We start from the raw sequence: 115,343 nt of genomic DNA on the forward strand, positions 1-115,343 counted from the left end.
TGGATCTGGGGCAGACCAGCACCGCCAACTCGGCAACGGCGGCGCCAATATGTGTACACCCTTTGAGGAATCCAGCATTAGGGCTGTCCCGCAACTCATACGGGCGCTCGAGAGCGTCGCCGGTCACCCTGATCTCATACAGTCTCACTCACGATCGAGAGTCGGGACGGATGCGGACAAGTCCCTCTAACGAGGTCGCCCTGTTGGTCGGCTCCAGGACTTGCAGGAGAGCTCATTGAGAGCGACCAGCATGAACCCGCGCAGAACGTCGGTCGTACGCGCCGATGGCGCAGTCAGCCGACTGGTTGATCGGCCCCCGCCGCCACGATCAGTCGGGCGGCGTTGGTGACTGAGGAGTCCACGAAGAACTCGGCAATCGGGACTTGCACCGTGAACACACTCTTGAGGCGGGAAACGAGCCGCAGCGCGGCCAGAGAGTGGAAACCCAGCGCGAAGATGTCCGTCCGCGGGTCGATCGTCGGTACTTTGAGTACCTCACAGTAGACCTCCGCGACCTTGACTTCGAGCTCGCTGCCCTGCGCTTCCTCGGGGACGACACGCTCGCGGCTCTGCAGCGCGAGCAAGGCTGCTTGGTCAACCTTGCCATGCGAGGTGAGCGGGAACCGTTCAACTACTGAGATGTGAGCCGGAACCAGGTGTGGGGGAAGCTGGGTACGCATGTACGCCGCGACTGTTGCCTCGTCGGCGTCCGCACCGATCAGGAACGCGATCAGCTCAAGCTCGGCCGCTGGATCAGCCTCGGTGCGCCGAGGCACGACCAGGCTGCGCGTCACGTCCGGATGGCCGTCGAGTACCGATTCGATCTCGGCGAGCTCGACCCGATGGCCGCGCAGTTTGAGCTGACGGTCCACGCGGCCGAGAAATTCGAGGTCACCTTCGGTAGTCCATCGGCCTTGGTCGCCGGTGCGATACATACGTGCGCCCGGCTCGGCCGCGAAGGGGTCCGCCAAGAAGCGCTCGGCGGTCTGCTCGGGCCGGTTGAGAAAGCCGTCACAGACGCCGGGGCCGGCCAGGTAGATCTCCCCTGGCACGCCGCGTCCAACCGGTGCGAGCAAGGCGTCGAGCACGTAGAGGGCGGCGTGCGGCATCGGGCGTCCGATCGGCAGCGCCTCGCGGTCGAAGTCAGCACCAGGCTGGTAGGTCGCGCTGCTCACCGCCGTTTCGGTGAGCCCATAGACATTGGTGAGCGGAATCCCGAAGTCCAACCAGCGCTGGCAGACCTCGATCGGCGCGCGTTCGCCGCCGACCAGCAGTCGCCGCATGGTTTGCGGAACGGGGACAACAGCCGGGTCGATCAGGCGCACTACTTCGATCCAGTAGGCGGTGGGGAGCTCACATATGGTGATCTCGCGCTCTCCGAGGAGGTGCAGCAGTTCCTCCGGGCTGGTCCGTCCGAGCACGCCATCGAAAAAGACGACGCAGCCACCGGCCAGCCAGGTCGGGAAGAACTCCTCGACATGTACGTCGAAGGTCATCGCGGCGACCTGCAGCATCCTGTCTGCCGGGCCCAGATCGAACGTGTCCACCGCGGCACGGGTGAACGCAGTCAGGTTGACATGGGTGACGAGGGTGCCCTTGGGCACTCCCGTCGAGCCGGAGGTGAACGGGACGTACGCGACCTGACGGCCTGGCACAGCGATGTCCTCGAGATCTTCACCGGTCTGGGCCTCGATCGAGGAAGCAACCGCCGGATCGTCGAGGGCGAGCACATGGTGGGCCCCGGCGAAGTCCTCGGCGAGGTCCACGACCGTGAGCACCAAGTGGGGCGCGGTCTCGGCGAGGACGTGGGCCTTGCGGCTGCCCGGCGCGTCCGGAGCCACCGGGACGTAGGCCCCGCCCGCCTTCAGCACGGCGAGCACGGCGGACGGCCAGGAGGAGCCATGGGGCAAGGCGAGCGCCACCCGCTCGCCCGTGCGAAGACCCAGCTGACGCAGATGCCGCGCGAGCCGGTTGGCCTGGCTGTTGAGCTGTGCGTAACTGACCTGAGTACCGTCTTCACGCTCGATCGCCGGCGCATCCGGGCTCTGTCGGACCCGTCGCTCGAACAGTGCGTGCAGGGTGGCCAGCTCGTCCCCCGGCACGGGTCGGCCGGTGAGCTCCCGATCGGGCTCGGCGTCGGTCGACGTGCGCAGCGCTCCCAGCGGGAACTCGGGATGGGACGCGGCCTCGCCGAGCAGCGCCAGGTAGCTCTCGGCCATGGCCTCGATGGTGCCCGGGTCGAACAGCTCCCTGTCGTACTCGAACTGAAGGCTCAGCTCCCCCAGCGCGTCCACAGCGCCGAGACCGAGACGGTGCCGGGCCCCGCCATTGGACAACTCGTACAGCTCCGTCACCGCGCAGCCCGGCAGCGTGGCCTCGAACTCCGTGGACTGCTCGAAGGAGTACGCCGTCTGGAAGAGCGGGGTCTCATGCGAGGCGCGTTGGGAGTCGACCCGTTTGACAAGCTCGGTGAAAGGCGCGTCTTGTGAGGAGAGCGCGTCGAAAGTACTCAGCTGGAGTTCGCGGACCAGAGAGGCGAAGGACACGTCCGCGTCCAGCCGCAGTCGCAACGGCATGGTGTTGGCGAACAGCCCGATGAGCGACTGGTACTCGGGCCGGGTCCGGCCGGCCAGAGGCGTTCCCATCAGCAGGTCGTCCTGACGGGTGTAGCGGGCCAGCAGCACGCCCCAGACACTGCCGAGCATCGCGAACGGCGTGACCCCGAGCCGCTTGGCGCAGGCGTAGGCATCGGCCCGAAGCTGCTCCGGCACCACTGTCGTGAACTGATCCCCCCGGTAGTCCCGGGACGCTCCTGAACTGTGGTCGACCGGCAGTGCAAGGGTCGTCGCCGCACCGGCCAGTTCCCGAGCCCACGCATCGAGCGCGTCGCCGTACCCGCCGTCCTCGGTGATGCGCCGCTGTTCGGCCGCGAAGTCGCGGTACTGCAGGGTGAGGTCAGGCAGATCGGGCTCATCGCCCGCGTGCCATGCGGTGTAGAGGGCGGCGAACTCGGTCCAGAACAGACGCAGCGACCAACCGTCCGCAACGATGTGGTGCATGTTGAGGAAGAACGCGTAGGCGTCATCCTCAAGACGTAGTGCAGCAGCCCGCAGCAGCGGGCCGTGCACAAGGTCGAAGGGCTCGCGAGCGGCTGTCTCGACGAACACACGCCACTCGTCGGGTCGGGAGCGAAAGTCGAACACAGGCAGCGCGAAGGGCTGCGGCGGATCTGTGATCAGGTACAGCTCACCGTTTTCCTCGCCCACCCGGGAGCGCAGCACCTCATGCCGGCGCACGATCTCGGTCACGCAGCGCGCGGCGAGTTCCGTGTCCAACGCGCCACTCAGACGGATCACCATGGGTATTCCGTAAACGCTGCGGCCCGGGGCGAGTTGTTCGGCAATCCAGATCTGCTCCTGCAGGAGGGAGATCCTCTCGGTCTGTCGGTTGCCCATGGGTGCTCCGGTCGGGTGCGTGGCCTTCGGAGTAGTGGTTGACTCGGTCATCATGAACCCGCTCTTCCTGACAGTCGGCTAGTAACCCAGTTCCCGGTCGACCAGGCCGATCGGCTCGAGGCCGTTCGCCAGTCGACGAATGTTGCGCCGAACCAGGTCGACGAAGGGTCCGAGTGCGTGATCCAGATCGCCCGCGCAGTGCGCGGTGATCACACAAGTGGGAAGGGACCACAGCGGGTGCTCCGGAGGAAGCGGCTCGGGGTCGGTGACGTCCAGGCCGGCGCCGGCGATCCACCCGGAGGTCAGCGCACGAACGAGGTCATCTGTGACGACAAGCCCGCCGCGCGCCACGTTCACCAGGCACGCGTCCCGACGCATGGACCTGATTCTGACTGCGTCGATCAGCCCGGCCGTGTCCGCGGTCAGCGGCGCCGCGAGGAAGACCACACGGGCCTCGGGCAGCCATTCGTCGAGGCGATCGGGCGTGCCGACCTCGGCGCCCGCCATCGGGGCGCCGCTGCGGCACACCACCTTGGGGCGGACCCTGAACGGGCGCAGCAGTGCGAGCAGTGCCCGGGCAACCCCGCCGCCGCCCACCACAAGGACTTCGGCGTTCGTCAGCCCGATGGCGGGGCGCGGCAGCCACGCGCCGGCCCTCACGGAGGCAGTGCCCTGACGCAACACGGTCAGCGCGAGCATGAGGGCGTGTTCAGCTACCAGCTCGGACTGGACGCCCACGGCCCGACTCCAGCGGATCCGCTGATCCATGAGCGGCAGGTAGCTTTCGACGCCGGTGGTCGCCAGTTGAACCCAGCGCACCGACGGCGCGCGCTCCAGTGCGGCTGCCAGCACCGAGGCCCGTTCGCCGGTCCAGATCAAGCCCTGCGCCCGGCCCAGCGGAGCCAGTCGAACGCCTGAAGCATGCAGCGCTGTCATGAGATCGGCGGGCGCCGGTTCCGGAAGCACTGCCACTGGTAGGTCGGGAAGCATGGTCACCAGCCACTGCCCGGCTTGCCCACCGCCGTGACATCCGCCTTCGCGTCGGCCAGCGCTGCCACTCCGCGTACCGAATACGCGTCGAAGACCTCGCGGAAACCGAGGCTGATGCCCAAGTGTTTGTGGATCCAGCTGATCAGCCGCAACATGAACAGCGAATCCCCACCCAGGTCAAGCAGGTTGTCGAGCACACCGATCTCGTCGAGTCCCAGTAGCTCCGCCGCGGCGGCGCCGATGCGCCGCTCGATCTCACCTGTCGGCGGCACGAACTCGGTGGGCAAGTCGGGCCGACGCTTCGGCGGCTGCGGAAGCATCGCGTGGTCGATCTTCCGATGCGTCGTCAGCGGAAACTCGTCCAGCCGGATCAGCGCTGAGGGGATCAGATGGGTCGGCAGTTCGTCGGCGAGGAAGGAACGCAGCTCACCGACGCTCACCGTGTCCCGGTCAGCAGTCACGTAGCCGATCAGACGCTGCTCACCCGACGCGTCCCGACCAGTCGTGACCAGGGCTTGACGCACCGCCGGGTGCCGGTCGAGCGCAGCCTCGATCTCGCCCGGTTCGACGCGATAACCACGCACCTTGACTTGCTGGTCGCTGCGTCCGAGGAATTGCAGCCGACCGTCGGGAAGACGGCGTACCCGATCGCCGGTGCGGTACAACCTGGCCCCCGGAATCCCCGAGTAGCGGTCGGCGACGAACTTCTCCGCGGTGACGTCGGGTCTGCCCAGGTAACCGCGTGCCAGCGAGTCACCACCGATGAGCAGCTCGCCCTCGGTACCCGCGGGAACGAGTTCGAGCCGCTCGTCGACGACGAACATGCGGGTTCCGGCGATGGCATCGCCTATGGACAACACCCCGTCCTTGGGTGGCTGTCCGGGCGGCACGCTCCAGTACGCCGCGGTCGCGGTGGTCTCGGTCGGCCCGTAGACGTGCACCAGCGGAAGGCGGAAGCGGTTCCACTGCTGGACGGCTTCGGGCATGGCACGGTCTCCGCCCATGACGACCGTGCGCAGTGACGGGGGCAGTGCCCCGCCGGTGTCCACGAGGTGGTAAACCAGCAAGTGCCAGTGCGCGGTCTGCATCTCCAGCAGCGTGACGTCGTGCGCGGTGAGGAAGTCGAGCAGGGCCTCCACAGGGGAGAGCGCAACCCGGTCGGCCGGGAACACGCTTGTCCCGCCCTGCACGAGTGGGGGGAACAGCTCCTCGAGTGAGGCGGAGAACGCGGCGGCGGCCAGCATCAGGTAGCGATCACGCGGCCCCATGCCGAACTCGGCACTCGCGGCGGCTGCGAGATTCGCCAGGCCTAGATGGGTGATCATGACGCCTTTGGGCGCTCCGGTGGAACCCGAGGTGTAGATCACGCAGGCCAGATCGTCCGGAGCTGCCGCGGGGGCGCCCGGACGGGGAGCCAAGCGCCCTCGGTCCGGCGCAAGCGTCGTGACGGGCAAGCTGGTCGGCCCCTCATCCGCTCCGTCCACGATGAGAATCTTGATACCGGAGTCCGCCGCGAGGAAACTCTTGCGCTGGTCGGGGTAGTCCGGGTCGATGGGCACGTAGGCCGCTCCCGCACGCAGCACGCCGAGAATCGCGACAAGCAGGTGGACGGAGTGACGCATCATGACGCCGACGCGATCGCCGGGAAGCACTCCCGCCTCCGCCAGGCGCGCCGCCATGTGCTCGGCTTCGGCGGCGAGTTCGGCGTAGGTCAGCGCCCGCTGTGCATCCTCGGTGGCGGGGGCGTGCGGCGTCACCCTCGAGTGCTGCTCGAGCAGGCTCGGGATGAGCTTCGGCGCGTCGTTGCGCACTGATCGAACGTCGGCGTTCACGCAGCAGACTCCTCAGGGTTGGACGACATCGACGTCAAGGGGCCTGCGGCGGCGTCAGCCTGCTCTGCCATCAGCTTCACAACGGGTGTGACGCCACTGCCCGGCAGCACCGGGGCGCCGAGGGCTGCGAACCCGGTCTCGAGTGCGGCCAGCGCGGTGACCAGGTCGAGCGGGTCGACGTGACCGCAGTGACCGATCCGCACGACTTGGTCGGCCAGTTCTCCGTTGCCGGTGGTCAGCTGGACGCCTGTGTGCTCGACCACCGCATCGACGAGAGATTGCGCGCCCACTCCGGGTGGTGTGAACGCGGCCGTCACGATGCCGTTGCGCGCCACTTCTGGGGTCAGCAGCCGGAGTCCGAGGCCGCGCAAGCCCGCTCTGGCCATCCTGCCGAGCTCCGCATGCCGCCGGTGGCGCCGCTCCATGCCTTCAGCGAGTACCTGTTCGAGCGCCGCGGACAACTGGAACAGCACGCCGACCGCCGGCGTCCAGGGGGTACGCGGGATGGAGTGGTTCAGGCTGTCACGCGTGATCGTCCAGTCGAAGTAGTACCGCATATGCCTGGCCTCGGCGTGCCGGCGCCAGGCGCGCTCACTGACCGAGACGAAAGAGACCCCTGGCGGCGCCATTAGCGCCTTCTGAGTCCCGCTGACCACGACGTCCAACCCCCACGCGTCGGCCTGCATTTCGCAGCCGCCGACCCCGGAGGCCGAGTCCACTATCGTCAGCACGTTGCGAGTCGCTCGCCCGAAGGCCTCAAGGTCGGTGACGACGCCTGTGGAGGTCTCGCAGTGCACGACGATCGCCGCGACGATCTGCGAGTCGGCCTCCAGACAGGCTTCGACAGCGGCAGGGTCCGGCTCGCAACCCGGCGCGACGTCGAGCACGACGGTCTCGAGGCCGTAAGCGCGGCACAGCTCCACCCAGCGTCTTCCAAAGGCACCGTTGTCCACCACGAGTACCTTTTCCCCTGGACTGAAGAGGTTTTGCACCGCGCTCTCGAACGCACCGGTGGTGCTTGACGTGAAGACCAGCACGTCCCCCGCGGTACCGAGCACATGCCTGAGCCCGTCGATGATGCGTGTGAATATGCGTGCGAAGTCCACGGTGCGCTCGTCGACCATGGGACGCGTCGCCGCCGCGATGACCGCGGGCGGCAGCGGGGTCGGACCGGGTATGGCCAATCTGTCCTTGTAGATCATCTTCCTGATTCCTTCGTGCCTCGGTGGTCCGGCTTCGTCAAAGGCTCGTCCGCAGTCGAGTACCGCTCAGCTGACCGTCGCCTCACTGCCGCTGTCCGGCAAGCGCGGTTCGTTCTGCACCTGTAGCTCTGGTTGCTCAACCTTGGTCAGGGCAAGGGCGAACAGTGCCGTGCCCACCACCGCGACCACAGCACAGCCCACCAGCACCGGGCGCAGGCCGAACAGGATGCCCAGTGGGCCGGCTACGGCGAAGCCGACCGGCTGGGCGATCTCCGAGGCCATCAGATCGAAGGCGGCCACCCGTCCGAGTACCTTGCTCGGTATGGCTCGCTGCATGAGGGTCTGGAAGAACACTCCTTGCAGGCCGACCGCGCAGCCGGAGAGCACTGCGGCACCCGCCACCACCACCGTCGGCACGCCAGAGCCGAGGGCCAACGCCTCGAAGACGATCAGCGGTGGCAGCCACGCTATGAAGACCACCGGTCGCTTCGGCTTGATCCGCCCGGAGGTGAACTCCGCGCAGAGCACGCCGATGGTCATGCAGGTGCCGATGGCACCCCAAGCTGCGGGACCGCCCAGATGGGTGTCGGCCACCAACGGGCCGAGGACCGCGAGGGGAGCCAGCAGGACCAGCGAGAACAACGTCCACTGCAAGGTGAGCAGCCATAGCCAGGGGCGCATGCGAAACTCCCGCCAGCCTTGCTTCAGCTGCGTGAGCGTCCCGCCTTCGTGATCCGGTTCGACGTCGCCCCGGGCGGGGATCTTGGCGAATATGAGACAGAGGGTGATGAAAGCCATCAGCACGCTCTCCACCAGGAAAGCGGCTCCCGAACCGTACGCCGCCACGACCAATCCTGCCGCCGCAGGGGCCACCGTCCAAGCCAGCGAGGAAAAGGCGCCGACCATCGCATTGGCCTCGTCCAGGTCTTCTCTCGCGACGATGTCCGGCATGATCGCCATGCTGGCCGGACCGAACAGCGCGTCAGCGCCGCCGTACACGACTGCCAGAGCGAAGAACCAGGCGAGGGTCGCAGTATCCGTGAGGAGTCCTATCGCCAAGGTCGCCGCCGCGGTCAGGCGTACGATCGACGAAACGACGAGCAACGGGGCACGCGGAAAGCGGTCCGCCGCGACGCCGGCAAACAGCGACAAGGCGAGCGAAACCGCCGCCTGAACTCCGAGGACAAGGCCGAGGTCACTCGCAGAACCAGTGGTGTGGAGGATACCGAAGCTCTCCGCGACCGGCAGGAAGCCGTTGGCCATGCTGGAGCCCAGTCGGGCGGCCAATAGGCAGGTGAAGTTTCGGTTAGTCAGCAGCCTTCTGCGTTTGCTTCGGCGTTCTTTTTTGCCGGAGACCTCTACATCGCTCATTGCGTCTCTTTCCGCGCGTGCTGGTTTCAGGTCCCGACGCGAGGGATAGGTGATGGTTTCTTCGGGTCCGGTCGGGCGGCGGTGCCACACCGAGGGGCCCTCAAGAGGTTGTCGCCTCGACCAGGGACTTGGGCCGCATGTCCGTCCAGTTCCGTTTCACGTATTCCAGGCAGTCCTCTCGCCCGGCTTCGCCGTGCACTACGGTCCAGCCCTTGGGCACGGTGATGACGGCGGGCCACAACGAGTGCTGTCCCTCAGCATTGACCAGCACCAGGTACACGCCGTCTTGGTCCTCGAAAGGATTCGCCATTGCTTTCACTCCCCTAGGTAAGTTGTCATCATCCGTCAGCGGCCGCGCAATTCGATATGCGTGCCGAATTCATGGGTAATAGGGAACTTATGCAACCCGCAGCACGTCGACTGTGCTGATCGGCGCATCCGGGTCCGCGGCAAGAGCGGCCAGCATCTGCCGGTAACCGTCGGCCACGTGCTGTGCGGTCTCCGGTTCGAACATGTCGAGCTGGTACTCCAGGAGCGCATCCATCCCAGCTGGCTCCTTGTCCGGGCCGAAGTTTTCCCGCAGGCTCAACGCCAAGTCGAACATGGAGCTGCCGGCGTCGATGTCCAAGGGCACGTCGGTCAATCCGTCGAACTTGAGCCCGGCGTCGGTGTTGTCCTCCAGGGTCAACATGACCTGGAAAAGCGGGTGACGGGTCCGCGAGCGGGCAGGATTGAGTGCCGTGACCAGGCGATCGAAGGGGATGTCCTGGTTGTCGTAGGCATCAAGGGCGACGGCCTGGACCTGCTTTACCAGGTCTCGCAGACTCGGGTCGCCGGAGACGTCGACGCGGAATACCAGCATATTGACGAAGTACCCGACGAGATCGGTCAGCGCGTCATCCATGCGACCGGCCACGGGTGAGCCGATCGGAATGTCGGTGCCCGCACCGAGCTTGCTCAGCAGCGCCGCAAACCCGGCCTGCAACATCATGAACATGGTCGCATTTTCGGTGCGGGCGACCTCGGTCAGTGCCGTATGCGGATCGGCGTCGAGGGTGAACTCGACCGTGCCCCCGGCGAAGTCGGACATCGGTTGGCGCGGGTGATCCACCGGCAACCGCAGTTCCTGGGGCATGCCGTCGAGCACCGAACGCCAGTGCGCGAGCTGTCTCGACATCAGGCTGTCCGGGTCCTCCTCGCGGCCCAGCAACCGCCTCTGCCAGAGTGCGTAGTCGGCGTACTGGACAGGCAGCGGCGGCATGTCCGGCTCGGCACCACGGCGCCGCGCCGCGTAGGCCCGGGCGAGGTCTCGGGTGAGCGGCCCGAGCGACCAGCCATCGCTGACGATGTGGTGCATCGATATGAGCAGCACGTACTCCTGCGGCCCCAGTGCGAACAGCCATGCCCGAAGAGGCAGGTCGTGCACAAGGCCGAACGGGTGCTCCGAGGCCTCGTGCATCGCCTCGTACACCTCTTCCTCGGCAAGCTCCTCGTACTCCAGTCTCACCGCGTATTCCGAGATGTCCAGGACAACCTGGTGCGGCCCGCCCTCACCGTCCCGGATCACCGTGCGAAGCGATTCATGTCGCTGCACGACGTCCCGCAATGCCTCCTCCAGGGCTGTGCGGTCCAGCTGCCCCGTCAGCCGCGAAGCGAGCTGCATGGTGTACATCGAGTTGCCCGGATTCATCTGATGGATGAACCACAGTCCGAGCTGACCAAACGACAGAGGGATCATGACTGGTCCCACATAATGTTGGCGGTACGGGAGGATCGGAGCGCGCGATGCCGCCCGACAAAAAGCTGCTCACCTCGGTCCGATCGGTCAGGCAAACGGCTAGACACAATCATTGAGATCCCTACTCCTCTGTGCCGTGAGTCAGCGGGCCATCGGGAGGAGTGCCGGCCGGGTGATGTCTGCGATCTGGCCAGAGTCGATCTGTGCCGCGAGCAACGCCGCGGTAGGCGCCCGGAACAGGGTCTTGATACCGATCTCCACACCCATGACACTGCGGATCCGGCTCAGCAGACGCACCGCGTGCAGAGACTGGCCGCCGAGTTCAAAGAAGCTCTCGTCCACGCCGACCGCAGTGAGGTCGAGCACCTCGCCGATCAGCTTGCACAGTTGCTGCTCGCGCGCGGTGCCCGGGCTGCGATCGGTGACAGCTGTACGAGCATCCGGAGCAGGCAGGTTGCGCCGGTCCACCTTGCCGTTCGTGGTCAACGGCAGGTTCTGCAAGCGCACCATGGCGGACGGGAGCATGTAACCGGGCAACTGCGACGCGGCGTGGGTGAGGATCTCCTCGTTGGGCGCCTGGGCCACTACGTAGGCGACGACTTGCCGCAGCCCCGGCCTGTCTTCGCGCACCACGACGGCGGTCTGTTCCACATCCGGGTGCGCTGCGATCACGTTCTCGATCTCGCCCAGCTCGATCCGGAAGCCGTTCATCTTGACCTGGTCGTCCCGGCGCCCGACGAACTCGAGATTCCCGTCGTCACGCCAGCGGGCCCAGTCTCCGGTGCGATACATCCGGCCCCCGGCCGGACCGAAGGGACGGGCGACGAAGCCGGCCGCAGTGAGGTCGGGTCGGCCGAGATATCCGCGGGCCAGCCCAGCGCCGCCAAGGTACAGCTCGCCCGCCACGCCCACCGGCAGCGGCCGCAGGCCCTCGTCCAGGACGAAGATCTGGGTGCCGGCGATCGGCCGGCCGATGGGTGGCGGTCCGTTCCCTGTCAGCGGGCCGATCAGCGTTGCACACACCGTGGCCTCGGTAGGCCCGTAAGCGTTGAACACACTGCAACGCCCGGACCAGCGTGCGGCGAGGTCGGCGGTCAGGCTTTCCCCGGCAACCACGATGGTCAGGTCCGCGGGTAGATCCTCGTCGGGGGAAAGCGAGGCGAGTACCGAGGGCGGCAGGGTTACGTGCGTCACAGCCTCTCGGACGAGCACTGCTTCGAACGAGCCCCCGACGAATTCGTGGAGACCCGGGACAAACACCGCCGTAGCGCCGCTGAGCAGGGCCATACAGAGCTCCGAGACGGAGGCGTCGAAACTTGGACTGGCGAATTGCAGGACCCTGCTGTCGGACCGTACGCCGAATGCCTCGATCTGCGCGCCTGAGAGCCCGGCGAGGCCCTCGTGCGTGACCGTCACGCCCTTCGGTGTCCCGGTCGAACCGGAGGTGTAAATGACGTATGACGGGTGCGCGAGGGTGAGTGGGTGCGACCGCTGTGCGTCGGAGAGGTTCGATGCGTCCGCGTCTGCGTCACGCCCGGTCTGCGCTTCGTCGAGGACCAGGATCGGCGCCGTCCAGCGCTGGGCCGTGGCGCCGGCGGCATCGGTCAGCAGCAGGGCGGGACGCGCGTCGCCGACGATGTACTCGATTCGCTTGGTCGGATAGGCCGGGTCGAGCGGTAGGAACGCGGCACCCGCCTTGCTGATCGCGAGGATGGCCAGGACCAGCAGCGGGCCGCTGGGCACCGCAACCCCCACCAGCTCCTCGGGCCCCAGTCCGCGGGCAATCAGAGCTCTGGCAAGCCGGTTGGCCCGCTCGTTGAGTTGTCGGTAGCTCCACCGCAATGCGCCGCAGGAGACCGCGCATGCGTCGGGGCGCCTCGCGACTTGGGCCTCGAAGAGCGAGGGGAGGGGGACGGAATCGTATGGTGCGCCGTCTCCGCTCTGCTGCGTCACCAGCAGAGCGTGCTCCTCCTCCGAGGCCAGTGGAATTTCGCACAGGGGTCGGTCCGGCGAGCGGACCGCGTTTTCGAGGAAGGTGGTGTAGTGCGATGCGATGCGGCGAATCGTCTCCGGCGCGAACAGGTCGGTCGCGTACTCGATTTCCGCGTCGAGTCGGCCGTGCTGCTCAACGACCTCGATACTGAGGTCAAGTTTGGCGGCGGTGCGCGGCGGCGGTGCGGCGCCCTCGATCGTCAGTCCCGCGGCATGTAGGGATTCCTCAAGCGCCTCGTCGTAGACGAACGCCGTCTGGAACAGCGGATTGCGGCTCGGGTCGCGTGGCGGACGAAGTCGCTCGATGACCTTCTCGATCGGCGCTTCCTGATAGGCGAGACCCTCGATGGAAGCCCGCCGTGTCTGGTTGACCAGGCCGTGGAAGGTCTGATCTCGCTCTGGGCGTACCCGGAGGGCCAGGGTGTTGACGAACATGCCGATCATGTCCTCGGTGCCCAGCTCGGTCCGACCGGCCATGGGAGTGCCCACCAGCAGGTCCTCCTGGCCTGCGTAGCGGCCGAGAACGGCAGCCCAGCCGGCGAGCATGACCACGTAGGGGGTGACGCTCCAGCGGCGGGCCGCCGCCACGAGTTCGACGCGCAGCGAAGCCGGCAAGGTGAAGAAGTGGCTGGCGCCATGGAAGCTCATGCGTGAGGGACGCTGGTGATCGGTGGGCAGTTCAAGTACGAAGGACGCGTCCTTGAGCTGGGTGCACCAGTGCTCGACCTGACTGTCCAACAGACCCTCGTCGAGCGAGCGACGTTGCGCGACGGCGTACTGCCCGTAGGCGAAAGGCAGCACGGGAAGATCAGGTGTGCGGCCCTCGGCCCCCGCGGCAAGAAGTTCGGCAAGCTCCTGGACCAGCACGCCGGCCGAGACTCCGTCGAAGATCAGGTGATGTATGTCCACCAGCAGGCGGTGATCCGCGGGTCCAAGGCGGTACAGGCCGAACCGCACGAGCGGCCCGTGCAAGAGGTCGAACGGAGCCGCCGTCGCGGCGCTCACCCGCTCAGCCATCTCCTGCTCCGAGGCCACATCCTGTGGATCGAGTCGTATGGGGTGTGCGGGGACGGCGACGAACCGGGGCGAGCCAGATGCGTTGGACACCACGGAGTGCAGCACCTCATGGCGTTCGACGATCTGGGCCAGAGCCCCCTCGATCAGCCCGAGGTCCAGCTCGCCGCGCAGGGCGAACACAACCGGGGTCCCGTAGTCCGAGCCCGCATCGGCGAGCTGCTCGGAGACCCAGATCCGCTCCTGTGCCAGGGAAAGGGGGAAACCCCTCTCAACGTGGCGGTCCTGGCTGTCTTGCGGTTGCATCGCAGAGTCTTGGGTGGTCGACACTGACGTCTCTCAGTCCTTTCCGGGTAAGGTCCGTCCGGCCGCGAGGGCCGAGGGGCTGTAGGCCGTCAATAGATCACTCGCGCGTCGTGGCTGATTCTGCGATCGCGCGACTTCCGCAGGTCGCGCACCATGTTCAGCCTCTTGAGCCAGCGGTCCGTGCCGTCGAAGCGGGCAGTGAACGGCACCCTGCCGTGCACGATCTTGTAGTTGTCCAGGAAGAGCAGATCACCCGGTTCGAGCACGTAATCTCGTATGTTGCGATCGACCTCCGCCTCGATAGCCTTCATTGCGCGGGCGCTGTCCGGGACGTCGTATGCGTCCTCCATGAAGAATGGATCGATGCGTAGATAGGGTGCTTCGCGGTCGCCGGAGAGGATGGCGACTCGGTCGGGCTCGCTGTCCTTCGCCATGATCCACTCATAGCTGCGCGAGAGCAGCTCGCGTTCGCGCGCCGACATCTCCCGGCTGTCTTCGTCGCCGTTCGGCAGATGCGAGCGATCGGGCTTGATCGGATACCGCTCCTGACAGAGCAGTTCCTTGATCTCATCGGTGAGTTCGAGGTCGTCGACCGAGGCGAAGGTCGTTGCCACCCGATCGTGGTTGCGTAGACAGGCCAGGCCGAGGTAATCGGCCCGCAGCGGGTGGAAGGCCTCCTCAGTGTGCCAGGTCAGCAGTTCTTCGCTGCCCGTGCCGATCTGCTCATTCTCGTGACCCTTGATCGGAAAGATGTCGTGCATGATCCGGGCGTCCTGCTGCGTCGCCCAGCCGATGGGGTCGCCCAGCAGAGATGCGCAGAGCATGAAGTACATCTCCGCGGGGAGCGTGGACGCCCGGCCGACGTGGGTACGCCAGTGCTCGGGGGTGGGCCCGATACCGACGTCGTCGATCCGGAAGCCGCGGATGCACAGTGCGCCGCCGGAAGCCTCCAGGCGAAACGCGTTCAACTCGGCACGCAGCCGCTGCGGCAGCTCGTGTGCGTACACCGCGCACTGCCGGACGAACTCCGGGTCACTGATCGAGTGGAACTTCGCCGTGAGCGAAGCGAGTACTTCGTTGACTGTCTTCAGCTCAATGTCCGAGAGTTCAATGCTCTGCATGTTCGTCAGGGTTCCTTTCCGCCTCACAGTTGGCGACTCGCGGCCAACTCGGCGCCCAAAATGTCCAGTCCTTTGCTTAGTTGGCTGCGATCGCCGCCGAAACCGAGCCGGACGCGGCACGGGTGGTCGAATGCCCGGCCGGGGACGAGCAGTATGTTGCTGGTCTCTCCCAGCCGACGGCAAAGCTCGGTCGTGTCCCGCCACGGGCGCAGTTGCGGGAACGATGTCACTCCGCCGAGGGGCAGCGGGAGGTCGACACGATCCTCGTGCCGCGCGGCCCAGTCGGCCAACAGGCGTCGGTTGGCCTTGGCGTTCTTCAGCCTGGGAGCGATGAAGACGTCTGCACGCTGTACGACGCGCAGCGCTATGTACTCGAGAAGCGGAGAGAGGCTGAGGGTGATGCGGTCGCGCAGGTTGGTCATCGCCCGCAGAAGCTCCGGGTCGGCCATGCACCATCCGATACGCATGCCGGGTAGACCAAAAGCTTTTGAAAAGGTTCCGATCGACACAGTGCGCGGATAGGTCAGTCCGGGGTCAGGCAGCGGTGCGTCATCGTAGACCAGGTCCGTAAAAGCGCCGTCCCACAGGAGATAGGCGCCGACATTGTCAGCAATCTCAAGCAGGCGACGGAAACCAGCAAGGTCGAGTGTCGCGCCGGTCGGGTTGTGCGGAAAGTTGACCACAATAACCTTTGTGCGCGCAGTGACGAGCCTCGCAAGTTCCTCCACGTCAGGCCGGAATTTGTCCTCCTCGCGCAGCCGCCAACGCAGAACTTCGCACCCCATGGACTCTGCGACGGATACGTGCGAGTGGTAAGCCGGGTGCAGGGCGACGACTTGGTCACCTGGCTCAAGGAGGGTCTGGAGCGCGACGTAGATAGCCTCGCTGCCGCCGTGCGTAAGCATCACCCTGCGCGCGTCACCGTCCCCCCAGCGCGAGGCGATGGCCTCGCGCAGGTCGTCCCGACCCAGGCACGGACTGTCCCGGAAAACGATCTCGTCCAAATCACCAGGCTCGATGCCGGCGAGTTTTCGCACCTGTCCGAGCGAGTAGTCAAGAACCCCACTCGACCCGATGTCTATCGCAGCGTCATGATAGTGGTCGCGCATCCAGTCTTCGAGCAATGCCCCATCAAAGTTCATCTTTCTCCAGAACCTTATCCTCGCGACCCGAGAACCGCGGTCCCTTACAGAGATCGCAAGAGGTAAGTAGATTCAGTTCGGCAGAGATGCTGATCTCTCGTTTCTGGTCCAATGACTGTGATTCCTCAAACTCCCAGATCGAGGGTGTGAGGTCTTCTGTGGAGCAATGTATGTCCTCTCCGATATGGGCAGTTGACAGATATTGCCCGCTACGGGATCTGCATTGCTGCCTATGCGTCGATGAGTCGGGTGCTCCATCCCTGCGGGACGTCGTGCGCCGGCACGAGTCGCTGCGCACGGTGTTCCGGGACGGTGCGGACGAGCCGCATCAGGTCGTTCTGGACCTGCCGGAACGCGCGATGGTGCTGCAGTACCGGGAGCCGGCCGGAACAGAGCTGCGGAAGGCGATGTACGAGGCGTCCGCGCGCCCGTTCGCCCTATCCGGCGAACTGCCCTTCCGGGCCTGGCTGTTCGCGCTCGGGCCACGGGACCACGTACTCCTCCTCTCGGTGCACCACATGGTCAGCGACGGCTGGTCGCGCCAGCTGCTCGCCCGCGACCTCTCCCGCGCCTACGCGGCGCGACGGCGTGGCGTCACACCGGATACGCCGAGGCTTCCCGTGACGGCATGCCCGAGGAGCTGCGACTGCCGGTGGACCGGCCGCGTCGGCCGGTGTCCGACGGGGTCTGCGGCACGATCACGTTCAGCGTGGACGAAGGGGTTGCACACGGCGCTGACCGAGGTGGCCCGGGCCGAGGGCACGGCGCTGTTCAAGGTCCACAGCCTTCTTCCGGCCCCCACCAGGACGACGCACCCACCCCAACAGAGCCTGACCAGTATCCAGTTCAGCCGCTCCGCGCGAGGCCAGGACGGCCTCGATCCCCTCCGGTCTCCCCAAACCAGAACAACGAGTCCCACAGCTGGAAGCCACGACTTGTCTCCCGGCAAGCCCTTAACGACCAAACCCCACCGAAGAGTCGAGGCTAAATTCGAAGACCCAGAATAGGCTGTTGTCGATCGTTGCTCGATATTCGATCAATATTGCTGCGTCATCTGCCGTCGTCTATTCCGCTGTTAAGATTACGGAGCGCGATGGCGAGCAAACTCCGTGACAGCGAAGGTGATTTCCTTGGTGGACAGGCGAGCAGGGTTCGACTATGACAGCCATGACCCGGCGATAGCGGTGGATCCGTTTCCGACCTATGCGAAACTCCGCGAATCCTGTCCGGTGCAGTGGAGCCGCGCCTGGGACGGCTATTGGGTCGCGACCGGCCACCGTGAGGTCACCTCGGCGGCCCGCGATGCCCGGACCTTCCAAACCGCGCAGGATAGGGCGGACGGTACGGTGCAGGGTGTCACCATTCCCTCACTCGGGCAGAGCAACCGGATGATACCGCTGGAACTCGACTCGCCGGAGTGCCTGAAGTACCGCAAGCTGATCTCCGTTTTCTATTCCCCGAAGCGGGTCGCTGCGCGCGCCGGCGAGGTCCGGAAGTTGGCGGCGGCTTGTATCGACGAAGTGATCGAGCACGGCGAGTGTGACATCGTTCTGGCGATGACCGAGAAGCTGCCCAGCATTCTGACCATGCGGGACATCGGGCTGCCGGAGGAGCGATGGTTCGACATCGACTCCCTGCTCTACCGGGCGCTTTTCGCCGCTCCGCACGATCCGTCGACAGCCCGCGAATGCGCGCAACTGATCTGCCTGGAGCTGGTGGAAGCACTCGACGCGCAACGGGACGGCGACAAGCGGGGGCTGCTCGGGCACCTGGCGACCTGTGAGGTGGACGGAGCACCGGTACCGGACGATGACATCGTCTCGATGATGTATTTGCTGCTGCTCGGCATCTATCCGACGTCAAGCCTGACCGCGATCGCGCTCCGTACCCTCGCCCAGCAACCCGAGCTGCGGTCCCGGCTGATGTCCGACCGCTCGATGATCCGCACCGCCGTGGACGAGTTCCTGCGGTGGGTGTCGCCCGTTCAAAGCACGGGCCGGATTGCCGCCGAGAACGTCGAACTCGGCGGGCAGCGCATCACCCGGGGCCAGCAGGTGCTGCTCGGGTGGGCCGCGGCGAACCGCGACGACTCCGTCTTCCCGCACTCGGACCGGATCGACCTGAACCGCGACGCCGGCCGCCACCTCGCTTTCGGTGCCGGCCAGCACTATTGCGTGGGCGCGGCCATGGTGCGAGAGATGTTCACGGCGATGCTGGAGGAGGTGTTCGACCGGATACCGGACTACACCGTCGCCGATGACGCGGCGATCGAATGGTTTCCGGATCTGACCCCCGTATACGGGATCAAGGCTCTGCCGATACGGTTCACGCCCGGCCGATAAGCCGGGCGTCGTTCATGCCCGAGGAGTCGGCCAGGAAGTCCTCCGGTGTGCTCACCCTGACGGCACTGGGTGACAGGGTGTCCGACAGCTACAAGGCGACCTTGGCAGTGGAGGTCAGCTCCGACTGAGCGTTCAGGGCACCCATTCGAGCAGGCGTTTCGCGTGGTACGGGGAGGTGTCCAGCTTGGCGAGGACGCCCATGGTGGCGACGTTCGGCAGGATCAACTGGTAGAGCCGCGCCATCTCCTCGGACAGGCCCGGGCTCTCCGGCCGCGCCTCGGTCACCAGTTGCACTCCGGTCCAGGCACCCACGATCAGCCGTGCGATCTCCGCGTGGACCGCGTGCGGCAGCAGCTCGCCGCGCTCCTCGGCCTCCACGAGCAGGTCCTCGAACAGGCTGATCCAGTCCGGCCAGCGCGTGCCGCGCATGCTGCGTGCCTTGGGGTAGACGGACAGCTGGACAGCCGCACGTAGCATCGGTTCCTGGGGCATCCGGCGTGCGAGCGGGAGCCCGAGGTCGACCCATTCCTGGAGCTTGTGCGTCTGCGGAACAAGCCCCTCGGCCCGGTCCGTTCGACGAGTGCGGCGATGGTGGCGGCTTCGTACCCGACCTCGATGAACAGGCGCGCCACGGCTTCCAGGATGGCCTCACGCGTACGGATCGCACGCTCCTGACGCGCCGCTCGGCCGCCCGCAGTCTCTCTCGCCCTGCCTGAACATCGAACCGTCGACCATGGGCACACCGAAGGTTCGGTATGGCACCAAGCCCTTCCGGCCGTCCCGGGGGCTGTACTGCGGGACGCGGAGCCGGGGACGGGGGATGACCCCGGCCCCGCGTCCCGGGCGGCACGTCAGTGGTTGACGTGGCCGCCGTCCATGGGGCGCCCCGCTGTCATCAGGTACTTCAGGTCCCGGGCGTACTTGGCGACGAGGTCGCGCGTGACGCTCGGGATGTCCCCGTGCCCTGCGATGGCGCCGGCCCGGACGGCGGCGCGGAACCGGTCGGAGGGGATGACGGATCCGGGTACCGGGTCCTCGGGCTCCTTGAAGGCGTGCCGGATGGGCAGCGCCGCGTAATGCCGCTGTGCCTGGGGCAGGGCGCGCATCGCCGCCTCGAACCGCAGGTACCACTCGGCGTAGTCGTCCACCCGCTCGATGGCGTGGCCGTCCTGGGCGAGCCAGTCGACGATGGCGTCGAGGGAGACGCCGTCGTCGTTGGGGTTCACGAGGCTGAACGTCCGGTACTCGGACGGGGCTTCAGAGGTGCCGCGGCCCCCCAGCGCCACCACGGCGGCGGCGGTGAAGTCGACCGGCAGGCCGTCGTAGTGGGCGCGTTCGCCGTCCGCACGGTAGAAGCTGCGCGGCGCGACGCCGGTGGCGAGCACGCTGAACAGGAGGCGGCTGAACACGTCGGTGACGTTGAGCTGTCCGCCGTACCGGCTGTGCGCGAGGATCATGCTGGACCGAACGGTCGTGACCGGCAGTCCGCACAGGTCGTGCGCCTCCCGCAGCAGCACTTCACCGGCCCATTTGCTGGTCGCGTACCCGTTGGCGTAGCCACCGTCAACGTTCAGGGCCGGTATGGCGACGCGGACGTCGGTGTCCTCGTCGAGGGCCGGTCGGCAGGAGTCGGCGACCCCGACGCTGGAGATGTAGGTGATCGGCTTCGTCCGGCGGGTGAGGGCCAGCCGGACGAGTTCAGCGGTGCCGACGACGTTGGCCTCGAAGAGGTGCGGGTACGGCAGGAGGTGGTTCACCAGCGCACCGGCGTGGACGATCAGGTCGACCTCGTCGGCCAGCCTGTCCCAGACCGCCTCATCCAGGCCGAGCCGCGGTTCCGCCATGTCACCCGCCACGACCTCGAGATGGACCGCGGCCAGTTCCTCGTACGTCCGCACCAGCTCCGGGTCGCCGCTGTCGAAGGCCGCGTCCAGCCGCTGCCGGGCCGCGGCGGCGTCCTTGCCGCGCACCAAGGCGATCAGCCGTCCGCCGGCCGGCACCAGGGTGCGCAGCCATTCCAGGGCGAGGAAGCGGCCGAGGTAGCCGTTCGCGCCGGTCAGCAGCACGGTGCGCGGCGCCTGCTCGGCGCGGGGCAGCGCGGGGGCGTCGGCGAGGAGGTGTGTATCGAGGAACTTGTCAAGGGTGAGGTCCTTCGCGTGGACCTCGGTCACGCCCTCGCCGTGCACCGAGGCGAAGGTGGGCCGCCGCACGGCCGCAACTCGGCGAGCAGGGCGCCCGGCGCCCTCGCCGCCTTCCTTGATCTCCAGGATGCGGATCGTCATCTCCTTTAGCGTGACCGGTTCCAGGAACAGCTCGATCGGTACGTCGATGCCCAGCTCGTCGCGGAGCCGTCCGGCCAGATGCACGGACGTCAGCGAGTCGCCGCCCGCCTCGAGGTACGTCTTCTCCAGACCGGCGGGCCCGTCGAGATCCAGCACCTCGATCACCAACTCGACGACCCCGGGCTCCAGTTCGCCCCCCGGCGCGGGCGCCCCACTCACGGCCGGCGCCGGAGCGGCCGGGCCGCGCAGCGTCAGGGCGCCGTAGCTCTCGCCCGCGAACGGGTACGACGGGAGCCGTACCCGGCGCACCTCGCCGTCGAGCGCCGGCCAGGCCACCTCCTCGCCGCGCAGCCACACCTCCCCCGACGGGTCCCGCACCGGATCCGGGTGGCCCTCGGCCAGTGCCATGAGCTTGTCCGACGCATCCTGCAGGCCGGCGGCGACCACGTAGGCACGCACGGGCATCCCGACCCGGCCGGTGCGCAGGGTGTGCGCGACATCGGCGAGGGCGGGGGCGTCGGCCTCGCGCAGACGTGCCGCCAACCGTGATGCCACGACAGCGAGTTGATGCTCGGTGCGGGACGACAGCGGCAGGACCGTCGGGCGGGCGTCGGCCTTCGCGCGCGGCTCGCGTGCCGGTGCCTCCTGCACCACCACGTGCACGTTCGTGCCGCCCATGCCGACCGACGTCACGCCGGCCAACCGGGGCAGGTCCGGCCTGCGCGGCCAGTGACGGGTCTCGGTCACCAACCGCAGCGGCGAGTCCCGCAGGGCGGCCATCGGGCTCGTGACGTTCACCGTCGGAGCCAGGGTGGCGTACTCCAGCATCAGGACCGTCTTGATCAGCGCCGCCACACCGGCCGCCGCGTCGGCGTGCCCGATGTTCGACTTCACCGAACCGAGCGCGATGCCGACGCCACCGTCGAGGCCGGCTCGGGCGGTGAACGCCGCGCTCGCCGCCGCCAGTTCGATCCGGTCGCCCAGCTCGGTCCCGGTCCCGTGCGCCTCTACGTACTGCGCCGCTGACGGCTCCAGCCCCGCCGCAGCCCACGCCTCGGTGATCGCGGCCGTCTGCTGGTCCACGCCCGGAGCGGTGAAGCCGACCTTGCCGGCCCCGTCGTTGGTGACTGCCGTGCCCCGGATCACCGCGCGCACCGGGTCGCCGTCGGCGAGCGCGTCCTCCAGCCGCCGCAGCACCAGCACGCCCACCCCGCTGCCCGCCACCGTGCCGGCCGCCTTCTCGTCGAAGGGGCGGCAGCGGCCGTCGGCGGAGGAGGTCCCGCCCTGGTAGTAGACGTAGCCCTCCTTGCGTGGGGCGCCGATGGCGACGCCGCCCGCGAGCGCGGTGTCGCACTCGCCGAGCAGCAGGGCCTGGACGGCAACATGGACCGCCGTCAGCGAGGACGAGCAGGCCGTCTGCACCATCATGCTCGGCCCGTCCAGGCCCAGCCGGTAGGAGATCCAGGGCGCCAGGAACTCGCGGTCGGTGAGGAGACGCACCTGGATCGCGCCGATCGACGCGGCGAGCGCCGGGTCCGTCTCGGCGGCCAGCGCGTGCTCCGTCGAGCTGCCGCCCATGTAGACGCCGGTGCGGGACGGTGCGTTCAGCGGGGCGTACCCGGCATCCTCCAGCGCCGACCAGGCGGTCTCCAGGAGCACCCGGTGCTGCGGGTCCAGGGCCGCCGCCTCGGTGCGGTTGAAGCCGAAGAGCTCGGCCTCGAAGCGGTCCGCGTCAGCTAGATGCCCCTGCACCGGGACGAATGCGGGATTGCGCAGCTCGGCCGGGTCCGCCCCGTCGGCGAGCAGTTCCTTCTCGGTGAACTCGGACAGCGAGCAGACGCCGTCGCGCAGGTTGGCCCAGTAGGCGTCGAGGTCGGGGGCGCCGGGGAAGCGTCCGCTCATCCCCACGACAGCCACCGTTTGCTCAAGGTCGTGCTGTGCGGCTTCCTCGGTCGTCATCGCGTCGTGCCCTTCCTGGAACGGAGCTTGTGCAGGGCGGCCCGGCGGTCGCTGCCGCGCCGGCCGCCTCCTGCTCGGCCGTCTGGTCGAGATGCGCAGCCACGGCGGCCACCGTCGGGTGCCGGAACAGGGCCACGCGCCGCTCGGCTGCGCTGTCCGGGGCGGTGTACGACCGGCTCAACTCGGGCCGCGAGGAGGGGGGATCGGGCAGCGCAATATCCCATGTCAGGGTTACATCCCTATTGGCCTGCATGAGACGAGTCCTTCCGGCTGGTTATCTTGACGTTGCCGAGTGAAAGTCGGGTCGGCGGCCGACTCCGGGTCTGCGCCTCCCAACCCGACCAGGGTGTCCATGAACAATCTTCGGCGTCGTTCTCGGCTTCGGCGGGCGGTGGGTAGTTGCCTGCTTGCGGGTTCCCGAAGCGCATGATGCAGATCGGTTGGTGAGGGCTCATCGATCCGTTCAGCGCGTCCCGGATTGCGTACGGCCTGGACTTCAATCCTGGGAAGATTGCTCCCCCACTCCTTGAACACGGAGGCCGATCCGCCTGCATGTGGGAGGCAGACCAGCCGATGGACGGCACCGCCAGGCACGAGGTCGCGCCGGAACCAGGTCAACTCCACCGTCACCGCCGTTCCCCTTCCTCTAAACGCCGGCGCCGTGCTCGCAGCGCGCGAGCGCGCCTGGCCGATGCCGCTCGCCCGACCACAGCCGAACCATCGTCCGAGGACACGCCGTCACGGATCAGCGTTGCCTGCGCCGCCACCGTGGTACGCGAGAACAGAGCAACAACCGAGAGCCGAACTCCCGTATGCCGCTCAAGGGCGTTCTGCAGCTCAAAGAGCTTGACCGAGTGGCCGCCCAGATCGAAGAAATTCACCTCGATCGGAACGTCTTTCCGCTTCAGTACCTCGGCCCACGCGGCGGACACCCGTCCAGTCGTGTCGTCCGTGGGGGCGGCGGCTACATCCTCTGTCTGGGAGTCCGGATAGGTTTCTGCCAGAGCACTAAGGCGTTTTCGGTCGATTTTGCCGTTGCCAGTCACAGGAAACCGATCGAGCACGTGAATCCAGTTCGGAACCATGGCTTGCGGCAGCTTGCGGGCCACATGCTCGCGGATTGGTTCAGGAGAAATGTCAGGAGGCGACAGGACGAACCCGACAAGCTGGGTCCGCTCCGCGTTCGTCACCACGACGGCGTCGCTGACCCCTGGTGCAGTACGCAGATGAGCCTCGACTGCGCCGAGCTCGATCCGATGGCCACGGATCTTAACTTGTTGATCGCGGCGGCCGAGGAATTCCAACTCGCCATCGTCGTTCCACAGGGCGAGGTCCCCCGTGCGGTACATCTTGGCGCCCTCGACGTCGGTGAAAGGGTCGCCGATGAAAGCCTGGGCAGTCGCTTCAGGGCGGCCGAAGTATCCTCGAGCTACCCCTGTGCCGCCGATGAACAGCTCGCCGCTTACACCGCGTGGGACCGGCTCCAGCTCCTCATTCAGCAGGTATAGGCGGACACCAGGCACCGGCCCGCCGATGGATACCGGTCCAGGGGCCTCATAACGGCGGAAGCTGGCCCATACAGTGGCCTCGGTCGGGCCGTACTCATTGACCAGGGCGACTGTGCGGCCGAGCAAGGCGAAATGGCGTTCCACCAATGCCTCAGCTAGCGACTCGCCGGCCACGATCACCGTATCCAGCGCATCCAGCCGCGTGCCCTGCCGTGCCGCCGCGTCTAGCAGTGCGCCGTAGAGGAGCGGTACACAGAGCAGCCGGGTCACCTGCCAGCGTGCCACCAGGCGGGCCAGCTGCTCAGGATCGCGGATTTCATCAGACGCAGCTACGACTAAGCATCCCCCCGCGGTCAAGGTCCCCCACACCCCGGCAACCGAGGAATCGAAGGCCAAGGGGGACACAAGCAAAAAGAGTGGAGCGCCGGGATACACCGCGCGGCGTGCCCAAGTGGAAGCGGACAGCTGACTGTGCTCGACCAGGACGCCTTTGGGCTCGCCAGTGCTGCCCGAGGTGTAGATGATGTAAGCGGCGTCATTGGGTGTCACCGCGACTGCCGCCGCCGTGGTCTCTTCTCCTTCTCGGGCGTCCTCCGCTCGAATGACCGGGCATGTGAGCGTGGGCAGTCGGCAGGACGTGCCGTCTGCGACGATCACGGCAGACACGCCCGCGTCAGCGAACACATCAGCGATCCGCTGATCAGGGTGGGCCGGGTCTGCCGGGACGTACGCGGCACCGGCGTACAGGATTCCGAGCACGGCGGCAATCATCGCGTTCGAAGGTTCAACGAGCACACCGATTCGCTCGCCTCTGCCCGCACCTGCCGCACGGACAGACGCTGCGATGCGCCTGGCCCAAGCGTCGAGCTCGCCGTAGCTCAGCTCGGCGCCCCTGCTCCGAACGGCGACCCTCAGTGGATCACTGCTGGCTATCCGGGCCACGACTGCATGGACTGGGCTGAGCTCCTCGTGTGGAGCGTTCGACACAAGGTTCTGTTCTGGCAAGGTCATCAAAATTCCCACACTAATTCTCGGCTCATGCTGCTCGGTTCATGGCGTTCCAACAGGCCAAGGGCGACCTCGGCTTGCCGCCCCAGCGCGCGAGCGGCCAACATCGCCCCGGGCGGGGACCTGAACGCCGAGACGCTGGTCGAGCTGGCGGGTAAGGAATGTGGTCAGCAGTGGATCCCCCCCCAACTCGAAGAAGTCGGAGTCGTCACGGAGATCGGTGTGTCCAAGCAGTTCAGTCCACAACCCGACTAGCGTTGCCAACGGATCAGGTACTACCGGTATCAACTCCCGAAAACAGACTGCATTCCTACGGACAGGAGTGGCGGGCGAACATGAGCAGTACACGCTCATCGAACCCCAGCGTCAATGCCGCAAGAAAGGCCGGCGAGGCGGCGCGCAATATGTGTCCAGAGGAGCGCAATAACTGTCAACCGTCCTTTGCTGGCGACACTTGACGCCAGCTCGCGGACATGGCTAGCCTGTCTCGATATTCCAATACCGGCGCAGTGCTTAACCCTCATGTACTATTCATGATCTGGCGGGCCATAAAGGGACCCGATCCCCACTCAGAACTCGCATCCCTGGCCCCCCGGCTTTGTTCAGATACGGTGCGAAGCAACGATCATGCTGCCTCTGTCTTCCGGGCGGGCCAGGCTATGACGGGTGGTCGGCCCCATCAGAACCCCCCTCCCGCTAGAAGCCTCGGGTTTCGACTCCTTCGATGCGGTGGACTGGAGGATCTTCCATGCGCACTCCCCATATGACGAATCTTTCTCACCTGCTCGATCCCGAACATGCGGCGGAGCCATACTCATTCTATGCCGAGTTACGTACAAAATCACCGGTGCAGTGGGATGAATGGATGCAGACCTGGGCAGTGTTCGGCCATCCGGAAATCGTCGATCTCTCGAAGGACAGACGTCTTTCTGTAGCCAGAATTTCGGATTTCTACGAGAGCTTCCCCGAACAGGCCCGTGGCGATGTTGCACTGCTGGCTCGCACACTGTCGGACATGATGCTGTTCAATGATCCGCCGCATCACACCCGGCTACGCCGACTGATCAGGCCGAGCCTTTCTCCCCGCCTCGCCCGGGAACTACGCTTTCATGTCCAGGAGTTGGCCGACGAACTGCTCGACAAGGTCCTGCCGAGCGGGCGCATGGACATCATTCACGACTTCTCGGAACCGCTCAGCCGTGGCGTCATCGCGAAACTGGCAGGCGTATCCGACGACGCCACCCACCTTCTGGAGAGCTGGCAGGGGCTGTTGCATGAGTTCTTTACCCAGTCCGACTCCCAGAACGCGCGGATACAGGCACTGAGGGAGTCCTTCGACCGCACTACCACCGCTCGTCGAAACAGCACGGCCGACGACTTCTTTAGCCGGATGATCAGTCCCCAAATCCGGGCAGCCGACTACACCGAGGACGAAGTCTTCGCCAACCTCCTGCTGCTCATCGACGCGGGGCAGGCGACTACCACGCATCTGATCGGTAACGCGGCCCTCGCCCTGTTGAACAACGACGAGCAAACTCAGCGGCTTCGCAGAGATCCTGAGCTGATTACACCCGCCACGCACGAACTGATGAGATACGACAGTTCGGTCCAGTTCACCACTCGGAAGGCGCTCGCCGACATCGACATCGGTGAGCACCTGATCCGAGCTGGCCAGTCGGTGACCCTGGTTCTTGGTTCAGGGAATCGTGACCCCCGCCGCTACACCGACCCTGACGTATTGGATGTCTCCCGACCGGCCGCTGATCACCTGTCGTTCGGGCACGGCATCCACTACTGCCTGGGCGCCTCACTAGCTCTCACCGAGATCGACGTCGCACTGCGGGCGCTGTTGCGTCGGACCACCAACTGGAAGTGCGAGGTGGCGCAGCCCGAGTGGCTCGAAAGCATCAACTTCCGCTTCCTTGCATCCCTTCCGATCACTTTTGAGGCAATCACCTGAATGTGGCATTCGCCTCGGCCGAAGGAGAGTTCCTTGGGACATGATGTCGGCGCATTACCGCTGACGGAGCAGCAGCCCGCGTTGGTGCGGAGTTGTGAGCTGGGCGGCAGCGGGCAGACCCGTAACGCCGTCGGACGGTTGACCTGCGGGCTGCCCGTTCGGCCTCGGCCGGACACCGTTGCTGTGCACAGCGGCTTTCCAACTGGACGACGACTGCTTCGAGATGGTGGTGGCGAGCCACCCTGCTCTCCTCGACTGCCGTGGCCAGCGCACGCTTTTCGCCGAAATCGTCCGTGAAATACGCCGCCCCCTCCAGCGGCGGAGCAGGGCCACGACGCTGCTCGCTCTGCTCGCGGGCCTCGTCCAGCACGTGTCTGCCACCTTCTCCACCACCGTGTTCGCTGGGGCCATGGTCCGTCGTCACGTGTCGGCGTTCAAGGAGAGGGCGGACACTGCCCCCGCTGCCGGTACTCCGAGGGCGAGCAGCCCATGTGCTTCCTGAACACCCGCGCGAAGTTCTCCGGATTCGGGAAACCACAGAGCCTGCCGACCTGGGATATGGGGTCGCTGCCCGCTGTGAGCAGATGGCGGGCAGCGTCGATGCGTAACCCTGTCAAGTACCGCATGGGCGTCTTTCCCGTGGTGACAGAGAATTGGCGCAGGAAGTGGTACCGGCTGAGACGTGCTTCTCTGGCTAACTGGTCGAGTGTGATGTTCTCGGACAGGTGCATCTCCATGTAGGCCCGCAGTGTGAGCAGTTGTTCCGGGCCGAGGCCTCCCGTGCCCGGTGATGCGGAACGGAATGGATGGAGCAAGTATTCGGCCAGGTAGTGGGCTGCACTCAGGGCATAGCGCTCTCCTGCACCTGTCTTTCGGGCGTGAAGTAGAGCTTGCGCCATGGATGCGGCATGTGGATCGAAGGCGCGCAGTGTTTGTAATTCCGAAACATCACGGACAGGGGCGGTGGTGTGTGTGTCCAGCGCTCGCTGAAGAAATTCTACGGAAAGCTGGATATAAACGACTTCGAATGGGAGACGTCTGGGCGATGTGCTGCTGAGCCGGATCAGGTTGTTGGGTGCGACCCGGCAGACCTCTCCAGGCGTGAGCGTGGTACGTCGCCAACCGTGATTGTCTCGACGTTCAATCTGACACGCACCTCGTATTGGCGTGACGATGCCGAACCACTGATCCGACAATTGGTATGTCCAGGTTCCACTGTCGTGTCCAGCGACTTGCTCTTCCACAACGAGTTTCTGACAGGATTGGTCTCGCCACGTAATGGTCACGTAGTTTTTCCTTGCGCGGGTCGGGGAAACGAGAAGTGACAGGCGCCAGGTTCGTCATAGTTTGAACCGGCGCTGGAAAAAATGACCCTCTGTGTCACGCAATGGTCAGCGACACGTTATTGGAGCTACTGCCCACTCTGGATGGCACTCGCAGATGGACGGCATGCAGAGGGAGGGGCGTCACGGCAGGGCGATCCGCCGTGCGCTTACTGGGACGGCGGTGTTTGCCGACGTCAGTTGAATTCGTCCAACCACTTGTTCACGTCGCTCCTTCACGATCTATTTCGGCGTTCACCGCCGCCTCGCACGGGAGGCTCTCTCGTCGCCAGTTCTCACCTCGCGCCGCCAGCCGGCGCGGACGTTCCTCACCCGCCATCACCTCCGCCGACGACATCAAAGCCGAGCCATGATCGCCCTCCGTCCTAAGACGGCAAGGGCGGGCCGAAGGGCTCCGACGAGGACCGGGAGTGGTGTGCGCGTGAGGTGAAGGGAAGCCGGTGTACGGCTGACGCATCGAGCGGTACGCGTACGTACGCCGACTCCCGACAGACCGCCGGTCAGGGCCCGTGGGGACGGGAGCCCGCACCGGCTTCGCTGTGCGCAGGCGCCCCCCGGGCGGAGGTCGACCGGAGAGGCGGGTCAGCTGGTGAAGAAGGTCAGCTGGTACAGCTAGTAGCCGGAGAAGTGCGTCAGCTGGAGAAGGGGACGGCGTCGGTGGGGTCGGCGTGCCAGTTGGTGGCGATGGGCTGGTCGACCAGGACGGTGTTGGGGAGGTCGAGGGTGATGGAGTTGACTTCGTCGCCGGCGACGGAGAGGTGGAGCTGGTCGGATTCCCGGCCGAGGTCGTCGTTGGTGATCTTGGGGTTGATGCCGGCGTGGGCGGTGGTGGAGCCTTCGAGGGTGATGCTCTCGCTGACAGCGTGCTCGGCGGGCGACACGGCAGTGTCGGGGGAGGAGCCGAAGGACGCGGAGGGGAAGACGCCCTCCAGGGTGCGGGAGATACCGGGCTTGGCCTTGGCGGTGAGGAAGAGGTAGCCGCCCGCCTGCGTCTCCTCGGTGACCGTGAAGGTCAGGTCGTCGGTTACGCAGGCCGGTGCTGCGGCTGTCGGCCGTGGCGGCGGCCGTCGCGGCGCCGGTGAGGGCGAGGCGGGCGGAACGGGCGACAAGGCGCGAACCCATCTAGATCTCCATGGTGCTGAAGGGTGCGGAAATGGTTCGTCCAGCGTGTTGCTGGGATGACCGCAGCTTGTTCGGTGATCCGTCCCGCCCGCCACAGATGACGACCACTACGGGACGCCGGGACGCCGAAACATGCCCTGACCAGCACAGACGTCGTGGGCGTGGAACGGGACGCCGGGACGTTGGGACGTTGGGACGTTGGGACGCCGGTTGCCGAACGTGAGAACTGCCGCTCCCCTACCGCCTGAGGACGCCACAACGCAGAAGTCTTGGTCGCCTTCGCCACGGCGGCGGCCATGAAACCGACGAGCCCTACCGCTCCGGTCGTCGAGCCCCGGCCGTTGATCTCGTAGTACCCGTTGGTGGCCAGTTGCAGGATGACAAGCCCGAACACCGCCAAGCCGATCAGTGTCCCCACGCCGAACGCGGCCTCGGCCAGTCCCCGCCCGGCCACCTCCGTGGCCGGGCGGCGCTCGGTCCGGCGTACCACCCACCCGTAAACGAGCACCGCGAGCACAGCCGTCAGGACGCCGAGGACGAGCGTGAGCCAGGGGTTGTCCTCATGCACCGCGGCGATCCCCTGACCGCCATGAGGGCGATGGCCGCGACGGCCACAAGCTGTCATACCAGTCTCACCAAAACTCCTCCGCCGAATCCGCAGCCGGAGCGCCGCGGCTGTGCGCAACGCTATGGATCCGCCGGCTTCGAATCGTCACCGCGCGGTGGACACTTCCGCGTAGCTCGCACGGGGGACAGAGCCCGCGGGCCGGCCCGGCGCCGGGCTCCTGAAGCCGGCCGCCGAATGAACCGGCAGACTGCCGCCGGCCGAGGGCGCATTGCCGCCATCCGCGCATCGAGGCCCAAGAGGCGGGCGAGCTACGCCCGGCACCGCCGTCCGTCCTCACCGCCGGGCCCTCACCGAAAAGCCCCCGCGCCTACAGGACGATCCTCAGTCCGGTCTCACCAAGATCCGGACCAGGTGCGGACCAACTCAGCCTCACACCAGACGTTTCCACCCTTTGTCGCAGGTCAGAAGGGAGGTTGGGCGTGTACCACCAGCAGACGAAGAACCTGCTGGGCGCGACTGCTTGGCACCACGAAATTTCCGGCACCCCTGCTCACGATCTTAGTAATCACACGCCTGACCAGCGACGCAACACACCTGACACTCCATCAGCGTGAGCGTCATTTCAACGTCAAGATATCGCCCGTACCAACCACACCGCGCATAGGGGCACGCACGAAACAGCAGTTCAGGAGCCCTTTGCGGCCGGTTCCAGGATCGCGACGCATTCAACATGATGGGGCATTGGAACCACGTTGCGATGGCGCCGGATCACGCTCCGGCTCTGGCTGCTCACAGTTCGCCGACGAGAACCTTACGAGAAACCCTCTACGCCGCCAGCCCTCCTACGAACCCGTAGAACGTAGTGCCAGGTCCGTCCTCAGTCGAAGCCACGCAACATAGCCCGGCATCGCCGGTTAGCCAAAACCGGCGTTTCCAGAGACGATTGTTCCGCCAACACCCCGCTCCCGAACACAGCCACGGACCTCAGCGAGAGCGAAAGCGCGCCACCGCTGGCAGACCATAATCCGCCGCGCCGCTCTCTCCGTTCACGAATGATGTCGTTCGCCACTGAACCCCACCCCTGATCCGTGATGTGTTCCGTACTGACGTTGATCCGCTTCGACGGACATTCGAGATCAGGGGTTCAGCCCCGGGAGGATGTCCATCATGGAGAGCATGGGGAAAAAGAAGCCTCGCCGCCCTCGCCGTTCGTTCACGCCGGAGTTCAAGGCTGAGATCGTCGGGCTGTGCCGACGAGGTGACCGCTCGGTCGGCCAGGTCGCCAAGGACTTCGAACTGACCGAGACCGCGGTGCGGGACTGGGTGAAACAGGCCGGGGTCGACGCGGGCGAACGCAACGGGCTGACCAGCAGTGAGCGCGAGGAACTGGCCGCGCTGCGGCGGGAGAACCGCCGGCTGCGCGAGGACGTCGACGTCCTCAAGCGGGCCACAGCTTTCTTCGCGAAGGAGACCCGGTGACGGTGCACCCGACGCGGCGAAAGAACCAAAGACACCGCGAGCGCCTCGCCCCGCCCGAGGCGGTGTTCAGGACACCTTCGACTTTCCGAGCTGAGCGGCACTGCAGCACAAGTCACCCCAGCGTCCGCCGGCGTTCCGCAGGGCGGGAGCGAGCAGCCCGTCGATAGCCGCGTAGACGATCACACGCTCCCGCGGAACATAGCGTCGGCCGCGGCCATCCGGTCAGCGCCATCCTCGCGCGCGCCCGCTATTCCGTCGGTCAGCGTGAGCATCTCCTCGTGCAAGTCATCTGTACGCGCCGCAGCGTGCTCACTTTTCACCGCTGGTTTTGCCACCACACCTGGTGAAGAGCGACGAGAGGCGTTGTCAGTGGGTGGCCATAGCCTGGCATGACGGTAACTGCAGAGAGGCACGCCCATGCAAGCTAGTTACTACCAGAGCCAGCTGAGCAGAAAGAACAAGGCCCGGGCCGACGCGGAGAAGAAGGTCGGCGAGTTTCGCAAAAAGGAATCCGATAGGCGCGTGAAGGCCACGAAGGAGAAGGCGGCCGCCGCCAGGGCAAGCAGCCAGAGCACCATCAACAGCAAGCTGCGCGCTGCCGGGCGGTACGAGAACGAGGCCAACAAGGCGAGCCAGGACGCCAGCACGTGGAGCGCCAAGGTGGGCAAGCTCTCCAAGGAGGCAGCTGACCTGTCGGTCAAGCTGGCGAAGGCGCAACAGGCTGAGCGGGCGGCCGCGGAAGAGGCTCGCCAGCGTGAGCTGCAGAAGACGGAGCGGCATGCCGCAGCTGAGCAGCAAAAGATAGAGAGCCGTCTATCGACAGCGGAGGGCGAGGTACGCACGGTGTTGAAGGAACTGCGGGCCCCGAAGCCGGAGAAGCTGCGGGTGCTGCTCCTGGCGGCCGCTTCCGCCGGTGACCTGCGAGTCGGGCAGGAGCAGCAAAGGATTCGTGGCGCCGTGCAGAGTGCTACGCATCGCGACCTTGTCGAACTGGATGTTCACCCGGCCGCGACAGCAGACATCTTCCTGGAGGCACTGACCCGGTTCCGTCCCCACGTCGTGCACTTCTCCGGCCACAGCACGCAAGGCTTGATCGCTTTCGAGAAAGGCGAGGACAGCTTCCACGAAGGTGCCATCGTCAGCGCCGGCGCCTTCGCCCGGGCCATCGCCGCCGTGGACGACAAGCCGCTGCTGGTCCTGCTCAACTCCTGCCACTCCGCTGCCCAGACCGGGAAGCTAGTCACCACCGTGCCGTTCGCCATCGGCATGTCCGACACCATCGGCGACGTCGACGCCATCACCTATGCCGCCCGGTTCTACGCCGCAGTCGCCGACGGCCAGTCCGTCCAAGCCGCCCACCTCCTGAGCCGGGCAGCCATCGAAATGAACGGCCTGCTCGACCACGACCTACCAACCCTCACCTGTGCAGAGGACGTCGACCCCAGCGCTACGAAGCTGGTGACGCCGCCTCCGGAGTAGGCCGCGATTGCACACGCCATCGCATGCAGGAATTGCCGACCCCCCGCACGCTCCACGCCCCTGCCTGCCACGACGCGTGGGCTGTGCGCCACCCTGGACGTCCGTGCGGACCTGCTGGTGCCCGCCCGTAAGGAACCGATGCATTGCGAGCGGCCCCGTGCCAATGCCACGGGGCTGCTCGCGGTGAGGCGGTTCAAAGAGGCTCCGGAGTGCTCCTGGTCCACTTTCGCGGGGGTCTTCGGCAGTTTCCCGTTACGCCGTAGGTGAGCGGCACAGTAGGCGATCGCCGCGTCGGCTACGTGCTGCGGTCTCAGGCCGGTGGCCGCACCGATCGCCTAGTGACGTCTCCCTCACCTGACGAAACCCACGAAAAGCTCCTGCCGATGTGCTTCCCGCAACGGCAGGGACGCTCCGTTGACGTCGAGCGCACCGTCCAGAGGCAAGCAGCGTTCCTCGCACCCGCACCGTCAGCGCTCTACAACAGAGCGGAGATCCAGCTCCGCGGCAGACCCTCCCATGCCCGGAAGCGCGCCTACCACCAGCGTCTCCGTACAGCAGCCTACAGACACCAACGTCCACTCGCGCCCCGTCAAGGGGACTCACAGGAGCAGTCGCCCCAGCCCCTCCCCGCCGACGACCTGCACAGCATCTCGCTACCGCGTTCAACCTCTGGATGCCGTGTGCACCAAGACATGGAGTCAACACAGACAAGGGGTCGGTAAAAGCCGTCAAGGGGTCGAGTGGGAGCACGACCCCTTGACCGGTATTCGGACAAGGGGGCGAAGGGTGAAACCCCTTGACGCCCCCGCCACGACACGCAGCGCAGATTCTCCGCGGGAGCGACCGGATCGGGTGACCCGCGGTCGACCGCCGGTTGACGTCGCTCCCAGATGCCCTCTCCCTGGGAGCACAGGGAGCGGCTCCCAGCGCATCCCCGCTCCCAAATTCGCTCCCAAACACGAAGTAGGGGCCACCCGAAGGTGACCCCTACCTGCGACGTTTCCGTCGGGACGACAGGATTTGAACCTGCGACCCCTTGACCCCCAGTCAAGTGCGCTACCAAGCTGCGCCACGTCCCGATGCGCGTGCCCCGCGGTGTTCCGCGTGATCGCGCAAACAGAACTTTACCCCACCTCCGGGGGTGGTCCGCTCCGCCCTCCGGACGTCTGGCGAGGGACAATCGCCGTATGAGCACCGCACCTCGACCCGATGACAGTGACCGTGCCCGTGGCCGTGACCGTGACGACGAAGGGCGGGCCCGCAACGCGCGGCCTCGTGATGGGCTCGGGCGGCCGTTGCCCTATGGCACCGAAGGCGTCGCACGGCAGCCGGAAGGCGTCACGCGTACGCCCGAGGAGACGGTCGTTCAGGCGCAGGCCCTGCTCGACGCCGGGCGGCCCTTTCACGCGCACGAGGTCTTCGAGGACGCCTGGAAGTCGGGGCCCGATGACGAGCGTGACCTGTGGAAGGGGCTCGCGCAGCTTGCCGTCGGGCTGACCCACTCGGCCCGCGGCAACATCACGGGCGGAGCCCGGCTGCTGCTCAGGGGGGCGGGTGCCATCGGCGCGGGGAAGTGGGGGGAGCGGCCGTACGGGATCGACGTGGACGGACTCGTGGTGTGGGCACAGCAGTTGGCGCAGTCCCTGAAGGGCGATGGGCCGACCGTGGACGCGGCCGAGCACGCGCCGCGGCTGCGTGGGGAGAGCGAAGGCGACGGCGGGCGGGTGTGACTCCGCGCGGCCGGGCCCGCGGATGGCCCTCCCAGGGAATGCCGCATCAGTCCCGTACGGCAGACTTTCGGCGTGCGAAGGATTCATGTCATCGGCATCGGTGCGGGCGACCCCGACCAGTTGACCCTGCAAGCCGTCAAGGCCATGGAGAGCACCGACGTGTTCTTCATCCTCGACAAGGGTGAGGAGAAGGACGATCTCGTCCAGCTGCGGCGCGATCTCCTCGACGCGCACCGCGCCGACGGCGGCTACCGCGTCGTCGAGGCTCGGGATCCCGCACGCGACCGGAAGGCCGACGGCGCGAAATACTCCCCCGCCGTCGTGGACTGGCGCAGCCGCCGTGCGGATGTCTGTGAGCGGATGATCGTCGATGAGCTGGGCGCGGACGAGTGCGGCGCGTTTCTGGTGTGGGGCGATCCCGCACTGTACGACAGCACCCTCGGGATTCTGGAGGAGATCCTCGACCGGGGTGCGGTGGACTTCTCGTACGACGTCGTGCCGGGCATCAGCAGTGTCTCCTCGCTCGCCGCGAAGCACCGCACCGGCCTGAACCGCGTCGGGCGCCCCGTGCAGATCACCACCGGGCGCCGCCTCGCCGACGGCGGTTTTCCCGAGGGCGTCGACGATGTCGTGGTGATGCTTGATGCTCATCAGGCCTTTCGGCAGTACCTCAGCCAAGAGCAAGCTGCCTACGCGGGCGACATGTACATCTACTGGGGTGCCTATATCGGGACCCGCGACGAGATCCTCGTCTCCGGGCCCCTCGACGAAGCCGCTCCCCGCATCGAGGCCCTCCGGGCCGAGGCGCGCGAGCGCAAGGGCTGGATCATGGACACCTATCTACTGCGCCGCAATCTGGACTGAGCCATTGGGGCAGGCCTCTCGGCAGGCCCCTTGGCACGCCGCTCGGCAGGCCGCTCACCCGCCCGTCATCGGACGGACCGGCCCCACATGCACGGGCCCGGACGCGGTGTGAGGGTGACCGTGTGACCACCACCGCCGAGGCCGCCGCCGAGGCCCCTGCCCAGGGGCCGCCCGTCCTGGACAAGCGCCGCCGCAACATCGTCTTCGTGACGATCATGCTGGGGATGCTGCTCGCCGCACTCGACCAGACCATCGTGGGCACCGCGCTGCCCACGATCGTGGCGGATCTGGGCGGCGCCGAGCACATGTCGTGGGTCGTGACGTCGTATCTGCTCGCGGAGACCGTCGCCACGGTGCTCGTCGGGAAGTTCGGCGATCTCTTCGGGCGGAAGATCGTCTTTCAGGTGTCGGCGATCGTCTTCATCACCGGCTCGTTCCTGTGCGGGCTCTCGACGAACATGACGCTGCTCATCGCCTGGCGCGCCCTGCAGGGCATCGGCGCCGGCGGGCTCATGGTGACCTCGATGGCGTTGATCGCCGATGTCATCCCGCTGCGCGAGCGCGGCAAGTACCAAGGGGCGATCGGCGCCGTGTTCGGCGTGGCCACCGTCATCGGGCCGTTGCTCGGCGGGCTCTTCACCGACCATCTGACCTGGCGCTGGGCCTTCTACGTCAACGTACCGATCGCGATCGTCGTGGTGATCGCCGCGGCCCGCACGATCCCGGTCGTGAAGTCGGCGGTCCGCCCCGTCATCGACTATCTCGGCATCGCGTTCGTCGCGATCGGCGCCAGCGCGCTGATTCTGGCGACGAGTTGGGGCGGCAACCAGTACGCGTGGGGTTCGGGCACCATCATCGCGCTGTTCGTGGGCGGCGCGATCGCGCTCGCGCTGTTCTGTGTGGTCGAGACGCGGGCCGCCGAACCGATGCTGCCGATGCGTCTGTTCGCCAATCCCGTCTTCACGGTCTGCTCGATCCTCAGCTTCATCGTCGGCTTCGCGATGCTCGGCGCGATGACGTTCCTGCCGACCTATCTGCAGTACGTCGACGGGGACTCGGCCACGATCTCGGGCGTGCGGACGCTGCCCATGGTGATCGGGCTGCTCATCGCTTCGATCTTCAGCGGCAACGTGGTCAGCAAGACCGGGAAGTATCGGATCTTTCCCATCATTGGTGCCTTGGTGATGGCGTTCGGGCTCTATCTGCTCTCGCTCATGGGCAGTGAGACCAGCACGTGGCTCGAGTCGCTGTACATGTTCGTCCTCGGTACCGGTATCGGGCTCTGCATGCAGGTCCTGACGATCGCCGTGCAGAACACCGTCGTCTACTCGGACCTGGGCACGGCGACCTCCGGCGTCACCTTCTTCCGTACGCTCGGCAGCTCCTTCGGCACCGCCGTGTTCGGCACCATCTACGCGAACACGCTGAAACCGAACCTGGAGGACGGGGTCGCGGCGGCGGCCAGGACGGGCGGCGCCGATCCCGCCGCGGTGGCCAAGGCCGCGCAGAGTCCGCAGGGGCTGCACGACCTGCCCGCCGAAACGGCCGCGCCCATCATCAAGGCGTACGCCGACACGCTGCACACCGTGTTCCTCTGGACGGTGCCCGTGGCGCTGCTCGGGTTCGTGGTGGCCCTCTTCCTCAAGCAGGTGCAGCTGCGGGACAGCGCACGGATGAGTTCATCGGACATGGGCGAGGGCTTCGCGTCGCCGACGTCGAGCGGCAGCCCGGACCAAGTGCTCGAGCTGGCGGTCGGGAACATCATCCGCAAGACCGGCATGGACACCGCACGCCGTGTCATCAGCGGGTCCGACACCCGGCTCGACATGGCCGGGGCGTGGGCCGTGATGCAGGTGTCGCTGTTCGACCGGATGGTCGGTCACGCAAGTCTCAGCCTGATCGCCGCCCGGCGGCAACTGCCGGCGGAGGTCCTGGTGCCGGTCTTCGACCGCATGGTCGAGGAGGGCTTCCTCACCCGTTCCGGCCTGCTGTTCTCCCACACCCCCGCGGGTGAACGCGAGGCCGACGTGATCGGCAAGGCGTGGGCCAAGTGGCTGGGCGAGCAGGTGGAGAAGGACAGCGGCCGTCCCGCGGACCAGGACCTCGTCAAAGCGGTCGACGCGATCGCGAAGCGGCTGCTCGTGGAGGACCTGGAGCACGGCCTTGCTCCCGAGGCGAGGCAGCCGGTCCCGTTGGGCAAGGCGTAGCGGTCACCTCCTGTGCCCGGCCATCAGCGCAGCAGCAGTTGGAGGCCGCCGAGCACCGTGGCCCCGATGACCAGTTGCTCGAAGAGGCGCTGATTGATCCGGTGTACGGCGGCCTTGCCGATGAGTGCGCCCGGGACGACGAACAGCACCAGTGCCGCGTCGAGAAGGAGCGAGTGCGCGTCGATCAGGCCGAGGCCCACGCTGAAGGGGACCTTGGAGGTGTTGACGATGAGGAAGAACCACGCCGAGGTCCCCAGGAAACTCAGCTTCCGGAAGCCCGCCGAGAGGAGATACATCGACATGACCGGGCCGCCCGCGTTGGCGACCATGGTGGTGAAGCCGCCGAGCACTCCGTAGGAGGGCGCCTTGAGCCGGGCGCCGCGCGATGGCGATAGCACCTCCGCCTCGCCCGTGGGCGCCCTGCGGCGCCACAGCGTGACCGCCGCCATCAGGAGCAGGATCGCCCCGATCGACGTACGGACGATGGCGTCGTCGGCCCACATCAAGAAGACCGTGCCCACGACCACGCCGCCCGCGACGGCGGGGAACAGCCGCCACAGGGTGGGCCAGTGGGCGTGCCGACGGTAGGTGAGGACGGCCAGTACGTCGCCCGCGATGAGGATCGGCAGCAGGACGCCGGTCGACTCGCGGGCCGGCAGGACCGCGGCGAAGACGGCGAGGCTGACCGTGTTGGCCCCGCTGACGGCGGTCTTCGAGAAGCCGACGAGCACCGCGGCCGCGGCGAGCGCGGCGAATTCCCAGAGGGATAGGTCCATCAGAGATATGTCCATGCCGGGAACCGATGCTAGGCCCAACTATCTCCGCGCCGTCCGGGGCGGCCACATCCTGGACGCCCCGGCCGGTGGTCCTAGGCCCCGCCGTAGGTGACGCGCAGCTCGCGCTTGAGGACCTTCATGCTGGGGCCGAGCGGCAGTTCGCCGGTGAACTCCACGCGGCGCGGGTACTTGTGGCGGCCCAGGTGCTCCTTGGACCACGCGGTGATCTGCGCGGCATCCGGCGCGGATCCCGGCGCCGCGACGACGACCGCGCAGATCTCCTCGCCGTGCACGTCGTCCGGGAAGCCGATCACGGCCACGTGCGCGATCTCCGGGTGGCGCATGAGTACCTCCTCGACCTCGCGCGGGTAGACGTTGAAGCCGCCGCGGATGATGACGTCCTTCTTGCGGTCGACGATCGCGAGGAACCCGTCGGCGTCCTTGGTGCCGAGGTCCCCGGTGCGGAACCAGCCGTCGACGACGGCCTCGGCGGTCGCCTCCGGGCGCCCGAGGTAGCCGGAGAAGACGTTGTGGCCGCGGACCACGACCTCCCCCAGCTCCCCCGTGGGAAGCAGCTCGATCCGCCCCTCGACGTCGGCGCGGGCGATCTCCACGTCCACGCCCCACAGCGGGTGGCCGATGCTGCCCGCCTTGGTGCCGAAGACGGGCTGGTTCACGGAGGCGGTGGGCGAGGTCTCGGAGAGCCCGTACCCCTCGTAGACCGGTACGCCGAAGGCCTCCTCGAAGCGTTCCAGTACGGCGACGGGCAGCGAGGCGCCGCCCGAGACCGCGAGCCGCAGCGTGGGCAGCCCGGGGAGCGTGGCCGCGGCGGCGACGAGGTTCACGTACATGGTCGGCACCCCGTGGAAGGTGTTGACGCCCTCCGCCGCCATCAGCTCGATGGCCCGCGCGGCGTCGAAGCGCGGCAGCAGCACGAGAGTCGCGCCCGCGCGCCAGGTCGCGTTCATGGAGACGGTCTGGCCGAACGCGTGGAAGAGCGGGAGCGCGCCGAGCGCGATGTCGTCGGCGCGCACGTCGTGGGCGTCGAAGGCGCAGACGGTCGCGTTCATCACCAGGTTGAGGTGGCTGAGCACGGCGCCCTTGGGGACGCCCGTGGTGCCGCTGGTGTAGAAGACGACGGCGGGGTCGTCGGCCTCACGGGTGACGTAGCTGGGAAGCGGCTCGGCCGCGTGCGCCAAGGCCTCGAGCTCGCCGTCCGCGCCGAGGGTCAGCATGCGTACGCCGGTGGCGACGGCAGCGGCCTTGCCCGTCTCGGCCTGCGCTGGATGGCACAGCAGCAGGGTGGCGCCGCTGTCCCGCAGGACGTGCTCGACCTCCTCGGCGGAGAGCAGGAGGTGTACGGGGACGACGACGCCGCCGGCGGCGAGGATCGCGTAGTAGGCGCGCGGGAACTCGGCGGTGTTCGGCGCCATCAGGGCCACCCGGTCCCCCGGCCGCACTCCGAGCTCCACCAGCGCGGCCGCCTGTGCGCGGGCCTGCTCCCACAACTCGCCGAAGGAGAACCGGAGTTCGCCCTCGACGAGGGCGATGCGGTCCGGTCGGCGGCGGGCGGGCTCGGCGAGGATCGCGGCGAGGGACAGCGTGGCCATGGGTGGTGCTCCGTTTCCTTGCGTTCCGTGCAGCTGTGCGTGCGGCCTTGAGGGAGGGGTTCAGCCGCGTTCGACGAGCAGCGCGCTGCCCTGGCCGACGCCCACGCACATCGTGGCGAGGCCGCGGGCCGCGCCGGTGCGGCGCATGCGGTGCAGCAGCGTGGTGAGGATGCGGGCGCCCGAGCAGCCGAGGGGGTGGCCCAGGGCGATGGCCCCGCCGGTCGGGTTCACCAGCTCCGGGTCGATGCCGAGGGCGTCGACGCAGGCGAGCGCCTGGGCCGCGAACGCCTCGTTGAACTCGGCCTCTTGGAGGTCGCCGATGGACCAGCCGACGCGGGTGAGCGCCTTCTGGGTGGCCGGCACGGGCCCGATGCCCATCACGTCGGGATGCACACCGGCGGAGGCGCCGGCGACGTACCGTCCGAGGGATTCGAGCCCCAGCTCGTTCAGGGCTTCCTCGCTGACGAGGAGGAGCCCGGCCGCGCCGTCGTTCATCGGCGACGCGTTGCCCGCGGTGACGGTGCCGTCCTTGCGGAAGACAGGGCGCAGCTTGCCGAGCTTCTCGTACGAGGTGTCCTCGCGGACGCATTCGTCGAGGTCGACGAGGGTGCCGTCGGGCAGCGTGACGGGGAGGATCTCGTCGTCGAAGCGGCCGTTCTTGCGGGCATCGGCGGCGCGCTGGTGGCTGCGGAGCGCGAAGGTGTCCTGGCGTTCGCGGGATACGCCGTAGCGCTCGGCGACTTCCTCGGCGGTCTCCCCCATGGCCAGGACGCCGTGGAGTTCCTTCATCGCGGGGTTGACGAGGCGCCATCCGAGGCGGGTGTCGGCGGTCTCCATCTTGTGCGGCATCGCTTCGTCGGGACGTGGCAGGACGAACGGGGCGCGGCTCATCGACTCGGAGCCGCCCGCGAGGACGATGTCGGCTTCGCCGGAGGCGATGGTGCGGGCGGCGGCGGTGACGGCTTCCATGCCGGAGGCGCAGAGCCGGTTCACGGTCGCGCCGGGCACGGATTCCGGGAGGCCGGCAAGGAGGGCCGCCATGCGGGCCACGTTGCGGTTGTCCTCGCCCGCCTGATTGGCGGCGCCCCAGTAGATGTCGTCGATCCTGGCGGGGTCCAGCTCCGGGGTCCCCGCGAGGAGGCCGCGTACGACCGTGGCGGCGAGGTCGTCCGGGCGGACGGAGGAGAGGGTGCCGCGGAGTTTGCCGATGGGGGTGCGGCGGGCTGCGGCGAAGTGGACTGGGCGCACGATACGGCTCCGGATCGTTTGCGGTAAATTAGCGCTGCTAGTTTTTAGTCTACGGGGAGGTTCCGCCCGGCGGAAGAGCGGTTTCTGGCGCGGGGGCCTCGCGTGCCGCCAGTCACCGGCTCCGCCGAGTTCGTCCTCAAACTCCCCCAAGCTCTTAAAAAGGAGGGGGGACCCCCACGGACGGGCTGGATTCCAGCCCGTCCGTGGGGGAACAACGGCCTCAGCCGACCGTCACCCGCACCGGCCCCCCGCCCGCGTCCACCTTCCCGACCCAGCTCCCCGAGAGGTACAACCCCCGGTCGGGAAGAGCCGCCCCCAGCACCCGCTGGCGGTACAAGCACCGCCCGTCCTGCCTCACCACCAGCACCGGACAGAACAAACCCTCCGCCGTCCGCAGGACAAAGCGACCGCCCGGAGCGCCCGGAGCGAGCCGATTGGGCGCCACCCACCGCAGTGGGGGCTCGGCCACCACCGGTACCGCGCCGCACGGCCACACCGCGCCCCCGAGATGCCCCCGCACAGCGCCGGCGACCCGCACCCCCTCCCCCGCGGCCACCCGCGCCGGCTCCACCGCGTGCACCCCACTGCCCACCGCGAAGACCCCGGGCGAGGCCGTGCGGAACAGGCCGTCCACCGCGGGGCCACGGGTCCCGGGATCAAGGAGCACGCCCCCGCGCCGGGCCAGCTCGTGGTCGGGGACGAAGTCGCCGGTGAACACCACCGTGTCGCAGGTGAGCACACTCTCCCGGCCGTCACGACGCCGTAGCCGCACCCCCGACAGCCGTCCACGCCCCAGGAGTTCGGCCACCACCGTGCCCGTCACCAGCGGCACCCGCGCGGGCCCGAGGCGAGCCGCCGTGGCCCGCGCCCTGCCCACCTGCGCCCGCGCCTCCTCCGTGACGAGCGCGGCGACCTCCACCCCCGCGCCCCGCAGCGCGGACAGCGCCGCATAGCTCACCGGCTCCGCCCCCACGACCACCGCCCGGGTCCCGATCTCCTGCCCGTACACGTGGACCGCCTGCTGCAACTCCCCTGTCGTGAACACCCCCGCCGGGCGCGTCCCGGGCACGAGCCGTGCCGACCGTGGCCGTTCCCGTGCGCCCGTGGCCAGGACGATGGCGCGCGCGGTGATCCGTTCCAGGCCGTGCGGTCCCGTCGTGTCCACGGAGAGCGGCCCGGCCCATCCGGTGGCGGTCACCCCGGTCCTTACCGCCGCTCCGGCGCCGAGCGCGGCCTCGACGAGGTTCTCCGCGTACTGCGGCCCCGTCACTCCCCAGCGCCCGAACCCCTTGTGGCCGCAGTGACGCGGCACCCCGCCCGCCCGCGCCTCCCGTTCGAGGACCTCCACGGTGACCTCGCCCGACATGGCGAGGCCCGAAGCCGCCGCGAGTCCCGCGGGGCCCGCGCCGACGACGAGTACGTCCACGGTCCGCTGTCGTCTCACCGTGCGGCCCCCGACTTGCCCCAGCCGTCGAAGAGTTCACGCACCGCGGCCCCGCAGTAGAACCCCTGGCAGCGCCCACCCCGCGCCCGTGTCCTGCGCCGCAGGCCGTCCAGCGATCCGGGCGGGACGGTGCTGATGAGGGCGTCCCTGATCTCTCCGCGGGTGACGCGCTCGCAGTGGCAGACGATGCTGCCGTACGCGGAGTCGGTCGCGATGAGGTCGGCGCGTTGGTAGGGGCGGGGGAACGCCTCGCCGAGGTTCGGCATGCGCACGGGGTCCAGGTTTCCGGCCACCGTCAGGTCGAGGTCGGCGCCCGCGGCGTCGGCGAGGAGGCCGACGACGTACTCCGCGATCGCCATCGACGCGGTGAGGCCCGTCGACCGGATGCCGCCGACGGTGATGTAGCGCTCATCGGGTGCGGCGTGGATCTGGTAGTCGTCGTGCTCGGTGGCCGCCCGCAGCCCGGCGTAGACCGCGGTGACCTCCTCGTCGAGCAGCGGGGGCAGGATGCGTCCGCCCTTGGCGCGCAGCCGGGCCAGGCCGTCCTCCGTCGTGCCCGTCGCCGCCTTGTCGTCCAACTCCTCGGCGGTGGGGCCGAGAAGGACGTTTCCGTACACGGTCGGTGCCACGAGGACGCCCTTGCCGAGGGCTGTCGGCACCGGCAGGAGGATGTGGCGTACCAGGTCACGGGCGAGCTTGTCGAAGACGATGAGCTGGCCGCGGCGCGGGGTCACCGTGAACTCGCCGCGTCCGAGCAGCTTCCGGTCGAGCGCGTCGGCGTGCAGACCGGCGGCGTTGATGAGGTAGCGGGTGCGTACGACACCACGGGGTGTGGCCAGTTCATGGCAGTCTCCGCCGGATCCGTTCCGCGCTGCCGACGAACTGATCTTCTCCACCTCGCAGTTGAGGTGCAGGTCCACTCCTTCGCGCACGGCTTGAGTGGCGTACGCGAGCGTCGTCGTCCAGGGGCAGATGATGGACTCGCCGGGGACGTCGAGCGCGCCCAACACACCCTGACCCAGGTGTGGTTCGCGGGCCCTTACCTCGTCCGGGCCGATGATCCGGGCGTCTTGGTAGTCGTTCGCCTCCGCCTTCTTCAACAGGCCCGGCAGTGCGTTCAGTTGGTCGTCGTCCCAGGCGACCAGCAGTGCTCCGACCGGTTCGACGGGGATGCCGGACTCCGCCGCGTACGCGGCGAGCAGGCGTTGGCCCTCGCGGACGAGGCGGGACTCCAGGGACCCGGGCACGGCGTCGAAACCGGTGTGCAGGATCGCGGTGTTGGCCTTCGACGTGCCGTCGCCGACATCACCGGAGGCTTCGACGAGGGCGACACGGAGGTGATGGTGTCCGGCGAGTTCGCGGGCGATCGCCGAGCCCACCACTCCGGCGCCCACGACGGTCACGTCATAGGGCTCGGACGGCAGCGGGCCCTTGGCGGTGACGGTCATGACGACGGTACGGGCGCGCGGTCGAGGAGGCGGTCGACCGCCGAGCGGAAGCCGCCGAGGCGCTCGGCGGCCTGCGTGGCGTCGATCTTCGGTTCGTACACGGTGGCGGGCCGCCAGCGCGGGACAGCTTCACGCACCGTGAGCTTCGGGTCCAGGCCCATGCGAGCGACCACGCCCACGCCGAGGGCCGTGACATCGGGCAACGCCGATACCTCGACCGGGACTTGGAGCAGGTCCGCCTGCGTCTGCATCAGGAGGGCCGAGCGGGTCAGGCCGCCGTCGACGCGCAGACTCGTCAGGGGCTCGCCCAGGTCGGAGGCCACGGCGTCGGCGAGGGATGCGACCTGCGCCGCTATGCCCTCGCACAGGGCGCGGACCAGATGGCCGGGCGCCGTGTCGAGGCCGAGGCCGGTGATCGAGCCGCGCAGGTCACCGCGCCACCAGGGTGCCGCGAGCCCGGCGAGCGCGGGCACGAAGGTGACACCGCCGGCGTCGGGCACCGACGAGCCCACCAGGTCGAGGTCCGCCGCCCCCTCGATCACCCCGAGGTCCGTGAGCCAGCGGACGGCGGACGCGGCCGTGTAGACCTGCCCGTCGAGGCAGTAGCTGGTCTCCCCCGCCAGTCGCCAGGCGACACAGCTGACCAGGCCGGACCCGCCCCGACGAGGGCGGGAGCCGGTCTGGGCGAGCAGGAACGCCCCGGTGCCGTACGTGCACTTGGCGGTGCCCGGCTCGGTCACGTCCTGGGCGAGCAGTGCGGCCTGCTGGTCCACGAGGAGGCCGGTGAGCGGGAGTTCGGGTCCGAAGGCCTTCGTGGTGCCGACCGGGCCCGCCGCGTCGACGACGCGCGGCAGCCGCTCGTGGTCGAGGCCGAAGACGTCGAGGGCGCGCTGTGACCACGTGACGGCGTCCAGGTCGAGCAGTTGGGTACGTCCCGCGGTCGCCGCGTCGGTGACGAACTCGCCGGTGAGCCGGTGGACCAGCCAGGCGTCGCTGGTGGTGACGACGCCCTCCTGGGTGAGGTGGCGGCGTATCCACGCCATCTTGGGTGCGGCGAAGTAGGGGTCGAGGGGAAGCCCCGTCAGGTGCCTCAACTCTTCTGCGTACGGGGCCAGTTCCGCGCAGATCGGCTCCGCTCGCCGGTCCTGCCACACGATCGCCTCGGTCAGCGGGCGGCCGGAAGCGGGGTCCCAGGCGAGCACCGTCTCGCCCTGGTTGGCGAGGCCGACCGCGGCGACCGGTTCGCCCGCGTCGGCCAGGGCGCGGTGTCCCGCGTCGACGACCGAGGCGAACAGCGCCGCGGGGTCGACCTCCACCAGGCCTCCGGGGAGGTGGCGCGGGCGTACGGGCGCGACGCCGGTTCCGATCACTCCGCGGTCCGGACAGAGGACGAGAGCCTTCGTACCGGACGTGCCCTGGTCGATGGCGAGGACAGCCTCGCCGCGTGGTCCTCCGCCATTCGTGATCACCGCGGAAGCCTGCTACAGCGCCCAGGAAGGCGTCAAGGGCCCCCTTCACGGACCGGCCCTGTCGGGGCTGGTTCTCAAATTGCCAACCGGCGCGCCGAGTTGAACTCAAATCGATCTCAAAAGAACCACGAACCTCCCTGTAAACGGAAGTTACAGACCTACACTGACCGCCGAACAACATCGTTCCGCCACAGGCCAGTTCACCCCGCCGAGACCTTCACCCCGCTCCTCCCCTACATTCGCCCGCCTCCCCCACAGAGGATTCATGCCCACTCCGTCAGGCCGCCCCGTATACCACCCGGCGGGCCACGACGAACAGTTGCGCGCCGTGCTCCAGGACCTCAAGACGGGTCGCTGGGTGTCGACGCGCAACCTGCTCGACTCGACACCCGACTGGGGTCTCTGGACGCAACGTACGCAGATCCTCGCGGCCGCCGTCGCCGGTTCCGATGTGGTCAGGGCCTGGCAGGCCGAGGAGCCGCACAGCGCCGCCGCGACCGTCCTGCACACCAGGGTCCTGGTCGAGCGGACCCTGCGCGCCCATCGCGCGGGACACCGTCACACCAGCGAGCTGTGGCGCGAGGCGGCAGCCGCGTGCGGGGCCGCGATCGACGCGTCGCCCGAGGATCCCGTGCCGTGGGTCTGCCTGCTCGCCCTCTCCCAGCTCGACAAGGGGCAGCGCTGGGACGAGCACCGGGTGCCGGCTCCCGAGCCGATGCTGTTCCCCGGCCCCTGGCATCTGCTGGCCGAGGCCGACAAGCGAGACCCGGGCAACCGCGAGGCCTACCACCGGATGCTGCAGTTCGCGTACACCCGCCGCCCCGGAGGTCCCCTCACCGAAGCGGTCAACTTCGCCCACTGGGCGTCCGGTTCGGCGCACGCGGGCTCGGCGCTCCACGTACTGCCCCTGTATGTGCGCGTCGAGCGGTATCGCAAGGACGGCGGCAGCGAACACGCCCTGGACCTGCACTGGATAGGGGAGGACGCGACGCGCTCCGCCCTGCGCGCGCTGCACCTGTGGTTCGAGCACGCGCTGCCCGCGGCGACCTCGCTCCTGGACCTCAGCCACCTGGCCCACGCGCTGTGGGGCGCGCATCGATTCCAGGACGCGACCCGGGTGTTCGAGGTCCTCGATCCCTTCTACACCGTGGCGCCGTGGACGTACCGCACACGGTCGCCCGGTGACGCGGACGCGGCGGCCGAGGCATTCATGCAGGCACGTACGCGCTGTCTGAGCGCCGTACGAGATACGGGCTGAGGCCACAAGCCCCCACGGACCGAGGCACAAGCCCTCACGGACCGAGGCCCGCCTCCTGCGGCCACGGCTTCCCCACCAGCAGCACCCGCTCCCCGACCGACCGCTCCCCGACGGAGGTACATCCGTGTCCCGCACCACCTGGTCGAGCCGCACCTCGACCACAGTCCCGATGCCCGACGAGGAACAGCGGCTCAGAGAGCTCGGCTACCAGCCGGTCCTGGCGCGCCGGATGGGCGGCTTCGGCAACTTCGCCATCAGCTTCTCCGTCATCTCGATCCTCTCCGGCTGCATGACCCTGTACGGCTTCGGCCTGAACACGGGCGGACCGGCCGTGATGCTCTGGGGCTGGGCGGGCGTCGGCCTCTTCGTGCTCTGCGTGGGCCTCGCGCTCGCCGAGGTCACCAGCGCGTACCCCACGTCGGGGGCCCTCTACTACATGGCCGACCGGCTCGGCGGGCGCCGCTGGGGCTGGTACACGGGCTGGCTGAACCTGCTCGGCCTGCTCGGCGCGATAGCGGGCATCGACTACGGCGCCGCGCTGTTCACGGGGGCCTTCCTGAACCTGCAGTTCGGCTTCACGCCGACGCCGGAGAAGACCTTCCTGATCTTCCTCTGCATCCTGTTGCTGCACGCCGTCCTGAACCTCTTCAACGTGCGTCTGGTCAGTCTGCTCAACTCGATCAGCGTGTGGTGGCACGTGGCCGGTGTCGCGGTCATCGTGGGCGTCCTGGCGATCGTGCCGGACCACCACCAGTCGCCGTCGTTCGTCTTCGGCGAGTTCGTGAACGACACCGGGTGGGACAACCCGCTCTACGTCACCGCGATCGGCCTGCTCCTCGCGCAGTACACGTTCTCCGGGTACGACGCGTCCGCGCATCTCTCCGAGGAGACCTCCAACGCGTCCGTGTCGGCGGCGCGCGGCATCGTGCGCGCCATCTGGGCCTCGTGGATCGCCGGTTTCATCCTGCTCGCCGGACTGACCTTCGCGATCCAGGACTACGCGGGAACCCAGGACACGGACACCGGGGTGCCGCCCGCGCAGATCATGATCGACGCGCTCGGTGAGTCCGGTGCGACGGCCCTGCTGCTCATCGTGATCGTGGCGCAGCTGTTCTGCGGCAACGCCGAGACGGCGGCGGCCAGCCGGATGGTCTTCGCGTTCAGCCGCGACAACGCCCTTCCCGGCTCGAAGATCTGGCGCAGGGTCAGCTCCCGCACCCAGGTGCCGGTGCCCGCGGTGTGGCTGTCGGTCGGTCTTGCCGCGGCCATCGCACTGCCGTCCCTCTACTCGGCGACCGCGTACACGGCCGTGACCGCCATCAACGTCATCGGGATCACACCCGCGTACGCCATCCCGATCTTCCTGCGGCTGCGCGCGGGCGACCGCTTCCAGCCGGGCCCCTGGAACCTCGGGCGCTGGAGCAAGCCCATCGGCTGGATCGCCGTGCTCTGGGTGGGCTTCGTGACGGTCCTGTTCTGCCTGCCGCAGGTCTCGCCGGTGACGGTCGACACGATGAACTACGCGTCGATCGCGCTCGCCGTGGTGCTGACGCTCGCCACGGTGTGGTGGTTCGTGGCGCGGCGCTCCTACAGCACGCCGTCCGCGTACGGGTCGGAGCGGGAGCAGGCGGAGATCGCGGAGGACATCGTCTGAGGAACGCCGTCCATCTGAGGGGCATCGGCCAGGGGACGTCCTCTACGGCATGCGGTCGTTGAGGATCCGCTGGAAGAGTCGGTGGTCGCGCCAGGCGCCGTTGATGTGCAGGAACTCCGGCGCGACACCGAACTCCTCGAAGCCGCACTTGGTCAGGACGCGCTGCGACGGCACGTTGTCGAGGAGGGTGCCCGCCTCCACGCGGTGCAGGCCGAGCTCGGTGTCGGCCGACGCGCAGGCGTACGTCACCGCGGCGGTGGCGAGGCCACGGCCGATGTGGTCCACGTCGATCCAGTAGCCGAGGTTCCCGCTGCGCAGGGGGCCGAGAACGATGGCGGACAGGGTGACCGTGCCGACGATCTCCCCGTCACGGTCGAGCACCCAGGGCGCCGCCCGCCCCGCCCGGCTCTCCTCCAGCTGGCTGCGGAGCCGGGCGGACTGTGCGCGCGAGGTGAAGTAGTCCTCGGGCCTGGTGGGTTCCCACGGCTCCAGGTGAACGCGGCTGCGCAGAGTGGCGCGGGCTAGGCCGTCCGCGTCCTCCATGGTGGCCGGGCGCATGACGACGTCGGGTGTGATGCGGGCGGATTCGGTGATCATGCGCCAAGGGTATGGACTGCGGCGGGCCCGCGTACCGGTCTGTTCACCTTCCGCCGGCCACGCGCACAATCGTGCCGCTCGCGTAGGAGGCCTCGTCCGAGAGCAGCCAGGCGACGGCCGCGGCGATCTCATCGGGCCTGCCCGACCGCCCCAGCGGGATGCCCGACGCGAGCTTCGCCGGGCGTTCGGGGTCCGCGTGGAACTCGGTCCAGATCACGCCGGGGGCGACGGCGTTGACGCGGATGCCGTCCGCCGCGACCTCCTTCGACAGACCGACCGTCATCGTGTCGACGGCCCCCTTGGCGGCGGCGTAGTGGACGTACTCGCCCGGGGCGCCGAGCGTCGCCGCCGCGGAGGAGATGTTCACGATGCCGCCACCGGTGCCGGTCCGCGTCATGTCGCGGATCGCGCGGCGGGCGCAGAGGAGATAGCCGAGTACGTTCACGTCGAGTGCGCGGCGCATGGCGGCGACGTCGGCCTGGGCGAGGGGGCCCACGGGGGCGCCGATTCCGGCGTTGTTGACCAGTCCCGTGACCGGACCGAGGTCCGTGGCGGCGGTCTCGAAGAGGCGGTCGACGTCGGCTTCTTGGGCGGTGTCCATCTGTACGGTGACGCAGCGGGCGCCTGCGGCTGTCGCGCGGACGGTCTCGGCCACCTTCTGTGCCGCCTCGGCGTCGGAGTGGTAGCCGAGGGCGATGTGGTGGCCGTCCGCGGCGAGGCGGGTGGCGATGGCCGCGCCGATGCCGCGGCTGCCGCCGGTGATGACTGTTACGGGGTTCTGCGGCACGGTTCCTCCGGGGCGGGTCGTCTTGGGTCGCCGGTTTGATCGATCATTCCCCAACCCCGCCTCTTCCCGAAACTGGGGCTCCGCCCCAGACCCGCTCCTCAAGCGCCGGAGAGGCTGAACTGTGCCGGGCGGGCCGTACATCCAGCCCGCCCGGCGATGAAGGACCGCAGGAGGCTGACCTCAGCCCACCCGCCCCCGCACGAACTCGCGCAGCGTCCCCGGCGCGCCACCCCCGATCCGCTCGATCGACTCCGTCACCTGGTACAGCTCATGGTGCGAGCCGATCAGGCGGAACAGTTCCCAGAGCTTGTCCAGATGGGCCACCACGTGTGCGTCCCCGTACAGGGACTTCGCCCGCTCCCGCCATTCCTCCGGCGGCATGTCGACGTACCGCAGGCCGCCGCCGAACGTCTCCACCACCTCGCCCACCGTCAGCACCTGCCCCGTAAGGAGCACCACCGGATCCGAGCACTCCGGCAGGGGGGCGGACAGCAGGCCCGCCCCCACCCGTGCCACGTCCTCCCCCGCGATCAGCGGCAGCACCGTGTCCCGTGGGCCGAGTGGCATCGCAAGCTCTCGGCCGCCGCCCGCCCGCACCAGGAAGTCGATGTTCTCGAAGAAGACTCCGGCCCGCAGGTGCACCGCCCCGATCCCCGCCCAGTCGAAGACCTCCTCGGCGACCCAGTGCTGTCGCATCCGCGGCGTCCCCGCGTCCGGTGCCGCCGCCAGCTGGGACACCTCGACCACGCGCTCCAGGCCCTCCCTCCTGGCCGCCGCCGCGAACGCGCCGGTCGCCTCCAGGAGGCCGTCCGTCACCGGGTACGTGAAGAAGGCGCGCCGCACACCCCGCACCGCCGCGAGCACGTCCGTGATCTCGCGGAGATCGCCGACGACCACCTCGGCGCCCATCTTCCGCAGCGCGGCGGCGCGTTCGTCGTCGGTGCGCACGAGGGCACGCACCGCCTGGCCTCGATCGAGCAGCAGCCGCACCACGTGACGTCCGGTGGAACCCTGCTGTCCCCCTGCCGCTCCGGTCACGAGGACCGGCTCGTCCGACGGATTCGACGGCATCCCCTTCACCCCTCTCCACGCGGCAGCGTGAGCGTGAACGCGCCCTGCCGCTCCAGTTCCCGCAGGAACGGCTCCGCCGAGAACGCCTCCCCCGGCGCGAGGACCCCTGTCTTCGTCGGCCCCCTGCCCCGCGCGATCCGCACGGCCGCCTCCACCGAGGCCAGCGCCCCGGCCCGCCACAGGTCGTGGCCCGTCAACCTGCCTGCCACGCTGCCCCCTTCCCACATCACCTGGACGGCGACGGTGAAGTCGGTGGCCGCGCGTTCCGCGTCGCCGATGTGTTCGCTCTCGAAGGCGTCCTTCGCCTCGAAGGCGCTGGTGCTGATCATCAAGTCGATGTTGCGGGCGGGGACATGGCGCGGCACCGTCACGACCTCGCTCGACGGGAACGGCGCGATCATCGTGCGCGGGCCGAGCGGTGGCGGGAAGGGGAAGACTGCGTTGCGGGGTTCGACGTATCCCGCGTGCAGGGCGCCGTCGCCGAAGGTGAGGCGTTCGGTCTCGGCGAAGAGGTGGGTCGCGGTGTTCTTGGCGCCGGTGGTCAGCCGCCAGCCGTTCACGGCGTACGCGACGACGATCCGGTCGATGCCCGCGATGCCGTCCGACACCGCCCCGGCCAGGAGGTCGCCGAGGCCTCCGTAGAAGCTGAGGCTGGGGATCATGACGGCGCCGGTGCGCTGCGCCGTGGCCTGCGCGGTGTCGAAGACCCCCTTCACGTGGTGGGGTTCGAGTGCGTGGTCGACGTAGTGGCAGCCCGCCTCCGCCGCGGCCGTGGCGACGGGCGCGCCGGTGACCGCGAAGGGGCCGGCGCACTGGATGAGGACGTCGGCGGCCGTCATCACCTCGCGCAGCGCCGCGGGGTCGTCCACGGGAGCGGTGCGGGTCCGTACGCGCTCCCCCGCGTCGAGTTCTTCGGCCAGCGCGCCTAACGCCTCGGCGTCACGGCCGACCAGGAGCAACTCCTCGTCTCTGGCGAGGAGTTCGGACGCGACCAGGCGTCCGGTGTGGCCATAGGCTCCGTAGATCGCGAAGAGCGACTTCTTTGTCATACTCAACTCGCTTCCATACCGAAGGTATGCAACTGCTGCGGAACCTACGTACCCTGAGTATGTCCGTCAAGAGGAGCCGACCATGTTCCCGCCCGCGCGCCCGACTCCCCGCCGCACACAGGCGGAACGCTCCGACGCGACCACCGCGCAGCTGATCACCGCGGCACAGCGGCTCTTCGGCGGGGAGGGGTACGCGACGACCTCGATCTCCGCCGTGGCGGCCGCCGCCGGGGTCACCAAGGGTGCGGCCTACCACCACTTCGAGGGCAAGGCGGCGCTCTTCCACGCGGTGTTCGTCCGTGAACAGGAGGAGATCGCCGCGGAGTTGGAGCGCGCCGCGGCCGAAGAACCCGACGCCTGGTCCGCGCTGCTGCGCGGCTGCCGCCGCTTCCTGGAGCACTGTCTGGACCCCGGGTTCCGGCGGATCGTCCTGCTCGACGCGCCCGCCGTCCTGGGCTGGGAGACCGTCCGCGAGGTCGAATACGCCCACACGCTGCGGGTGTTGACCGACGGAATGCGCGCGGCGGCGGCCTCGGGCCACATCGGCGACGGGGATCTGGGCGTGCGCTGCCAGCTGATGTTCGGCGCGCTGTGCGAGGCGGGCATGCTGCTGGCCCGCTCGCCCGACCCGGCCTCCGCCCTCACCTCGGTGACGGCGGAGGCCGAACGACTGCTGTCGGCGCTGGCCGCTCCCTAGTTCGCCACGGTCTCGCCTGCTTCTTCGGCCGCCTCGTCGGGGGCCAGGCTGTCCATGAAGGAGGAGACGGAGAACACCGCGCGCCCCGGTCCCGCGGGACCGTAACCGGGAGGCGACGTCAGGCCGTTGGCCTCCATCGTCGCTCGGTAGGCCTCGAGGAGGCGGACGTGGTATTCGAGCGGGGCGCCCTGCGGGTTCGCCTTGCCCAGGGGTGTCGTGGGCTCCGGGCACCACGTGGTGAAGCGGGGTGTGATGCCGCGCGACATGAAGTACTGCAGCCCCTCGACGGTGGAGTCGATGGCCTCGCCGACCGTCTTGAAGCCGAACGGCTCCGCCATCTCCACGCCCGCCACGAAGTTCGGGATGACGTTGCGCGGCCCGAAGACGTCGGCGGAGTCCAGGATGCGGCGGTGCCACTCGTCGCGGCCGACGTAGCGCTCCTTGCCGGGGCAGTAGCGCTCGAAGAGGTACGGGTCCCACACCTCGTAGTTGGGGTGGTAGATCCGCACGCCGTAGTCGTGGAAGCGCTGCACGTCCGCCTTGGGCAGGGCCTGCGCGACGACCTTGCCGATCCAGCGGCCGGGGAAGCGCTCCTCGATGGCCTTCGCGTACTGCCCGTAGAAGTCGGCCTCGTCCTTGCCGCCGATCTGCGAGGTGATGGCGCCGCCGGTGAGCGTGTACGCGGTGGAGGACTTCGCGGTGTCGTACTTGTCGATGATGGCGAGGGCCTCGAGGACCTCGTCCATCGGCTTCACGCCCGTGTAGGGGCGGCCCGCCGCCTTCTGCTGGCGCCAGTTGTGGTTGATGTCGCAGTACTGGCACTCCTCCTTGGCGCCGAAGTACTGGCAGACCCGGAAGACCGTCAGGTAGATCAGGTAGCCCCACTGGATGGTGGGCGCCACCTCCATCACGGACTTGCCGTTCTCCAGCGTGTGCCGGTAGTAGTCCGGCATCGGCGGCAGGCCCACGTCGGAGATGCGTACGCCGTCCAGGTACAGGCCGAGTACGCCGTTGTCGTCGGCGGCCACGCGGTAGGGCGACGAGGGGTTCACGCGGACCGAGACGACCGTGCGGCGCAGGTCGTACGGGCCGCCGGTGAGGACGATCTCCTCCGGCGGGCGGCGCAGGGCGGCGGCGCCGAGCTCGGGCAGGGTGCTGTGGTCGAAGGAGAAGATGAAGTACGACTTCGGCTTGACCTCGCCCCCCTCGTTGTCACTGAGGGCCGACTCGTCGAACGCCATTCCGCCCCTGAGCAGGTCCTCTTTGATCACCGCCTCTCGCGGCACCTGCGGGAACCGCTCCATGAGTCCTTCGACGAGCTGGGTACGGCTCTCGCTGCGGCTTGCCATCTGCCGGGCACCTCGGATCCTGTCGGTGAATTGTGCTTTCCCGTGACCCCCACGCTAATACGCGGCTTTCGCGGCGCGGATCCGCCTCCGGTCTCGGGCGCCCTCCGCCTTGCGGCGGTGCCTGCGCGTACTGCGCGGTACGCCGTCCCGGCACCGGGAACCTCACGGCGCGGGCCTCGCGTTGTCCTTGCATGAACGAGCTGGTTGCCGGGGGGAATGTGCCGCTGCCGGACGGTGCCGTCACCCTGCGGGTGTCCGGCCCCTTCGACCTGTCCGTGATCGTCACGGACGACAGCGGGAAGGTCGCGGGCGACGGCGACTTCGTCTTCTACAACCAGCCGGCGGCGCCCGGGGCCCGGCTCCAGGGCGACACGGTCACGGTCGACGGGCGGCGCCTGCGCACGGGTGCGAGCCGCGTCACGGTGGCCGTCAGCCCCGCCGAGCCGGGCACTCCCCTGGGCCGGCTGCCCGCCGTCGCCCTGCAGGTGCACGGACCCGGCGGCCGTCTCGTGGCGCGATTCACACCGCCGCTCCCCGACCGCGAGACGGTGCTGCTGCTCGCGGAGATCTACCGCAGGGGCCCGGGGTGGAAGCTGCGGGCGCTCGGTCAGGGGTACGCGGACGGTCTCGCCGGGGTGGCGCGGGACTTCGGGGTGGACGTGGCTCAGGAGGAGCCCGCGCAGCCGCCGGCGGCTGCCGCCGGCCGTGGCCGACGGGCTCCCGGCGGTCCACCGGCGACGGGGCAGCGGTGTCCATCGCACCCTGCGCCCACACCGGCGGGGGCACGCACGCCCTCTCACCCGGCGGGCTCCCGCCCAGCCACCGACCCGGGTCCAGCTTCACCCTCCCGTCCCACCACCGGCCCTGGGCGGTCAGCACCTCACCCCGGCTCGGCCATTCCCTCCGGTCCACCCGCCCCCGGCGACTTCCTCCCGCTGGTCAACGCCGCGCGTGCGTCGGTGGGCGCGCCTCCTGTCACCCTCGACGCCCGGCTGACCGCCGCCGCGAGCGCGCACGCCACCGGGATGGCGGCGCGGTCCACGCTCAGCTCGGAGCACGCGGACGGCACGTCCCTCTACCAGCGGGTCGTCAGAGGTGGTTACGCGTACCTGGCCATGGGCGAGCATCTGGTCTCCGGGCCACGCACGCCCGCCGACTTCCTGGAGTACTGCCTCTCCGGCGAGCAGTCGCGGCGCACGGTGCACAGTCGCGCGTACACGCACGTCGGGGTGGCCCACACCGCCGACGCGCGCTCGGGCGATGTCTACTGGACGGCTCTGTGGGCCACCCCGTTCTCCCCGCAGGGGCTCGCGGAGTGGGGGTCCGCCGTGCTCCGCCTCACCAACGCCGAACGGACGGCGGCAGGGCTGAGCCCCCTCTCCCCCGACCCACTCCTGACGGTGGCCGCGCAGGACCACAGCGCGGACATGATCGCCCGCGCCTTCTACTCCCACACCTCGCCGGACGGTGGCGAACCGTGGCACCGCGCGTCGGCCGCGGGCAGCAGGCACCGCGCGATCGGCGAGAACATCGCCTGCGGACAGCGCACGCCCGCGGAGGTGGTGGACGGCTGGATGAACAGCCCGGGTCACCGGGCGAACATCCTCAAGCCGTCCTTCACGCACCTCGGAGTGGGCTTCGCGGGCGGCGGCTCGGCGGGGACGTACTGGACACAGCTGTTCGGCGGCTGAGGAACACCGGACACGGGATGCGGCCACGCCCCACCGCCATCGCACAGCCGGGACGGTGGATCAGCCCACCGCCACCGGGACCCCACTCCTGGCCGACGCATAGCCCGCCGCCACGATCTTCAGCGTCCGCAGTCCGCCCTCCCCATCGGCCACGTCCATGCCGCCGTCCCCCGGGCCGTGGAGAAACGCCCGCAGCATCCGCTCGTCCAGGTCCGCGCCGAAGGGCAGTTCGAGGCCTTGCCGGTTGCGTTCGCTGTAGCCCTGGACCGACTGGTCGAAGGCGTCCATCTCCAGGGTGGCCCGCTCGCCGATCACCGTCAGTTCCAGTCCTCCCCAGGAGTGATGGGAGCGCGGGTGTGACCAGCTGCAGTCGATCGTGGCCACCGAGCCGTTGTCGTAGGTCACGGTGACCAGGCCGCTCGTCTCGGCGTCGACCTCGCCCTCGTACATGCGGTTGTTCGTCTGGGCGTACACGTCGACGGGGCGGGCATCACCGAACAGGTCGTCCAGAAGGTCGGCTATGTGCACCGTGTGGTCCATCAGGGCCCCGCCGCCCGCGAGTTCGGGGTCGGCGAACCAGCGCCGGGCGCGCGTCGGCATGGCGCCGTTGTTCGCGCCGGACACGGTCAGGACCCGGCCCGCCTCGCCCGACGCGACGGCTGCCTTGACGGCCGCGTAGGCGGGGCTGAAGCGCACCGGGAAGGCGACCGCGAGCCGCACGCCCGCCGCCCGGCAGGCCGCGAGCATCGCCTCACCGTCCTCGACCGTCGTGGCCAGGGGCTTCTCACACAGGACGTCCACGCCGTGGGACGCGGCGAGCTCCACCAGCGGGCGGTGGCGCGCGTTCTCGGAGCAGACGATCACCGCGTCCGGGCCCCAGGCGAAGGCTTCGTCGTACGTCTGGGCGTACGCGACCCCCAGCTCCTCGGCGAACGCGCGCCCCCGCACCTCACCGGGGGCGGCCGACCCGGTGTCCGGGTCGCTGCCGATGACCTCGACACCCGGCATGCGGGAGAGGAGCCTCAGGTACCCCGCCGCGTGGACGTGGGCGAACGACAGAACGGCGATCTTCATCGCGTGACCTCCTGAATACCCGTACGGCCCTCGGCCGCCCGGCTCGCGCCCATCTCGATCGCCCGGCCCGTACGACTCGACTCCACTGCCGCCTCGGCGATCCGCACCGCCTCGATCCCGTCCCGCGCGCTCACGCGCGGTTCCCCACCGCCGTCCTCCCACGACGCCGCGAACTCCCGCAGCTCGGTCAGGTAGGGGCTCTCGGTCATCGGGCTTGAAGGGATGCCCTCGTTCGCCGCGCGCACCCCTTGCGCCGTGATCCGGTAGCCGGGCACGGACGTGGAGTCGTGCCGCAGCAGGCCGTCCCTGCCCGCGATCCGGAACGTCGTACGGAATTGCTGGTCCGGCAGGCCCCAGAGCCCGTTGATGTGGCTGATCACGCCGGAGGCGTGGGTGAGGACGGCCGTGGCCGACACGACCTCCGCCTCCGTGCCGCCCGTGGTGTGCTCGACGCCTCGCGTCTGCGCGTGCACGCGCACCACGTCGCCCGCGATCCAGCGGGCGATGTCGATGTCGTGCACCATCAGGTCCATGATGACCCCGCCGGACTTGGCGGGGTCACCGAACCAGGGTGCCCACTGCGGACGTGCCCCGCCACGCGTGAACCGCAGCACGGCGAGGTCTCCCAACTCACCTGCCTGTACGGCCTGTTGCATCGCCGCGTACGCCGGGAAGTACCGCACGACATGGGCGGGGTGCAGCCGTACGCCCGCCGCTTCGGCGGCTGCCGCGATCCCCTCGGCGTCAGAGGCGTTGAGCGTGAGGGGCTTCTCGCAGATGACGTGCAGGCCCGCGGCGACTGCCGCGAGGGCCAGCTCTTTGTGGGTGGGGGTCGGAGTGCAGATGTCTACGGCCATGCAGTCGGCCAGCAGTTCGTCGAGGGTCGCCACGGCGGCGACCTCGCGCCCCGCGTACTCGGCGGCGAGCTTCTCCGCCGAGCCGTCGACGGTGTACACGCTGACGCGCGCACCCAGTTCCAGCCAGCCGGGGAGATGGGCGCGGGCGATGCCGCCCGCGCCGATCAAACCGATGTGAAGCGGTCGCATGAAGGGAGTTACCTTTCCTGGTTCCCGAAAGGGGTTCGGTGTCCTGACGCGGGCAGTGGGGTCAGCTCTTGGAGCCGGAGAGCGCGACGCTCTGCACGAAGTGCCGCTGCAGGAAGACGTAGACGAGGAGCATGGGAAGGCTCGCGATGAGTGAACCCGCCATCATGACCGGGTAGTTGGTCTCGAACTGCCCCTCCAGCGAGGTCAGTCCGGCGCTGATCGGCATCTTCTGCGGGTCGGTGTTGACGATCAGCGGCCACAGGAGGTCGTTCCACGACCACATCGCGGTGATGACGGCGAGCGCGGCGAGCGCGGGCCGCACCAGCGGCAGCATGATCGACCAGAAGACGCGGAACGAACCCGCGCCGTCGATCCGTGCCGCCTCCTCCAACTCCTTGGGCAGCGTGAGGAAGAACTGCCGCAGCATGAAGGTCCCGAACGCGCTGAACATGCCCGGCAGGAACAGCGCCGGCGCCGAGTTGAGCAGGCCGAGGCTCTGGATGATGTCGTACTGCGGAAGCACGAGCAGCGAGCTCGGCACCATGAGGACGGACAGGAACAGCGCGAACAGGACGTTACGGCCCCGGAATTGCATGCGCGCGAAGGCGTAGGCGGCGAGCGAGCAGAAGACCAGCTGCCCGACCGTGCGTCCCACTGTGTTGAAGACGCTGTTGAACAGCATTTCGCGGAACGGCAGCGCGGTGAAGACCTCCTCGAAGCTCGACCAGTTCCAGGTGTCGGGCAGGAAGGTCGGCGGCACCTTAGCCGTCTCGGCGAGGGACTTGGCTGCGGTGAGCAGCTGCCACAGGAAGGGGAAGACCATCACCAGGGCGCCGAGCGAGAGCGCGGCATGGGTGGCGATCGAACCGGCGTCGATACGCCGACGGGGCGAGGACTCACGCATAGTGCACCCACCTCTTCTGCAGCCTGAACTGCACCAGCGTCAGTGCCGCGATGATCAGCATGAGCAGGAAGGCGAGCGCGGCGGCGGCGCCCTGGGCGTTCTCGACGAAGGCCCATTTGTAGAAGAGGCTCACCACGGACTGGGTGTCGCCGATCGCCGGGTTCTTCTCGGCCATCATGATGTAGATCAGGTCGAAGGTCTGCAGCGAGTTGATCATGCAGATGATGGACGCGAAGAAGATGGTCGGGCTGAGCAGCGGCAGCGTGATCGTGAAGAAGCGGCGCAGCGGCCCGGCTCCGTCCAGCTCGGCGGCTTCGTAGTAGTCCTGCGGGATGCCCTTGATCCCCGCCATGAAGATGATCAAGTAGTAGCCGGTGGTCGACCAGACCATGACGCTGCCGATCGCGTACACGGCGGTCGACGGGTCGGAGACCCAGTAGCGGCGGTCCGCGCCGAACCACTCGAAGACTTCGTTGATCAGTCCGTAGTCGCCGTTGTAGAGCCAGTTCCAGACGAGGCCGACGGCCACGGGCAGGGTCACGAACGGGACGAAGTACAGGGCTCGGTAGACCGAGACCCCGCGCAGTCCGCGCCGGTTGAGCAGCGCCGCGACACCGATCGCGAGCGGCAGGGCGAGCAGTCCGATGACGCAGTAGATCAGCGTGTTGCCGAGCGCCTGCCAGACGGTGACGTCCTTGAGGACGCGTACGTAGTTGTCCGCGCCGATCCAGGTGTGGCCGCCGAACGCCCCGAACTCGGTGAAGCTGTAGTAGAAGGTCTGGAGCAGCGGCCAGAAGTAGAAGACGGCGAAGCCGATGCCGAGCGGCGCGACGAAGAGGTAAGCGGCGCGCTGGCTGCGGGACTTGGGCGCGGACCCGGCCACCGGTTTGCTGCGTCCCGCCTTCTTCGCCGCCGCCGTGGAGGGAAAGACACTCATCATGCGCGCTCCTCCTTCAGGGCTCGGTCCATCTGCTCGCCCAGCGTGCGCGCGGCGCTCTCGATGCCGCCCTTGCCGCTGAACGCGGCGCCCAGGAGCGGGTATTGGAGGTTCTCCCAGACCGCGGTGTTCTTCGAGCTCGGGTACGGCACGGCGTACTCCAGCATGTCGACGAAGGACTTCAGGTCGAACTCGGGCATCGACTTGAACCAGGCGTCCTGCGTCCCCTCGTACGAGGAGATGGTGACGCCCGTCGACGCCTGGATCTCGGCGGCCTTGCGGCCGGCCATGAAGTGGACGAACTTCCAGGCGGCCTCCTTCTTGCGGCTCTTGGCGGAGATGACGTTGGCGAGGCCGTGGATGATCGTGGCGCGCTCCCGGCCCTTGGGCAGGACGGTGACGCCGCCGTGGTCCTTGATCGCGGGAGTGGCGTGCATCTGCCCGGAGAACGCGGATATCTCGTAGACCATGGCGGCCTTCTCCGACCAGAAGCGGTTGCGGGCCTTGGACTCGACCATCGCGCTCTGCGGGGGCGACCAGCCGCGGTCGATCATGTCGGTCCAGTAGCGCAGGCCCTCGATGGAGCGCTCGTCGCCGAAGCCGGATTTCCCGTCCTTGAGGACGTAGCCGCCCGCTCCGTAGATGGCCGGGTAGATCTGGGCCTGGCGGTCCATCTCGGCGGCCATGCCGTGCACGCGCTCGCGTGGGTCGGTCAGTTCGGCGGCGGCGTCGCGCACGTCGTCCCATGTCCACGTCGTGTCCGGGTACTTGATGCCCGCCTTGTCGAAGAGCGCCTTGTTGTACCAGAGGCCGATGGTGTCGAAGTCCTTGGGAATGCCGTACTGCGTGCCCTGATAGGCGTAGATCTTCACGAGTGACTCGGGGTGACGGTCCACGGGGGTCGCGTCGCTCCTGATGTGGCCGCTCAGGGGTTCCAGGACCCCGCTGGAGGCGTACAGCTGGAGGTTGACCGCGTTCATCCAGAACACGTCGGGGGCCGTGCCGCCGCGCATCGCGGTCTTCAGGGTGGTCCAGTAGCTGGACCAGGGCGTGAGTTCTATGCGCACGGATATATCGGGGTTCTCCTTCTCGAAGGCGTCGATCACCTTCTGCAACCCCGGCACATGGGCCACGTCCCACAGCCCGTACGTGAGGGTGGTCCGGCCACCGCCCTGCTTGCCGTCGTCACTCTGGCCGGAGCAGGCGGCGAGCAGCGGCGCCGCCATCGCTCCGTACAGCAGAGTCCTCCTGCGCATGCGCGCCTCCGCTTCCGGATCGTCCACGGGCACCCCGGAGCTCTCCAGGGCCGGCGTGGAGCTTTCCTATGACGCCGAATCCGTCAGGAGATCGGATTCGACCTGGTCAAGTGCCTTGCGTACGGCGCCGATCGCGACGCCCTGTTCGCCCAGCGTGCTCAGCGCGATGCGCGGGACGTGCAGGGTCAGCGGGCGCAGCCTGTCCTCGATCAGCGGCACGAGGTGACCGCCCAGCGGGGTCGCGCCTCCGGTCAGGACCACGAGCTCCGGGTCGACGGCGAGGGCGAGGGCGGCGATGCCCGGCGTGATGCGGTCGGCGAAGTCCGCGACGGCGGCGAGGGCGCGTGGTTCCGCGGCGTCCGCCGCACGGGCGAGGGCGGCCACTTCGGACTCTCCGGGACGCCGATCGTCCTTCCAACTGAGGGCGTCCTGTGCGGTGTTCATACCGAGCAGCGGAAGCAGGCCAAGCTCGCCCGCGCCGCCGCGGCGCCCTCGGTGCAGCCGTCCGCCGATGGTGAGGCTGCACGCCACGCGGTGTCCGGTCAGGACGCAGACGACGTCACCGGCGAGGGTGGCCGCGCCCTGCCAGCGCTCGGCGAGCACGGCGAGGTTCACGTCGTTCTCGACGAGGGTGTGGCCCGGCTGCCCGTCGGCGAGGAGCCGTCCCATGTCCACGCCGGACCATTCAGGGATGACGTGGGAGGTGATGGTGCCGCCCGAGTCGACGACGCCGGGTACGCCCACGCAGCGGGCGAGGATGTCCTCGCGCCGTACGGAGTGTGCGTCCAGGAAGGCTTCCAGGCCCTTCCGGAGGAGTTCGAGCCGCTGGGCACCGCCCAGGGTCGGGTCGATGTCCTGGCGCCGCACGGCGAGCACCGTGCCGCCGAGATCGGCGAGGAGCAGCACCATCTTGTGCAGGCCTATGTCGGCGCCCACGACACGGCCCGCCTCCACCCGGAAGCGGAACCGCCGGGCGGGGCGGCCCGGCGCGCGCTCGCCGTCGTCGCGCTGGGCCTCCCCCGCCCAGCCGTGCGCGGTCAGCTCCTCGAGGGCTGATTCCACGGTCGGCCGCGAGAGTCCGGTGCCTGCGGCGAGCTCCGCGAGGGTCTGCGGGCTGCGGTGGTGCAGGGCGCGCAGCACGACGGTGGTGTTCAGTCGGCGCAGCGAGGCGAGGTCGTGCCCCCGTGTTCCGTTCCGCAACACTTCTTCACCCCACGTCGAGGCCGAGGCAGCCCTGTTGACCAGTAGGTCAGCGGCAGCTCCCGGTGATTTAGGAGGAGACTTGCATATCCTCGGCCGGCGGGGAACCCCCTGCGCGGGGACGGAGATCCTGGGGGCGATCGGCGGGGCCGCCGACTTACCACCCTGACGCCTCGTCAGGAAACAGCCCGGTTAACTCCGTGCGCGACCCCTTGCCAAGGCAGATCGTACGTGTTCGGATTATCTCTGTCGGGCGGACACCCACCGCCCCGAATCCGCAGTTCAACCCCTGTGCGGCGGGTCCATGAGACCTGTCTGTGCGCCATGAAAGCACTCCCCAAATCCCCCTCGCACGATGTGTCCGGAGTCGTGCTGCCCGCATGCCCGCATGGCCCGCATGCCCACGGCAGCCCGAAAGAAGGGATCCCCCGTGTTCGATCTTTCGTCCGTCGATCTGCTCGACGCGTTCACCCGCGAACTGCGACTGTGCAAGCTCCGTGAGGGCGAGCACGTCGTCGTCCTCTCCGAGCCCGGCAGCCGCGGCGACTACGTGGCGGCGGCGTTCGGCGCCGCGAAGGCGTGCGGCGCCCATGTCATCGCCGCGACCGTCCCCGGCGGCAGCCCCGCGCCGATGCCGAGCACCCACACCGGCGCCGGCCCCGGCCTCGTGTCCGTCCTTGCCGACTCCACTGCGCAGGACCTGCTCAAGTCCGCCGATCTGGTCGTCGACATCACCCGCGAAGGCTTCATCCACGCGCCGGTCCAGCAGGAGATCCTGCGCGCCGGCACCCGCATCATCTTCGTCTGCGACGCCCCCGACGTCCTGATCCGCAACCTTCCCAAGGAATCCGACAAGGACGAGGTACTCGAAGGCGTCCAGCTGCTCAAGCAGTCGTCCGTCATGAAGGTCACCTCCGACGCGGGCACGGATCTGACCGTGCAACTCGCCGGTTCCAAGCCCGAGTTCCAGTGCGGCTTCGCCGACGACCCGGGCCGCTGGGACCACTGGCCGAGCACCATGGTCCTCGCCTGGCCGGAGATCTCCGACGGGCAGATCGTGCTCGCCGAGGGCGACATCCTGCTGCCGTTCAAGGAGTACGTGCGCCAGCCGGTGACCCTGCAGATCTCGGGCGGCCAGATCGAGAAGGTGTCGGGCGGCGCCGAGGCCGAGCTCCTCAACACGTTCTTCGAGGACGCCGACGACCAGTGGGCGCGCAGCCTCTCCCACATGGGCTGGGGTCTGATGCGTACGGCCGACTGGTTCGCCACCGCGATGTACGGCAAGGACGACCTGATGGGCATGGACGCCCGCGCCTTCGCGGGGAACTTCCTGTGGTCCACCGGACCGCACCCCGTCCTCGGGCGCGAGTCGTACGCGCATCTCGACATCGCCATGCGCGGCTGCACCGTCAGGGTCGACGACACCGAGGTCGTCACCGGCGGCCGTCTCACCGAGCGCTGACCCGCCTTCACGCGCGTCAACTGCCCGTACGTACCAGGAAGATGGAGGAAGCGTGGCGTCCAGCCAGTCGTACGAAGTCACCGTCGTCGGAGGCGGACTCGGTGGCCTGACCGCCGCCCTCGCGCTGCGGCAGCGCGGTCTGCGGGTCACCGTGCTCGAACAGGCGGCGCAGCTCGGCGAGGTGGGCGCGGGCATCCAGACGGCGCCGAACGCGAGCCGCATCCTGCTCGGCCTCGGGCTGCGCAGGCAACTGGAGGCCATCCACACCGAGCCGCTCGACCAGGTGCGGCGGCGCTGGAAGGACGGCAGCGTCGTCGGCCTGACCTCCCTGGGGCGGCGCTGCAAGGAGCAGTTCAACGCGCCGTACTGGCACTACCACCGGGCCGACCTGCACCGCGTCCTCATGGACGCCTGCGTCGACCCGGCGGGTCCTGGCCCGGTCGTCGCGCTGCACACCGCGAGCAAGGTCGCCGAGCTCGACCGCACGGACCCCGCGCGCCCGGTGGCGATCACGGACGACGGGCGGCGGTACGCCTCGGACGTCGTCATCGGTGCGGACGGCATCCGCTCCCAGGTGCGCGACCTGATGGGCGCGCCCGACACCCTGTTGTTCTCCGGCGAGATGGCCTACCGGGCGCTCATACCGGGCGAGTTGATCGCGGCGGACCCTGCGACGCGCTGGCTGGTGGACCGTTACCAGTCCACGATCTGGTACGGCCCCGACCGCCATCTGGTCCACTACATGATCCGTGGCGGCGAGTTCCTCAACATCGTGGCCTGCGTGCCCTGCACGGACGAGGTCGCCGAGAAGTGGTCCGTCGCCGCCACCGCGCAGGACCTCGTCGACGCCTTCCCCGGCTGGGACGACCGCGTCCCGGCGATGCTCTCCAAGGCGAAGGAGGACGTCTCCTGCTTCGCGCTCTACCACCGGCGCCGCGACCCGGTGTGGCAGGACGGCCGCGTCGCCCTGCTCGGCGACGCCTGCCACGCGATGCTCCCCTACCAGGCGCAGGGCGCATCGCAGGCCATGGAGGACGCCGCCGTGCTCGCCGAGGAACTGGGCGCGGTCACGACGGACGGCATCGAGGGCGCGCTGCGCCGCTATGTCGACCGGCGCGCCAAGCACGCCGGGATGGTCCAGGACGCCTCGCTGCAGAACAAGACCTTCTACCACTTCCCCGACGGCCCCGAGCAGCAGGCCAGGGACGAGAAGCTGCGCCGCGACTTCGACGGCGAGTCGGACCTCTCGTACGACTGGCTGTGGGGCGGCACGCCGCTCAACGACCCCGATCTCGGCGCGTTCTCCTATCAGTTCACGCGCTGAACCCCGCTGACCCGGCACCCGCAACCGCCGCAGAACGTCCCCGACACGACCCCGTGGAGCGAACGTGAAAACAGGCGATCAGATCGTTCAGGAACTTCCCTGGAGATGGTCGGTCCAGGGCAAGATCTTCATCATCGGTGGCCTCGGCTACCTCTTCGACGCGTACGACATCGCCTTGAACGGCTTCCTCATGCCGCTCCTCGGCGAACACTTCGACCTCTCGCTCAGCGAGCGCGGGCTCGTCGCCACCGCGAACCTGGTGGGGATGGCCGTCGGCGCCGTCGCCTGGGGCTCGGTCGCCGACCGGATCGGGCGCAAGAAGGCCTTCAGCGTCACGCTGCTGATCTTCGCCCTGTTCTCGGTCGTCGGGGCGCTCGCACCGACGTATCCGATCTTCCTCGCCCTGCGGTTCCTCGCGGGTGTGGGACTCGGCGGCTGCATCCCCGTGGACTACGCCCTGGTGGGCGAGTTCTCGCCGCGCAAGTACCGGGGCAGGATCCTGACCGCGCTCGACGCGTGGTGGCCGGTGGGCGTGACCCTGTGCGGGCTCGTCTCGACGGCGATGCTGACCCTCGACGGCAACTGGCGGTGGATGCTGGCCACGATGGTCCTGCCCGCGCTCCTGCTCTTCTGGGCCCGGCGCGGCATCCCCGAGTCGCCGATCTACCTGTCGAAGAAGGGCCGCGAGGCCGAGGCGCGGAAGGTCATCGACGACCTGGTCAGGCGGACGGGCGCCCCCGTGGAGCCCTACGTCATCCCCGACCCGCCGGTGGACGACGGGCCGCGCGGCGTGGCCGCCGCCGTCGACCAGCTGCGCCGCATCTGGACCTTCAACCCTCGCATCACCTCCGTGGCCTGGCTGCTCTTCTCCACGATCATGCTCGTCTACTACGCGGCGCTGAGCTGGATGCCCTCGATCCTCAGGGAGGAGGGCCAGGGCGACACGGCCGCGTTCATGAGCACCACCCTGATGAGCGGCGTCGGCATCGTCGGCGTCCTGGTCTCCACCGCGCTCGTCGACCTGGTCGGCCGCAAGTGGCTGATCGGGGTCTCGGCCCCGGTCGCCTCGCTCGCCCTGGTGGTGTTCGCCCTGGTGCGGGACCTGCCGACCGGCTCGGTCGTGGCCATCGGCATCTTCGGCTTCCTGGCCCAGCTCGCCATCCCCGCCCTGTACGCGTACGTCTCCGAGCTCTACCCCACTCCCCTGCGGGCCAGCGGCTTCGGCTGGGCCTCGTCGGTCAGCCGGGTGCTCACCGGGTTCGCGCCGCTGCTCTTCGGTTCGGTGATGTGGCCGCTGCTCGGGCTTCCGCTGACGTTCGCCGTGCTCGGCGGGACGGTGCTCGTGGCCGTCGGCTGGATGGCGGTGGCGGCGCCGGAGACGAAGGGGCGCGAGCTGGACGGGGACGAGGAGCCCCCGGCAGCCGCGTCGGCCTCACCCCTGCCGGTCACCGAGCAAGCGGCGCTCTGACCGCGGCCGAACGCACCGAACGTACGACAGGAGGACCATGAAGCCCGCCCCCTTCGCCTATCACCGGGCCCGCGACCTCGACGGCGCCACGCGGCTGCTCGCCGAGCTCGGTGACGACGCCAAGGTCGTCGCCGGCGGCCAGAGCCTGGTCGCGATGATGAACTTCCGTCTGGCACGGCCCCGGCACCTGGTCGACATAGGCGGCCTGCGGGAGCTCGACCGGCTGCACACCGATGCGGCGGGCGGGCTGCGCATAGGGGCACTCACCACCCATCACACGGTGGAGAGAGACCCGGCGGGGCGGCTCGGGGCGGACTTCGCCGTGCTGCGCGAGGCCATGCGGTGGATCGGGCACCTGCCGATCCGCACCCGCGGCACGGTCGGCGGCAGCATCGCGCACGCCGACGCCACCGCCGAGTGGTGTCTGCTCGCCCTGGCGCTCGACGCGGAGTTCGTGGCCCGCGGGCCACGCGGCGAGCGCAGGATCGCTGCCGGGGACTTCTTCCTCGGCTACTACACCACCGCGCTCGACTTCGACGAGATCCTCGTCGAGATCGTCTTCCCGCGCCCGGCACCGCACGCCGCGCTCGCCGAATTCGCCGAACGGCAGGGGGACTTCGCGCTCGTCTCCACCGTCGTGGACCTCGACGTGACGGGCGGCACGGTGCGGGGCGGACGCGTCGCGCTCGGCGGGGTCGCCGCCGCCGTGGTGCGGGTGCCGGAGGCGGAGGCCGTCCTCGCGGGCGGCGGCTCCTTCGCCGAATGCGCGTCGGCGGCGGCGGACGCCGTCGAACCAGCGGCCGACGCCTCCGGCAGCACGCACTACCGCAAGCAGCTCGTCCGCACGCTGGTCCTGCGTGCCTGTGAGGAGGCGATGGCCCGATGAACGAGCCAGTGAACGAGCCAGTGAAGGAGGGCAGGTCCATGAAAGACGGCCAATTGGTCGGCCGGTCCGTCTCCCGGCGCGAGGACCCCCGGCTGCTCACCGGCCGCGGCCGGTTCGTCGACGACATCGCGCTGCCGGGCATGCTGCACGCCCAGTTCGTGCGCAGCACGGTCGCACACGGCGAGATCACGTCGATCGACCTGACGGCGGTACGTGACGTGCCGGGCGTCGTCGCGGCATTCGCGGCCGATGACCTGGAGCTGACCGACATAACCGCCCAACTCGGCCGTCCGCTTTCGGAGTTCGTGCCGACGGCGATGCCCGTCCTGGCACGCGACCGGGTCCGTTACGTCGGTGAGCCCATCGCCGTCGTCGTGGCGCGGAACGCGTACGCCGCGGAGGACGGTCTGGAGGCGGCCAAGGTCAGCTACGCGGCTCTCCAGCCGGTCACCTCCGAGAAGGACGCCCTGGCGCCCGGCGCTCCCCTCGTCCACGACGAGGCCGCCCGCAACACCCTCGTGGACGTATCCCTCTTCGCCACGGACGGCATCGACGAGGTCTTCGACACCGCGGCCTGCGTCGTCCACGTCGAGTCACGCACCGGCCGGCAGAACGCCCTCCCCCTGGAGACACGCGGGGTCGTCGCCCACTGGGACGACCGCGAGGAGCAGCTCGTCGTACAGACCTGCACCCAGGTCCCGCACCAGGTAAGGACGGTGGCGTCCCGCTGTCTGCGCCTGGACGAACGGGCGGTGCGGGTCGTGGTGCCCGACATGGGCGGCGGCTTCGGTCAGAAGTGCGTCGTCGGGCGCGAGGAGATCGCCGCCGCAGCGGCAGCGCTGCGGCTGCGCAGGCCGGTGAAGTGGATCGAGGACCGCAAGGACGCCCTGTCCGCCTCCTTCCTCGCCCGCGAGCAGCACTACGACGTGCGGGCGGCCTTCGACGAGGAGGGCAGGATCCTCGGGCTCGACGCCGATGTGGTGTGCGACATGGGTGCCTACTCCTGCTATCCGTTCACGGCGGGCATCGAGCCGCTGATGGCGTCGGCGGAGATGCCGGGCGTCTACAAAGTGCCCGCCTACCGGGTGCGCGGCCGTGCGGTCACCACCAACAAGGCCCCGACCGCGCCCTATCGGGGCGTCAGCCGTCCGCAGTACGTGATGGTGGTGGAGCGGCTCTTCGAGCGTGCCGCACGTGAACTGGGCCTGGACGCCGTCGAGATCCGGCGCCGCAACGTCATCACCGAGTTCCCCTACACGGGCGTCAACAACATCACGTACGACCCGGGCTCCTACCTGGAGTCCCTGGACCTGTGCGAGCGACTCGTCAAGGACGAGGGCTGGTACGAGAAGCGTTCGGCGGCGGCGGCGCGGGGGCGGCACATCGGCATCGGCTACTCCTGCTTCAGCGAGCGCACCGGCTACGGCTCGGCGGCCTTCGCGCAGCGCAAGATGCGGGTCGTCCCCGGCTTCGATCTGTCCGAGGTCCGGATGGACACCAGCGGCGCGGTGACCGTCACCACCGGCACGATGAGTCACGGGCAGAGCCACGAGACAACGATGGCGCAGATCGTCGCCGATGAACTGGGCCTGGGCATTGACAAGGTGAAGCTCCATCAGGGCGACACCGAGCGCATCACGTACGGCTGGGGCACCTTCGCGAGCCGCTCCATCACGGTGGGCGGCAGCGCGGTGCGGCTCGCGGCGGCGAAGCTCGGCGAGAAGCTGTGCCGGATCGCGGCGGCGCGCTGGGACGCCGCGCGGGAGGACGTGGAGCTCGCGGGCGGGGGCGCACACCACCGCGACGGCCGTGTCCTCACCTACGAAGAGCTGGCCGATGTCGCCTATCTCCAGGCGCATTTGCTGCCCAAGGACATCGAGCCGGGCCTCAGCGCCACCGCCTCCTTCGACGTCTTCAACGACGGCACGTTCTCGAACGCCACACACGCCGTGGTCGTCGAACTCCACGAAGGCACCGGGCAGGTGGAGATCCTGCGGTACGTCTGCGTCGAGGACTGCGGGGTGGCGATCAACCCCCAGGTCGTGGAGGGGCAGTGCCGGGGCGGCATCGCGCAGGGCATCGCGGGCGCGCTCTTCGAGCAGGTGACGTACGACGCCCAGGGCGAACCGTCGGCGACCAGCTTCATGGACTACAAGGTGCCCACCGCCCACGAGATCCCCGACGTCCTGATCCACCACCTTCAGACGCCGTGCGCGTTCACCGAGACCGGCGCGAAGGGCGCGGGCGAGGGAGGCACCATCGGGGCGCCTGCCGCGGTCCTGAACGCCGTCAACGACGCCCTGCGACCCACGGGCGTCGAGCTCGACCACACCCCCATCACCCCGGAGACGGTGCACCGCGCCCTGAACCTGGAGCTCTCCTCATGACCGACACCCACACCGGCGACGGCACCGCCACCGATGTTCTGCTGCTCACGCTCGACGTCAACGGCGAGAGGCACGAGGTGATCACCGAGCCGCGCCGCACCCTGGTCGACGTGCTCCGCCACGATCTGCGCCTGACCGGCACCCACGTCGGCTGCGAACACGGCATCTGCGGCGCGTGCACGGTCCTGGTCGACGACAGGCCCGTGCGCGCGTGCCTGATGTTCGCGGCGCAGGCCGAGGGCGCCCGGATCCGCACCGTCGAATCTCTGTCGGACGGGTCCGAACTGAGCGATCTGCAAAGGGCGTTCAGCGAGCACCACGGCCTGCAGTGCGGCTTCTGCACCCCGGGCTTCCTGATGCTCGCCGAGGGGTTCCTCGACGAGCGGCCCGAGGCGACCAAGGACGAGATCCGCGAGGTCGTCGCCTCCAACCTCTGCCGGTGCACCGGCTACCAGACCATCGTCGAGGCGATCGACGGGTGCGCCGTCGCCCGTCGCTGCCCCAAGGAGTTCTGATGCAGCTCACCCATTCGGTTCCGGTCAAGGCCTCGCCGGACGAGGTCTTCGCCCTGATGAACGATGTCGAGCGGGTCGCCTCGTGTATGCCGGGCGCCGCGCTGGAGGGACGCGACGGGGACGCCTGGCAGGGCTCCGTGAAGATCAGGGTCGGCCCGATCAGCGCCGCGTACGCCGGTACGGTCCGCTTCCTCGAGGTCGATCCGCAGGGGCGGCGGCTGCGGGTCCAGGCGCGCGGTGCCGACACCCGCGGAAGCGGTGACGCGGAGGCCGAGGTCGCGCTCGACGTGCTCGCGGCTCCGGAGGGCGCGCTGCTCCAGCTCTCCACGGATCTGTTGATACGGGGCAAGATCGCGCAGTTCGGGAAGGGGGCCATCGCGACGGTGTCCGACCGGATCCTGCAGCAGTTCGCGCAGAATCTGGGGAGCCTGCTCGACCAGGAGCGGACACCCGCTGCCTCTTCGCCTGCCGGCCTGCCCTCCGCGACTCCCCGAGCGACTCCCCGAGCGGCCGCCCGCCCGGCGGCCCCGGCGGAGGCCGAACTCGACGGCCTCGCCATGCTGCTCGGTCCGGCCGCCGCCAAGTACGGCGTCGTCGCCGGTGCCCTCGCGTTCGGGCTCCTCGAGGGCTGGCTGCTCGGCCGACTCGGCGCCCAGGCACGGGAGTTGCGGGCCCTGCGCGCGCCGAGGAGGTCATCGTGAACTACGGGCAGGAGACGGAACGCACCTACGAACGAGCCGGGTTCGGCGCTCCCGTGCGCCGGGGCAACCGCCCCGCGATCCTGGTCGTCGACCTCACGCGGGGGTTCACCGAGGAGGGCTTCTCCTCGGGCGCGGATCTCACCGACGTGGTAGGAGCGGTCGGTGAGTTGATCGAGAGCGGACGACCCGCCGATGTGCCGGTCATCTTCACGGCGATCGCCTACACGCCCGCCGAGGCCACGGGTGACGCCATCACCTGGCTGCACAAGGCGCAGGGCATGCGCTCCCTGGTCGAGGGCAGCGAGGAGGTCGCACTCGACCCCCGACTGCCGCGTGAGCCCCAGGACTTGATGGTGGTGAAGAAGGGCGCTTCGGCCTTCTTCGGGACCTCGCTCGCCGCGCTGCTCACCGGTCTCGGCTGCGACACGGTCCTGGTGTGCGGGGCGACGACGAGCGGCTGTGTGCGGGCGACGGCGGTCGACGCCGTGCAGAGCGGGTTCTCGGTGCTCGTGCCGCGCGCCTGCGTCGGCGACCGCGCCGCGGGACCGCACGAGGCGAGCCTCTTCGACATCCAGGCCAAGTACGGCGACGTCATCGACCTCAAAGAAGCAGTCGACTACCTCGGCACCCTCACGCACGCCAGGAGGAACGCATGACCCCGCCCGACCGCTGTCTGCCGCAGTCCGCCCTCGCGGACCTGGCCGACGTCCCCGCCACCAGCCGCTGGGTCCGCTCCGGCGCCACACGGCTGCACCTCCTCGACTACGGCGGCTCCAGCGTCCCGCTCCTCGTCCTGCCCGGGATCACGAGCCCGGCCGTCACGATGGACTTCGTGGCGCGCGAACTGACCGACGTGGTACGCCCGTTGGTTCTCGACGTCCGGGGGCGCGGCCTCTCCGACGGCGGCGGCTCGTACTCCCTGGAGGAGTACGCGGAGGACGTCGAAGCCGTCGTCACGGGGCTCGGACTCGACCGGCCCGTCCTGTTCGGGCACTCCATGGGCGCGCGCATCGCCGCGGTGACCGCGGTCCGCGGCAAGGTGGCGCTGCGCGGCACGGTGCTCGGTGACCCGCCGATGAGCGGACCCGGACGCGGGCCCTACCCCACGCCCCTGGACGCCTTCCTCGGCCAGCTGGCCGAGGCCGGGCGCGGTACCGACGCGGACGAGGTGGCCCTGTCCTGGCCGCGCTGGCCGCGCCGGGAGCAGGAGTTGCGGGCCCGCTGGCTCGCGAGCTGCGACGCCGAGGCGATCGCGGCCACGCACCGCGGCTTCGAGACGGAGGACTTCTTCGACTGGTGGCCCTCCGTGCCGGGACCCACCGCACTTCTGTACGGCGCGGACAGTCCCGTCGTCACCGCGGCTGGCGTCGCCGAGGCCGCGCGGCTGCACCCCTCGGCCGTCATGGGCGGCGTCCCTGACGCGGGCCACATGCTGTTCTGGGACAGCGCCCCCGCCGCACTCGCCGCCCTGCGAGAGGCGGTGCGCCCGATGCTGACCTGACCGCCCGAACCGATCAACCACCGTGCTTAAGTGGGCCCCATGGCTGACGAAACCTCCACCACGACGGCTGCGGCGTCAGGAAAGACCGGCCCGCCCGCCGCCCTCACGGCCGCGCCCGGATACCAGGTCAGGCGCCTGTACCAGGCCTACCTCGCGGTCTGGATCCGCGCGGTGGACCCCACCCTCACCGGGCCGCAGTTCGCCGTGCTGCAGGCTGTGGACGCATCGCCTGGCCGCGACCAGCGGTCGATGGCGTCGGCGGTGGCCCTGGACACGTCGACGATGGCGGACGTGGCACGGCGCCTGGAGAACCGGGGTCTACTCCTGCGCAAGACGGCGGCCGACGACGGCCGACGCAAGCTCCTCTATCTGACCGAGGAGGGTGAGCGCACCCTCCTCGACTCCAACCGTCGCGCCCGCGAGCTCGACGAGCGGCTCCTCGAGCCGTTCGGTGCCGGGCGGCGCGATGAGGTCATGCATCTCCTCACGTCCCTCGCCGATCACTGGGAGGGGCTCACCGAGGACTCATAGCCGTACGGGCAGCCGTACGAGAACATCCGGAGGATCCCGTGGCAGTGACCGCGACGACAGCGACCGCGAAGACGGCTACCGACCACCACATCGGCATGATCGTGCCCAGCTCGAACCTGACGATGGAGACGGAGCTGCCGCGCATGCTGCGCGACCGCGAGTCGGTGGCCCCGCAGGATCGGTTCGTCTTCCACAGCAGCCGGATGCGCATGAAGCACGTGACGCCCGAGCAGCTGAAGGCCATGAACGCGCAGACCGAGCGCACCGCCCTCGAACTGGCCGACGCCAGGCCCGACGTGGTCGCCACGGCCTGCCTCGTCGCGATCATGGCGCAGGGCCCAGGCCATCACTGCACGGCCGAGGACGAGATCACCGCAGCCCTGCGCTCCGAGGGCGCGCAGGCACCGGTGATCTCCAGCGCGGGCGCCCTGCTCGACGGCATCAAGGCGCTCGGCGCGGCGCGCGTCGCGATCATCACCCCGTACATGAAGCCGCTCACACGACTGGTCGCCGACTACATCGAGGACACCGGGATCGAGGTCGTGGACGCGCTCAGTCTGGAGGTCCCGGACAATCTGGCGGTCGCCCGGCTCGACCCCGCCGACCTGCGCGACCACTGGCGCCGCGTCGACCTGTCCCGCGCGGACGCGCTCGTCCTCTCGGCGTGTGTGCAGATGCCTTCTCTGGCGTCGATCCAGGCGGTGGAGGACGCCGCGGGCCTGCCCGTCCTGTCCGCGGCCACCGCGACGGCGTACCGCGTCCTGACCGAACTGGGGCTGCCGGCGCACGTACCGGGCGCGGGCAGCCTGCTGCGGGACCCGAGTAGCGCTTGAGCCCGACGGGATGGGCGGGCACGATGACCGGACGTACCCAACGTCCGCCTGAACGCCCGCCACCCGCCTGGGAGTTGACGCATGACCGCGATCCCGCCACCCGCCACCCACCCGATCGACACCAGCAGGCCCCACCCCGCCCGGGTCTACGACTGGTTCCTCGGCGGCAAGGACAACTACCCGGTGGACGAGGAGCTCGGGCTCCAGATCGTGTCGCTCGAACCGCAGACCAAGTACTGCGCGCAGCACAACCGTTGGTTCATGCAGCGTGCGACGCGCCGCCTCGCGGGAGAGGGCGGGATACGCCAGTTCCTGGACATCGGCACGGGGATCCCCACCGAGCCGAACCTCCACCGCATCGCCCAGTCGGCGGCCCCCGAGGCGCGCGTCGTCTACGTGGACAACGATCCCATCGTCCTCGCGCACGCGGAGGCGCTGCTGCGGGGGACGCCCGAGGGGGCGACCGAGTACCTCCAGGTGGACGCCCGCGAGCCGGACAAGATCCTCGAACAGGCCGAGGGTGTACTGGACTTCAGCCGACCCATCGCCCTCTCCGTGATCGCGCTGCTGCACTTCATCAGCGACGAGGACGGCGCGTACGACGTCGTGGAGCGGCTCGTGGACGCCCTCGCTCCGGGCAGTCATCTGGTCCTTTCTCAGATGGCGGGCGACTTCGACCCGGAGCGCACCGACAAAGCGGTCGAGATGTACAAGGCGGGCGGCGTCACGCTCGTGCCGCGTGCGCGGGCCGATGTGGAGCGGTTCTTCGAGGGCCTGGAGCTGCTCGACCCCGGCATCACCTGGCTGCCGGACTGGCGTCCGGAGCTCGGCGTCGACGAAGTGAGGAACGGCACGCCGGTGCCGCTGTACGCGGGGGTCGCGCGCAAGCCGTAGCAGGTGGCGGGCGTTTGGGCGCGGTGGCGGAACTGACCCGGGGTCAGGCGGTTCGGCGCGGGATGTCGGATTTCGCCCTGCGCCGGTCGAGTTGACGGCAGGCTGGGGCCGGGCCCCCGGCAACGGCGCCGCACCCATGGGGCAGGATGACGCTCGCGCCGGACGGCGAACATACGTCCGACGCCCGCACAACCTGGAGAATGAGCTGATGGAGCGAGCCCTCACATGGCACGACCTGATCACCGCCGGTATCGCGGTGGCCGCCGGCATCGCGGCGGGTCTGCTGCTGCGGATGATTCTGCGGTGGCTGGGTGAAAGGGCCAGCAGGACCCGGTGGAGCGGCGACGACATCATCGTCGACGCCGTACGCACCCTGGTCCCCTGCGCGGCGATAACCGCCGGCGCGGCCGTGGCCGCCGCCGCCCTTCCGCTCACCCCCAGGACCGGCCGCAACGTCACGATGACGCTGACCGCCCTGCTCGTCCTCGCCGCGACCCTGACGGCGGCCCGCGTGGTCACCCGCCTGGTGAAGTCCCTCGCGCAGTCCCGGTCGGGCGTCGCGGGCTCGGCGACGATCTTCGTCAACATCACCCGCGTCGTCGTGCTCGCGATGGGCTTCCTCGTCGTCCTGCAGACGCTCGGCGTCTCCATCGCCCCGCTGCTCACGGCGCTCGGCGTGGGCGGCCTCGCGGTCGCCCTGGCCCTGCAGGACACCCTGGCCAACCTCTTCGCGGGCGTACACATCCTCGCCGCGAAGACGGTGCAGCCGGGCGACTACATCCAGCTCAGCAGCGGCGAAGAGGGCTACGTCGTCGACATCAACTGGCGCAACACGGTGGTGCGTCAACTGTCGAACAACCTCGTCATCATCCCCAACGCCCAGCTCGCGGGCACCAACATGACCAACTTCAGCCGCCCCGAGCAGGATCTGTCGATCATGGTCCAGGTCGGCGTCAGCTACGACAGCGACCTGGAGCAGGTCGAGCGCGTCACGACCGAGGTCGTGGAGAGCGTCATGAAGGACATCGACGGCGCTCTCCCCGAGCACGAACCGGCCGTGCGCTTCCACACGTTCGGCGACTCCAGGATCAGCTTCACGGTGATCCTGGGCGTCGGCGAGTTCAGTGACCAGTACCGCATCAAGCACGAGTTCATCAAGCAGCTCCACCAGCGCTACCGCGCCGAGGGCATCCGGGTGCCCTCGCCGGTCAGGACGGTGCACGTGAAGCAAGGGGAGCTGCCGCCGGTCCTGATCCCGGGCCAGCGCGACGCGGCGGCGGCGCCGACGAAGTCGGTGTCGCAGCCGTAGACGGTGTCGGGGTAGGCGGCGCCCCGGCGGTTCACGAAGGCGTAGTCGCCGTAGAAATCCCGGCCGTGGTCCAGCCTCCCGCCGGTCTCGGGCACGAAGCACAACTCCTCGCCCGCCGGGCGCAGTTCGCCGATGAGGTACGACGTCGTGTACGTGATGTCGCCGATCCAGAGCGAGAGCATCAGCACCCAGCGCCCGTCCCCCTCAGGTAGCAGCGCCGGGCATTCCGGGTGCGGAGCCGCCGTACGCGCGGGAACTGCGCCCCGGCACCCCCAGAGCGGTTTGACAGGTTCGTGGCGTGCAGATCATTATTCCATTAATTGTTTAATGGAATCGAGAGAGGCGTGCGCACATGACCCTTGCCGACCCCACCGAGGCCGGCGGCCCTCGGAGCGCGCCCGCGCTCGAGGCCCGCGGTCTCGGCAAGCGTTATCGTCGCGGCTGGGCGCTGCGTGACTGCTCCTTCCAGCTGCCCGCCGGACGGATCTGCGGCCTCGTCGGCCCCAACGGCGCGGGAAAGAGCACCCTGTTGGGGCTCGCGACCCGCCTGGTGAACGCGACCGAGGGCGAACTGCGCGTCTTCGGAGTGCCGGTGGGCGATCCCGCCGCGATGCCCCGCTACGCCTTCCTCTCGCAGGACAAGCCGCTGTTCAAGCGGTTCACCGTGGCCGAGACGCTGCGGCTTGGCAGCGAGCTCAACCCGGGCTGGGACATGGCCGCCGCCGAGCGGATCGTGCGCGCCGGCGACGTCCCGCTGAACGCCAAGGTCGGCACGCTCTCCGGCGGTCAGCGCACCCGCGTCGCCTTCGCGCTCGCCTTCGGCAAGCGGCCCGATCTGCTGCTGCTCGACGAGCCGATGGCCGACCTCGACCCGCTGGCCCGGGACGAGATGGGCTCCCTGCTGATGTCCGAGGCCGTCGAGCGCGGCACGACGGTGGTGATGTCCTCGCACATGCTGGCCGAGCTGGAGGACATGTGCGACTTCCTCCTGGTGGTCGCCGGCGGCCGGATCCGGATGGCCGGTGACACCGATGAACTGGTCCCGGCCCACGCCCTGGTGACCGGTCTCGCCCCCGATGGCAAGCCGCCGGCGGATCTCGCCCCGCACGAAGTGGTCGAATTCCGCGTCCAGGGACGCCAGTTCCGCGCCCTCCTGCGCCCGAACGGCCCGCTGGCCCCGGACTGGGAGGTCACCGAGCCGAGCCTGGAGGAAGTCCTGCTCGCCCACCTCCGCTCGCCGGACGCCGAGCCGCTGTTCACGCGTGACGCACGCATCGAGACCGAGGGGATCGCCGCCGCATGAGCACCACCCTGACCGAGCCGCCGCGCACCGGGCAGTCCGCGAAGAAGCCGGGCCTGCTGCACGGGCTCACCTGGCTCGTCCTGCGCCAGCACCGCACCACGACATGGATCATCGTCGGCCTGGTCGTGCTCGGCGCGGCCGCCATCGTCTACGAACGCGGCGCGCTCGCCGACATGCTCGCCGCGCGCGGCTGGCCGGACAAGGACGTCAGCCTGATGTCGGCCCCGGACAGCTACGAGTACATCGCCCAGGCACTGGGCGCCCTGCCCGTCGTACTCGCCGTCTTCCTCGGAGCCCCGCTGATCGCGAGCGACCAGGAACACGGCACCGCACACCTGGTCACCACGCAGTCGGTGCCGCGCCGCCGCTGGCTCGCGGCCAAGCTGGTCTGGTGCCTGTCACTGGTCCTGGTGGCCACCGTCGCCCTCGCCACGCTGTTCTTCTGGTGGTGGGAGCCCTACCGCGACGTCCTCCTCTCGGAGTGGCTCTCGGGCTCGGTGTTCGACAACACGGGCGCCATGCTGACGGCGCTCTCCCTCTTCCTCACCACCAGCGGCATCGCGATCGGCATGCTGCTGCGCAGGGTGCTCCCCGCCATGCTGGCCACGTTCTTCTTCGCTCTGGTCGTCGAGGTGGCCTGGGGCGAGTTCCGTGACCGCCTCGCCACCCCGCGCCTGATCACGTGGCCGCTGAACGGCGACACGCCCGCCATCGTCAACAGCAGCAGCGCCGTGGAGACGGACCGCTGGATCGGCACCGCGGACGGGCAGCTGTACGGGTGGGGCATGTGCGCCAAGCAGACCGAGAAGGCCTCCGACGCCTGCGTCAAGGATCACGGCATCGTCAACAACGTGGTCGAGTACTTCCACTACGACCAGATGCCGGGCATGCAGTGGACCGGTGCGGCCCTGCTGCTCGGCGGCACCGCCGCCGTGGCCCTCTTCGTCCTGTGGTGGGCCTCCCGGCGGCCCCTGTAGACCGGGACAAGGCGACGGATACGTAAAGTGGCCGCAAACGAGCAGAGGGTGGAGACAGTGGTCCAGTTCCGCATCGACCGGCGCAGCGGTGTGGCCACGTACCTCCAGATCGTGCGCCAGGTCGAACAGGCCCTGCGCATGGGGGCGTTGGTGGAGGGCGACCGGCTGCCTACGGCCGCGCAGGTCGCCGCGGCCACGAAGGTCAACCCGAACACGACGCTCAAGGCCTATCGCGAGCTGGAGCGGGCGGGCCTCGCCGAGGTCCGCCAAGGAGCCGGCACCTTCATCACCCGCTCCCTCGCGAGCCCTCAGGCGGGTCCCGACTCCCCGCTGCAGGCCGCCCTCGCCGAGTGGATGCGCCAGGCGCGGTCCGAGGGGCTCACCGGGCAGGACGTCACGGCTCTGTTCGAGGCCGTGCACGCGGTCACCTTCCAGGCGGAGCCGCAGAACTGAGCCCGCCGGCGGGGGGTCATGGGGGCGGCACTCGACAAACCCCATAAGCAACCGCTTAGTATCGGGTGTGCGGGGCTCCCTGCCCCGGGACCGGTCCCGCCGTCACCGCCTGGAGAATCCGCATGGCATCCCTGCTCCTTTCCCGCCGCGATCTCGAGTTCCTGCTGTACGAGTGGCTCGACGTGCCCGCGCTCACCGGCAGGGAGCGCTACGCGGACCACTCCCGCGAGACCTTTGACGCCGCGCTCGAACTGAGCGAGCAGATCGCCACGCGGCACTTCGCGCCGCACAACAAGAAGAGCGACGCCCAGGAGCCCACCTTCGACGGTGAGCGCGTGCACGTGATCCCCGAGGTCAAGGAGGCGCTGCGGGTCTTCGGGGACTCCGGGCTCCTGGCCAGTGCCATGGATCACGAGATCGGCGGCGGCCAGCTGCCCGCCGTGGTGGCGCAGGCCTGCTTCGCGTGGTTCCAGGCGGCGAACGTCGGTACCGCCGCGTACCCGTTCCTGACCATGGGCAACGCCAATCTGCTCCTGGCGCACGCGTCGAAGGAGCAGATCGAGACCTTCGTACGCCCCATGGTGGAGGGCCGCTTCCTGGGCACGATGTGTCTGTCGGAGCCGCAGGCCGGTTCCTCGCTCGCCGACGTGCGCACGCGGGCCGAGGAGCAGGCGGACGGGACGTACCGCCTCTTCGGGAACAAGATGTGGATCTCCGGCGGCGAGCACGAGCTCTCGGAGAACATCGTGCATCTGGTCCTCGCGCGCATCCCCGGCGGCCCGCCCGGCGTGAAGGGGCTCTCGCTGTTCATCGTGCCCAAGGTCCTGATCGGGGACGACGGTGCGCTCGGTGAGCGCAATGACGTCGTGCTCGCGGGCCTCAACCACAAGATGGGCTACCGGGGCACCACGAACACGCTGCTGAACTTCGGCGAGGGCGCCCACCGGCCCGGCGGTGAGCCCGGCGCGGTCGGTCACCTCGTCGGTGAGGCGAACCACGGCCTCGCGTACATGTTCCACATGATGAACGAGGCCAGGATCGGTGTGGGCCTGGGCGCCACCGCGCTCGGCTACACCGGCTATCTGCACGCCCTGGACTACGCGCGCACCCGCCCGCAGGGACGTCCACCGGCCGCCAAGGACCCCGCCTCGCCGCAGGTCCCGATCATCGAGCACGCCGACGTACGCAGGATGCTGCTCGCCCAGAAGGCGTACGTGGAGGGCGCGTTGGCGCTCAACCTGTACTGCGGGCGGCTGCTCGACGAGCAGCACACCGGCACGTCGCCGCAGGCGCGCGACGAGGCGAAGCTGCTGCTCGACGTGCTCACCCCCATCGCCAAGAGCTGGCCGTCGCAGTGGTGCCTGGAGGCCAACAACCTGGCGATCCAGGTGCACGGCGGCTACGGCTACACGCGCGAGTACAACGTCGAGCAGTTCTACCGCGACAACCGCCTCAACCCCATCCACGAGGGCACGCACGGCATCCACGGCCTCGATCTGCTCGGCCGCAAAGTCGTCATGGACGACGGTGCGGGGCTGCGGCTCCTCGGCGAGCGCATCACGCGGACGAGCGCCCGTGCCGCCGCGGCGGGTGGTGCCGCGGCCGGGTACGGGCGTGCGCTCGCCGCGTCCATGGCGCGTGCGGTCGACGTGACCCGGCGGCTCTGGTCGAACGGTGACCCGCGGACGGCGCTCGCCAACGCGAGCGTCTACCTCGAAGCGGTCGGGCATGTGGTCGTGGCCTGGATGTGGCTGGAGCAGCTGCTCGCGGCCGAGGCGGGCACCGAGGATGTCCACGCGGGCAAGCGCGGTGCCTGCCAGTACTTCTTCCACCATGAACTGCCCAAGACGGAGGCCCAGTTCACGCTTCTGGAGAGCCTGGACCGGACGGCACTCGAACTGGACGAGAACGCCTTCTGACCCAGAGGTACAAGGCCACCGAGCACATCGCCGCGAACGCGCACCACGTCGAGATGTACTCCTGCCGCCACAGCACCACGCACACCGCCGCCCCGACGGCGACCAGGACGCCGAAGAGGACCAGGCCCCGGTCGCCGGAGAGGAGCAGGGAGCCGATGGTGGCGACGAGATATCCGGCGACGATCAGCTCCGTATGGGGCAGGCCGAGCGAGTACCCGACCGTGTGGCCGCGGATCTCGGCGGTCACGGTGCGGGTCGCCAGGTAGTACGAGAGCGCCGCCGCCGTCGCCATCCCCGCCGCGAGCGGGACCATCAGTCGGCGGCGCGCGCTCGGCGGGGCCGCGCACAGCACCCCCACTGGCATCCACAGCGCGAGCAGCGGCATGGCGATCACGGCCCAGGCGACGGTGGCGGGGCCGGTGCCGCCATGGCCCCGCCAGACCTCGGACTCGATGATCTGGTGGGCGCCGAGCAGCAGCGGGAGCGCGGCGAGGGGCAGGTCGCGGGGCCGCCCGGCGGCCCGGACCACGGAGGCGACCCCCACGGCGGAGATCACCGTGCCCGCCACGAGATCGGCCGTCGCGCTCCAGCACATGGCTGCCACGCTACGGCCCGCGCCGCCGCGGGGCGCGGCGGGCGGACCGCCGGGGTCACGCGGGACCGCGCGGGTCGGGCTCGATGTTCTGGTTGAGGCGGAAGACGTTGTCCGGGTCGTACACGGCCTTGACGCGGGCCAGTCGGGCGTAGTTGTCGCGGTAGCTCGCCCGTACGCGTTCCTGCCCCTCGTCCATCATCATGTTCACGTAGGCGCCGCCCGCCGAGTACGGGTGCAGGGCGTCGAAGTAGTCGACGGTCCAGCGCTTGATGAGGTCGGCGCCCGCCGGGTCTGTGTCCACTCCCGCGTAGACGCAGGCCCAGCGCGCGCCGCGGTAGCTCCAGGCGGTGTCCGTGGAGCCGTGGTCGTGGGCGGCGCCGTCGATGGGGTACAGGTGCATCGTCGACTTCATGGTCGGCGCGTCGGGGCCGAACTTGGCGTGCAGCGCGACGGCGTCGTCCGGGATCGTGTCGACGAAGTCCGCGCGCCAGTACCACTGGTCGCCGGGCGGGTAGAGGCCGTCGAACATGGACTGGAGCACGGGGTGCGGCATCGGGGACACGGCGTGCAGGAGCGGGTCGGGCAGCACGCCGAGCAGGGGAGCCATCGCGTGGGTCGCCGCTGCGGGGTCGTCGGTGGTGTGGCACCACACGACGCCGCAGACCTTGCGCAGATGGAGGCTCTCGGGGAACGGCGGGGCCGGGGGCACGGTGCCGTACATGAAGAAGCCGTTCACCTCGCGCGGCGCCTGGGGCAGGAAGTCCCGGTAGGCGGCGAGGACTTCGGCGCCCTGTTCGGCCGGCCAGAAGGTGGGCCCCGCGACGACCGTGCTCAGCTCGTGGAGCCGGAAGAGGAAGGACGTGACGACGCCGAAGTTGCCGCCGCCTCCGCGGATGGCCCAGTAGAGGTCGGCGTTTTCCTTCGCGCTCGCCCGCACCTGGCGGCCGTCGGACAGGACGAGTTCCGCCTCAAGGACGTTGTCGATGCTCAGTCCGAACCTGCGGGTGAGGTGGCCGAGACCGCCGCCGAGGGTGAGGCCCCCGACGCCGGTCGTGGAGATGATGCCGCTCGGTGTGGCCAGGCCGTGCTCGTGCGTGGCGCGGTCCACCTCGCCCCAGACGCAGCCGCCGCCGACCCGCGCCGTGCGGGCCTTCGCGTCGACCTCGATCGCCTTGAGCGGTGACAGGTCGGCGACCACACCGCCGTCGACGGTGCCGAGGCCCGCTCCGTGGTGGCCGCCGCCGCGGACCGCCAGCGGCAGGCCGTGGGCGCGGGCGAAGCCGATGACGCGGGAGACGTCGGCGGCGTCGGCGCAGCGGGCGACGAGCGCGGGGCGCTTGTCGGCCATCGCGTTGTAGACGGCGCGCGCCGCGTCGTACCCGGCGTCTTCTGGGCCCGTCAACTCCCCTTTGAACCCTGCTAGTTCGTGACGTGCTGCCTGTGCGGGCGTCATGGACATGTGCTCCCCCGTGTTGGATTGGCGCATCCGATGCTGGACTGGTGGAACCGATCCGCCCGTTCTAGTGCCGCCCGTGACGCACCGATATCCGTGCCCACCACCCAGCTCGCGTCCGGCGGTTGCCTACTTTTCGCAGCCGATCTCGACCCCCAGCTGCGCGGCGCGCGCGGCGACGTCGCGCCGGGTGCGGGCGCCGAGCTTCTCCAGGACCGCACGGACGTGGTTGTCGACCGTGCGCACCGACAGATAGAGCCGGGCCGCGATCTCGAAGTTGGTCAGGCCCTCCGCAAGGAGCCGCCCGACCTGCAGCTGGCGGCCGGTGAGGCCCGCCGGGTTGCTGCGGGTCGCCGCGTGCGGGCCGCGCGGGATCCGGGCGACGCCGAGGGTGCGCAGTTCGGCCCGGACGATCCGGGCCAGGGGTTCGGCACCGAGAGCGTCGAGGCCGGCGAGCGCGGTGAGCTTGTCCGCCGGGTCCGGGCTCTGGGCGAGGGCTGCGGCGTACTCGTAGGGGCAGCCCGCCGCCCGCCAGGCGTCGGCGGCCTGACGCCACTGTCCGGCGGCCTGCAGGGCGTACGGGTGGCCCGAGTCGCCCGCGGTCACCGGGTGCCCCGCTCTGGCGAGCCAGTGGCCGAGCTCCGCCCGGTACGGCGTCGCGGCCAGGGAGCGCGCTTGCGCGTACAGGGGGCCGACGGCGTCGATCACGGCCGCGTGTTCACCGCGCAGCCAGGCGGCTTCGGCTCGTGCCGCCGCGACCGGGGCGGTGCGCTGGAGCTCACGGGTCCGCGCGGCGACCTCCCAGGCCCGTCCGAGGAGTTCGTCGCCGCCTTCGGCGCCGCGTCGGATCCGTATGCGCGCCAGGACGGTCAGGGCGGGGCAGCGCGCGGGCGGGAACTCGTAGGTGTCACCGGACTCGGCGTGCTTCTCCGCGTCGTCCCACTTCCCCGCGGCGAACTGCCGTAGCGCGAGCTCCACTTGGAGGTAGCGCAGGAACCCCAGGTGCTCGGTGCGATCCGCGAACTCCATGGCGGGCCGCAGGAAGTGGTCCGCCTCGGTGAACCGGAGGTTCTCCAAGAGCGTCCAGATGACGTTGGCGTAGGCGCGGCAGGCGTGCTCGGCCTCGTCCGCCTTCAGGGCGACGGCCAGGCTCTCCTCCAACTGCGGTCGCCCCAGCGGGTCGCCGCCGCGCCAGCGGGCCGTGCCCACGTTGTTCAGCGCATGCGAGAGGATCGCCGCGTCGCCCGTACGCCGGGCCAGGGTGATGGCGCGCTCGCCGTACCCGACGGCCTCGGCGTACCGGTCGGAGAGCATGCGCAGCTGAGAGGTGTTGCTGAGCGCGAGCGCCAAGAGCCGTTCGTCCCCGGCCTGTTCGAGTACGTCGATGGCCTCCCGCGCGGCCTCCTGTGCCGCGTCCGCGTCGCCCGCCCACCAGTGGATCCGCGAGAGCCAGCGCAGATCGGCGCCGAGCGCGCGCAGATCGCCGAGGGAGCGGCGCAGGGCGACGGCTTCCCGCTGGGCGCTGACGGCGGCCGGGGAGTCGGCGATGGTGTAGCTCTCGATCGCGAACCGCTCCAGGAGGTCGGCGAGTTCGGCGGGGCCGTAGCGTTCGCGCCGGCGCAGGACGAGCCGCAGCTGGGCGGCGGACTCGCGGTGCGCGCCGGTGCGCGCGGCGTCCCTGGCCGCGTCGGGGCCGTACCGCGCGATGGCGTCCTGGTCGCCCGCCTGGGCGGCGTGGTGGACGATGCGCGAGGAGTCCGCGCCGGGCTGTGCGACCAGGACGGCGAGCACCCTCCGGTTGAGTTCGATGCGCCGCGCGGCGGGCAGCGAGTCGGCGATGGCCCGCCGGATGATCTCGTGCCGGAACGCCACGCGCTCCGGGGACACGACCAGCAGGCCGCGCCGTTCCGCCGAGGTCAACTGGCATACGCCGTGCGGCAGTAGCGCGTCGGCGAGGTTCCTCTCGGCCGCCGACGGCACCACGGCGAGCTGTTCGAGCGCGTCGCGCGCGGCGTCGTCGAGGCCGCGCAGCCTGGCCAGGACGGCGTCGACCACGGTCGGCGGCACGTCCCCGGTACCGCCCGCCGCGACGACCTCGGCGACGTAGAAGGGGTTGCCCGACGTCACGGCGTACACCTGCGCGGGATCGAGGCGGCTCGCCGCGCTCAGGGTGCGCACCGCGTTCCGCGAGAGCCGGGGCAGGGGGACGCGGTGCACGCGCGCCGCCTGCGAAACCTGGCCCAGGAGGTGCCGCAGGGGGTGCTCGCGGCTCAACTCGTCGTCACGGTAGGTCAGCACAAGGACCGCGGGCATCCGGTCCACACGGCGTACCAGGAACCGCAGCGCGTCGAGTGAGGCCTCGTCCGCCCAGTGCACGTCCTCTACGACCAGGACCGTCGGATGCGGCGGTCCGCACAGCTCCGCCCGCAGCGCGTCGTACACCCGGCGCCGGTCGCCGCCCTCGGTCACCGCCTGCGCAAGCTCGGCCCGCACGCTGCCGACCAGGTCGCGGAAGGGGCCGAGCGGCCGCCGCGTCGCGAGGTCGTCGCACTGCCCGACCAGCACTCTGGCCTGCGCGGACAGCACACCCGGCAGGGCCTTCACGAGGCTCGACTTGCCGATCCCCGCCTCACCGAAGACGAGCGCCACCGAACCCGCACCGTCGGCCGCTTCCCGCGCGGCGGCGGTCAGTCGAGCCAGCTCAAGATCCCGCTCGAGGATCCCCCCGTCCACGCGGAAGATTCTCCCACGCGACCCCTGATTTCCGTCGCTCGTAGGGCAGTTCGGTCAGTGCCTGCCGCCGGCCCGCAGATGGCCGAGCACCAGCTGCCCACGCGGCGAGAGCCGGTATCCCGTCTCCAGGGACTCGGTGAGACCGCGCTCCTTGAGCTTGCGTACGTCCGCCTTGAAGGGCAGTCTCTCCCGGCCCACCTGAGCGGCCAACTCCGCGGCCCGCACGGCTGGTTGATCGTGGATCAGCTCAAGGAGCCGCGCGGTCCATGGCCCACGTCGGCTCCGGGCGTCCATGCGGCCGAGCTCCGCGACGATCTCGTCGAGTTCCGCGGGGGACACGTCCGTGTCCTGCCGCAGCCGGATCCGCGGATCGTCACCGGCGACACGGACCCCGATGCGGTAGAGCCGCCGGTCCTCGCCCCGCCGCTGATCGGCGAGCAGCCGCTCCCGGTCGGCGAACCCCGCCCGGCGTGCGTCGCGGTCGGTGACCGCCGACTCGGGGACGGCCTCCACCTCGCCGATCGCCAGCACGCCGACTGCGGTCCGCAGCGCGGTACCGGGCCGCACGGCAGGTCTGCGCCAGCTCCGGAAGGCGAGATCGATCTCTCCGGACGCGATGCCGACGAGTACGTCGTGTGTGAACAGCAACGCCGACTCCGATCATGGGCGATGCCCCCCTGCCCGACCCCTCCATTGTCGCCCCCGTCGCCCCCTCCGTCGCCCCGCGCCGCCTCGCCATGGAACCCTCCGCCGAGCGACATGAGTAAAGCGCGTACGCTTACGTCATCGATCGCACATCGATCGGGCCCTCATCACCTGCCAGGAGGACGCATGACCTCGGCGTCGCAGACCGCGCGCACCCCCCAGACCCTCGACCGCCCCTTCAGCGTCGGCAGCCTCACCCTGCCCAACCGCATCGTGATGGCACCCATGACCAGGGAGTTCTCGCCGGGCGGCGTGCCGGGCGCGGACGTGGCGGAGTATTACGCCCGCCGTGCCGCCGCCGGTGTCGGCCTGATCATCACCGAGGGGACATACGTCGACCACGCATCGGCCGGTTCGAGCGACCGGGTCCCGCGCTTCCACGGGGACGACGCCCTCGAAGGCTGGCGCAAGGTGGCCGACGCCGTGCACGCGGCGGGCGGGAAGATCATTCCGCAGCTGTGGCACGTCGGCGTCACGCGCGACGAGGGCCAGGGCCCCGTCCCGTCCGCTCCCCCGGCGGGCCCCTCCGGGATCGGCCTCGACGGGCAGCCCAAGGGCAGCGCGCTGACGTCCGACGACCTCGACGACGTGATCCGGGCGTTCGCGGACGCCGCGGCGGCAGCCGAGCGCATCGGCTTCGACGGCGTCGAACTGCACGGCGCGCACGGCTACTTGATCGACCAGTTCCTGTGGGAGCGCACCAACCGCCGCACGGACGGCTACGGCGGAGACATCGAGGCCCGCAGCCGGTTCGCCACCGAGCTCGTCGCCGCCGTACGCGCCGCCGTCTCGCCCGACTTCCCCGTCTTCTTCCGGCTCTCGCAGTGGAAGGGCAGTGTCTACGACGCACAGCTCGCCGAGTCCCCCGAGGAGCTTGAGCGCCTGCTCACGCCGCTGGTGAACGCGGGTGTCGACGTGCTGCACGCCTCCACCCGCCGCTACTGGCTGCCCGAGTTCGAGGGCAGCGACCTCAACCTCGCCGGCTGGGTCAAGAAGCTGTCGGGCAAGCCCGTGGTCACCGTGGGCTCGGTCGGCCTCGACCAGGAGTTCATCGGCCCGCAGGGCTGGGCGGCGCCGTCCGCGTCCACCGGCATCGAGCTGCTGATCGACCGCATGGAGCGTGACGAGTTCGACCTGGTGGCGGTGGGGCGCGCCCTGATCGCCGACCCTGAGTGGGCGGCCAAGGCCCTGGAGAACCGCCTCGGCGACGCGCTGCCCTTCGACAAGTCGCTCCTGAAGAGCCTGGCCTGAACGACGGCCGACCGGGTACGGTCCACGGCGACGCGCAGCCGTGGACCGTACCCCCGCCGACACGAGGGAGCACCGGTATGCCGACGTCAGCTAACGCCGTACGCTACTGTCGCCCGCGGTCGCGTAAGATGTCCGCATGACCTGGCCTGCCACCGAGCGCTACTTCCCCACCGCCGTCCCCGGCGGCCTGGGGCTCGTGCAGGACATCCTGAACACCGCGCCCTCCGGCGGTGACCCCGATGCCGATCTCCTCGGTGACGTGGCCGCCGCCCAGGGATGGGTCTCCGTGGCGCTGCCCACCTGGGCCGAGAAGACGGGGCGCACGGCGGTGCGGCTCACGCTCACCGAAGAGGACCTGCCCAAGCTGCGTCAGCTGCGCGAACAGCTGCGCCGGGCGCTGCTTTCCCGGTGCGGCACGGCGAGCGGCGAGACCGCCCGCTTCACCTCCTGCGCCCTCCAGGTCAATCTGCACGGCGACGCGGCCCTGACCACCGAGCCCGAGGGCGAGGGCTGGCGCTGGCTGACCTCCGCCGTGCTGTGCGAGGCGCTGCTCGCCCAGACCACCGGAGAGTGGCGCCGCCTGAAGATCTGCCGCAACGAACGCTGCGCCACGGCGTTCTACGACCGCTCCCGCAACAACAGCGGCGTCTGGCACTCCACCCGCGACTGCGGAAACGCCGCGAACCTGCGCGCCTCGCGCCAACGCCGCCGCGCGGGCGCCGAGGCGGATCCGACACCGGACGCCCAGGCGTAAGCGGTCAACTGCCGTACTCCACCAAGAACTCCAGGGTGCGCTAAGCCGGTGTCCGGTCAGGGACGGCATCCTGCTCGGCGGGCTCCGGCAGCTCCCGGGTGCCCGGGACGGGCGAGGGCAGGAGCCACAGCACCGCGAGGACCGCGCCGACGGTGCCGATCCAGAGTGTGGGGCGCAGCCCGATGGCCGTACCGAGCATGCCTCCGAGCAGGGCACCCAGGGGCCGGAAGCCATGGTTCAGGGTGCGGAAGGCGCCCATGACACGTGAGCGGATGGCGTGCGGGATCAGCACCATCTGGAGTGACGCGGAGGCGATGTCGATGACCATCACGCCTACGCAGCTGAGGAATTCGGCGGCGAAGAGCAGGGCGACGACCAGCGGCAACGGGCCGTCGGCGAGCGGCACGAGGAGCAAGGGCAGGGTGAAACCGACGGAGCCGCAGAGGATCGAGGGCCCGATGCCGAAGCGCCGCACGATCCTCCCGCTGCACGCCGCGCCGATCAGTCCGCCGACGGCGCCCGCGCTCAGGATCGCGCCGAGGACGCCCGCGCTCAGGCCGAGTTCGACCGTCACGTACAGCACGAAGAGCGTGTGGAACATGTAGTTGAAGAACTGGATGGTCCCGGACCACGCGAACAGCGCCCGCATGGAAGGCTCCTTGACCAACCATCGCAGGCCCGCCGTGAAGTGACCCTTGCCGACGGGCTCGGGCACGGGCTCGACGGGATCGATCCGGGCGAGGAAGCGGGCCGACACGAGATAGGTGAAGGCGTCGGCGAGCAGGGCGAAGGGGGCAGTGAGGAACTGCACGAGCAGCCCGCCGACTCCGGGACCCGCGAGCCAGGACATCGAACGGCTGCCGTTGACCAGTGAGTTGGCCTGCACATAGCGCTCGGCCGGCACCAGCGCCACGAACAGGGTGTTGTTGCAGGCGTCGAAGAGCACCGTCAGCGCGCCGACCGCGAACGCCGTCGCGTAGAGCTGCCCGAGCGTGAGCACATCGAGCAGGTACGCGACCGGAAGCGTCACGAGCAGCGCCGCGCGGGCCAGGTCGGCGGCGATCATCGCGCGCCGCCGCCTGGCCTGCCGGTCGGCCCAGGCTCCCAGCGGCAGATTGAGGAGCAGGGTGGGCAGCAGCTCGGCCGCCTTGAGCCAGCCCATCTCGGCGGCGTCGGCGCCGAGGACGAGTACGGCGGCGAGCGGGATGGCGATCAGGGAGATCTCGCCGCCGATGAGGGAGACGGTCTGCCCGGTCCAGTAGCGCCGGAAGGTCCGCTCGCGCAGCAGGCCGGGTATCCGCTCCAGGACTTTCATCACTCGGCCTCCGGGACTTCTTCGGGGATCTCCCGGTCGACGAAGGCGAGCCGCAGCACGCTCACGGGACGCGCGCCGTCGGGCCGCGGGCCAGGGTCGGTCTCGCGGTCCTCGTAGGGCTTGAGGAGCGCGTCCATGCGCTCGCCGATGGCGGTCAGTTCCTCCGGGGTGAGATGGACGAACGTGTCACTGAACTGCTCGGCCTCGCGCCAGGCGCGCGGCAGCAGGTGCCGTTGCTCCATGGCCCGCGTGGCGCGGTCGAAGTACCGCTCGGCTACCGCCGCGCTCAGCGCGTCCGAGGCCTCGGCGACGGAGGGGTCCTCGCTGTAGCCGGGCCAGTCGGTGAACCGGGCTGTGGCCTGCCACGGCTTCTGACGCCCCCGGCCGCCGGGCGCCTCTTCGACGAGCCCGTACTTCGCGAGTATCCGCAGGTGGTACGAGCAACTGGCCACGGACTCCCCGGTCAGCTCGGCGGCCCGGGTGGCCGTGAACGGCCCGCTCCGCCGCAGCAGGCCGACCAGGGACATGCGTGTGGGATGCGCGTAGGCCCGCAGGGCGCGGGGGTCGGTGAGGTGCAGGCTGCGGGGCGGGGTGGCGCCCTGGTCTGGATCAGGGGTCTCCGACATGATGTAAAGGTATCTTTAGAAAGATTCCTTTACAAGGGTTCCTTTACAAGCCTCTCGAACGCCGCACAGGTACAAGATCGGACAGAAGTTACCTCTAGGTATGCAGTGACTTAATGCGCTATTAGCAGTAGAACTCGTTCCCATTCCTACGAGAGTGAGGAACGTCACATGAGTGGCATCACCACGTGTAATACCAACCCAGAGGGCGTCTCAAGGCGAAGATTCATCGCTGGAACTGGTTCTATTCTGGGAGCCGTCACCCTCTCCGCCCAGGCCGTCCCCGCCTCCGCCCAGGCAGAGCCCGCCGCCGCGGCGGCCGGGCCCATCGGTGACGGGGCCCGCGTCCCCGTCCTGGTGATCGGCACCGGGTACGGCGGCTCCGTCGCCGCCCTGCGCCTCGCCCAGGCGGGCGTCGACGTCCACATGATCGAGATGGGCATGGCCTGGGACACCCCCGGCTCCGACGGCAAGATCTTCGCCCACACGACCTCGCCCGACCGCCGCTCCTACTGGCTGCGCACCAGGACCAAGCAGCCCCTGAGCAACTTCCTCGGTTTCCCGCTCGACAAGGACATCCCCCGCTACACGGGCATCCTCGACGCGGAGGAGATGGGCGGGATCATCGTCTACCAGGGCCGCGGCGTCGGCGGCGGCTCCCTGGTCAACGGCGGCATGGCGGTCACGCCCAAGCGCGAGAACTTCGGCACCATCCTCCCGTCGGTCAATGCCGACGAGATGTACGCGACCTACTATCCGCGCGCCAACGCCGGTCTCGGCGTCAGCACCATCGACCCGGCCTGGTTCGACAGCGTCGACTGCTACCAGTACTCGCGCGTCGGCCGTAAGCACGCCCAGCGTTCCGGCTTCCCGTTCGTCTTCGTTCCCGGTGTCTACGACTGGGACTACATGAAGCAGGAAGCGGCCGGAACGGTCCCCAAGTCGGCGGTCGCCGGCGAGATCCTCTACGGCAACAACTACGGCAAGAAGTCCCTCCAGAAGACCTACATCGCGAAGGCCACCGCGACCGGCAAGGTCACCATCTCCCCGCTGCACAAGGTCACCACGGTCTCCCCCGCGTCCGGCGGCGGCTACACCGTCGTCATCGAGCAGCTCGACACCGGCGGCACCACGACCGCCACCAAGTCCGTGACCGCGGACAGGGTGTTCTTCGCGGCCGGCAGCGTCGGCACCAGCAAACTACTGGTCAAACTGAAGGCCACCGGCGCGCTGCCCCGGCTCAACGGGGAGATCGGCAAGGGCTGGGGCGACAACGGCAACGTCATGTGCGGGCGCGCCAACCACATGTGGGACGCGACCGGCAAGGTCCAGTCGTCCATCCCCACGGCCGGCATCGACAACTGGGCGGCCGGTGGCGCGTTCGCCGAGGTCGCACCGCTGCCCACCGGGATCGAGACCTACGCGTCGTTCTACCTCTCGATCACCAAGAACCCGAACCGGGCCGCGTTCACCTGGAACGCCGCGGCGAACAAGGTGGAGCTGAACTGGCAGACGGCCTGGAAGCAGCCATCCATCGACGCCGCCAAGACCATCTTCGACAAGATCAACGCCAAGGAGGGAACGATCTACCGCACCGATCTGTTCGGCACGTACAAGATCTGGGGCGACCACCTCACGTACCACCCGCTCGGCGGCGCCATCCTGAACAAGGCCACCGACAACTACGGCCGTCTGCACGGCCATCCGGGCCTGTACGTCATCGACGGTGCGCTGATCCCCGGCAACACGAGCGTCAACCCGTTCGTCACCATCACGGCGCTCGCCGAACGCAACATCGAGGAGATCATCGCCGCCGACCTGTAGCACCTTGTGGCTAACTGCACTTGTTCCTATGTCAGCTGACAACTGACGCCTGTCAGCTGCAACTGTTCCCTGCAGCAACTCCCCTCAGTGCCCGGGGAGTACACACACCGCGTCGAGGCCGAGCACGTGGTTGAGCCGGCCGAACGCCAGCCAGGAACCGATGCTCATGCTCAGTTCCACGATCTCCTGCTGGCTGTAGTGCGCGGTCATCCGCGTCCAGAACTCCTCGTCGAGGCCGTGGTGATCCAGGGCGTACCGCTCGGCGTACTCGGCGGCCAGGCGTGTCCGGTCGTCGAAGGCGTCGGTGGTGCGCCACTGGGTCACCGCCTCGGCGAACTCCTCCTCGACCTTCTGCCCCTCGCGTTCGGTCCGCCAGTCGAGGCAGAACAGGCACCCGTTGATCTGCGCGATCCGCAGCCGCGCGGCCTCGAACTCCCGCAGTCCCAGGGTCGTGTGCTCGTAGACCGACAGCGAGAAGTTCGCGGCGGCCATGCCGATCCCGGGCACCATCTCGCCCCACACGTACCCGATCGGCTCCTGCCCCTCGGGGATGTCGATGTGCATCGCGTTCATGTCGTGCTCCTTGTGAGCTTGCCGGTGGCGGGGCGCAGCGGGACGTCGAGCGCGTCGTAGATTCCGGGCTTCGCGTCCACGAGCCAGTCGATGGCGCCGACCAGTCGGCCGACCGCGGTGGCGTTGCCGCCCGCTGACCGGTTCTCGCCCTCGTCGGAGGCCTCGACCGTGACCTCGATGCGCGGGCGGCCCTCGATGACGACCCGGTGCGCTCCCGTGCCGTCGGGCGGCGTCGGCCAGTCCGGTGCGCAGGACGGGTGGATGCGGGTGATGTGCTCGATGACGATGCGGGGTTCGCCCCCGACGATGCCCTGCACCTCGAACCGCACCGCCCCCTGGGTGCCCGCCTCGAACTCGCCCATCGTCCGCGTGGTCACCGAGGTGTCGAGCGCGCGCCGCTCCAACGTCTCGCGGATGTCGTCGAGTTCGGCGCCGAGCGCCCTGGCCATCAGCCGGATCTGACCGCCCCACACCATGGTCGGTACGGTCTCGGCGAGCATCAGGGGCTGGTAGTCCATCGGGTGCCCCATGCCGATCAGGTGGCGTACGGAGTCCTCCTGGTCGTACGTGGAGTAGTCGAAGATCTCCTGGCAGCGGATCGCGTCGACGGTGCTGCCCAATCCGCTGATCAGCAGCGGCAGTACGTCGTTGCCCCACCCGGGGTCGACGCCGGACACGAACAGGGAGCCGCCGCCGTCCGCGACGGCGGCGGCCAGCGGATCCCGCAGCTCGGGCGGGGCGTTGCGCTGGTCGTAGAGCGCGTACAGGGCGGGGGTGACGACGACGGCTCCGGCCCGGATCGCCCGGCCGACGTCGTCGAGGGCCTCGTCGGGGCGGATGTCGCCGGACGCCGCGTACACCACGGCCTGGGGCGATGCCGCGAGGACGGTGTCGATGTCGTCGGTGGCCGTGACGCCCAACTGCCCCTCGATACCGGCGAGATCGGCCGCGTCGCGGCCGATCTTGTCGCGGCTGTGGACGAGCACGGCCGTGAGCTTCAGCGCCGGGTGGGCGTCGACGGCACGTATGGCCGCTCGGCCGACATTTCCGGTACCCCAGACAACCGTGGAAATCATGCGGCGGAGGGTAACCAGAGGGCGTATCAGTTCATAGGGCCATGACCGGAGAGATTTCCATCAAGGGCGCGCGCCGCCTGGACGCCCTCCCTGGACGCCCTCCCTAGCGGATGTTCACGTCGATGCACGCGTAGAAGGCGTTCGACGTGTCGCCGATGTTCCAGACCGCGAGCACCTTGTGCCTGCCGGTGAAGTTGCCGAGGTTGACCTGGTGCGAGACGGTGGCCGGCGGCTGCTGGTTGCCGCCGTCGATCGTCGCGACCTTCGTACCGTCGACGAAGTACTCGTAGTTCGCGGTCCGGTGCCGTGCGGTGAACGTCCAGGTGAAGGTCTGCGTCCTGCTGACGTCGCTGACCCGCCACCCCTTGCTGTCGTCGTTCAGCTCCGCGAAGCGGGCGTTGCCGCCGTTGCAGCTGCGCAGGCCCTTGGGTCCCTCGACGCTCTGCGGTTCCCACTTGATGTCGCCGCACGCGACCGTGCCGGCGGCGCACTGCGCCTGCCGGCTGGCCGGTGCGTTGACGTATCCGTGCGCGCTCGCCGAACCCGTCGGCAGCGTGAGTGCGAGGACCGGCGCGAGACCCGCACCGATCATCGCGGCCAACTTCCGCTTCCTGTGCATGCGTAACTCCTTCACGGCGCTGTTAGTGGGGGTGTGCGTGAAGTGCCTGTGCGGGTCGCGCGACGTACTTGAGTGGGGGCGTACGTGAGTGGGGGTGTACGTGACTCGGGTCGGCGTGCGTGAAGCGCTGGGGCCAGATTTCCTCGATGGCTGATTAGTCCAGACCATAGACTTCGGCGGGCCCCGGTCAAGGCCACTTTCGGGCCACCTACGATCCCGTGCGGCGCAGCCGTGCCGAGAGGTGGTGCTGCAGCGGTCGGCCGACCGCCTCCAGGTCGTGGACGAAGGTGAGTTGCCCCTCGTCCGTGAGCGTGTAGCGGCGGCGGGTGGCCTTGACCTCCTTGGCGGTGGGGGTACGTGCCACCTCGCTGGTGGAGAGGTCGATCGTGTTGCCGGTCGCCTGGCCCACCGCGATCTCCGCGATGCCGGTGGGCTGCGTGATCAGGGCCTCGACCCGGCCGTCGGGCTGCAGCCGCCACCAGCCACTCTCCCGGGCGGACGGCCGCAGCGGGGCGTCGTCGGCGTCGAGGAGCCAGGCTCGGGCCTCGTAGCGCAGGAAGGGGCGGCCGTCGTGGCTGAAGGTGACCTCTTGGGCGTACGTGAAATCCGACTCCAGGGTCGGGTACTCGCCCTGCCCCCGGCCGTGCCAGGTACCCAGGAGGCCGAGCACGGGCGCGAGCAGCGCGTGCGGTGCCGGTGCCTCGTCCGGTCGGTGACCGTCGGGGTACGGGTGCTCCGGTGCGGGGTCGAACACGGTGGGCGCTCCAGGGGTAGTGGTCAAGGCCAGGTAGTCAAGGCCAGACGGAAGCCTAGGGGCCCGCGCTTCCACTCCCACCCGTGGGCGTCACCACGGCGAGTCCACTTAGGCTACCCTCACTAAGATTTTCGTTGTCCGGCCCTGGAGGGGTGGCGGGTGAGTTCTACAAGTCCGTCGGGGCGGGACGTCCTGAGAGAGTCCATACGGGGGCAGCGGCGCGACGTCGGTGTCGGCGCGCTGCTCGGGTCCGGCCATCAGATAGGCGAGGCGCTTGTCCCCGTACTGATCGGCGTCGCGATCGACCGGGCCGTCACCGACTCCGACACCGGCGCCCTGCTCGTCTGCCTCGGCGTCCTCGCCGTCGGCTATGTGGCGCTCGCGCTGAGCTTCCGGTTCGGCGCCATGGCCGGTGAGCGGGCCGCCGCCCGCGCCGAGCACACGCTGCGCATCTCTCTCGTACGACGGATCCTCGACCCCGGCGGCGGCGCCGAGGAGGGCCGGCTGCCCGGCGCCCTGGCCAACATCGCCACCGAGGACGCCAAGCGGGTCGGTGCCGTCAATATGGCCGTGATGGCCGGGATCTCGGCACTGACCGGCATCCTCACCTGTGCCGTCGTCCTGCTGCGCATGTCTCTCACGCTCGGCCTCGTCGTGCTCCTCGGCACCCCGGTGCTCCTCTGGCTCGGGCATCTGCTGAGCAAGCCGCTGGAGAGCCGCAGCGAGGCCGAGCAGGAGCGGGCGGCGCACGCGTCGGCCGTCGCCGCCGACCTGGTGACGGGCCTGCGGATCCTCAAGGGCATCGGCGGCGAGTCGGCGGCCATCGCCCGCTACCGCACCACCAGCCGTGACTCCCTGGGGGCCACCCTGAAGGCGGCGCGCGCGCAGGCCTTCCAGAGCGGTGTGGTCCTCGCGCTGACCGGGTGCCTGATCGCCACCGTCGCCCTGGTCGGCGGCAGAATGGCCGCCCAGGGGGGCATCAGCCTGGGCGAGTTGGTGTCGGCGGTCGGCCTCGCGCTCTTCCTGATCGGCCCCCTGGAGACGCTGGCCTGGGTCAACGCGGAGTTCGCCCAGGGCCGTGCGTCGGCCGGCCGGATCGCGGAGGTCGTCGCCACCGCGCCCACCGTCACCGCCGGAGACCGGAGCCTGCCCCAGCCGGTGCGCGGCGCGGTGCGGCTCGACGGCGTACGGCACGGCGGGCTGCGCGGCGTGGACCTTGACGTGGCGCCCGGCGAACTGCTCGGCGTGGTCGCGACCGACCCCGCGCACGCCACCGACCTGCTGCGCTGCCTGGCCCGGCGGACCGACCCCGACACCGGGACCGTCGCACTGGACGGCATACCCCTGCGGGACCTCGACCCGGCCGAGCTGCGCACGGCGCTGCTCGTCGCCGATCACGACGCGGACCTCTTCGCGGGCACCGTCCGCGAGAACGTCACGGCCGCCGCCCCCGACGGCACCGACCCGGAACAGGCGATGGCCGCCGCCGGAGTGGCACAGGTCGCCCAGACCCTGCCGGACGGCGAGGACACATCGGTCGGCGAGCGCGGCCACTCGCTCTCGGGCGGGCAGCGCCAACGCGTCGCCCTGGCCCGTGCGCTCGCGGCCGAGCGGCCCGTCCTCGTGGTCCACGATCCGACCACCGCCGTCGACGCCGTGACCGAGGCCCGCATCGCGGCCGGCCTCCGCGAGATCCGCAAGGGCCGCACGACGATCCTGGTGACCACGAGTCCCGCTCTGCTCTCCGTCACCGACCGGGTAGTGCTCCTGGACCAAGGACGGGTCACCGACACGGCGACGCACGCTGATCTGATCCAGCGTCATGAGGCCTACTGCACGGCGGTGTTGGCATGAACGAGAACCCCTCCGACATAAACGCGAGCTCCCCCGACGGCACGAGCTCCTCCCACATGAACGGGGCCTCCCCCGGCATGAACGGGGCTTCCCCCGAGCCGCATCCGGACACCCGCGAACTGCTCCCCACCGCCACCGCGCCCCGCACCCGCGCCGCCGTCCGCGAGCTGGTGCGTCCGCACCGCGGCCTGGCCTTCGGCGGCTTCGCGGTAATGGTGGCGGCGACCGGCATCGGGCTCCTCGTCCAGCCGATCCTCGGCCGGATCGTGGACCTGGTGGCCGACCAGCGCCCGCCGGGGGACCTCACGCTGCCCGTCGTCCTGCTGGTCCTGGTCGCCCTAGCGCACGGCGGGACCACCTCGCTCGGTCTGTCGCTCGTCTCCCGGCTCGGCGAGACCGTGCTCGCGCAGCTGCGCGAGCGGTTCGTGGAGAAGGCCCTGCGACTGCCTCTCGAGCAGGTGGAGAAGGCCGGGGCGGGAGACCTCACCGCCCGCGTCACCCGGGACGTGTCGGTGGTGGGCGAGGCGGTGCGCAGCGCCCTGCCCGAGCTGGCCCGTTCCCTGCTCGCCATCTTCCTGACGCTGGCCGCGATGGCGGCGCTCGACTGGCGCTTCCTGGTCGCGGCTCTCCTCGCGGTGCCCGTCCAGGCCTCCACCGCCCGCTGGTACGTACGCCACGCCGTTCCGCTCTACGCCCAGCAGCGCATCGCCACCGGGGCACAGCAGCAGCAGTTGCTGGACACCATCGCCGGCGCGGGCACGGTGCGGGGATTCCGCATCGAGGAGGAGCACACCGAGCGGGTGACCCGGCGTTCGGCCACCGCGGTCGCGCTGAAGATGCGCGGCATACGGCTGGTCCTGGACTTCTACAACCGCCTGCACGTCGCCGAGTACACCGGCCTCGCAGCCGTCCTCGTCACCGGCTTCTACCTGGTCCGCGCGGACTCGGTGTCCATCGGCACCGCGACCGCCGCCGCGCTCTACTTCCACAGCCTGTTCGCCCCGGTCAACTCCGCACTCGTACTCCTCGACGACGCGCAGTCGGCCACGGCCTCGCTCGCCCGCCTGGTCGGGGTCGCCGACGAGCCGACCCCCGAACCCGGTGGCACGCGGGCGGCGCAGCCGCGGGAGCCCGGTGCGGAGCCGGACGGCACCGTCACGGTCATCGGCATCGACCACGCGTACGTACCCGGCCGTCCCGTCCTGCGACACGTGGACCTCACGCTCCGGGCCGGGGAACGGGTGGCGCTGGTCGGCCCGAGCGGCGCGGGCAAGACCACCCTGGCCAAGCTCATCGCCGGGGTGCACCAGGCGACCTCGGGCTCGGTGCACCTGACCGGGACCCCCGGCCGTGGCAGCGGTCTGCCGGTGGCCCTTGTCACCCAGGAGACACACGTCTTCGCCGGGCCGCTGGCGGACGACCTGCGCCTCGCCCACCCCGAGGCCACCGACGACGAGCTGCGCACGGCGCTGACCGACGTCGAGGCGCTGGAGTGGGCCGAGGCGCTGCCCGACGGCCTGGACACGGTCGTGGGCGACGGGGGCCACCGCCTCACCTCCGCCCAGGTCCAGCAACTCGCCCTGGCCCGGCTGATGCTGGCCGACCCGCCGGTGGCCGTCCTTGACGAGGCGACGGCCGAGGCGGGCAGCACCGGCGCGCGGCTCCTGGAGAAGGCGGCAGGGCGTGCGGTCGAGGGACGCACCGCGCTCGTGGTCGCCCACCGGCTCACCCAGGCCGCGACCGCGGACCGGATCGTCGTCATGGAGGGCGGCCGGATCGTGGAGAGCGGCACCCACGACGAACTGCGGGAGGGATCCGGGCCCTACGCCTCCCTGTGGAAGGCGTGGTCCGGCACCCGCACGGCGACCGCCAAGCCCTCCACGCACCACTCCGACTCCGACTCCGACTCCACCACTGTGGAGGACGACGACTGACGCTCGGCGCTCCCGGACGCGCGGAACGCCTCGCCACAGCGCTCGCCTCCGCGTCGAGGCCGAGTTCAAGACCGCGGCCGCGAAGAACCCCGCGTTCCCCGATTCCACTGCCGTGACGGCCACTCCGTACGAGGGAATCTTCGCCTTCGGCAGGCAGGGCCCCGCCCCCTGGACACCGACGCGATCGTGGCGACACCGCGACGAAGGTGGAGCAGCACGGCGGTAGCCAGTGAACGTATGATCAGCCGATGTCTGACACGACCGAAACCACGCCCGGCTGGCTGACCTCCGACGAGCTCGAACAGGCCCGCGCGCGCATGCCGATCCTGTACGTCGAGGCGGTGCCGGTGCGCGTCGACGACAGCGGCGAAGTCACCAGCATCGGACTGCTGTTGGGCATGGGCCGGGACGGGGCGGTCAGCCGCTCCCTCGTCTCCGGCCGGGTCCTGCACCACGAGCGGGTCCGGGACGCCCTGCTGCGCCACCTGGAGAAGGACCTCGGCCCGGCGGCCCTCCCCCGCGTCCCGGCCTCCCTGCAGCCCTTCACCGTCGCCGAGTACTTCCCGACGCAAGGCTTCACGCCGTTCCACGACCCCCGCCAGCACGCGGTGTCGCTCGCCTACATCGTCCCGGTGGCCGGCGACTGCCGTCCCCGGCAGGACGCTCTCGACCTGGCCTGGTTCAGTCCGCAGGAGGCCTCGTCCGAGATCGTCCAGCACGAGATGCCGGGCGGTCACGGCACCCTCCTCAAGCAGGCACTCGCGCACGCCGGGTGCCTGTCCTGACGGGATCTGACAGCAGGACTTCACGGTAGGGATCTGACGGTAGGGGCCTGACGGATTAGGTAAGGCTCGGCTAAGTTGATCGGCGAGTGCCTTCCCTTCGGAGGCACATCTGCCAAGGAGATCGACGCAGCATGAGCTCAACCATCCGCCGGGCCCGCCGTACCACCGCGATCACCGTGTCGCTCGCCGCAGGAAGCGCCCTGGTCTCGACCGGCACCGCGGGCGCCGAGACCGCGAAGACCGGCTCGCCCAGCGCCTCGGCGCCGATCAGGCAAGGCCTGTACCAGTCCGCGTACTCCGAGCGGAACGACGCGCTCTGGGTGACCTCGTCCGTGGGCATGCCGCCCGCCACCGTCACCGACTCCCGTCTCCTGAAGGTCGATCCGGACACGCTGAAGGTCGAGCAGGCCTACGCGCCACCGGTCACGGACGCGGCCACCGGTGCCGTCGAGTCGGTGTACGGCGTCGCCGTCGACGACGAGCACAACACCGTCTGGACGACCAACACCCGCGACAACTCCGTCGCCGTCTACAGCCAGCGCACCGGCAAGCACCTCGCCACGCTGCCGGACGTGACCCACGCCCGCGAGATAGTCGTCGACGAGCGACGCGACACGGTATGGGCGAGCGCCTTCGGCGACGGCGCCCTCGTCGCGTTCGACTCCGAGACCTTCAAGGAGAAGAAGCGCTTCACCGTCCCGGGCACCGGCCCGACGGGCATCACCGTGAACGAGCGGACCGGTTCGGTGTACGCCGCCGACTACCACGGAGCCCGGATCATCGAAGTCTCCCGCCGCTCCGCGACCCCGCGGTTCATCCCGGCGGGCGAAGGGCCCCTCTCGGTCGCCCTCTCCGCGAACGGCCGCACCGCCTACACCGCCGACCAGACCACCGGCACGGTCACGGTGGTCGACCTGCGCAAGGGTGCGGTCACGCGGTCCGTGCCCACCGGCGGGGGCACCAAGTCCGTGGCCGTCGACCGGCGCTCGGGCCACGTCCTGGCCGTGAACCGCACCACCGCCACCGTCACGATCGTCGACCCGCACAAGGGCGAGGTCGTGAAGTCCGTGGCCACCGGCGCGCATCCCAACCACGTCCACGTGGTCGACGGCCACGCGTACGTGGTCGACAAGTCGGGCTCGGGACCGGCGGGCGAGGACCTCCTGACCCGCGTGCGCCTGCGCCGCTGAGCGGCTCAGGGGGAGTTCACGGCGCCGGGTGCTGCGCCTCTGAGTGATCCGCGGTGCCCGCGCCGTCGTCCGGGTTCCAGTCCAGGAGCCGCACCTTCGCGACGGTCCGTACGTGCCGGCGCATCGCGGCCGCCGCCGACCGGCCGCGGCCTGCCTCGATCGCGTCGAGGATCTCGTGGTGCTGGGCGAGTGACCGGGCGGGGCGCCGGACCTGGCGCAGCGATTCGTTGCGGCTCTCGGTGATCTGCTCGGCGATGGAGCGCATGAACTCGGCGAGCAGCGCGCTGTGCGCGGCCGCGGTCACGGCGGCATGGAAGAGCCGGTCGCCCTCGACGCCATGCTCGCCCGCCTCGATCTCCCGCGCCATGGTGTCGAGGGCGCCCCGCATCGCCCGCAGGTCCTCGTCCGTGCGCCGCTCGGCGGCCAGTTCGGCGAGTTTGGTCTCCAGGGCCTCGCGTGCCTCCAGGACGTCGGGCAGCCGCCGCTTGCGTTCCACGAGCCGCTCGACGGGCTCGGCGTCCAGACTGTCCTTGACCAGGTAGGTCCCGCCACCGTGCCGCACCTCGACCAAGCCCTGCACTTCGAGTACGACGATGGCCTGCTTGACGGAGGCGCGGGACACGCCGAGCCGCTGGGCCAGTTCACGCTCGGGCGGCAGCCGGTCACCGGAGCGCAGGCCGCCTTCCCCGACATAGGAACGCAGCCGGTCGAGCACCTGCTCGTACAACCTCGTCCTGCCCATGGGGCGCAGCGCGTCAGACATCCCAACCCCCCATTTCGGTCCCCGTGCCGATGGATCGGCAGCCTAACAGCGGTCGCCTCGGCGGACGAGTGGCCAAGTGGCTCAGCCAATTTCCGTCCGACCCCTTGACGGCCGAAACCGATACCCCGACGCTGAGTTCCGCCAACAGCCGGATTGGCTCAGCCACTTGGCCACTGCACGGCCCCGACGGCCCCAGGAACGGGAGCCCACGATGTCCGCCGAACTCATCTCCATCCTTGTACTCGTGGTGGTCTTCGTGATCGCCACCACCCGCTCGATCAACATGGGCGCCCTCGCCTTCGCCGCGGCCTTCGCGGTCGGCGAGCTGGTCGCCGACCTCGACGCGGACGGCATCTTCGCCGGCTTCCCCGGCGATCTCTTCGTCGTCCTGGTCGGCGTGACCTATCTGTTCGCGATCGCCCGCGCCAACGGCACCACGGACTGGCTGGTGCACGCGTCCATCCGCCTGGTGCGGGGGCGGATCGCGCTGATCCCCTGGGTGATGTTCGTGATCACCGGGGCGCTGACCGCCATCGGCGCGGTCAGCCCGGCCGCCGTGGCGATCGTCGCCCCGATCGCCCTGAGCTTCGCCGCCCAGTACGGGATAAGCCCGCTCCTGATGGGCGCCATGGTGGTGCACGGAGCCCAGGGCGGCGGCTTCTCGCCCATCAGCATCTACGGTTCGATCGTCAACGGCATCGTGGAGCGCGAGAACCTGCCGGGCAACGAGGTGGCGCTCTTCCTCGCCTCGCTCGTCGTCAATCTCATCATCGCCGGGATCGTCTTCGTCCTCTTCGGCGGGCTGAAGCTGGGCGGTCGCGACAACGGCAAGAGCACCGAAGGGGACGGCACCGAGGAGGCCAAATCAGCCGTCAACGACGCCAGTTCGCGGCTCGATCCGGCCAAGATCGCCACTCTCGCCTCCCTGATCGCCCTCGTCGTCGCCGTACTCGGCTTCGACCTCGACGCCGGCCTGAGCGCCATCACCCTGGCCGTGATCCTGAGCGCGTTCTGGCCGGAGTCCAGCCGCAAGGCCGTCGGCGAGATCGCGTGGTCGACCGTCCTGCTCATCTGCGGTGTGCTGACCTATGTCGGCGTCCTGGAGGAGATGGGCACCATCGACTGGGCCGGTGAGGGCGTCTCCGACATCGGCGTCCCGCTCCTCGCCGCCGTACTGCTCTGCTACATCGGGGCGCTCATCTCCGCGTTCGCCTCCTCCGTCGGGATCATGGGCGCGCTCATCCCGCTCGCCGTCCCGTTCCTGGCCCAGGGCGAGATCGGCGCGGTCGGGATGATCGCGGCGCTCGCCGTCTCCGCGACCGTCGTGGACGTCAGCCCCTTCTCCACCAACGGCGCGCTGGTGCTCGCCGCGGCCCCGGACGTCGACCGGGAGCGCTTCTTCCGGCAGCTGATGGTGTACGGCGGAATCGTGGTGGCCGTCGTGCCCGCTGCGGTGTGGCTCGTCCTCGTGGTGCCAGGATTCGGGTAGGACGAACCCCCGGCAGGTCCAACGCCCGGCGGGCCGCCCCTCTACCCGCCCCTCGACGACTACCAAGGAGACCCGCAGCGTGACTTCTCCCCACCCGCCCCTCTTCCCGGCCCTCGTCGCGGGCCCCGACCTGCCCGCCCTGCGCTTCGGCGAGCGCTCGCTGACGTACGCCGAACTCGCGGCCACGGCCGGTTCCCTGGCCGCCTCGATCGGCTCGGCGCACCGGGTCGCGCTGTGGGCGACGCCGACCCTGGAGACCGCCGTCGGCGTGGTGGCCGCGCTGCTCGCCGGTGTACCCGTCGTGCCGCTGAACCCGAAGACCGGCGAGCGCGAGCTGGGGCACATCGTGGCGGACAGCGCCCCGTCGGTGGTGCTCGCGGCACCTGGCGACGAACTTCCGGCCCCCTTGCGTGCGTTGGAGCGTACGGACATCACGGTCACCGGAAGCACGGTCATCGGCAGCGCGGCGGCGGGAGCGACGGCGCCGGAGCTGCCGGCCGAGCCCGACCCGGAGTCCCCCGCCCTGGTCGTCTACACCTCGGGCACCACCGGACCGCCCAAGGGTGCGGTGCTGCCCCGCCGGGCCCTCAGCTCCACCTTGGACGCGCTGGAGGACGCCTGGCAGTGGACGTCCGATGACGTGCTCGTGCACGGGCTTCCGCTGTTCCATGTGCACGGGCTGATCCTCGGCATCCTGGGGCCGCTGCGCCGGGGCGGCTCGGTGCGGCACCTGGGCCGGTTCTCCATCGAGGGCGTGGCGCACGAACTGGCCCACGGAGCCACGATGTTGTTCGGCGTCCCCACCATGTATCACCGCATCGCGGAGGCGCTGCCCGCCGACCCGGGGCTCGCCAAGGCCCTGTCCGGCGCGCGGCTCCTGGTCTCGGGGTCGGCCGCACTGCCCGTCCACGACCACGAGCGGATCGCGTCGGCGACGGGACGCCGGGTGATCGAGCGGTACGGCATGACGGAGACCCTGATGAACACGAGTGTGCGGGCCGACGGCGAACCCCGCGCCGGGACCGTAGGGGTCCCGTTGGGCGGTGTGGAGCTGCGGCTCGTGGACGAGGCGGGCACCGAGACGTCAGACCCCCTGGAGGTCGGCGAGATCGAGGTGCGCGGCCCGAATCTGTTCACCGAGTACCTGAACCGTCCGGACGCCACCACGGCCGCCTTCACCGCCGACGGCTGGTTCCGCACCGGCGACATGGCGGTGCGCGACGACGACGGGTACGTACGCATCGTCGGCCGCAAGGCCACCGACCTCATCAAGAGCGGCGGCTACAAGATCGGCGCGGGTGAGATCGAGAACGCCCTCCTGGAGCACCCGGCCGTACGGGAGGCCGCCGTGACGGGCGAGCCGGACGACGACCTGGGCGAGCGCATCGTCGCCTGGATCGTCCCGACCGACCCCGAACAGCCGCCTTCGCAAGGGGACTTGGCGGACCACGTGGCCGCCCAACTCGCCCCGCACAAGCGCCCGCGGGCCGTGCGCTACCTGACGGAGCTCCCCCGCAACGACATGGGGAAGATCATGAAGCGGTCCCTCCATGCCTGAGCCGGCCCCCGCCCGCCAGACCGCTCGGGCTGCCGTCGCAGGCGTGGCCGATGAGGGCAGCTTTCATGAACTCGCCTATCCCGAGGGCGAGTTCAGCGTTCGTGGACGGGACGGCCCGCTTGCCTGGCATGGATACGCCGACTCCCGCGCCCGCGCTGAGGAGCGCACCGGCGAGCGGGAGTCGGTGGTCTGCGGGACCGCCTCCGTCGGCGGCACCCCGGCGGTGATCGTCTCCTTCGAGTTCGGCTTCCTGGGCGGCTCGCTCGGCGAACGCACCGGAGACCGTCTGGAGGCCGCACACCGTCACGCCCGGGAGCACCGGCTGCCCGTCGTCTCGCTGATCGCGACGGGCGGCAGCCGTATGCAGGAGGGCATGCGCGCCCTGGTCCAACTGCAGCGCGTGGCACGGCAGTCCGAGCTCACCGGCGCGGCGGGCCTGCCCCGGATCGCGGTCCTGCGCGATCCGACCACGGGCGGCGGCTGGGCCACTCTGGGCGCGGGGGCCGACCTGATCCTCGCGCTGCCCGGCAGCCAGGTCGGCTTCGCCGGATCCCGGGTACGGCCGCAGGACGCGGACCCGGCGGCGTACACCGCCGAGGCACAGCTGGCGGTGGGCGCGATCGACGATGTCGTACGCCCCGAGGAACTGCGCGAGGCTCTGGCGCTGCGCCTCAGACTGCTGTCCGCGCACGCTCCGGACACGGACGGCCTCGGCGGGACGGCCGCGCCCACAGCCCCCGAGCCCCCCGCCGCGCTCGGCGGCACCGCCCTGCCCGCCACCGGCTGGGAGGCCGTCAGCCGTGCCCGTGCCGCCGAACGACCGCGCGCCGACGCCTACTTGGACGCGTACTTCACCGAGCGCGCACCGCTGCGCGGCGACCGGTGCGGGGGCACGGACCCGGGGATGCTCTGCGGGTTCGGGTGGCGCGAGGGGCGGGCGGTCGCCTACGCGGCGCAGGGCGGGACGGCGACGACGCCTGCCGGGTACCGCACCGCGGCCCGTCTTGTCCGGCTCGCGGGGCGGCTCGGCATTCCCGTGCTCACGCTCGTCGACACTCCGGGGGCCGCCAACGACGCGGAGGCCGAGCGGGCGGGTGCGGGCGCCGCGATCGCCGATCTCTTCGCCGCCATCGCCGCGGCGCCGGTGCCTGTCACCTCACTGGTGATCGGCGAGGGCGGCTCGGGCGGCGCGCTCGCCCTGGCTGCGCCGGGCAACCTCTGGGCCACGCCGGACAGCTACTTCTCGGTCATCGCCCCGGAGCAGGCCACCGCGATCCTCAAACGGGGGCAGGAAGAGACCCGTGCGACGACGGAGCAACTGCGTCTGCGGCCACAGGACTTGGTCGACCTCGGCGTGGCACGAGGGATCGTGACGGCAGGTGACAGGAGCCGTCACGGCGGCCCGTCGTCCGCCCCCTCGACGACCTGAGCCGCCCTGCGCAGACAGATCTCGGGGAGTTCGGGGGCGCAGCGGATCCAGTCCGCGGTGTCGACACCGGCGATGACGCCCGCGGTCCACATGGTGGCAAGGAGACGGGTCGCCAGGTCGCGCTCCGCGCCCCTGGCCACTCGCAAGGACGTCGTCCAGACCCACGATGCGCAGCACCGCGCGAGCCGCTCTGCGCGACACGACCACCGACGCCGATTTCAAGGCCTGACAGCAGTACGCCCATCCGCTCGGCGAACTTCAGCAGGGCCGTCCAACGCACCGGCGGTTCTTACGGACCCGTGACGGAGCCCCGTCGGTGATCGTCACACCGGCGCGGCGCGCCTAGCGTGGGCCGCATGCGCGTACTTGTCACCGGCGGCGCCGGGTTCATCGGATCGCACGTGGTCGAAGCCCTCTCGGAACGCGGGCACGAAGTGGCGGTGCTCGACGCCCTGCTGCCTTCCGCCCACGCTCGGCCGCCGCGACCGCCCGCCGGGCAGCGGTGGACGGTCGCCGACGTCCGGGACCGTGACGCGGTGCGCGACGCGCTGCGCGGGGTGGACGCGGTCTGTCACCAGGCGGCGATGGTGGGGCTCGGCAAGGACTTCGCGGATGCCCCCGAGTACGTCGGCTGCAACGACCTGGGCACGGCCGTCCTGCTCGCCGCGATGGCCGAGTGCGGGGTACGGGATCTCGTGCTCGCGGGGTCGATGGTGGTGTACGGGGAGGGGCGGTACGCGTGCGCCCGGCACGGGGTCGTCAGGCCGGGACCGCGTGCGGCGGCCGACTTGGACGCGGGGCGCTTCGAGCCGCTCTGTCCCGACTGCGGAGCCGAGTTGGCCCCCGGCCTGGTGGCCGAGGACGCACCCGCCGATCCGCGCAATGTGTACGCCACGACCAAGCTGGCACAGGAGCATCTGGCCGCCGCGTGGGCACGGGCCTGCGGTGGCCGCGCGGTGTCGCTGCGCTACCACAACGTGTACGGCCCCGGCATGCCCCGCGACACCCCGTACGCCGGTGTGGCCTCGTTCTTCCGGTCCTCCCTTGAGTGCGGCCGGGCGCCCCAGGTCTTCGAGGACGGCCGCCAGCGGCGGGACTTCGTGCACGTACGAGATGTGGCGGCGGCCAACGCGCTGGCGCTGGAAGCGGTGCGCGACCGGGAGGCGGGGGCGTTCGCGGCGTACAACACGGGCAGTGGGGATCCGCACACCGTCGGGGAGATGGCCCACGAACTGGCGCGGGCGTTCGGCGGCCCCGCCCCGGAGGTGACGGGTGAGTACCGCCTTGGGGACGTACGCCATGTCACGGCGGACTCGGGGCGGCTGCGGGCGGAGTTGGGGTGGCGGGCCGAGGTGGACTTCGCCGAGGGGATGGCGTCCTTCGCGAAGGCTCCGCTGCGGGGGTAGCCCGCAGCGTGCTCCGGCTGAGCGGCGGCTATGCCCGCGCCGTCGGCAGTGTGACCTCGAAGCGGCAGCCGCCCGCCACGTTGCGGACGGCCGCCCGGCCCTGGTGGGCCTCGACGATGCCGCGCACGATCGCGAGGCCGAGGCCCGCGCCCGCCGGGGGTGTGCGGGACTGGCTGCCGCGCCAGCCGGTGTCGAAGACGCGGGACAGGTCCTCTTCGGGGATGCCGCCGCAGCCGTCGGTCACGGACAGGACCACGCCTTCCGGGGAGCGCTCGGCGGCCACGGCGACGGTTCCGTCGGCCGGTGTGCGGCGGATCGCGTTGATCAGGAGATTACCCAGGACGCGGCTCATCTCCTTGCTGTCGACCTCCACCGGGAGGGCCTCGACGTTGTCGCCGACGAGACGGACCCGGTGTTCGCGGGCGAGCGGGTCGACGCCCGCGAGCGCGTCGCCCACCAGGTCGTAGACGGAGATCCGCGAGGGTGAGAGGGCCAGCGCGCCCGCGTGGATGCGGGAGAGCTCGAAGAGGTCTCCGACCATGGAGTTGAGGCGTTCGACCTCGGTACGGATCTGGCGCAGATAACGCTCCGGTTCGGCCGCCACACCGTCCTCCAGCGCCTCGGACATGGCCCGCAGCCCGGCCAGTGGGGTGCGCAGGTCGTGCGAGATCCAGGCCACGAGTTCACGCCGGGAGCGTTCGAGCGCCCGCTCGCGCTCGCGTGACGCGGCGAGCTTGACGCTGGTCGACTCCAATTCCCTGGTCAATGCCGCCAGTTCGGCGCTGCCGGGTTCGGTCGGCGCGGCGAAACTGCCGCCGTCGCCGAAGGAGCGGGCCGCCAGGGTCAGGGCCTTGCTGCGGGCGACCACCCAGCGGCCGAGGAGCAGCGCGGTGACGAGCGAGACCACGGCCGCCATCGCCACGACGATGGTGACCACCTTGAGGTCGTGCGGCGAGAGGAACATCTCCCAGGCCACCGCGAGCGTTCCGGCCAGCATCGCGAGCACCGCGACGGCCGCCACGACGGTCATCGCCACCGTGAGGGAGCGGTGCCGCAGCATGCGCAGTGCCCAGGCGCCCAGGAGCCCGGCGCTCGCGGCGCCCAGGAAGGCGAAGAGGGCGATGAGGAGGATGTCCTGCATGGGGGGGTTCAGCCTTCGGCTCGGGGCGGATCACTGGCATTCGGGTCACCGGCGCCCGGCGGGGCCTCTCGGGCCTCTCCCTCGCCCGGCTCGTCGAGGCGGTATCCGAGGCCCCACACCGTCTGGATCAGCCGCGGCCTTGCCGGGTCGTCCTCGACCTTGCCACGCAGCCTGCGGATGTGGACGGTGACCGTGGACAGGTCGCCGAACTCCCAGCCCCACACCTCCCGCATCAGCTCCTCCCGCCCGAACGCCTGCCCCGGATGACGCAGCAGGAAGGCGAGGAGGTCGAACTCGCGCAGCGTGAGGGCGAGTTCGGCGCCGCCCTTCGTCGCGCGGCGCGCCACCGGGTCCACCCACAGGCCCGCGGCCCCCAGCGTGACGGCGGCCTCGGGGGCGCGGGCCGCGCTACTGCGGCGCAGCACCGATCCCACCCTCAGGACCAGTTCACGCGGGCTGAAGGGCTTCGTGACGTAGTCGTCGGCCCCCACCTCCAGGCCCAGGATCCGGTCGTCCTCGTCACCGCGGGCGGTGAGCATGATGACCGGCACCGGACCCTTGGCGCGCAGGCGGCGGCAGACCTCCAGGCCGTCCATGCCGGGCAGCATCAGATCGAGGACGACCAGATCGGGCCGGAACACTCCGGCGCGGTCCAGTGCCCCGGGGCCGTCCTCGGCACGGTCGACCGTGTAGCCGCCACGCTCCAGGTAGCCGGCGACGACCTCGGCGACAGTCGGATCGTCGTCCACGACGAGCACGCGAGGCACGTGATCCTGCGGTGAGGGCTGCATACGACAAGAGTCGCACCTCGTACGGAGACTTGCCGGTCAGGGCCGCTTCCGGTTGCCGACGTCCGTGTTTCGTAAGAACCTCAAGTCCGATATGTCTGGTTCGGCTTCGTAGGGTGAGTCACATGACCCCCTCCCCCTCCGTTGAACCCGATGCGCCTGACGCGCCGGACGCGCGCGCCGTTCGGGTCGATGTCGTCCTGCCCTGCCTCGACGAGGCCGCCGCGCTGCCGTGGGTCCTGGAACGTGTCCCCGATGACTGGCGGGCCGTCGTCGTCGACAACGGCTCGACCGACGGCTCGCCGGACATCGCCCGGACCCTGGGCGCCACCGTCGTACAGGAGTCGCGGCGCGGCTTCGGGGCGGCCTGCCACGCGGGCCTCACCGCCTCCGACGCGGACATCGTGTGTTTCTGCGACTGCGACGCGTCCCTCGATCCGGGGCTGCTGCGGACCTTCGTACGCAGGGTGACGGACGGAGAGGCCGATCTGGTCGTCGGACGGCGCCGCCCGCAGGGACGCGGCGCCTGGCCGCCGCACGCGCGGGCGGGCAATCTGGCGCTCGCCCGGATGCTGCGGCGGCGCACCGGCGTACGCCTGCACGACCTGGGCCCGATGCGGGCGGCGCGGCGCGAGGGGCTGCTCGGGCTCGGCCTGACCGACCGGCGCAGCGGATACCCGCTGCAGATGGTCGTGCGGGCCGCCGACGCCGGCTGGCGGATCGAGGAACGCGACGTGCCGTATCTGCCGCGCGAAGGGAAGTCGAAGGTCACCGGCACGTGGCTCGGGACGTGGCACGCGGTGCGCGACATGCGGGCCGTGCTCGCTGAGCCACCTCGCACGGCCGCCGTCCCCCGCTCGGGGCGCGCGTCGGGCGGTGCCCTGTGAGCGCGTACGGCACGACCACCCTGCTCGTCATCGCCAAGGAGCCGCTGCCGGGGCGGGTGAAGACCCGCCTCACGCCGCCCTACACCCCGAAAGAGGCCGCCGAGTTGGCCGCGGCCTCGCTCGCCGACACCCTCGACACCGTGCTCGCGGCCCCCGCACGCCGCCGCGTCCTGGTCCTCGACGGGCGGCCGGGGCCCTGGCTGCCCTCCGGCATCGAGGTGGTCCCCCAGTGCGCGGGCGGCCTGGACGAGCGGCTCGCCGCGGCGTTCGCCGGCTGCGCCGGGCCCGCCCTCCTGGTCGGCATGGACACCCCGCAGATCACCCCCGGCCTCCTCGCCCCGGCGCTCGGCCCTGACGCCTGGCAGGACTGCGACGCCTGGTTCGGCCCCGCCGTCGACGGCGGGTTCTGGGCGCTCGGCCTGGCCGACCCCGATCCGGAACTCCTGCGCGGCGTCCCGATGTCCAGGCCCGACACCGGCGCCCTGCAACGGGCCCGGCTCACGGGCGCCGGGCTGAAGGTGCGCGACCTGCCCCCGCTGCGCGACGTCGACACGGCCGGCGACGCCGGGAAGGTCGCCGCCGCCGCGCCGGAAAGCCGTTTCGCCGCCACGCTCGCCCGCCTCGCGACGGCGGCCGGGCACGCGAGCCGGGGCGGCGGCCGATGAGCACAGCGCCTCCGGACACGAGCCCGCGCAGCACGGCGACGGCCGCACCCTGGCGTGCCGACCCGTACACCAACGCCCTGCGCAACGGCCACGGCCCCTTGTTCCTGCGCCGCAGCGACGGCTGGCTGCTGCCCCTGGACGTCGAGCGCTGGTGCGCGAGCGCCGACGCCGCGGACCTGTCCGCGCTGCGCCGCTGCGAGGGCAGTGTCCTCGACATCGGCTGCGGCCCCGGCCGCCTGGTGGCCGGGGCGGCGGCCCGAGGCCATCGCGTCCTGGGTGTCGACGTCAGCCAGGCAGCCGTCGACCACACCCTGCGGCTGGGCGGCACCGCGCTGCTGCGCTCGGTCTTCGACGCGCTGCCGGGCGAGGGACGCTGGGGGACGGCCCTGCTCATCGACGGCAACGTGGGGATCGGGGGCGACCCCACCGCACTGCTCCGACGCGTCGCCCAACTCCTCGCGCCTGACGGCCTCCTGATCGCCGAGACCGTACAACTGGACGTCGACGAACGGGTGGAGGTGCACGTCGACGACGGGGGCGGCGCACCGGGCGAACTGTTCCCCTGGGCCCGCCTCGGCACCCTCGCGCTACTGCGCCACGCCCGTCCGCTCGGCTGGCACCCGGCCGATCAGTGGAGCACCGACGGCCGTTCCTTCCTCGCGCTGCGCCGCCCGCGCCGCGTCTGAAGCACCCGGCACAGCGCGGATCCCGCGAACAGCACGGCCGTGACGGCCAGCCAGCGGATGAGGAAGACTCCGGCGGGGAGCCCGGTGGCGGACTCGTAGCGCTCGACCTGCCCGGTGACGAGCGGGAACCACACCAGGAGCAACAGCCCGGACAGGAATGCCGGAACGCGTACGAAGTTGATCCACCCCCCGCGGTCCTGCTCCCCGCGGCCCTGCCCCTCACTGTTCCGCTCCCCACTGTTCCGCTCCCCGTGATCGAGCCGCCTCCCGGCGGCCCGCAGCGCCCGGTCGACGAGTGCGTACGCGGGCACGAACAGCAGATCGTGCACCAGCGCCGCACCCACGAACCAGACGGCGATCAGCAGCCAGTCGCCCTCCAGGAGGCGCACCCCCGCATACCCGGCGAGCGCGAACGAGGCGAGCAGTACGAGGAGTTGCAGCGGGCCCTCGCCGTACCACCGCCGGAGGCGGTCGGTCAGACCGGTCATCACAGCTCCCCGAAGGTCAGACGGGACACCCATTTGGTGTTGAGCACGCCGGGCGCGGCCGGAACGATGATCCGTGCCGGATAGCCGTGGTCCGGCGACAGGTCCTCCCCGTTGACGTGCAGCGCGAGGAGGGAGCGCGGATCGCGGACCTGGTTGTCGCGCAACGCGGCCTTGCGGAAGGCTCCGCGCCGCTGCAGGGACTCCACCAGGACGCCCGGCGGATCCTCCTCGAACCCGGCGAGCGCCGCGAGGTCGCGCAGCCGCACGCCGCGCCACCACTGGTCCGACGTCGACCAGCCCTCCACACACGCGATGGGCAACGCGGCGCTGTGCAGCGGAAGTTGGAGCAGGTCGGCGCGGGACAGCGTGACGTCTCCCCGCGAACCACCGCCGACGACCAACCGCCACAGCTCGCCCGTGTCCCGTTGCTCGATGCCCACCCCCGCGGCCGTCTTGTTGATCTGGAAGCCGTTCGGCCCGCTGCCCGGATCCTCGCCGCCGTGCGGGGCGAACAGCGCGGCGCGGCGCAGGGGTCCGTCGAAGTTCTGCCCCGCGGTCGTCACGAACAGCAGGGCGGAGCCCGCACCGACCATGCCGAGCGCGCCCCGCCGCGACACGGTCGGTTCAGCGGGCCGGGTCGCCACGAGCCCCTCCGCGTCGGTCGGCTCGGGACGCGGATCCCGCAGTCTTTCGCGCCACCCCTGCTCGCGCAGCACCCGTACGACCTGGGGCATGCGCAGCACGACATGCGCCACGAACGCGCCGAAGAACACCCAGGCGCCGTAGAAGTGCAGCGGATAGAACGAGCCGGGGAAGAGGTACTCCAGCTGGACGTTGAGGACACCGGTGACGAACTCGAACAGCGCGCCACCGACCAGCAGGAGCAGCGACACCCGCTCGAGGGCGTGCCCCACCGACCGAGCCGGAGGCAGCGCGAAGAGCTTGGGGATCACCGACCAGAGCTTCGCCAGCAACACCGGGATGAGCGTGATCCCGACCGTGACGTGCAGGCCCTGGTTGAGGCGGTAGAGCCAGTGCGGGTCGGTCGGCCAGTCGAAGAGGTAGAAGCCGAGGAGGCCCTTGTCCGGTGTCTTGTCGTTGACCGGTGACAGATTCGGGTTGTACGCGGCGTACGACAGCAGGCCGGTCACGAACAGCATGGTGACACCGGCCAGCAGTACGACGCCGAGCACCGAGGTGAGCCACGGCCCGCGCAGCGGACTGCGCCAGAAACCGGGGGCGGCGGGAGTGGTGACATGTGGTGCGGGGGGCATGGACCGACCGTATGCCGGACCCTGTCCCCCAGCGGGCCCACGACTCATGACGAAACGCTGACGTCGTCCCTCGAAGCCCCGTCACTCGCTCCACCTGCGCCTACCGTGCAGTCGTGAGCACCACAGACCACACAGGCCGCCGCCGTGACCTGGCCGCGGCCGGCATCGCGGCGCTGCTCGTCGCCGTGGCCGTCGTCGTCGGCTCCTCCATCGAGCGCACGGACGGCACCCTGCACCTCAACTGGCCGCCCCTGTACGCCGAATGGGACCCCCACGTCGGGCCGGGCACTCCTGCCGCCCTCATCGTCGCCGTCGCGGTGATCGCGTACGCCCCCGCCCTAGCCGCCCGGCTCTCCTGGCGGGCACTTCTCCTCACCGCCTGGGCCGCTTCGATGGCGTGGATCTGGTCGCTGGCGCTGATCGACGGCTGGCACCGGGGCGTGGCGCGGCGGCTCACCACCAAGTACGAGTACCTCCAGGTCATCGACCGCTTCGAGGACATCCCCGCGACGCTGCGGGACTTCACGCGGCACATCCTGATCGACTCCCCCGGCCACTGGCCCGCGCACACCGCGGGCCATCCGCCGGGTGCCACCCTCACCTTCGTCCTCCTCGACCGGATCGGCCTGGGCGGCGGCGCCTGGGCCGGGGCCTTCTGCATCACGGCGGGGAGCACGGCCGTGGCGGCCGTCCTGATCACGCTGCGCACGCTGGCGGACGAGTCGAGCGCCCGCCGGGCGGCACCCTTCCTCGTCCTGGCCCCGGCCGCCATCTGGGTCGGCGCCTCCGCGGACGGTTACTTCGCCGCCGTCACGGCCTGGATGATCGCCCTGCTGGCGCTCGCGGCGACGCGCACGGTCCGCTCCCCCGCCGCGGCGGCGCTCGGTTCAGGCCTGCTGTTCGGCCTGACGTGTTACCTCTCGTACGGCCTGACGCTGTTCGCCGTTGTCGCCGCCGCCGTCCTGCTGATCACCCGCACCCTGCGCCCGCTCCCGCTCTTCCTGGCCGGTGCGGCCCTCGCCCCGCTCGTCTTCACCCTGGCGGGCTTCGACTGGTGGGAGGCGTACCACCTGCTCGTCGAGCGCTACTACCAAGGGGCGGGCGGCATCAGGCCTTACGGCTACTTCGTGTGGGCCAACCTCGCCTGCACGGTGCTGGTCACCGGCCTCGCGACGGCGGCAGGACTCCGCAGGACGGCGGCATCCGCACCCGGCGCGATCAGCCGTATGCGCACCGGCCGGACGACTCCTGCCGACCGCCTGACCACACTCGTCCTGGCCGCCCTCCTCGCCCTGCTGGCCGCCGACCTCTCCGGCATGAGCAAGGCGGAGACCGAACGCATCTGGCTGCCCTTCGCGACGTTCCTCCTCGCGGCGACGGCGTTTCTGCCCGCCCCGGGCCGACGCCACTGGCTCACCGCGCAGGCCGTACTGGCACTCGCGATCAATCACCTGCTGTTCACGGGTTGGTGAGCTCGCGATGCACAGGGCAGCCCCACGGCGCCGACCGGCCGCGGGCAGGGCGTCGACCTCGGTGCCGAGGTCCTTGACGAGCATCGGCACGCCCCGCAGCGGGCCGTCCGGCAGACCTGCGGCCACCTCGGCGCGGGCAGCGTCGGTGCGGGGGTGGACCACCGCGCCGAGTCACGGGTCACGCTCCTCGATGCGGGCGATCGCCTCCTCTGTGACG

At 69.8% G+C, this 115,343-nt stretch carries 93 protein-coding genes, 1 tRNA gene and 2 pseudogenes; 44 read left to right on the top strand and 52 right to left on the bottom strand.

Annotated elements, in window-relative coordinates:
* Positions 1–293 precede the first annotated feature (293 nt).
* From AC5P1C_RS26755 to vioD, 10 genes are all read right to left on the bottom strand, one after another.
* On the bottom strand, positions 294–3,455 hold the full coding sequence (locus AC5P1C_RS26755; protein ID WP_493868480.1) for a non-ribosomal peptide synthetase: 3,162 nt from the start codon (positions 3,453–3,455) through the stop codon (positions 294–296).
* A 78-nt stretch (positions 3,456–3,533) separates the two neighbouring features.
* Positions 3,534–4,391, bottom strand: coding sequence for an NAD(P)-dependent oxidoreductase (locus tag AC5P1C_RS26760; protein ID WP_493868481.1), 858 nt, complete (start codon positions 4,389–4,391; stop codon positions 3,534–3,536).
* 56 nt (positions 4,392–4,447) lie between these two features.
* Complete coding sequence (locus tag AC5P1C_RS26765) at positions 4,448–6,277, bottom strand: non-ribosomal peptide synthetase (protein WP_493868482.1); 1,830 nt, start codon at positions 6,275–6,277, stop codon at positions 4,448–4,450.
* Positions 6,274–7,479: a pyridoxal-phosphate-dependent aminotransferase family protein gene (locus AC5P1C_RS26770; protein WP_493868483.1), complete on the bottom strand. Its 1,206-nt coding sequence runs from the start codon at positions 7,477–7,479 to the stop codon at positions 6,274–6,276. The genes AC5P1C_RS26765 and AC5P1C_RS26770 overlap by 4 nt, the downstream gene beginning before the upstream one ends.
* Before the next feature lie 66 nt (positions 7,480–7,545).
* On the bottom strand, positions 7,546–8,850 hold the full coding sequence (locus AC5P1C_RS26775; RefSeq protein ID WP_493868484.1) for an MFS transporter: 1,305 nt from the start codon (positions 8,848–8,850) through the stop codon (positions 7,546–7,548).
* Between the two features lie 100 nt (positions 8,851–8,950).
* Complete coding sequence (locus AC5P1C_RS26780; protein ID WP_361042390.1) at positions 8,951–9,160, bottom strand: MbtH family protein; 210 nt, start codon at positions 9,158–9,160, stop codon at positions 8,951–8,953.
* Positions 9,161–9,247: 87 nt separating this feature from the next.
* Complete coding sequence (locus tag AC5P1C_RS26785; protein ID WP_493868485.1) at positions 9,248–10,588, bottom strand: condensation domain-containing protein; 1,341 nt, start codon at positions 10,586–10,588, stop codon at positions 9,248–9,250.
* A gap of 141 nt (positions 10,589–10,729) precedes the next feature.
* Positions 10,730–13,924, bottom strand: coding sequence for a non-ribosomal peptide synthetase (locus tag AC5P1C_RS26790; protein ID WP_493868486.1), 3,195 nt, complete (start codon positions 13,922–13,924; stop codon positions 10,730–10,732).
* 65 nt (positions 13,925–13,989) lie between these two features.
* Entirely contained in the window at positions 13,990–15,021 is a 1,032-nt protein-coding gene (gene gntD, locus AC5P1C_RS26795) for a guanitoxin biosynthesis L-enduracididine beta-hydroxylase GntD (RefSeq protein ID WP_493868487.1), read from the bottom strand.
* Positions 15,022–15,044: 23 nt separating this feature from the next.
* Positions 15,045–16,163 carry a capreomycidine synthase gene (gene vioD, locus AC5P1C_RS26800; protein ID WP_493868488.1) on the bottom strand — a complete coding sequence of 373 codons (1,119 nt, stop codon included), beginning with the start codon at positions 16,161–16,163 and terminating at the stop codon, positions 15,045–15,047.
* Positions 16,164–16,333: 170 nt separating this feature from the next.
* Here vioD and AC5P1C_RS26805 point away from each other — a divergent pair.
* Positions 16,334–16,768: pseudogene (locus tag AC5P1C_RS26805) on the top strand (condensation domain-containing protein); the annotation flags it as partial.
* Positions 16,769–17,272: 504 nt separating this feature from the next.
* A complete protein-coding gene (locus AC5P1C_RS26810; RefSeq protein WP_493868489.1) occupies positions 17,273–18,505 on the top strand; it encodes a cytochrome P450 in 1,233 nt (410 codons plus the stop codon).
* A 132-nt stretch (positions 18,506–18,637) separates the two neighbouring features.
* Here AC5P1C_RS26810 and AC5P1C_RS26815 read toward each other — a convergent pair whose 3' ends face one another.
* From AC5P1C_RS26815 to AC5P1C_RS26835, 5 genes are all read right to left on the bottom strand, one after another.
* Positions 18,638–18,982 carry a TetR/AcrR family transcriptional regulator gene (locus AC5P1C_RS26815; protein ID WP_493868490.1) on the bottom strand — a complete coding sequence of 115 codons (345 nt, stop codon included), beginning with the start codon at positions 18,980–18,982 and terminating at the stop codon, positions 18,638–18,640.
* Positions 18,983–19,356: 374 nt separating this feature from the next.
* Entirely contained in the window at positions 19,357–22,746 is a 3,390-nt protein-coding gene (locus AC5P1C_RS26820) for a thioester reductase domain-containing protein (RefSeq protein WP_493868491.1), read from the bottom strand.
* A gap of 231 nt (positions 22,747–22,977) precedes the next feature.
* The gene (locus AC5P1C_RS26825; protein ID WP_493868492.1) at positions 22,978–23,376 is read right to left on the bottom strand and encodes a thioesterase domain-containing protein; all 399 of its coding nucleotides are present in this window, start codon (positions 23,374–23,376) and stop codon (positions 22,978–22,980) included.
* Positions 23,373–25,241, bottom strand: coding sequence for a non-ribosomal peptide synthetase (locus AC5P1C_RS26830; RefSeq protein ID WP_493868593.1), 1,869 nt, complete (start codon positions 25,239–25,241; stop codon positions 23,373–23,375). The genes AC5P1C_RS26825 and AC5P1C_RS26830 overlap by 4 nt, the downstream gene beginning before the upstream one ends.
* Positions 25,242–25,304: 63 nt before the next feature.
* Positions 25,305–25,616, bottom strand: a complete 312-nt coding sequence (locus AC5P1C_RS26835) for an acyl carrier protein (RefSeq protein ID WP_493868493.1) — start codon at positions 25,614–25,616, stop codon at positions 25,305–25,307.
* A gap of 394 nt (positions 25,617–26,010) precedes the next feature.
* Between AC5P1C_RS26835 and AC5P1C_RS26840 the strand changes: the two genes are divergently transcribed.
* Positions 26,011–27,222 carry a cytochrome P450 gene (locus AC5P1C_RS26840; protein ID WP_493868494.1) on the top strand — a complete coding sequence of 404 codons (1,212 nt, stop codon included), beginning with the start codon at positions 26,011–26,013 and terminating at the stop codon, positions 27,220–27,222.
* Between the two features lie 434 nt (positions 27,223–27,656).
* On the opposite strand, the gene AC5P1C_RS26845 is transcribed toward AC5P1C_RS26840, so the two are convergent.
* The 3 genes and pseudogenes from AC5P1C_RS26845 to AC5P1C_RS26855 all read right to left on the bottom strand — a co-directional run.
* Entirely contained in the window at positions 27,657–28,508 is an 852-nt protein-coding gene (locus tag AC5P1C_RS26845; RefSeq protein ID WP_493868495.1) for a helix-turn-helix domain-containing protein, read from the bottom strand.
* 689 nt (positions 28,509–29,197) lie between these two features.
* The gene (locus AC5P1C_RS26850) at positions 29,198–29,674 is read right to left on the bottom strand and encodes a DUF4232 domain-containing protein (protein WP_493868496.1); all 477 of its coding nucleotides are present in this window, start codon (positions 29,672–29,674) and stop codon (positions 29,198–29,200) included.
* A 299-nt stretch (positions 29,675–29,973) separates the two neighbouring features.
* Positions 29,974–30,302, bottom strand: a pseudogene (locus AC5P1C_RS26855) (CPBP family intramembrane glutamate endopeptidase); the annotation flags it as partial.
* Positions 30,303–31,431: 1,129 nt separating this feature from the next.
* Here AC5P1C_RS26855 and AC5P1C_RS26860 point away from each other — a divergent pair.
* Positions 31,432–31,734 carry a transposase gene (locus AC5P1C_RS26860; protein WP_493868497.1) on the top strand — a complete coding sequence of 101 codons (303 nt, stop codon included), beginning with the start codon at positions 31,432–31,434 and terminating at the stop codon, positions 31,732–31,734.
* Between the two features lie 417 nt (positions 31,735–32,151).
* Complete coding sequence (locus AC5P1C_RS26865; protein ID WP_493868498.1) at positions 32,152–33,213, top strand: CHAT domain-containing protein; 1,062 nt, start codon at positions 32,152–32,154, stop codon at positions 33,211–33,213.
* A 1,005-nt stretch (positions 33,214–34,218) separates the two neighbouring features.
* On the opposite strand, the gene AC5P1C_RS26870 is transcribed toward AC5P1C_RS26865, so the two are convergent.
* Positions 34,219–34,292, bottom strand: a tRNA-Pro gene (locus AC5P1C_RS26870).
* 108 nt (positions 34,293–34,400) lie between these two features.
* Here AC5P1C_RS26870 and AC5P1C_RS26875 point away from each other — a divergent pair.
* The 3 genes from AC5P1C_RS26875 (at position 34,401) to AC5P1C_RS26885 (ending at position 38,014) form a co-directional block, all read left to right on the top strand.
* Complete coding sequence (locus tag AC5P1C_RS26875; RefSeq protein ID WP_493868499.1) at positions 34,401–34,943, top strand: DUF309 domain-containing protein; 543 nt, start codon at positions 34,401–34,403, stop codon at positions 34,941–34,943.
* A gap of 72 nt (positions 34,944–35,015) precedes the next feature.
* Positions 35,016–35,807, top strand: coding sequence for a precorrin-6A synthase (deacetylating) (cobF, locus tag AC5P1C_RS26880; protein ID WP_493868500.1), 792 nt, complete (start codon positions 35,016–35,018; stop codon positions 35,805–35,807).
* Positions 35,808–35,929: 122 nt separating this feature from the next.
* Positions 35,930–38,014 carry an MDR family MFS transporter gene (locus AC5P1C_RS26885; protein ID WP_493868501.1) on the top strand — a complete coding sequence of 695 codons (2,085 nt, stop codon included), beginning with the start codon at positions 35,930–35,932 and terminating at the stop codon, positions 38,012–38,014.
* 23 nt (positions 38,015–38,037) lie between these two features.
* Here AC5P1C_RS26885 and AC5P1C_RS26890 read toward each other — a convergent pair whose 3' ends face one another.
* The 6 genes from AC5P1C_RS26890 to AC5P1C_RS26915 form a co-directional block, all read right to left on the bottom strand.
* Entirely contained in the window at positions 38,038–38,805 is a 768-nt protein-coding gene (locus AC5P1C_RS26890) for a sulfite exporter TauE/SafE family protein (RefSeq protein WP_493868502.1), read from the bottom strand.
* A 77-nt stretch (positions 38,806–38,882) separates the two neighbouring features.
* Complete coding sequence (locus tag AC5P1C_RS26895; protein ID WP_493868503.1) at positions 38,883–40,400, bottom strand: long-chain-fatty-acid--CoA ligase; 1,518 nt, start codon at positions 40,398–40,400, stop codon at positions 38,883–38,885.
* Between the two features lie 60 nt (positions 40,401–40,460).
* Positions 40,461–41,648 carry a thiolase family protein gene (locus tag AC5P1C_RS26900; RefSeq protein WP_493868504.1) on the bottom strand — a complete coding sequence of 396 codons (1,188 nt, stop codon included), beginning with the start codon at positions 41,646–41,648 and terminating at the stop codon, positions 40,461–40,463.
* Between the two features lie 220 nt (positions 41,649–41,868).
* The gene (locus AC5P1C_RS26905; RefSeq protein ID WP_493868505.1) at positions 41,869–43,092 is read right to left on the bottom strand and encodes an FAD-dependent oxidoreductase; all 1,224 of its coding nucleotides are present in this window, start codon (positions 43,090–43,092) and stop codon (positions 41,869–41,871) included.
* A complete protein-coding gene (locus AC5P1C_RS26910; protein WP_493868506.1) occupies positions 43,089–44,540 on the bottom strand; it encodes an FAD-dependent oxidoreductase in 1,452 nt (483 codons plus the stop codon). Before AC5P1C_RS26910 ends, AC5P1C_RS26905 begins: the two co-directional genes overlap by 4 nt.
* A complete protein-coding gene (locus tag AC5P1C_RS26915) occupies positions 44,537–46,009 on the bottom strand; it encodes an FGGY family carbohydrate kinase (protein WP_493868507.1) in 1,473 nt (490 codons plus the stop codon). Before AC5P1C_RS26915 ends, AC5P1C_RS26910 begins: the two co-directional genes overlap by 4 nt.
* Positions 46,010–46,274: 265 nt before the next feature.
* On the opposite strand from AC5P1C_RS26915, the gene AC5P1C_RS26920 reads away from it, so the two are divergent.
* Complete coding sequence (locus AC5P1C_RS26920) at positions 46,275–47,267, top strand: hypothetical protein (protein WP_493868508.1); 993 nt, start codon at positions 46,275–46,277, stop codon at positions 47,265–47,267.
* A gap of 169 nt (positions 47,268–47,436) precedes the next feature.
* On the top strand, positions 47,437–48,921 hold the full coding sequence (locus AC5P1C_RS26925; RefSeq protein WP_493868594.1) for an amino acid permease: 1,485 nt from the start codon (positions 47,437–47,439) through the stop codon (positions 48,919–48,921).
* A gap of 42 nt (positions 48,922–48,963) precedes the next feature.
* Here the strand turns inward: AC5P1C_RS26925 and AC5P1C_RS26930 are convergent, their stop codons facing one another.
* The 4 genes from AC5P1C_RS26930 to AC5P1C_RS26945 form a co-directional block, all read right to left on the bottom strand.
* A complete protein-coding gene (locus AC5P1C_RS26930) occupies positions 48,964–49,518 on the bottom strand; it encodes a GNAT family N-acetyltransferase (protein WP_493868509.1) in 555 nt (184 codons plus the stop codon).
* 43 nt (positions 49,519–49,561) lie between these two features.
* Positions 49,562–50,305 (bottom strand): SDR family oxidoreductase, encoded by a 744-nt coding sequence (locus tag AC5P1C_RS26935; RefSeq protein ID WP_493868510.1) that lies wholly within the window; start codon positions 50,303–50,305, stop codon positions 49,562–49,564.
* Positions 50,306–50,485: 180 nt separating this feature from the next.
* Entirely contained in the window at positions 50,486–51,376 is an 891-nt protein-coding gene (locus AC5P1C_RS26940) for an NmrA family NAD(P)-binding protein (protein WP_493868511.1), read from the bottom strand.
* 5 nt (positions 51,377–51,381) lie between these two features.
* Entirely contained in the window at positions 51,382–52,425 is a 1,044-nt protein-coding gene (locus tag AC5P1C_RS26945; RefSeq protein WP_493868512.1) for a saccharopine dehydrogenase NADP-binding domain-containing protein, read from the bottom strand.
* 82 nt (positions 52,426–52,507) lie between these two features.
* On the opposite strand from AC5P1C_RS26945, the gene AC5P1C_RS26950 reads away from it, so the two are divergent.
* Positions 52,508–53,122: a TetR/AcrR family transcriptional regulator gene (locus tag AC5P1C_RS26950; protein ID WP_493868513.1), complete on the top strand. Its 615-nt coding sequence runs from the start codon at positions 52,508–52,510 to the stop codon at positions 53,120–53,122.
* On the opposite strand, the gene AC5P1C_RS26955 is transcribed toward AC5P1C_RS26950, so the two are convergent.
* On the bottom strand, positions 53,119–54,471 hold the full coding sequence (locus AC5P1C_RS26955; protein WP_493868514.1) for a radical SAM protein: 1,353 nt from the start codon (positions 54,469–54,471) through the stop codon (positions 53,119–53,121). The two genes, AC5P1C_RS26950 and AC5P1C_RS26955, sit on opposite strands and share 4 nt — an antisense overlap.
* Before the next feature lie 191 nt (positions 54,472–54,662).
* On the opposite strand from AC5P1C_RS26955, the gene AC5P1C_RS26960 reads away from it, so the two are divergent.
* Positions 54,663–56,162, top strand: a complete 1,500-nt coding sequence (locus tag AC5P1C_RS26960; protein ID WP_493868515.1) for a CAP domain-containing protein — start codon at positions 54,663–54,665, stop codon at positions 56,160–56,162.
* Between the two features lie 60 nt (positions 56,163–56,222).
* On the opposite strand, the gene AC5P1C_RS26965 is transcribed toward AC5P1C_RS26960, so the two are convergent.
* From AC5P1C_RS26965 to AC5P1C_RS26990, 6 genes are all read right to left on the bottom strand, one after another.
* Positions 56,223–57,236: a Gfo/Idh/MocA family protein gene (locus AC5P1C_RS26965; protein WP_493868516.1), complete on the bottom strand. Its 1,014-nt coding sequence runs from the start codon at positions 57,234–57,236 to the stop codon at positions 56,223–56,225.
* Positions 57,233–58,282 (bottom strand): Gfo/Idh/MocA family protein, encoded by a 1,050-nt coding sequence (locus tag AC5P1C_RS26970; protein ID WP_493868517.1) that lies wholly within the window; start codon positions 58,280–58,282, stop codon positions 57,233–57,235. The genes AC5P1C_RS26965 and AC5P1C_RS26970 overlap by 4 nt, the downstream gene beginning before the upstream one ends.
* A gap of 61 nt (positions 58,283–58,343) precedes the next feature.
* Complete coding sequence (locus AC5P1C_RS26975) at positions 58,344–59,186, bottom strand: carbohydrate ABC transporter permease (RefSeq protein WP_493868518.1); 843 nt, start codon at positions 59,184–59,186, stop codon at positions 58,344–58,346.
* Complete coding sequence (locus tag AC5P1C_RS26980; protein WP_493868519.1) at positions 59,179–60,126, bottom strand: carbohydrate ABC transporter permease; 948 nt, start codon at positions 60,124–60,126, stop codon at positions 59,179–59,181. The genes AC5P1C_RS26975 and AC5P1C_RS26980 overlap by 8 nt, the downstream gene beginning before the upstream one ends.
* Positions 60,123–61,379: an ABC transporter substrate-binding protein gene (locus AC5P1C_RS26985; protein WP_493868520.1), complete on the bottom strand. Its 1,257-nt coding sequence runs from the start codon at positions 61,377–61,379 to the stop codon at positions 60,123–60,125. Before AC5P1C_RS26985 ends, AC5P1C_RS26980 begins: the two co-directional genes overlap by 4 nt.
* Before the next feature lie 66 nt (positions 61,380–61,445).
* Positions 61,446–62,582 carry an ROK family protein gene (locus AC5P1C_RS26990; protein ID WP_493868521.1) on the bottom strand — a complete coding sequence of 379 codons (1,137 nt, stop codon included), beginning with the start codon at positions 62,580–62,582 and terminating at the stop codon, positions 61,446–61,448.
* A gap of 427 nt (positions 62,583–63,009) precedes the next feature.
* On the opposite strand from AC5P1C_RS26990, the gene AC5P1C_RS26995 reads away from it, so the two are divergent.
* The 17 genes from AC5P1C_RS26995 (at position 63,010) to AC5P1C_RS27075 (ending at position 81,042) form a co-directional block, all read left to right on the top strand.
* Positions 63,010–64,041 carry a 2,5-dihydroxypyridine 5,6-dioxygenase NicX family protein gene (locus AC5P1C_RS26995; RefSeq protein WP_493868522.1) on the top strand — a complete coding sequence of 344 codons (1,032 nt, stop codon included), beginning with the start codon at positions 63,010–63,012 and terminating at the stop codon, positions 64,039–64,041.
* Between the two features lie 52 nt (positions 64,042–64,093).
* Positions 64,094–65,365, top strand: a complete 1,272-nt coding sequence (locus AC5P1C_RS27000) for an FAD-dependent monooxygenase (RefSeq protein WP_493868523.1) — start codon at positions 64,094–64,096, stop codon at positions 65,363–65,365.
* Between the two features lie 64 nt (positions 65,366–65,429).
* Positions 65,430–66,833 carry an MFS transporter gene (locus tag AC5P1C_RS27005; RefSeq protein WP_493868524.1) on the top strand — a complete coding sequence of 468 codons (1,404 nt, stop codon included), beginning with the start codon at positions 65,430–65,432 and terminating at the stop codon, positions 66,831–66,833.
* A gap of 37 nt (positions 66,834–66,870) precedes the next feature.
* Complete coding sequence (locus AC5P1C_RS27010) at positions 66,871–67,719, top strand: FAD binding domain-containing protein (RefSeq protein ID WP_493868525.1); 849 nt, start codon at positions 66,871–66,873, stop codon at positions 67,717–67,719.
* 38 nt (positions 67,720–67,757) lie between these two features.
* Positions 67,758–70,106, top strand: coding sequence for a xanthine dehydrogenase family protein molybdopterin-binding subunit (locus AC5P1C_RS27015; RefSeq protein ID WP_493868526.1), 2,349 nt, complete (start codon positions 67,758–67,760; stop codon positions 70,104–70,106).
* The gene (locus tag AC5P1C_RS27020) at positions 70,103–70,621 is read left to right on the top strand and encodes a (2Fe-2S)-binding protein (RefSeq protein WP_493868527.1); all 519 of its coding nucleotides are present in this window, start codon (positions 70,103–70,105) and stop codon (positions 70,619–70,621) included. The genes AC5P1C_RS27015 and AC5P1C_RS27020 overlap by 4 nt, the downstream gene beginning before the upstream one ends.
* On the top strand, positions 70,621–71,322 hold the full coding sequence (locus tag AC5P1C_RS27025) for an SRPBCC family protein (protein ID WP_493868528.1): 702 nt from the start codon (positions 70,621–70,623) through the stop codon (positions 71,320–71,322). The genes AC5P1C_RS27020 and AC5P1C_RS27025 overlap by 1 nt, the downstream gene beginning before the upstream one ends.
* On the top strand, positions 71,319–71,978 hold the full coding sequence (locus AC5P1C_RS27030) for an isochorismatase family protein (protein WP_493868529.1): 660 nt from the start codon (positions 71,319–71,321) through the stop codon (positions 71,976–71,978). The genes AC5P1C_RS27025 and AC5P1C_RS27030 overlap by 4 nt, the downstream gene beginning before the upstream one ends.
* Positions 71,975–72,823, top strand: coding sequence for an alpha/beta fold hydrolase (locus AC5P1C_RS27035; RefSeq protein WP_493868530.1), 849 nt, complete (start codon positions 71,975–71,977; stop codon positions 72,821–72,823). Before AC5P1C_RS27030 ends, AC5P1C_RS27035 begins: the two co-directional genes overlap by 4 nt.
* 39 nt (positions 72,824–72,862) lie before the next feature.
* A complete protein-coding gene (locus AC5P1C_RS27040) occupies positions 72,863–73,354 on the top strand; it encodes a MarR family winged helix-turn-helix transcriptional regulator (protein WP_493868531.1) in 492 nt (163 codons plus the stop codon).
* A gap of 95 nt (positions 73,355–73,449) precedes the next feature.
* On the top strand, positions 73,450–74,187 hold the full coding sequence (locus tag AC5P1C_RS27045; protein WP_493868595.1) for a maleate cis-trans isomerase family protein: 738 nt from the start codon (positions 73,450–73,452) through the stop codon (positions 74,185–74,187).
* 81 nt (positions 74,188–74,268) lie between these two features.
* Entirely contained in the window at positions 74,269–75,081 is an 813-nt protein-coding gene (locus AC5P1C_RS27050) for an SAM-dependent methyltransferase (RefSeq protein WP_493868532.1), read from the top strand.
* A gap of 208 nt (positions 75,082–75,289) precedes the next feature.
* Positions 75,290–76,390 (top strand): mechanosensitive ion channel family protein, encoded by a 1,101-nt coding sequence (locus AC5P1C_RS27055; RefSeq protein WP_493868533.1) that lies wholly within the window; start codon positions 75,290–75,292, stop codon positions 76,388–76,390.
* A gap of 352 nt (positions 76,391–76,742) precedes the next feature.
* A complete protein-coding gene (locus AC5P1C_RS27060) occupies positions 76,743–77,693 on the top strand; it encodes an ABC transporter ATP-binding protein (RefSeq protein ID WP_493868534.1) in 951 nt (316 codons plus the stop codon).
* Positions 77,690–78,670 carry an ABC-2 membrane transporter-related protein gene (locus AC5P1C_RS27065; RefSeq protein ID WP_493868535.1) on the top strand — a complete coding sequence of 327 codons (981 nt, stop codon included), beginning with the start codon at positions 77,690–77,692 and terminating at the stop codon, positions 78,668–78,670. The genes AC5P1C_RS27060 and AC5P1C_RS27065 overlap by 4 nt, the downstream gene beginning before the upstream one ends.
* 48 nt (positions 78,671–78,718) lie before the next feature.
* Positions 78,719–79,123 carry a GntR family transcriptional regulator gene (locus AC5P1C_RS27070; RefSeq protein ID WP_493868536.1) on the top strand — a complete coding sequence of 135 codons (405 nt, stop codon included), beginning with the start codon at positions 78,719–78,721 and terminating at the stop codon, positions 79,121–79,123.
* A 122-nt stretch (positions 79,124–79,245) separates the two neighbouring features.
* Complete coding sequence (locus AC5P1C_RS27075; RefSeq protein ID WP_493868537.1) at positions 79,246–81,042, top strand: acyl-CoA dehydrogenase; 1,797 nt, start codon at positions 79,246–79,248, stop codon at positions 81,040–81,042.
* Here AC5P1C_RS27075 and AC5P1C_RS27080 read toward each other — a convergent pair.
* The 4 genes from AC5P1C_RS27080 to AC5P1C_RS27095 all read right to left on the bottom strand — a co-directional run bounded on the left by AC5P1C_RS27080 (position 80,984) and on the right by AC5P1C_RS27095 (position 86,471).
* Positions 80,984–81,637, bottom strand: a complete 654-nt coding sequence (locus tag AC5P1C_RS27080) for a DUF6629 family protein (protein WP_493868538.1) — start codon at positions 81,635–81,637, stop codon at positions 80,984–80,986. The genes AC5P1C_RS27075 and AC5P1C_RS27080 overlap by 59 nt on opposite strands.
* 55 nt (positions 81,638–81,692) lie before the next feature.
* A complete protein-coding gene (locus AC5P1C_RS27085; protein ID WP_493868539.1) occupies positions 81,693–83,096 on the bottom strand; it encodes an FAD-binding oxidoreductase in 1,404 nt (467 codons plus the stop codon).
* A 123-nt stretch (positions 83,097–83,219) separates the two neighbouring features.
* On the bottom strand, positions 83,220–85,823 hold the full coding sequence (locus tag AC5P1C_RS27090; RefSeq protein WP_493868540.1) for an ATP-binding protein: 2,604 nt from the start codon (positions 85,821–85,823) through the stop codon (positions 83,220–83,222).
* Positions 85,824–85,877: 54 nt separating this feature from the next.
* Positions 85,878–86,471 carry a hypothetical protein gene (locus tag AC5P1C_RS27095; RefSeq protein ID WP_493868541.1) on the bottom strand — a complete coding sequence of 198 codons (594 nt, stop codon included), beginning with the start codon at positions 86,469–86,471 and terminating at the stop codon, positions 85,878–85,880.
* 183 nt (positions 86,472–86,654) lie between these two features.
* Here AC5P1C_RS27095 and AC5P1C_RS27100 point away from each other — a divergent pair, with 183 nt between their 5' ends.
* Entirely contained in the window at positions 86,655–87,779 is a 1,125-nt protein-coding gene (locus tag AC5P1C_RS27100; protein WP_493868542.1) for an NADH:flavin oxidoreductase, read from the top strand.
* A 136-nt stretch (positions 87,780–87,915) separates the two neighbouring features.
* Positions 87,916–88,533 carry a CGNR zinc finger domain-containing protein gene (locus AC5P1C_RS27105; RefSeq protein WP_493868543.1) on the top strand — a complete coding sequence of 206 codons (618 nt, stop codon included), beginning with the start codon at positions 87,916–87,918 and terminating at the stop codon, positions 88,531–88,533.
* A gap of 40 nt (positions 88,534–88,573) precedes the next feature.
* Here the strand turns inward: AC5P1C_RS27105 and AC5P1C_RS27110 are convergent, their stop codons facing one another.
* Both AC5P1C_RS27110 and AC5P1C_RS27115 read right to left on the bottom strand, forming a co-directional pair.
* A complete protein-coding gene (locus AC5P1C_RS27110; RefSeq protein ID WP_493868544.1) occupies positions 88,574–89,848 on the bottom strand; it encodes an MFS transporter in 1,275 nt (424 codons plus the stop codon).
* Complete coding sequence (locus AC5P1C_RS27115; protein WP_493868545.1) at positions 89,848–90,474, bottom strand: winged helix-turn-helix domain-containing protein; 627 nt, start codon at positions 90,472–90,474, stop codon at positions 89,848–89,850. The genes AC5P1C_RS27110 and AC5P1C_RS27115 overlap by 1 nt, the downstream gene beginning before the upstream one ends.
* 168 nt (positions 90,475–90,642) lie before the next feature.
* On the opposite strand from AC5P1C_RS27115, the gene AC5P1C_RS27120 reads away from it, so the two are divergent.
* Entirely contained in the window at positions 90,643–92,295 is a 1,653-nt protein-coding gene (locus tag AC5P1C_RS27120; protein WP_493868546.1) for a GMC oxidoreductase, read from the top strand.
* Between the two features lie 84 nt (positions 92,296–92,379).
* Here the strand turns inward: AC5P1C_RS27120 and AC5P1C_RS27125 are convergent, their stop codons facing one another.
* The 4 genes from AC5P1C_RS27125 to AC5P1C_RS27140 all read right to left on the bottom strand — a co-directional run bounded on the left by AC5P1C_RS27125 (position 92,380) and on the right by AC5P1C_RS27140 (position 95,317).
* Entirely contained in the window at positions 92,380–92,859 is a 480-nt protein-coding gene (locus tag AC5P1C_RS27125; protein WP_493868596.1) for a carboxymuconolactone decarboxylase family protein, read from the bottom strand.
* Positions 92,860–92,864: 5 nt separating this feature from the next.
* Positions 92,865–93,944, bottom strand: coding sequence for an NAD(P)H-dependent amine dehydrogenase family protein (locus AC5P1C_RS27130; RefSeq protein WP_493868547.1), 1,080 nt, complete (start codon positions 93,942–93,944; stop codon positions 92,865–92,867).
* A gap of 103 nt (positions 93,945–94,047) precedes the next feature.
* Positions 94,048–94,563 carry a lytic polysaccharide monooxygenase auxiliary activity family 9 protein gene (locus AC5P1C_RS27135; protein WP_493868548.1) on the bottom strand — a complete coding sequence of 172 codons (516 nt, stop codon included), beginning with the start codon at positions 94,561–94,563 and terminating at the stop codon, positions 94,048–94,050.
* Positions 94,564–94,771: 208 nt separating this feature from the next.
* A complete protein-coding gene (locus tag AC5P1C_RS27140; protein ID WP_493868549.1) occupies positions 94,772–95,317 on the bottom strand; it encodes a nitrobindin family protein in 546 nt (181 codons plus the stop codon).
* Positions 95,318–95,476: 159 nt separating this feature from the next.
* Between AC5P1C_RS27140 and AC5P1C_RS27145 the strand changes: the two genes are divergently transcribed.
* From AC5P1C_RS27145 to AC5P1C_RS27160, 4 genes are all read left to right on the top strand, one after another.
* Entirely contained in the window at positions 95,477–97,171 is a 1,695-nt protein-coding gene (locus AC5P1C_RS27145; RefSeq protein WP_493868550.1) for an ABC transporter ATP-binding protein, read from the top strand.
* 77 nt (positions 97,172–97,248) lie between these two features.
* Positions 97,249–99,105, top strand: a complete 1,857-nt coding sequence (locus tag AC5P1C_RS27150; RefSeq protein WP_493868597.1) for an ABC transporter ATP-binding protein — start codon at positions 97,249–97,251, stop codon at positions 99,103–99,105.
* Between the two features lie 248 nt (positions 99,106–99,353).
* The gene (locus AC5P1C_RS27155) at positions 99,354–99,890 is read left to right on the top strand and encodes an NUDIX hydrolase family protein (protein ID WP_493868551.1); all 537 of its coding nucleotides are present in this window, start codon (positions 99,354–99,356) and stop codon (positions 99,888–99,890) included.
* A 131-nt stretch (positions 99,891–100,021) separates the two neighbouring features.
* The gene (locus AC5P1C_RS27160; RefSeq protein ID WP_493868552.1) at positions 100,022–101,080 is read left to right on the top strand and encodes a YncE family protein; all 1,059 of its coding nucleotides are present in this window, start codon (positions 100,022–100,024) and stop codon (positions 101,078–101,080) included.
* A gap of 16 nt (positions 101,081–101,096) precedes the next feature.
* Here the strand turns inward: AC5P1C_RS27160 and AC5P1C_RS27165 are convergent, their stop codons facing one another.
* A complete protein-coding gene (locus AC5P1C_RS27165) occupies positions 101,097–101,843 on the bottom strand; it encodes a FadR/GntR family transcriptional regulator (RefSeq protein WP_493868553.1) in 747 nt (248 codons plus the stop codon).
* Positions 101,844–102,054: 211 nt separating this feature from the next.
* Here AC5P1C_RS27165 and AC5P1C_RS27170 point away from each other — a divergent pair, with 211 nt between their 5' ends.
* The 3 genes from AC5P1C_RS27170 to AC5P1C_RS27180 all read left to right on the top strand — a co-directional run bounded on the left by AC5P1C_RS27170 (position 102,055) and on the right by AC5P1C_RS27180 (position 106,319).
* Positions 102,055–103,332 carry an SLC13 family permease gene (locus AC5P1C_RS27170; RefSeq protein ID WP_493868554.1) on the top strand — a complete coding sequence of 426 codons (1,278 nt, stop codon included), beginning with the start codon at positions 102,055–102,057 and terminating at the stop codon, positions 103,330–103,332.
* Between the two features lie 79 nt (positions 103,333–103,411).
* Positions 103,412–104,890: an acyl-CoA synthetase gene (locus tag AC5P1C_RS27175; protein ID WP_493868555.1), complete on the top strand. Its 1,479-nt coding sequence runs from the start codon at positions 103,412–103,414 to the stop codon at positions 104,888–104,890.
* Complete coding sequence (locus AC5P1C_RS27180) at positions 104,883–106,319, top strand: carboxyl transferase domain-containing protein (RefSeq protein WP_493868556.1); 1,437 nt, start codon at positions 104,883–104,885, stop codon at positions 106,317–106,319. Before AC5P1C_RS27175 ends, AC5P1C_RS27180 begins: the two co-directional genes overlap by 8 nt.
* Here the strand turns inward: AC5P1C_RS27180 and AC5P1C_RS27185 are convergent.
* Complete coding sequence (locus AC5P1C_RS27185) at positions 106,283–106,465, bottom strand: hypothetical protein (protein ID WP_493868557.1); 183 nt, start codon at positions 106,463–106,465, stop codon at positions 106,283–106,285. The two genes, AC5P1C_RS27180 and AC5P1C_RS27185, sit on opposite strands and share 37 nt — an antisense overlap.
* A gap of 210 nt (positions 106,466–106,675) precedes the next feature.
* Between AC5P1C_RS27185 and AC5P1C_RS27190 the strand changes: the two genes are divergently transcribed.
* Positions 106,676–107,725, top strand: a complete 1,050-nt coding sequence (locus AC5P1C_RS27190; RefSeq protein ID WP_493868558.1) for an NAD-dependent epimerase/dehydratase family protein — start codon at positions 106,676–106,678, stop codon at positions 107,723–107,725.
* Between the two features lie 28 nt (positions 107,726–107,753).
* On the opposite strand, the gene AC5P1C_RS27195 is transcribed toward AC5P1C_RS27190, so the two are convergent.
* Positions 107,754–108,866 carry a sensor histidine kinase gene (locus AC5P1C_RS27195; RefSeq protein ID WP_493868559.1) on the bottom strand — a complete coding sequence of 371 codons (1,113 nt, stop codon included), beginning with the start codon at positions 108,864–108,866 and terminating at the stop codon, positions 107,754–107,756.
* Between the two features lie 8 nt (positions 108,867–108,874).
* Positions 108,875–109,657 carry a response regulator transcription factor gene (locus AC5P1C_RS27200; protein ID WP_493868560.1) on the bottom strand — a complete coding sequence of 261 codons (783 nt, stop codon included), beginning with the start codon at positions 109,655–109,657 and terminating at the stop codon, positions 108,875–108,877.
* A 122-nt stretch (positions 109,658–109,779) separates the two neighbouring features.
* Here AC5P1C_RS27200 and AC5P1C_RS27205 point away from each other — a divergent pair, with 122 nt between their 5' ends.
* The 3 genes from AC5P1C_RS27205 to AC5P1C_RS27215 are packed head-to-tail and all read left to right on the top strand — an operon-like array spanning position 109,780 to position 111,892.
* Positions 109,780–110,541, top strand: coding sequence for a glycosyltransferase family 2 protein (locus AC5P1C_RS27205; protein ID WP_493868561.1), 762 nt, complete (start codon positions 109,780–109,782; stop codon positions 110,539–110,541).
* Entirely contained in the window at positions 110,538–111,206 is a 669-nt protein-coding gene (locus AC5P1C_RS27210) for a TIGR04282 family arsenosugar biosynthesis glycosyltransferase (RefSeq protein WP_493868562.1), read from the top strand. The genes AC5P1C_RS27205 and AC5P1C_RS27210 overlap by 4 nt, the downstream gene beginning before the upstream one ends.
* Positions 111,203–111,892, top strand: a complete 690-nt coding sequence (locus AC5P1C_RS27215) for a class I SAM-dependent methyltransferase (protein ID WP_493868563.1) — start codon at positions 111,203–111,205, stop codon at positions 111,890–111,892. The genes AC5P1C_RS27210 and AC5P1C_RS27215 overlap by 4 nt, the downstream gene beginning before the upstream one ends.
* On the opposite strand, the gene AC5P1C_RS27220 is transcribed toward AC5P1C_RS27215, so the two are convergent.
* A complete protein-coding gene (locus tag AC5P1C_RS27220) occupies positions 111,835–112,380 on the bottom strand; it encodes a hypothetical protein (RefSeq protein ID WP_493868564.1) in 546 nt (181 codons plus the stop codon). The genes AC5P1C_RS27215 and AC5P1C_RS27220 overlap by 58 nt on opposite strands.
* A complete protein-coding gene (locus AC5P1C_RS27225; RefSeq protein ID WP_493868565.1) occupies positions 112,380–113,654 on the bottom strand; it encodes a molybdopterin-dependent oxidoreductase in 1,275 nt (424 codons plus the stop codon). Before AC5P1C_RS27225 ends, AC5P1C_RS27220 begins: the two co-directional genes overlap by 1 nt.
* Before the next feature lie 113 nt (positions 113,655–113,767).
* Between AC5P1C_RS27225 and AC5P1C_RS27230 the strand changes: the two genes are divergently transcribed.
* A complete protein-coding gene (locus tag AC5P1C_RS27230) occupies positions 113,768–115,126 on the top strand; it encodes a hypothetical protein (protein ID WP_493868566.1) in 1,359 nt (452 codons plus the stop codon).
* Positions 115,127–115,343 lie beyond the last annotated feature (217 nt).

The organism is Streptomyces sp. A18, assembly GCF_059026065.1.

What these genes read in the sequence shown, in the direction of transcription:
- AC5P1C_RS26950 (WP_493868513.1), top strand. Translation starts at nt 52,508, where the DNA reads ATGTTCCCGCCCGCGCGCCCGACTCCCCGCCGCACACAGGCGGAACGC.
- AC5P1C_RS27180 (WP_493868556.1), top strand. Translation starts at nt 104,883, where the DNA reads ATGCCTGAGCCGGCCCCCGCCCGCCAGACCGCTCGGGCTGCCGTCGCA.
- AC5P1C_RS26940 (WP_493868511.1), bottom strand. Translation starts at nt 51,376, where the DNA reads ATGCCGTCGAATCCGTCGGACGAGCCGGTCCTCGTGACCGGAGCGGCA.
- AC5P1C_RS26860 (WP_493868497.1), top strand. Translation starts at nt 31,432, where the DNA reads ATGGGGAAAAAGAAGCCTCGCCGCCCTCGCCGTTCGTTCACGCCGGAG.
- AC5P1C_RS26980 (WP_493868519.1), bottom strand. Translation starts at nt 60,126, where the DNA reads ATGATGAGTGTCTTTCCCTCCACGGCGGCGGCGAAGAAGGCGGGACGC.
- AC5P1C_RS27075 (WP_493868537.1), top strand. Translation starts at nt 79,246, where the DNA reads ATGGCATCCCTGCTCCTTTCCCGCCGCGATCTCGAGTTCCTGCTGTAC.
- AC5P1C_RS26895 (WP_493868503.1), bottom strand. Translation starts at nt 40,400, where the DNA reads ATGGCCACGCTGTCCCTCGCCGCGATCCTCGCCGAGCCCGCCCGCCGC.
- AC5P1C_RS27045 (WP_493868595.1), top strand. Translation starts at nt 73,450, where the DNA reads ATGATCGTGCCCAGCTCGAACCTGACGATGGAGACGGAGCTGCCGCGC.
- AC5P1C_RS27130 (WP_493868547.1), bottom strand. Translation starts at nt 93,944, where the DNA reads ATGATTTCCACGGTTGTCTGGGGTACCGGAAATGTCGGCCGAGCGGCC.
- AC5P1C_RS26975 (WP_493868518.1), bottom strand. Translation starts at nt 59,186, where the DNA reads ATGCGTGAGTCCTCGCCCCGTCGGCGTATCGACGCCGGTTCGATCGCC.
- AC5P1C_RS27060 (WP_493868534.1), top strand. Translation starts at nt 76,743, where the DNA reads ATGACCCTTGCCGACCCCACCGAGGCCGGCGGCCCTCGGAGCGCGCCC.
- AC5P1C_RS27080 (WP_493868538.1), bottom strand. Translation starts at nt 81,637, where the DNA reads ATGTGCTGGAGCGCGACGGCCGATCTCGTGGCGGGCACGGTGATCTCC.
- AC5P1C_RS27215 (WP_493868563.1), top strand. Translation starts at nt 111,203, where the DNA reads ATGAGCACAGCGCCTCCGGACACGAGCCCGCGCAGCACGGCGACGGCC.
- AC5P1C_RS26760 (WP_493868481.1), bottom strand. Translation starts at nt 4,391, where the DNA reads ATGACAGCGCTGCATGCTTCAGGCGTTCGACTGGCTCCGCTGGGCCGG.
- AC5P1C_RS26890 (WP_493868502.1), bottom strand. Translation starts at nt 38,805, where the DNA reads ATGGACATATCTCTGATGGACCTATCCCTCTGGGAATTCGCCGCGCTC.
- AC5P1C_RS26840 (WP_493868494.1), top strand. Translation starts at nt 26,011, where the DNA reads ATGCGCACTCCCCATATGACGAATCTTTCTCACCTGCTCGATCCCGAA.
- AC5P1C_RS26755 (WP_493868480.1), bottom strand. Translation starts at nt 3,455, where the DNA reads ATGGGCAACCGACAGACCGAGAGGATCTCCCTCCTGCAGGAGCAGATC.
- AC5P1C_RS27055 (WP_493868533.1), top strand. Translation starts at nt 75,290, where the DNA reads ATGGAGCGAGCCCTCACATGGCACGACCTGATCACCGCCGGTATCGCG.
- AC5P1C_RS27035 (WP_493868530.1), top strand. Translation starts at nt 71,975, where the DNA reads ATGACCCCGCCCGACCGCTGTCTGCCGCAGTCCGCCCTCGCGGACCTG.
- AC5P1C_RS27150 (WP_493868597.1), top strand. Translation starts at nt 97,249, where the DNA reads ATGAACGGGGCTTCCCCCGAGCCGCATCCGGACACCCGCGAACTGCTC.
- AC5P1C_RS26960 (WP_493868515.1), top strand. Translation starts at nt 54,663, where the DNA reads ATGAACGAGCTGGTTGCCGGGGGGAATGTGCCGCTGCCGGACGGTGCC.
- AC5P1C_RS26770 (WP_493868483.1), bottom strand. Translation starts at nt 7,479, where the DNA reads ATGATCTACAAGGACAGATTGGCCATACCCGGTCCGACCCCGCTGCCG.
- AC5P1C_RS27110 (WP_493868544.1), bottom strand. Translation starts at nt 89,848, where the DNA reads ATGAAAGTCCTGGAGCGGATACCCGGCCTGCTGCGCGAGCGGACCTTC.
- AC5P1C_RS26780 (WP_361042390.1), bottom strand. Translation starts at nt 9,160, where the DNA reads ATGGCGAATCCTTTCGAGGACCAAGACGGCGTGTACCTGGTGCTGGTC.
- AC5P1C_RS27135 (WP_493868548.1), bottom strand. Translation starts at nt 94,563, where the DNA reads ATGCACAGGAAGCGGAAGTTGGCCGCGATGATCGGTGCGGGTCTCGCG.
- AC5P1C_RS27225 (WP_493868565.1), bottom strand. Translation starts at nt 113,654, where the DNA reads ATGCCCCCCGCACCACATGTCACCACTCCCGCCGCCCCCGGTTTCTGG.
- AC5P1C_RS26785 (WP_493868485.1), bottom strand. Translation starts at nt 10,588, where the DNA reads ATGATCCCTCTGTCGTTTGGTCAGCTCGGACTGTGGTTCATCCATCAG.
- AC5P1C_RS27020 (WP_493868527.1), top strand. Translation starts at nt 70,103, where the DNA reads ATGACCGACACCCACACCGGCGACGGCACCGCCACCGATGTTCTGCTG.
- AC5P1C_RS26925 (WP_493868594.1), top strand. Translation starts at nt 47,437, where the DNA reads ATGCCCGACGAGGAACAGCGGCTCAGAGAGCTCGGCTACCAGCCGGTC.
- AC5P1C_RS26910 (WP_493868506.1), bottom strand. Translation starts at nt 44,540, where the DNA reads ATGACCGTCACCGCCAAGGGCCCGCTGCCGTCCGAGCCCTATGACGTG.
- AC5P1C_RS26920 (WP_493868508.1), top strand. Translation starts at nt 46,275, where the DNA reads ATGCCCACTCCGTCAGGCCGCCCCGTATACCACCCGGCGGGCCACGAC.
- AC5P1C_RS27125 (WP_493868596.1), bottom strand. Translation starts at nt 92,859, where the DNA reads ATGCACATCGACATCCCCGAGGGGCAGGAGCCGATCGGGTACGTGTGG.
- AC5P1C_RS27115 (WP_493868545.1), bottom strand. Translation starts at nt 90,474, where the DNA reads ATGTCGGAGACCCCTGATCCAGACCAGGGCGCCACCCCGCCCCGCAGC.
- AC5P1C_RS26875 (WP_493868499.1), top strand. Translation starts at nt 34,401, where the DNA reads ATGAGCACCGCACCTCGACCCGATGACAGTGACCGTGCCCGTGGCCGT.
- AC5P1C_RS26865 (WP_493868498.1), top strand. Translation starts at nt 32,152, where the DNA reads ATGCAAGCTAGTTACTACCAGAGCCAGCTGAGCAGAAAGAACAAGGCC.
- AC5P1C_RS27200 (WP_493868560.1), bottom strand. Translation starts at nt 109,657, where the DNA reads ATGCAGCCCTCACCGCAGGATCACGTGCCTCGCGTGCTCGTCGTGGAC.
- AC5P1C_RS26820 (WP_493868491.1), bottom strand. Translation starts at nt 22,746, where the DNA reads ATGACGACCGAGGAAGCCGCACAGCACGACCTTGAGCAAACGGTGGCT.
- AC5P1C_RS27205 (WP_493868561.1), top strand. Translation starts at nt 109,780, where the DNA reads ATGACCCCCTCCCCCTCCGTTGAACCCGATGCGCCTGACGCGCCGGAC.
- AC5P1C_RS26955 (WP_493868514.1), bottom strand. Translation starts at nt 54,471, where the DNA reads ATGGCAAGCCGCAGCGAGAGCCGTACCCAGCTCGTCGAAGGACTCATG.
- AC5P1C_RS26965 (WP_493868516.1), bottom strand. Translation starts at nt 57,236, where the DNA reads ATGAAGATCGCCGTTCTGTCGTTCGCCCACGTCCACGCGGCGGGGTAC.
- AC5P1C_RS26835 (WP_493868493.1), bottom strand. Translation starts at nt 25,616, where the DNA reads ATGAGCGTGTACTGCTCATGTTCGCCCGCCACTCCTGTCCGTAGGAAT.
- AC5P1C_RS27155 (WP_493868551.1), top strand. Translation starts at nt 99,354, where the DNA reads ATGTCTGACACGACCGAAACCACGCCCGGCTGGCTGACCTCCGACGAG.
- AC5P1C_RS27015 (WP_493868526.1), top strand. Translation starts at nt 67,758, where the DNA reads ATGAAAGACGGCCAATTGGTCGGCCGGTCCGTCTCCCGGCGCGAGGAC.
- AC5P1C_RS26945 (WP_493868512.1), bottom strand. Translation starts at nt 52,425, where the DNA reads ATGACAAAGAAGTCGCTCTTCGCGATCTACGGAGCCTATGGCCACACC.
- AC5P1C_RS27040 (WP_493868531.1), top strand. Translation starts at nt 72,863, where the DNA reads ATGGCTGACGAAACCTCCACCACGACGGCTGCGGCGTCAGGAAAGACC.
- AC5P1C_RS27170 (WP_493868554.1), top strand. Translation starts at nt 102,055, where the DNA reads ATGTCCGCCGAACTCATCTCCATCCTTGTACTCGTGGTGGTCTTCGTG.
- AC5P1C_RS26970 (WP_493868517.1), bottom strand. Translation starts at nt 58,282, where the DNA reads ATGCGACCGCTTCACATCGGTTTGATCGGCGCGGGCGGCATCGCCCGC.
- AC5P1C_RS27160 (WP_493868552.1), top strand. Translation starts at nt 100,022, where the DNA reads ATGAGCTCAACCATCCGCCGGGCCCGCCGTACCACCGCGATCACCGTG.
- AC5P1C_RS27105 (WP_493868543.1), top strand. Translation starts at nt 87,916, where the DNA reads ATGACCTGGCCTGCCACCGAGCGCTACTTCCCCACCGCCGTCCCCGGC.
- AC5P1C_RS27195 (WP_493868559.1), bottom strand. Translation starts at nt 108,866, where the DNA reads ATGCAGGACATCCTCCTCATCGCCCTCTTCGCCTTCCTGGGCGCCGCG.
- gntD (WP_493868487.1), bottom strand. Translation starts at nt 15,021, where the DNA reads ATGCAGAGCATTGAACTCTCGGACATTGAGCTGAAGACAGTCAACGAA.
- AC5P1C_RS27085 (WP_493868539.1), bottom strand. Translation starts at nt 83,096, where the DNA reads ATGTCCATGACGCCCGCACAGGCAGCACGTCACGAACTAGCAGGGTTC.
- AC5P1C_RS27220 (WP_493868564.1), bottom strand. Translation starts at nt 112,380, where the DNA reads ATGACCGGTCTGACCGACCGCCTCCGGCGGTGGTACGGCGAGGGCCCG.
- vioD (WP_493868488.1), bottom strand. Translation starts at nt 16,163, where the DNA reads ATGAACTTTGATGGGGCATTGCTCGAAGACTGGATGCGCGACCACTAT.
- AC5P1C_RS26775 (WP_493868484.1), bottom strand. Translation starts at nt 8,850, where the DNA reads ATGAGCGATGTAGAGGTCTCCGGCAAAAAAGAACGCCGAAGCAAACGC.
- AC5P1C_RS27025 (WP_493868528.1), top strand. Translation starts at nt 70,621, where the DNA reads ATGCAGCTCACCCATTCGGTTCCGGTCAAGGCCTCGCCGGACGAGGTC.
- AC5P1C_RS26815 (WP_493868490.1), bottom strand. Translation starts at nt 18,982, where the DNA reads ATGCTACGTGCGGCTGTCCAGCTGTCCGTCTACCCCAAGGCACGCAGC.
- AC5P1C_RS27120 (WP_493868546.1), top strand. Translation starts at nt 90,643, where the DNA reads ATGAGTGGCATCACCACGTGTAATACCAACCCAGAGGGCGTCTCAAGG.
- AC5P1C_RS26985 (WP_493868520.1), bottom strand. Translation starts at nt 61,379, where the DNA reads ATGCGCAGGAGGACTCTGCTGTACGGAGCGATGGCGGCGCCGCTGCTC.
- AC5P1C_RS27065 (WP_493868535.1), top strand. Translation starts at nt 77,690, where the DNA reads ATGAGCACCACCCTGACCGAGCCGCCGCGCACCGGGCAGTCCGCGAAG.
- AC5P1C_RS27010 (WP_493868525.1), top strand. Translation starts at nt 66,871, where the DNA reads ATGAAGCCCGCCCCCTTCGCCTATCACCGGGCCCGCGACCTCGACGGC.
- AC5P1C_RS27100 (WP_493868542.1), top strand. Translation starts at nt 86,655, where the DNA reads ATGACCTCGGCGTCGCAGACCGCGCGCACCCCCCAGACCCTCGACCGC.
- AC5P1C_RS27165 (WP_493868553.1), bottom strand. Translation starts at nt 101,843, where the DNA reads ATGTCTGACGCGCTGCGCCCCATGGGCAGGACGAGGTTGTACGAGCAG.
- AC5P1C_RS26930 (WP_493868509.1), bottom strand. Translation starts at nt 49,518, where the DNA reads ATGATCACCGAATCCGCCCGCATCACACCCGACGTCGTCATGCGCCCG.
- AC5P1C_RS27050 (WP_493868532.1), top strand. Translation starts at nt 74,269, where the DNA reads ATGACCGCGATCCCGCCACCCGCCACCCACCCGATCGACACCAGCAGG.
- AC5P1C_RS27190 (WP_493868558.1), top strand. Translation starts at nt 106,676, where the DNA reads ATGCGCGTACTTGTCACCGGCGGCGCCGGGTTCATCGGATCGCACGTG.